Genomic DNA, 102,849 nt, shown 5'->3' with positions numbered 1-102,849 from the left:
CAGTTGTTGCCGCCGCCTCAGCAGCGACGTTTATTAGTTTAACACTGAGCCAACTTTATGTCAACTGGTATTTTTTACTTTTGTTTTCGCTTTCCATGTTGCTGTTTCCGTCCGCCTCATCGGCGGCAGAATTTCATTTTATTACTTTTGCATCTTTGTTGCAAGCAACAATTTTTGGTAAGTAACAAAGTGCCACATTTACTTCGTCACAACTCCTAGCGCGGATTTATATGGTCCAGCACCATTAGTTAGGGCCGGACCATGATTGCATTATTATCGGTGTTGTGTTGGAGTGAAACACTTTTCACTTCACAGCTCGTTTTTACTAGCTAAGAAAGCAGACACGATCCGGATAAACTCTTCTGGTTTCTCCTTTTGAGCCCAGTGTTTGCATCCTTCCATAAGATAAAGTTGTGAACCTTTAATAACTTGATGTGCTTTTTGAGCATGCACAACAGGAACACTGGTATCTTTTGTTCCATGCACTATTAGCGTAGGTACCTTAATCTCTGACAACCTTTCTGCCAAATTTGAACGCAGACCATTCCTTGTAATATCACTTCTTTGGAAAGAAGCAAATGCTTTGCCTGCATTAGGAGCTTTTAGTGCTTGATGTATTTCATCAACAAGCTCATCTGAAAGATTATCGGGATTTCCAAACAAACCATTTAAAAGAGTCCATTTTACAAACCTTCGGCTCTTGGCCGTTAGCCTATAAGATAATTCATTAAATGATGATTGCGTATACCAGTACGACAAAAGATGATAAGGAAGCCTTTTAAAAATTCCGTATGCTCCTACCAAGACAAGTTTCTCAACCTGCAATGGGTGCTTTAAGGTATAAGCAATAGAGATACCACCACCAAGGGACAGACCAATTAGACTTACTTTATTAAAATTTAGAGATTCGATTAATCTTTCCAATATCTCTACATAAAATGTCAGTGAATATTCAACATCATCTGGTTTATCACTTTTACCATATCCGGGCAGGTCTGGAGCAAATACACGATAATGTTCTGATAAAGGTTTAATAATTTCGCGCCAAGATATGTCGGCAGAATCAACACCTGCTCCATGCAAAAGAATAATTGGACTGCCAGACTCCCCTGCTGTATAGCAATTAACATTTATACCATTTAGATTTAACATCATACTTTTTATTTCTGTGTTGATAATCATGAAAACTTAATTAAGTTTAAACCAATTTCCTCTGAAAATTCTCGGTCAACTTCTCCATCTATAATATCAATTATAATTTCCCCAGTGGCACTAATCACTGCTGAATTCAGGTGACCACCGATGATGTTAAATTCTTTATTACCTAATGTGGCGTGGCAGTGAAGATACACCTCACCGTTCATTCTAGATATGTTACCTATTAAACTGGTTATTTCCATGTCACCGGTAAATTCTTGTGAGTGGTAATGTTTAATATCAGTTTCAAATAGCCCAATCACAACTTTATTTACAGCGCCTAGTCCTGTAATAGAACCTAGTTTAATATCGTTTTCGGCGCAAATAGTTTTGATAGACTGGACAACTTCCTCTCCCTTATCTAGCCGAAGCACAATCTTATTACCAAATCTGTTATATTCCATGGTTACAACCTCCGTTTAATAAAATACTGCCTTGTACCAATAAATAAATATAACACGATATTAATAACTGAAACAACCAACAATTCTAAATTTTAGATCATTAACTCCTACTACCGGGTTTCACTGCTGGTGTACCTTGCTGGCACAACGGACAATCCTCTGGGTCATATGTAACCACACTGGTGTTTAACAGTGCTTCTGTGCGTACTCCTAAATCGGCTTTACCACCACTGCGGTTGACCAGTACTGCCACCCCAACCACTTCGCCACCTAGTTTTCTAACCACCTCAATTACTTCTTTAACCGAGCCACCGGTGGTAATTACATCTTCGGCCACCAGCACCCTTTCTCCAGGTTTAATGGCAAAGTTACGGCGCAGTGTCATCACTCCGTCTTCCCGTTCCGCAAACAAACTGCGTACACCCAATTGCCGCGCCAACTCATAGGCCACCAGAATACCGCCCATGGCCGGACCAATAACTGTTTCTACCTTGGCATCACGAAAGCGTTCAGCCAGTTCTTGGCCCAATTCAGCACAATAATAAGGATACTGCAGCACTTGGGCACATTGAAAGTATTGGTCACTATGTTTGCCCGAGGTTAAGCGAAAGTGACCAGTTAACATTGCCTTTGATTCAGTAAATATATCAATAATCCGTTCCTTTGTTAACATGTTGTGCCTCCATCCACTTCAGATATTTCTGCCACAATGGCCTTCGCCGCTGTCACTGGGTCTGTTGCGGCAGTTATCGGACGCCCAATTACCAAATAAGTGGCACCCAACGCCACCGCTTCCTTAGGTGTCATAATTCTTTCTTGGTCGTTCTTTTGGGTTCCCATTGGTCTGATGCCGGGAGTAATAATGACAAAATTGTCTCCGCAGGTTTCTCTGATGGCCTTAATTTCCCAAGGCGAAGCCACCACCCCATGCAAGCCAGCCTGTTGGGCCATCTTAGCCCAGCGTACCACTTGCCCTTGCACTGTGCCTGGAATGTTTAATTGACTGTTTAACGCTATCTGATCCATACTGGTCAGCACCGTCACCGCAATTACCTGGGGCGGTTTAATACCCTGTACCGCCGCTTCATCCTGCACAGCACTGGCTGTGGCCTGTAACATTGCCAAGCCACCGGCTGCATGCACATTGATAATAGCTGCCCCATGTCTAGTTAACACCCGGGCCGCTTTAGCCACTGTGGTGGGAATATCGTGCATTTTTAAATCTAAAAAAACCTTTCCACCCCGTTCATGAATGGCGTGGAGTACCTGAGGACCGACGGCATTATACAGTTCCATGCCCACTTTAAACATGCCCACATGGGGCTGTAGCTGATCTACCAACCGCAGTGCTTTATCTAAGGAATCCACATCCAAGGCGACAATTAATTTCTCTTTACCCATAAATTCCTCCTTATGATGAAATCTAACAAGGATTGTTTAGCCACAGCCAGACACCAGCCTGAGCAGATGCTGTAGGTAAGATAACATTATTCCAACGGCTGGAGTCAGGCACTGGCACACAAGCTTTTCCTCTCAATAATTCAAAATTCATAATTCATAATTCATAATTACTTATGTGCTGCTCCCACTAAATCGCTTATATCATCTATGCCGTTCTCAACTAAATATCTTTCTATACCATCTATTATTTCCAAAGTAGCCCTAGGATTTACGAAATTTGCTGTACCAACCGCCACCGCACTGGCGCCGGCTAAAATAAACTCCAGTGCATCGTCAGCATTACTTATGCCTCCCATGCCGATTATCGGTAACTTTACTGCATTATAAACCTGCCATACCGCCCGCACAGCCACCGGTTTTACCGCTGGGCCTGATAGTCCACCCATTATATTACCTAACACCGGGCGGCGGGTTTTGATGTCAATGGACATGCCTAATAGCGTATTGATCAGCGACAAAGCATCGGCACCGGCAACAGCCACCGCTTCGGCCACTTTGGTAATATCTGTGACATTTGGTGACAGTTTGACAATTACTGGCACATTAGCAGCAGCTTTAACCACTGCCGTCACCTCAGCAGCCATTGTCGGGTCACTGCCAAAGGCCATGCCACCCTTTTTCACGTTGGGACAAGAGATGTTTACCTCTAGCCCAGCAACACCCGCAACAGACAACTTCTCTGCCACCTTGCCATAATCCTCCACGGTATCACCGGAAATATTAACAATTACCGGCACCTGTAGGCTCTTAAAATAGGGCACATAGTGTTCCAGTACATAGTCCACCCCGGGGTTTTGCAAACCAATGGAATTTAAAATACCCGCAGGGGTTTCCACTATCCTAGGGGTAACATTGCCCTGCCGGGGCCTAAGGGTGGTGCCTTTGACCACAATGGCACCTAGACGGTTGATATCAATATAAGGACTGTATTCCTGTCCAAAACCAAAGGTGCCAGAGGCGGTAGTCACCGGATTTTGCATACCGATACCGCCAATATTAACCGCTAACGAAGGCTTATTCCCTAGATTATTCACCCCAGCACACCTCCCCAGCGTTAAATACCGGTCCATCGGCGCAAACCCGTTTATATTCGTTACCAGTTCCCACCTTTATTTTACAACTACAGGCCAAACAGGCGCCAACACCACAACCCATCCGTTCTTCCAATGATACTTCGGTGGCTATATCCTTTTGCTGAGCTATCAATGCCACTGCCTGCATCATTGGTGTCGGGCCACAGGTGTAAATCATATCTGTATCCGGTAAATATTTAGGCAATAGCTCTGTCACTCGACCTTGTACACCTGCACTGCCATCTTCGGTGGCAATCTCGATTGTTACGCCCAGTGCTTTTATTGCTGATATTAACAATAAGTCATCTGCGGTGCGGGCGCCTATAAGCACGGTGGGTTTTACCCCTTTAGCCAACAATTCCTGCAACAGAAAGTATAGCGGGGCAATACCAATGCCGCCAGCCACCAAAATCACCTTACTAGAAGAACTAACAACACTAAACCCTTTGCCCAAAGGTCCAATGACGTTCAACAAATCACCAACTCGTTTGTCAGCCAACAGTCTAGTACCCTCACCAACCACTCGATATAATATCGTCACTGTACCGCTTCGGCGATTAACACTGTTAATTGATATTGGTCGTCTCAAAAGCGGCACACTGTTACCACTGCACTGCACATGGACGAATTGCCCCGGCTGAGCCAGTTGGGCCAGCTGCGGTGCGGTAATTTCCAGCAAGTAATAATTAGTTGCCACCTGCAGTTGTTTCACGATTGTTCCCGTTACTATTAGCGACATTAGACCTATCCCTTCTTATGATCTAGAAAATTCTTGCAACGCCAATATATCTGCTTTAGCTCCTTCTTTAAACTTGCGCAACACTTCAATCATTGCCCAGGTGGTATCCAGCGATGTCAGGCAAGGAATACCGTGTTCCACAGCTGCCCGGCGAATTTTAAAACCATCCCGCTGGGGCGCTTTGCCCCGGGTCATGGTGTTAATGACCAAATTTATTTGAGCAGCTTTGATTAATTGCGCTATATCCGGCGCCTGCTGACCAATTTTGTTCACCTTGGCCACTTTTATATGGTGGTTTAGTAAATAATCAGCTGTGCCTTCGGTGGCACAAATACTATAGCCCTGCTCCAACAGTTCCCTAGCAATGGTCACCGCTTCCGGTTTATCCTTATCTGCCACTGTGATAAGCACCGTACCCCGGGAGGGAAAATTGCTTCCCGAAGCCACCAACGCTTTGTACAGTGCCAGCTTGTAATCGTAATCTACACCCATCACTTCACCGGTGGATTTCATCTCTGGCCCCAGTGAAATATCTACATCCAGCAATTTGGCGAAGGAGAACACCGGTGCTTTTACCCCAATCACCTTGGTTTCAGGCGCTAAGCCACCCCGGTAACCCATATCGGTTAATTTTTGCCCCAACGCACATTTAGTGGCCAGTTTAACCATCGGAATACCGGTAATTTTACTTAAAAAGGGCACCGTACGGCTGGAACGGGGGTTAACCTCCAGTACATACAACTGATCGTTGTGCAGTACATATTGAATGTTGATCATCCCTTTAACCTTCAAGGCTTTGGCCAACTGGGTGGTATAGTCCACAATTAACCGTTGATTGCGAAAACTGATGGTTTGGGGGGGATACACCGCAATGCTATCTCCCGAATGCACTCCGGCCCGCTCCACATGTTCCATTATGCCTGGAATCAACACCGTCTCACCATCACTAATGGCATCAACCTCTAATTCTTTGCCCAGTAAATACTTATCCACCAACACTGGGTGCTCCGGGGTTACCTTCACCGCAGTGGCCATGTAATTTAACAAGTCCTGACGATTATAGACAATTTCCATGGCCCGACCGCCCAGCACATAGGAAGGACGCATCAGTACTGGGAATCCGATTTCGGCGGCTATTTTATCAGCTTCTTCCACCGAAAAGGCAGTGCGCCCCGGTGGCTTAGGAATTTCCAGTTCGGTCAGCAGTTGATCAAAGCGCTCCCGATCTTCAGCGGCATCGATGTCTGCCACCGAAGTGCCAATAATCTTATAACCGGCATCTTCCAACGGCCGGGCCAAGTTAATGGCTGTTTGACCGCCAAACTGCACAATGACACCCTCGGGTTTTTCTTTTTCTAAAATGTTCAGTACATCCCCAGGTAATAGCGGTTCAAAATACAATCGATCAGCGGTATCAAAATCGGTACTGACCGTTTCTGGGTTGTTGTTGATAATTACCGCTTCAATGCCCTCCTCTTGGAGTGCCCACACCGATTGTACAGAGCAATAGTCAAACTCTACCCCTTGACCAATGCGGATTGGTCCTGACCCCAGCACCACCACTTTATTATTGGTCGTTACCACCCCTTCGTCTTCCATTTCATAGGTGGAATAGTAATAGGGGGTGATGGCCTCAAACTCTGCTGCACAGGTATCCACCATTTTATAGGTGGGCAATATCGCCAGTTTGCGGCGCATTTCCCGCAGCTCAACTAAAGTTAAACCCAGCAACTTGGCCAACCGTTCATCAGCAATGCCCATTTGTTTAGCTTGCTTGAGCATGTCCGCCGTTAACCGCTGCTCCCTATAGGCCGCACTGATCTGTTGTTCGTATTGGATAATGTTTTTGATGCAATTTAAGAACCAGTGATCAATTTTTGTTAGCCGATGTAATTCATCCAGTGTTACTCCCCGGCCAATGGATTCGGCTAAAGCAAATAACCTTTCGTCATCGGAGGCTAATACTTTTTCTCTCAGTTGCTCAGATGTCAGTGACTTTAGCACCGGCAATTCCAAACTATCCAACCCAATTTCCAACGAACGCACTGCCTTTAACAATGCCGCCTCAAAGGTACGACCAATGGACATCACTTCACCGGTGGCCTTCATTTGAGTGCCTAATCGACGGTCAGCCATGGTAAACTTATCAAAGGGCCAACGGGGAAATTTAACCACCACATAGTCAAGGGCTGGTTCAAAACAGGCGTAGGTTTTATCAGTAACTGCATTTCTAATTTCATCCAGCCGTAAACCAATGGCGATTTTAGCAGCCACTTTAGCGATTGGGTAGCCGGTGGCCTTTGATGCCAATGCCGAAGAACGACTAACCCTGGGGTTTACCTCAATAACATAGTATTGAAAACTGTTAGGGTCCAAGGCAAACTGTACGTTACAGCCCCCTTCTATCTTCAGCGCTCTAATTATTTTTATAGACGCACTTCGCAGCATTTGGTGCTCATGGTCACTCAGTGTTTGAGAAGGAGCCACCACAATGCTGTCTCCGGTATGCACACCCACAGGATCAAAGTTTTCCATGTTACAAACAGTAATGCAGTTGTCAGCCCCATCTCGAATTACTTCATACTCAATTTCCTTCCATCCTGAAACGCTACGCTCTATTAAAACTTGGCCAATCAAGCTATATTTTAATCCCTTAATGGTGGTGGCCTTCAGTTCTTCTTCGTTATTAACCATGCCGCCACCGGTTCCCCCTAATGTGTAGGCCGGGCGCACAATTAATGGGAACCCAACTTTGCTGGCAAATTCTTTGGCCTCTTCTAAGGATTCCACAATGGCACTTTCCGGCACCGGTTCATTTAGCTCTGCCATCATGGCTTTAAACATTTCTCGATCTTCGGCCTTTTTAATGGCGGTTAACTGGGTACCCAACAGCTTAACACCAGTGCGATCCAGCACACCGGCTTCAGCTAATTGCATAGCCATATTCAATCCCACCTGACCACCCAACGTGGGCAGTAAACCATCGGGTTTTTCTTGCTCAATTATTCTAGTGATGAACTCAGCAGTTATCGGTTCAATGTATACTCGGTCCGCCATATGAACATCAGTCATAATTGTGGCTGGGTTAGAGTTTACCAGCACCACCTCTAGGCCCTCTTCTTTCAATGCCCTACAGGCTTGGGTGCCCGCATAATCAAATTCCGCAGCCTGTCCGATAACAATTGGCCCGGATCCAATTACTAACACTTTTTTAATATCGCTACGACGTGGCATCAAAGCCCTCCCTTTCTGAATTACTGATTATTATTCATTAGTTCGATAAACTGATCAAATAGGTAAGCTGAATCCTCTGGCCCTGGAGCAGCCTCGGGATGATATTGAACTGAAAACATTGGCAGCGTTTTATGTCTTAAACCCTCCACCGTGTCGTCATTTAGGTTGATATGAGAAATTTCCACATCTGCCGGCAAACTGTCAGTCTCTATGGCAAAGCTGTGGTTTTGAGAAGTAATGTAAACCCGCCCGGTTCGCAAATCCTTCACCGGATGGTTAGCGCCCCGATGGCCAAACTTAAGTTTGTAAGTTTTGCCACCCAGCGCCAATCCCAGCACCTGATGGCCAAGGCAGATGCCAAACATCGGCATCTTGCCGATTAGTTGTTTAACTGTGGCCACTGCACCGGGCACATCCATCGGGTCCCCCGGTCCATTTGATAACATCAAGCCGGCTGGCTTTATTGCCAGTATTTCTTCGGCACTGATGGTGGGGGGCAACACCACCACTTCGCAGTCTCGGTCATTTAAGCGACGCACAATATTCTGTTTCGCACCAAAATCAATTAATGCCACTTTGTGACCGGTCCCCGGCACAATGTACTGCTCTTTGGTGGCCACCGTGGGCACCAGTTGCTGGCCAGTTAGTTGCGGTACTGTCTTTGCCCGCTCCACCAACACCGCTGGGTCTGTTTCTTCGGTACTGATAATGGCCCGCATAGTTCCATAATTTCTGATAGTCCTCGTCAACGCTCGGGTGTCAATGCCAGATATGCCCACAACCCCTTCCCGGGCTAAAAATTCACCGACTTGATTGCTGGACCGCCAGTTACTGGGTTTATCACATTCCTCCCGCACCACAAAGCCACGGACGTAGGATCTTTTTGCTTCAAAATCATCTTTATTGATACCATAGTTGCCAATTAACGGGTAGGTCATCACCACTATTTGGCCGCAATAGGAAGGATCTGTTAATACTTCTTGATAACCGGTCATGCCGGTGTTAAATACCACCTCACCCCAACGCTCACCAGTGGCACCAAAGGCTTTGCCTTTAAATATCGAACCATTTTCTAATGCTAATAGCGCTTGCATATTTTAAGACCTCCGTTTGTTTATACACATTTTTTAATAATTATACATAAAAATTATGCTCTACGCTAGATAGTTAATCGTCTATCCTTCATCACAATTTTTCCGTTAACCATCGTTACTACCGGAAGTCCTTTTAGCACTCTACCAACAAAGGGACTATTTTTACTTTTGCTGGCGAACCCTGTGGGATCAACTTTTTCTTTGCGCTCTGGATCAATAATAGTAATATCCGCCCTTTCACCCACCGCTAATTTACCGCCGGGCACTGCCAACACTGCCGCTGGCATACAGCTTAGCTTAGCAATGGCTTGGGCCGCTGTCAGTACTCCCGGAGCCACCAATTCAGTGAACACCAGCCCCACAGCGGTTTCTAACCCCACCAGACCGAAGGGAGCGTATTGGTATTCCACCGCCTTTTCTTCGGCAGTATGGGGCGCATGATCAGTGGCAATGACATCTATGGTGCCGTCAGCCAAACCTTCTTTAACCGCCGCCACATCCGCTGCTGTCCGTAAGGGTGGATTTACTTTGGTGGCGGTGTTGTAGCCCACCACATCGGCATCGGTTAGGGTAAAATGATGTGGTGTCACTTCACAGGTGACCTTCACTCCTCTGCGTTTCGCCTGCCGCACCAGTTCAACCGAACCAGCAGTACTGATATGGGCCAAGTGCAACCGGCAGCCAGTGTTTTCCGCCAGCAAAATATCTCTGGCCACCATCACTTCCTCCGCTGCCGCCGGAATACCCTTGAGTCCCAGCACCGTGCTGTAGTAACCTTCATGCATTGCCCCTTCCGCTGCCAACGATTTGTCCTCACTGTGGGATATCACAGGCAATCCTAACATGTGGGCGTATTGCATACCCCGGCGCATTACCCCAGAGTCGCTAACCGGTTGCCCATCATCGGATAGTGCAATGGCTCCGGCTTCCTTCAAATCGCCCATCTCAGTGATTTCTGCCCCTTTAGAGCCTTTGGTAATGGCGGCAATGGGATAAACCTTCACTACCCCCTCCGCCCGAACAAGTTCTAAAATGGACCGCACCACCGCAGCATTATCGACAATTGGGTTGGTATTGGGCATGCAGGCCACCGCCGTAAAGCCACCCATTGCCGCCGCCCTAGTGCCGGTGGCAATAGTTTCTTTGGCTTCAAATCCCGGTTCCCGCAAATGCACATGCATATCAATTAACCCCGGACAAACCAGTTTATCCGCTGCCTCAATAACCTCCGCCCCGTTAATTGGTAATTGTTCACTGATGGCGGTAATGACACCATCATTTATTAGCACATCGGCCTTCTCTATGGTTAACTTTTCTGTATTAACTAGATTGCCGCCCTTAATTAGAAGTTGCAACGGCTTCACCCCCCGTCAGTAAATACAACAGCGCCATCCGTACCGCCACTCCATTGGTTACCTGTTCATTTATTACCGATTGACTGCAGTCTGCCACATCATCAGCAATTTCCACGCCCCGATTCATCGGCCCAGGGTGCATAACGATGGCATCCGCTTTAGCCAACTTTAACCGTTCTTGGTTAATACCATACAACTGAGCATATTCCCGCAGGCTAGGAAAAAGTCCCTGCTTTTGCCGTTCCAATTGAATACGCAATACATTAATTACATCCACATCTGCTAAGGCTTCTTCCACCCTTGTGTAAACCTTTACTCCCATCTTTTCCATCTCCGGTGGCAACAGTGTGGCCGGTCCCGCCACCCGTACCTCCGCCCCCAATTTAGTTAATCCCCAAATATTTGAGCGAACCACCCGACTGTGCAAAATATCGCCAATGATGGCCACCTTCAAGCCTGCAAAGGAACCTTTATATTCCAACATAGTGAACATATCCAACAGCCCTTGGGTAGGGTGCTCGTGCATGCCATCGCCAGCATTAATCACCGAGCAATTAACATAGTTAGTGAGCAATTCCGCTGCCCCAGATGCCGGGTGTCTCAGCACCACCACATCGGCTCCCATGGCTTCTATCGTCAATGCAGTGTCTGATAATGACTCTCCCTTTTGCACACTACTATTAGAAGCACTGACACCCACGGTATCAGCACTCAAATACTTAGCGGCCAAATCAAAGGATGTGCGAGTTCTGGTACTGTTTTCATAAAACACCGTCACCACAGTACGCCCCCTGAGGGTGGGTACTTTTTTAATTTTTCTTTTAATAATGCCTTTCATTGCTTTAGCAGTATCCAGGATTGCTAAAATGTCGTCAGCTGATGCATGCTGTAGCCCTAACATGTGTTTACTCTGTAAGCCCAAATCTAACCCACCTTTCGGAGCTGAGCCCCTCGTCAATTATTTACCAAAATTTATACTTATTCTTGATATAAAAAAACCTCGGCCCAGTTGCCTGGGTCGAGGTCAGCAAAAAAAGAACCATAAACTCAGTCCTTCCTTTGCTGACCTCACGGGGTCAATTTAAAAGGAAAACAGACTTAATCTGGCTGTTCCAAAATTATTACTCCATCTTCGTTATCAATTTCTTTTAACATTACCGATACCACCTCTTTAAGGGAGGTTGGCACATTTTTACCGACATAATCAGCCCTGATGGGCAATTCCCGATGGCCACGGTCCACCATCACCATCAACTGAATGGCTTTGGGACGTCCCAAATCGATAATGGCATCCAAGGCTGCCCTGGCAGTGCGTCCGGTATAAAGCACATCATCCACCAACACAACTACCTTTCCAGCCACAGGAAAATCCACCTTCGTTTGATGCACCAGCGGCTGTTGAGCCAACGTGGTCAAGTCATCTCGGTAAAGAGTGATATCCAGAATGCCCACCGGCACCTCTGTACCTTCAATATCCTTGATCCGCTCAGCCAGCCTTTCAGCCAGCGGTACCCCACGTCTACGAATGCCTACTAAAGCTACGTTGTCCACGCCTTTATTCCGTTCAATAATTTCGTGAGCGATACGAGTCAAAGCCCGGCGCATCCCATTATCATCTAATATCTGCGCTTTCTTTTTACCATCGATCAACCAAGTCACCCCCCCACGATACACAAAAACCTATTACCGACACCGGTAATAGGCATAGTTTGACCAAATTAGGCTTTGCTATGTTCCTTACCGGCCTCTCAGGACCGAATTAAAGGTGTTTTCCACTGTTTACAGTTTATAGTATTACTATAGTTGGAGTCAAGAACATTTTAAAAGCAATTATTGAAGAGCAATTATGAATTAGAAACTAACCATTCAAAATTCATAATTCAGAATTCAAAATTGGTTGAATTAGTTTCTGCTCACCCCCACAAAAATTAGTGTCACCCCGGCAACTATAAACAGCATTTTACTAACTGGAATTTTGCCGGCCAAACCAATTATTCCCAGTGAAGTAACAATGATCATTATTGTGGGTCCAATCAAAGCTAAGACCGCGTTTATTTTTAAAGCAGTTTCTACTCGATTAAATTTTAGCATTAGCAACGCCGCCGAAAATTCAATCATTGATGATAAAAACCTCATTGCAGCCATACTAAATATAATTTTATCAAAAACATGGAACAATACCGCATCCTCCTTTTTCAAAAATTACCTACTCAATTTAATATGCTGCCAGTCCATTTAAAATGAATACCTTATTAATACCGTGGAAAAATAGGTAGGTGAATATTGAAAGGAAGGTGCGGTATGAAAGTATCAAAATTTGCCTTGCCCGCATTGGCTGGCGTTCCATTAATCATGGTTTTGGGTAATTCTTTACTTATACCTGTGCTTCCGGCAATAGAAAATGCCTTAAATATAACCAAAGTACAGGCCAGTTTGTTAATTACGTTATTTTCCATACCAGCAGGAATAGTAATTCCGCTGGCTGGTTTTTTGTCTGACCGTTTTGGCCGCAAAAAAGTAATTATTCCAGCGTTAATACTGTATGGTCTCGGTGGCGTTATAGCAGGGTTGGCAGCCATTTTTTTAAAAGGGAATGCTTATACAGTGATTCTTGTTGGCCGTGTAATCCAAGGCATCGGTGCCGCAGGTACTGCACCGATAGCTATGGCGTTGTGTGGCGACCTTTGGCGAGGCAAAGAGCGGGCCAAATCTTTAGGCGTTATTGAAGCTTCCAACGGTATGGGTAAAGTGATCAGTCCTATACTTGGTGCACTGATTGGAACAATTTTTTGGTATGGCGCTTTTATTTTTTTTCCAGCAGTGGTTATTCCTGTAGTGCTTGGCATGTGGTTCTTGGTTAAAGAACCTAAACAGCAAAAGGAACCACCACGTTTTAAAAAATATGTCAGTTCAATTAAAACTATCTTTAAAAATAAAGCTCCCCTATTATTATCTTGTTTTTTGGCCGGTGCTACAGCATTATCCATTATTTTTGGTGTCTTATTCTTCTTATCGGACTACCTAGAAAGAGAATTAAAAATGGATGGGGTCATCAAAGGGGCCGCATTGGCTATTCCGGTACTGTTTATGAGTACCACATCCTACTTAACGGGTATGTTTATTAACAAGCGCGTAAAATTGATGAAAACTTTAGTGGTAGCCGGTTTAGTTATCATTGCCATTTCTATGGGCCTATTACCACTGTTTGAAAATATTTATCTTTTCTTTGCCCTCATCTCGTTGGCAGGCATTGGCACCGGCTTGGTATTACCCTGCTTAAATATGCTAATTACCAGTTCCACCGCCACTGATCAACGGGGCATGGTCACTTCCCTTTATGGTAGCGTCCGATTCTTTGGTGTGGCCTTTGGCCCACCAATCTTTGGCTGGCTGATGGATATCGGCAGATCTGTGATGTTTTGGAGCGCCACCGGATTGGCAGTGGTTGCTGCTCTGCTGGCTTTTTTCTTTATTAAAGTTACTGCCATTCAAGAGGCAGCAAAGGAAAAACCCAGTGGTAAACCGCAGGAAACAAAAAGGGAAAAGATTAACCCACCGCAATCAACATCAGATCAAAAGGACAATGAAGCCGCAGGCGGGTTACTAGTCTATGTTTCACCCAAAGGCAATACCACCATTGTTTCTCCAATAGTTAACCCAGCCAAGAAACCCTTGCCCAACCAACAACTGGAGGAAGAGGTAATAAATGGGCAGCCCAATAACCAGTAACCGATAACGGTTGTTGCGAATACACTACTGCTAGAGGAATTAATCACAATCACGGGTTTTAATTCAGGAGGTGCCAGAAGTCACCTGTAGTAATACAGGTGATTTTAACCCGTGAAAGGAGCTGTGAAAATGACCGAAAGTTGGGGTAACAACACATGGATGGGTTTTTTAAAATTCCCCCTCGGAGATCGTAATAGCAAACCTAGAAGAAACGGTCTGACGATGATAATTGACAAAGGACTAGGATTAGGTGAAACCAGAGACTTGCTTAACTTAGGTAGTGCTTATATCGATTTTGTTAAGCTGGGTTTTGGCACCTCAGCACTGTACGATAGTGACTTGTTGGAAGAAAAAATTAATTTAGTGCGCTCTTACAACGTAGACATCTACCCAGGCGGCACCTTTTTGGAAGTGGCAATTCTACAAAATAAATTGGATCAATATTTAACCACTGTCAAAAAACTAGGATTTTCCGGTGTAGAAATTTCAGATGGTACCGTCATACTGGAGGATGAGGTTAGGGCTAAGGCCATTAACAAAGCAGCGGAAATGGACCTATACGTGCTAACAGAAGTGGGCAAAAAAGATCCCCATACCCGTACACCACTTAGTCATTTAATTCAACAAGTAATGTCAGATATCAATTACGGTGCTCAAAATGTAATTGTCGAAGGCCGTGAATCCGGAAAAGGAGTTGGCCTTTATGATTCTACGGGCAAAATGATTGTTACTGAAATGGAAGAACTGGTGGCAGCACTTCCGGATCCATCGGTTCTAATTTGGGAGGCTCCAATTAAGGATCAACAACAAGAGTTGATTCTACGCTTTGGTCCCAATGTAAATTTGGGCAACATTAATGCCCATGAAGTATTAGCGTTAGAAGCACTACGGGTGGGCCTACGGGCAGACACGTTGATTTCCGTCTGTAGATAGCCACCAAACCGGTTGCCGGCAACCGATAACAAACCGCCATGGCCAGGCGGTTTGTTGCGTTTAATAGAGTAATGTTGTAATTTGTCTAGTTATATTTTTTAGTTATGTAACAGTGATACAATTGCATATAGTTTAGACAAACACATTTGGGAGAGGCGAAGTTACTTGAGAGGTGAAATCATGTTGGTGGCACTATTATTGATTGGCATTATCTCCCGCTCAAACCTTATTGCCACCGCAGCTTGTGTGTTACTAATTTTTAAACTCTCTAATATAAATTTTATATTCCCGCTCTTGGAGAAAAGAGGGCTGGAGTTAGGTTTGCTTTTTTTATTGCTTTCTATTTTAGTGCCCATGGCCACAGGCAAAGTTACCGAGAAAGATTTAATATATAACCTAACTTCACTGCCAGGAATTATGGCCATCATTGGCGGTGCATTAGCCACCCACTTAAACCAACACGGGCTAAAGCTGCTACAAATTGATCCGGAAATAATTTTTGGGTTAGTGTTGGGCTCAATTATTGGCATTGTATTCTTTAATGGACAACCAGTCGGTCCATTGATGGCCGCCGGTGTAGCGGCCTTATTTCTAGAAGTATTCAGTTACTTCCGTTAGCCAATTGACGTAGCACCGCTCGAAAATCATCCGGCAGTGGGGCCCGAAACTCTAAATACTCACCGGTAACTGGATGTGTAAATCCTAAAACCGCAGCATGTAAAAGCTGACCGTTCAGTTTAAACTGCTTAACATTGCCGCCATATTTAGCATCACCCACAACTGGGTGTTTAATGTAGGCCATATGCACCCTAATCTGATGGGTACGCCCAGTCTCTAAACGGCATTCCACCTGAGTGTACTGGCCATAACGGTTAGTTACGGTATAATGGGTAATCGCTGGTTTTGAATTTTTATCAATCACTGCCATCTTCTGCCTATCCTTAGGGTCCCGGCCAATGGGTGCATCAATGGTACCACTATCTATTTTGATGTTGCCCATCACCAAGGCTGAATATCGCCGGGTAACTGTGTGATCCTTTAATTGTTTAGCTAAGTTCAAATGGGCAGCATCATTTTTAGCCACCATCAATAACCCGGTGGTGTCTTTATCAATGCGGTGTACAATGCCCGGCCGCAATATGCCATTAATACCGGACAAGTCCTGACAGTGATATAAAAGTGCGTTTACCAGCGTTCCCGAATAATTTCCTTCGGCGGGATGTACCACCATTCCTCGGGGCTTATTGACCACAATTACATCAGCATCTTGGTAACAAATATCCAGGGGAATATTTTCTGGTTCTACAGTAAGTTCAACGGGGTCTGGTTGTTGTAAAATAATTTCATCCCCCGTCTGCACTTTATAACTGGCCTTTTGCTTATGGTTATTAACGGTCACCTGTCCGTCTGCCAACAATTTTTGAATATACGAGCGAGTGAAATTGTCCAATTCTTGGGACAAATATTTATCTAATCGCAGACCGGCATCTGTGGCTTCAACATCAAGCCTGTGAATAATCGACATTTATTTTAATTCCCCCTTCAACATCTGCCAAATCACCAGTGCTACTCCCATTACAATGGCAGTATCAGCCAGATTAAATATTGGCCAAACACGAAAATCCAAAAAGTCGACCACTTTTCCATACCTCAATCGATCAATTAGATTGCCCAAGGCGCCACCGGCAATCATCCCTAATGCCAACTGCACCAATAGACCTTCGCGACGGATATGTTTGTAAAATACCATCATCCCAATAATTATTGCCACCGTTATGACAATAAAAAAAGTAGTTTGATTTGCCAACATACCAAAGGCAGCACCGGGATTTAATATATATGTGAGGTGAAAAATATTTTCCACCACTGGAATTGATTGATTTAGCTCCATGCTACTTTGAACAATATGCTTTGATAGCAAGTCAATAAACAAAACAGCAACAGCAATTAACATTAACGGCACAGCATTACCCCCAAAATACTAAATATTAACAAACAATACTATAGCATATTTGCCATCAAATACAAAGGTAATGAGGCTGTTGCCAAAAGCAAATAAGGGGCAGGTTTTCACGCCTGCCCCCGAAGCAACTAAACGAAATCCAGGTGTCTTTTGCCTTTGCTTTTTAGATAAAAGGTTAATTGAAAAACTCTGCACCTGCTGCGGTAGCGAACGACATCTAGTGGCGCAGCGAACCGAAGTTAGCGAAGGAGGTTGTCGGAGGCAGGGTGGCGCATAGGACGTGCGCCACCGGCAACTGAGCCATGGACGGCGAATTTGCCGGGTACGCTGCCGGAGACAGCCGGATGAGCTTAGTTCGGTCTGCGAAACTATCCCCAAAGTGAGCGGTGCAGCAGGTGCCGGGTTTACCGTAACCTTTATCTCAACAGGTAAACAAAAATCAAACCAGGCAAAAGACACCGGCTGAGAACGAACAAGTTGCTTAGGCTACACCAGCCTGGGCAATATTTTTTATTTGTGATAATGCAAATGTTACGTTTTGGTGGGCTCAATGAATTGGGCCTAACGTAATGAATGTTTAATATTCATTGGGATCAGAACCGTAGTTGTCTACTGATTTAAAACTTTGGTAGATAATACCATCCTCTACATCATAGGGAATATTGTCCACCTCTTCCACTCCGTTTTGCACCTGATGTTGGTCACCTTCAGGATCTATGCTATCGATCTCATATTCGGGATCTGTTTCGTAACTAAGGCTATGGCGGGCAATGTCCTGCCAGGTATCCTCACCGTCATAAAAATTTTTATCGGTATTATCATTAAAACTGCGTTCAAAGGGATGCATCAATACGTCCTCTTCCACCGGTCGAGGGTGACGGTTGGGTATCTCGGTGTCTGCTTGTTTGCAGTCTAGACAAATGGTGGTGTAGGGTACTGCTTCCAATCTTTCATAGGGTATTTCTTTACCACACACTTCACACCTGCCATAGCTTCCCTGCTCCATCGCCTGTAGGGCATGGTTAATGGCTTCCACCACTATATTGGCTTTCTCCTTTAGAGCAAAGTCTTTACTGCGTTCAAACATTTCAGAGGCCACATCCGCCGGGTGGTTATCGATGGTGGACAATTCACCAAAAGATGTGTCCATCGATTCGCCTAAACCACCTTCATTTATGGCTCTAATCCGTTGCAGTTGGTTTTGTTTTTCTGTCAACATCTGTTGTTTTAAATATTCCATCTGCGCCTGTTGCACAGTTCCACCTCCGCTATCTAAATATGTGTTTAGTATGTACCAAGGCGTATCTGAACTATTTCTACTAATTGGGCGATAAAGTTTCCTATTACCGGTAAAGTCACCAATGATTTCAAGATATAAATTACCAGCGCACCTAAAACCGCAAATCCAACACCTATACCAAGGCCTCGGGAGACACCACTGGTAAAGTTAACCCATAATAATTTCCAAGGACTTTCTAGCAGGTGAACATATTCGGCCAGTTTCATTTTTTCAATATTAGTGGCCAATTCGCCCACGCGTTTTTCCAATGCTTTTATGCTTTCATTGGTTACTTCAGACATTGTTAATCACCTGCTTTTGATCAAAATATATATGTTAATTTTCCCTAGTGTATATAAAAAAATACGACAACAAGGGTGTCCTTGCTGCCGCAACTTAAAATCTCTAGTTAATTTTTCAAGCTATGTACTGGAGCCGGAATTCTGCCACCCCGTTTGACAAAAGGGGCTGCTGATTGACTTTTTACCGGCATTACCGGTGCTCTGCCCAACAAACCGCCAAACTCTACAAATTCCCCAATCTTTTTGCCGGGGGCAGGGATTATTCTCACTGCAGTGGTTTTGGTGTTAATCATCCCAATGGCCGCTTCATCGGCAATGATGGCAGCTATGGTTTCGGCTGTGGTATCGCCGGGTACCGCAATCATATCTAGACCAACTGAGCAGACACAGGTCATCGCCTCAAGCTTTTCTAAAGTCAATACGCCCTCTTGGGCTGCCCTAATCATGCCGGCATCTTCGCTTACCGGTATGAAGGCTCCAGACAAGCCACCTACATAACTGGAGGCCATTAACCCTCCTTTTTTCACCGCGTCATTCAACAAAGCCAGCGCAGCGGTGGTGCCATGGGTACCGCAACGTTCCAGTCCCATAGCCTCCAGCACCTCGGCCACACTGTCACCCACAGCGGGGGTCGGTGCTAAAGAAAGGTCCACAATGCCAAAGGGCACGTTTAATTTTTTGCCAGCCGCCCGGCCCACCAACTCACCCATACGGGTAATTTTAAATGCCGTTTTCTTTACTATATCTGCCAAGGCACCAAAATCTTGATCCTTTACTTTTTCTACAGCATTCTTCACCACTCCCGGGCCACTGACACCGACATTAATTACACATTCCGGTTCCCCTACGCCGTGAAAAGCGCCGGCCATAAAGGGATTATCCTCTGGGGCATTACAAAACACCACCAGTTTAGCGCAACCAAAGCCATGACGATCGGCGGTGCGTTGGGCTGTGTTTACAATCACCTGACCCATCTGGTAAACTGCGTCCATATTAATACCATCTTTAGTGGTGCCTACATTTACCGATGCACAAACCCGTTCGGTAACTGCCAACGCCTCGGGGATGGAAGCAATCAATTTTTGATCCCCTATGGTAAAGCCCTTATGTACCAACGCCGAGAAACCACCAATAAAGTTCACACCCACTTGTTTAGCTGCCTCATCCATGGTTTTAGCAAACATTACATAATTGTCGGCATTGCTGGATTCTGCCACCATAGACATTGGTGTCACTGCAATGCGCTTGTTTACAATGGGAATACCATATTCCCTTTCAATCTCTTCACCGGTTTCCACTAACTTTTCCGCATAGGTAGTAATCTTATCATATATTTTTTGACAGGATACCTTTGGGTCAGAGTGGGCACAATCCCGTAAACTAATACCCATGGTAATGGTACGAATATCTAAATTCTCTTCCTGCACCATCCGAATGGTTTCCAAAATTTCATTCATCGTCAACATCTTGATTTATCCCCCTATATTCTGTGCATATAAAGAAAAACATCTTCATGTTGGGCATCAATGCGCACACCCAGTTCTTCTCCTTTAGCTGCAAGCCGTTCCTTTAAAGTGATCATGTCCCAGTTAGTCTTAGCCATATCTCCCACTAAAATCATGGCAAAAAAACCTTGCATTATAGTTTGACTAATATCAAGAATGTTCACATTGGCCTCTTTCATTACATTTGATACTTCGGCTATAATACCCACCCGATCTTTGCCGATTACAGAGATTATCACCCGATTTCCCTTTTCTTCATCAATTTTGATCTGATTCATAATATATAACCCCCCATAGTAATCTGATATGTGCAAATACGCGGGGTGCTACCCCGCGTATTTGTGTATATTGTATTATTTTTTAAGCTGCTTTGACAGCCTTTTTACCTTTTCTTCTAGAATCAAGTATATCATACCATATCGAACTGGCGATAAAGATTGAGGAATAAAGGCCACTGGTTACACCTATAATTAAAGCCAACACAAAGGTACTGATGGTGGAACCGCCAAACAGGTAAAGAGCCACTAACACAAACAACACCGTTAGGGTTGTGTTTATTGACCGAGCCATAGTTTGCCATAGACTGGTATCAATTAGCTCCTCCAATTTCATACCTTTTTTCATATGCAAATTTTCTCGAATGCGGTCAAAGATAACAATGGTAGCATTAATAGAATAACCAATAATAGTTAAAATAACTGCCACCAGAGAACTATCCACTTCTAACTGGGTAATTGATAAAATACCCACCGTAACCAATACGTCGTGCAACAACGGAACTACTGCAGCAACTCCTTGTTTAAATTCAAACCGCCAAGTAATATAAATGATCATCAAGACCGCTGCGATGGCTAAAGAAACAATTGCTTTTTGGGTCAGTTCTTTACCAACCGTTGGTCCCACGCGATCATTACGCAGTAATTCGTAGCTGCCCAACTCATCATTTAACGCTCTTAAAAATTTAGTGTTTTGTTCTTCAGTGGTCACTTCGGTACGAATCAAAAATACATTGCCACTACTTTCCTGAATATAATTACTGGTTAAACCCTCATTTTCTACCACTTTTCGCACCTGTGCGGTGGAAATATTCTGATCAAACTTTATTTCAACAATGTTACCACCGGTAAAGTCAATACCCAAATTTAAGCCCTGGGTAAATAACGAAATCAAACCTGGGATAATTATCAGGGCAGAGATGAGGTACCAAATTTTTCTTCTTTTAATTATTTCAAACATTAGTTTCCCTCCTATGCCCCATAGTACTTGGTATTTTTAACCCAACCGGTCTCAGCAGTTAACTTTAATAACGAACGAGTTAGTGTAATGGCAGTAAACATACTAACCAAAATACCAATGGACAACGTCAAGGCAAAACCTTTCACCATACTGGCACCAAAATAGTAAAGTACGCCAGCAGCTAATAATGTGGTTACGTTAGCATCCACCACCGCTATATAGGCCCGTTTAAAGCCGGAGTCAATGGCAGTGCGCAAACTTTTGCCGTTTCTTAATTCTTCTTTAACGCGTTCAAAAATCAATACGTTGGCATCCACTGCTACACCTACTGACAGGATAAAACCTGCAATACCGGGCAGTGTTAACACCACATCCAAAGCGATATACAATGCTAAGACGATGATTGTATAAACTAACAAAGCTATATTAGCAATAATTCCAGGCACTCGGTAATACAAAATCATAAAGGCAACAACCATAGTAAAACCGATGATCCCTGCCACCACAGACTTGTCCAATGAGTCCTGACCCAAAGTGGGTCCCACCGTTCTTTTTTCCATCACTTCTACCTTTAATGGCAGCGCACCGGAGCGTAGCAATACTGCAATTTCATGAGCTTCTTCAAAACTGTTGTATCCAGTAATTACTGCCTTACCATCTAAAATTGGCTGGTTAACCACTGGGTTTTGCAACATATTGCCATCCAGCACAATGCCAATTTGTTGACGCACAAATTTGGTGGTGGCGTCGGCAAATTTTTCAGTACCTGCTTCGGTAAATGCCAAACTAACTTGCACTTCATTGGTTTGGGGATCCCTAACCTCTACTGCATCCTTTAGGTCAGCCCCGGTTAAGATTACTTCTCCATCGGGGCCAATAAATTCTAAGTAGGCTGTTTTAACAATGGATTCAACCGCTGCATCGGGATCATCAATGCCAGCCAATTCCACCACAATCCTGCGGTCACCCTCTTGTTGTACTATCGGCTCAGAAACGCCAAAGGCATTGACGCGTCGATCAATAGTTGCCTTTAGTTGTGCCATTTTTTCTTGGTCTACTTTAATATCTTCTGTATCTTTAGCTTCTAAAACCACATGCACTCCGCCCTGCAAATCCAAGCCAAGGTTGATGTCTTTATATAATGGCAACCATGACACTTTTTCTTCAAAAATCGGTGCAAATGCCAGCACTGCAATGACTGCCACTACTGTTAGTACGCAAACCAGCTTTGTTACACTACCCCGCCTCATTTTTATATTTCCCCCTTTTGTGACACATAAACAAAGGTTATTATATACCTTTTTCAATTGTTATGTAAAGAGAAAGGGCGTTAAGATAAATTAACAATTTGCTTTTTATAACAGCTTGGCACCATTTATTACCAATTCAAAGTTGCAGCCTAGGTGGTTGGCCGCCCGTCGACATAGCATCATCCGTTGTAAAAAAATTTCAAAATACTCCATTACTGGACAAATAGAAATGTCAATTGATAATTCCATGGTAATGGTTCGATTCTGTTCATCCACATAAACAAAGGCATGCTCGGCAGCATAATTTACCCGATCATGGATGTCAAAGGTGGCAAAATCACTATTGCGCACCCGGGAACGATGCACATCGGATTTATCTGCCAGGATTAAAGCCGCTGATATATGATTAACTGGATGGCCGTATTGTTCTTCGTGATTTGCTATGGCCGACACCACTGTGGCCGTCTCGTCTGGGTCCATACCCATTTGTAACAGGATGGGGAAAGCAATATGGGCACCTGATATACCATGGTCGTTTCTGCTAACCACATTACCAATGTCGTGCAGATAGCCAGCAATGGCAGCCAATTCTGCATCTCGTTTGGGGTAACCCAATTTATCTATGATATTTTCCGCAATGCAGGATACTAGGTTGATGTGGCGATAACTGTGTTCGGTAAAGCCCATCGCCCCTAAAAATTCATTGCCTTTTCTAATACATGAATCAATGATTGGATTTTTTTTGATGTCCTCTAACGTAATCACTTCTTCAGCCTCCGTCAAATGTACCTGTTACATCTTAACAAACTAATGTAAAGTTTTTGCAAAGGGTACTTTAATTATGAATTCCGAATTATGAATTTTAAATGGTTAGTTTTACAAGTTACATTCTTAATTCACAATTTCTAATTCGTAATTGGTCTATTGGGGTGAAAAAAAGAGTAGACTTGGCGTCTACTCTTAATCTTCCTTCGGCTCATTTGCTTTTTTGCGAACTTGACCAACAGCATTTTTTAAGAATTCAACCCTAACATTGTCTGCTAATCTTAAAACAACAGTATCTTCTTTGATTTTTACCACTGTGCCCAAAATGCCGCCAACAGTAGTAATCTCATCATTTACTTGTAATTCGCCTAGCATTTTTTGATGTTGTTTCTGACGTTTTTGCTGTGGGCGGATAAATAAGAAATATAGCAAAGCAAATAACGCCACTATGTACAGTATTGATACCACTTGTGGATCCATAATATCTTCCCCCCCCTTTCAAATTATGCAACAGATAGCAGTTTCTGCCTCTGGCATAATAATTCCTGCCAATTTGGAAATTTTATTGCATTTTATATTTGTCAAAGAACTCATTTCTAAACTCTGGCAAACGATCATTTCTAATGGCATCCCTTATCTTTTCCATTAACTTATGAATAAAATACAAGTTGTGCCAAGTTGTTAAACGAATTCCCACGACTTCATTAGCTTTCAGCAAATGTCTGATATAAGCTCTGGTATAATTCTTACACACATAACATTCACAATCTTCATCAATGGGTGTAAAATCCCTGGCATACTGGGCATTGCGCACGTTTAGTTTACCGTATTGGGTAAATACCGTTCCGGTACGGGCGGTTCTGGTGGGCAATACACAGTCAAACATGTCCACCCCGCGCATAACTCCCTCCACTAAGCAATCGGGAGATCCAACCCCCATCAAGTAACGCGGTTTATCTACCGGAATTAATGGAATGGTGTGTTCCAACATTTCATACATCAGTGGCTTCGGTTCCCCCACCGACAGTCCACCAATGCCGTAACCGGGAAAATCCATTTCCACCAGTTCTTTAACGCTTTGCTCCCTTAAATCTTTAAAAACAGAGCCCTGAATAATGCCAAATAAGGCTTGATCCTCTCGATGATGGGCCGCTTTGCATCGTTTAGCCCAACGGGTGGTTAAAGCCAGAGATTTTTTTGCGTAGCTGTGGTCACAGGGGTAAGGGGCACATTCATCAAAGGCCATGGCAATATCGGACCCCAGTGCCATTTCAATCTCCATCACCTTTTCTGGTGTAAACAGATGCTTGGAGCCATCATGATGGGAGCGAAATTCAACTCCCTCTTCGGTGATTTTTCTTAAGTCTCCCAAACTAAAAACTTGAAAGCCACCACTGTCGGTAAGAATAGGCCCATGCCAATTCATAAAGTTATGTAATCCGCCAGCCTCCTTTATCAAATCGTGCCCAGGTCTTAAATAAAGGTGATAGGTGTTGCTTAATATCAGCCGGCCTCCTACCTCTCGCACCTCTTCTGGTAACATTGTCTTCACCGAGGCCTGGGTACCCACCGGCATAAAAATCGGAGTTTCCACCTCACCATGTGGTGTGGACAATCGCCCCAGTCTGGCCCTTGTACGAGTATCTTGCTTGTCAATTGCAATAGTAACTGCTGGTTTCATAGTTCCTCCATTATATAATTAGCATGGCATCGCCAAAACTAAAAAATCTGTATTTCTGTTCCACTGCCACTTTATATGTGGCCAAAATCTTTTCTCTTCCCGCCAACGCGGAGATCAGCATCATTAATGTTGATTTAGGTAAATGAAAGTTGGTTACCATGGCATCTACACATTTAAAGACATATCCGGGATAAATAAAGATATCGGTATAACCGCTGCCGGCATGCACCATGCCCCTTTCATCAGCAGTGGTTTCCAGCGTGCGTACACTGGTTGTACCCACCGCAATTACCCGTCCGCCCCGCCGCTTGGTCTGATTGATGGTATCAGCTGCTTGTGGGCTAATTTCATAGTACTCTGAATGCATGGCATGCTCTCTGATATCATCTACATTAACCGGTCGGAAAGTACCCAATCCCACATGTAGCAGTATTTTTGCTATGTTAATGCCCTTGTCCTTTAATTGTTGTAAAAGCTCCGGTGTAAAATGCAACCCCGCTGTGGGGGCGGCAGCAGAGCCTTCAACCTGTGCATAAACCGTTTGGTAACGCTGCTTATCTTGTAATTCTTTTTTTATATAGGGAGGCAATGGCATCGCCCCAATGCGGTCCAGAATTTCCAAGAAACTCCCTTGGTACTTAAATTGTAATATTCGACCACCGACATCGGTTTTTTCTAATATGTCAGCCGCCATTAGCTGTTGTTGCTGATCATTATAAAAGAGTATTTTATCACCAACCTGAGCCCGTTTGCCGGGTTTCACCAACACTTCCCAACGATCGGCTGACAATTGTTTTAATAACAAAACTTCTATTTTAGCACCTGTATTTTGGCGTATGCCAAAAATGCGTGCTGGTAACACCTTGGTTTCGTTGAGTACCAGAGTATCATTGGGTTTTAAGTATTTAATTATATCCTTAAAGTGCCGATGTTCAATTAAATCTGTGTCTTTGTACATCACCAATAACCGAGATTGATCACGTTTATCTATTGGCTCCTGAGCGATTAATTCTTCTGGTAAATAATAGTCATAATCTGTTAGTTTATACATGCTATCCTCTTCTACATTCCGTAATTTGATTCTAACTTCACACCTGTGTAATAGTATTGCAAAATATCTTGGCAATTATAACCTTCTATGGCCATGCCCCGGGCACCATATTGGCTCATACCAATACCATGACCGTTGCCGTTGCCTTTAATTGTCAACGAAATTAAATTGTCTTCCTCATCAAAAACCTTTTCCATGGTGAACAGACTGCTCTTTAGTCCTAACAAAAAGCGTACTTGATCAGCATTACTTATTATAGTTTCTTTATATTCACCAGCCACGTCTAAACCCTTGATAAACAATTTTTTAACCCGAGAGCCAGTCTGGTCTCGCTCCACTTCCATATCCAGCACTTGGCTGTAAAAAATATTTTGGGCAGTGAGTAATGCGACCAATTGCGGGGCGCTTAAATTAACTGACCAATTATAATGTTGATTATTTATATCATAGGGATCTTTCTTTGCTTTAAGGTAGGGAACATCTTCATGCCAAATGTCACCACAATTCCCAGTATAGCCCCCGCTACTGGAATGAAAAGTCGCCAATATTAATTGTCCCCGATAGGTCAATACTTGTCCTCGGGTTTCGTCCACCGCCTTGATGGTGGTGGATGTTTCTTGGTCATAACCAAGATATACTTGGCTTTGTTGGTTAGCTGGTATGTCAAACCCCTGGGCCAAATATTGGCCATTGGAATATAGCGCATATGTACGAGCCACAACCGCTTGAGCTTTCAAAGCTTCAGTGGGCCAATCAGCATACATTTCACTGGACACCACGCTATACAAATATTCTTCCAGCGGAAGGTAATTGATCACCGTGATCCCTTTGCTATCCAATCTAAAGTCAAAATTACCCCGGTATCTCTTGCTGCCCCCTTGATTGTGCAACGTTACCAACGGTAATTTATCGTCTACCTTTAGGTTGCTAACTCCTTCGCTGGTTAAAACACTATAATTGGCAATATCCTTTGATAACATGGTGGTGGCGCCGCTGCTGTCTATGGCCGACAGTCCTAAACCACTGGCCTTTTTGGCTAATGCTCCGTTACCGCTTAGAATACTAACTTCCCGATTGACCTGCTCCAACACAATTGAGCCGGTAAAGGTTGCTATTTGTTCACCATCACAGGTTACTCCAATCAGCGGTGAACCTAAGTGGTGCTCAATTCTTTGCAAAGTATAAATTTTTCCCGGCTCAGCCATGGTAATCAGCTCACCATTATTACCCCTTAATATGGTATATGCACCCTGAACAGAAAATTTGATTTCGGTAATTTCCCGTTGCAGTCCAATGCGAATATTGGTGGGTATCACTGAAACGCTGGCCTCGGCAGCTTTAATAAAATCGCCACCATATCCCGTTGCTAAAGTAAGGACCAACAATATATATACTATATTTTTTCTCATATGTCACATTATTTCCTCCACATTACCAAAAATGGCAGATGTTTTTCAGAGGTAATATTCGACAGATAACGTCCTCCTCCCTGCTGGCTATTTAAATATAAATTTTTTGCTTTTTCCACAGCGTTGCCAACTTAAATAATCTTGCCACATATTATTGGCCACGGGCCAATGGGGATTGAAAACCATTTGAAAAGCCAATGCAACAACTCCAACCCTTATGGAGAAATGGGCGGTTTTTTTGGCTATGCAGAAACCACAGGAGGCTATGCCGGTGGGCAGGCAGAATCTTTGCGCGTACCCTTTGCCAATGTACCAAAACTGATAATTGCATAAAAGTAGTGCTAAAGCTCCACTAGCAAAATTTAGAATAAATAAGACCTTCAATTCGTTCCAAATAACGGTGCGTCAATTATGACTTAGGAATGTTGAATTTACCTTCATGAACATAGTTCACAAATTAGGATTGAAATTAACAATAAAAACCAAACGTTTAAACTGTAGGGGCTCAATTTATTGAGCCCACAAACAACGTTTGGTTCCAAGGCAAACGGTTTTACTATGCGCAAATGCTACATTTTAGCGGGCTTGATGAATCAAGCCCTACAATAAGCGCTTGCATGATAACAATTAATGGGTTTTCGTAAAAATCATCTTCTTAAAAAAATATTTATAATCAATGTCAGTACTACACTAATTAAAATCATGCTTACTACCGGAAAGAAAAAGGTAAAGTTACCCCTTTGAATAAAAATATCCCCTGGCAACTTTCCTATGCCAGGAATCTTTCCAGCCACTAACATTAAGCCGCCCACCACAATTAACAAAACACCCAGCAGCAGCACCATTTTACCCATGGACTGTATCGGATCCATTTATTTCGCTCCTTTCTGTTTCATAAAGCGCGGAAAATAACGATCCTTTTCACTATAAATGCAACCACAGTATTGTTGGGTATAGTGTCCCGTTTCTTTAGCCTTTTTATAGGCATCCTTATAACCGGGGCGAAAATCTACATAATAAAAGGGCACACCGTATTTTTCACCCACCGCTTCACCAATTTCCTTCAATATGTCATGCTTTTGAAAGGGACTGACTAGCAGTGTGGTGGTAAAGGCATCAAATTTACCTTTGCGAGCAATTTGTGCTGCCCTACTCAACCTCATGTTATAGCAATAACGACAGCGGTTAGCTTCTCGATGCACTACGTTTTGCAAAAAGCCCTCTAAATCATAATCGTCTTCAATAATAGTTTTAATGCCTTCTCTTTCGGTAAACTGTTCAAAGTTCTCTTTTCTTTTCTGCCACTCTGTAAAGGGATGAATGTTAGGATTATAAAAATGGGCCACAATGTCTAAATTCTCATTTTGTAAATGTTCCAGTGGGTAAATGGAACATGGCCCACAACAAGTATGCAGTAGTATTTTGGCCAACTTTGTCACCTGTTTCTTTTATTATATTTTAATATTACCCAAAGGGTGGTAACAATTACTCTTCAAAAATTTTCACTTGTTCTGACTGTTGCGACATTGCGATGCCCAAATGTTTATAGGCCAACGGAGTGGCCACTCGCCCCCGGGGTGTCCTTGACAGCATGCCCAATTGGAGCAAATAAGGTTCGATCACGTCCTCCACTGTGCCCGCCTCTTCACTGGTGGATGCCGCCAACGTGTCTAACCCAACAGGACCACCGGCAAAATTAGTGATAATAGTCTTTAGTATCCGTAAATCAGTCTTATCTAAACCCAAGGCATCCACTTCAAGAAATTTCAAAGCGGCATCGGCCACAGCAGCGGTGATTAATCCGTCGGCCTTTACCTGAGCATAATCCCGCACTCGCTTTAATAGTCGATTAGCTATTCTCGGGGTTCCCCGGGAACGGCGAGCAATTTCCTCTGCTCCGCTGGGATCTAATTGGATATTCAGAATACTGGCAGATCGACGCAATATCTCGGCCAACTCCTCGGTGCGATAATACTCCAGCCTACTGATTACTCCAAAACGATCTCTCAGCGGCGCCGATAGCAATCCTGCCCTAGTGGTGGCTCCCACCAAAGTAAAGGTCGGCAAATCTAAACGGATAGAACGGGCACTGGGGCCTTTTCCAATAATAATATCTAAAGCAAAGTCCTCCATGGCGGGATAAAGTACCTCTTCCACCGAACGACTCAAGCGATGAATTTCGTCAATGAACAGAACATCACCGGCATTAAGGTTAGTAAGGATGGCCGCCAAGTCACCGGGACGTTCAATTGCTGGCCCACTGGTGGTGCGAATAGCAACCCCCATTTCATTGGCAATAATCGTTGCCAATGTTGTCTTGCCCAAGCCCGGTGGACCGAATAGTAGCACATGATCTAATGTTTCGCCGCGCCCTTTGGCTGCCTTCATAAATATATCTATGGTTTCCTTTACTTTTTGCTGACCAATATATTCTGCCAACACCTTGGGTCTGATTCCGTATTCTACTTCCTGATCTTCAGTCCTCTCAGCCGCAGAAACAATTCGCTCATCTCTTTCTATCATATGCATCACCATTATTCTTTCATCAAATATTTTAAGGCCTGTTTAATTAATTCCGACGCATCTTTAATTACTGTATTTTCATTGTTCAGTGCTTTGCCGACGGCATCAGAGGCTTCAGATTGTGTATATCCTAAAGCAACTAAAGCAAATTCCGCATCTCTGATTATTCCGCCATCGTTGGCTATCGCCGCACCACCTTGTTTGGAACCGGTTATCACTTTGCCAATCTTATCCTTCAGTTCCAAAATCAACCGCTGAGCGGTTTTCTTACCTACACCCGGCACTCGGGTCAGCGCAGTGACATCTTCGTTGCCAATAAATCCTCGAATACTGTCCGGTGGATAAACAGAAAGTACTGACAGAGCACCCTTAGGACCCATGCCAGATACATTTAACAATAACAAAAATACTGCCAATTCATCCTCGCTTTGAAACCCATAAAGTTGCATATCATCTTCACGTACCACCATATGGGTGAAGACAAAAACCTCCTGACCGATACTGGGCATAGATGCCAATGTGGAGTGGGGAACCATTAATTTGTAGCCAACTCCATGCACATCCACCACAATTTGTCCCGGAGATTCTGCAGCCAATATTCCTCTTAAAAATGCAATCACAGCGATACCCTCCCAGCACTATGGATAAAATGACCGTGGCATATGGCCACCGCTATCGCATCTGCAACATCATCCGGTTTAGGCGCTGATGCTAAATTAAGCATGGTTTTAATCATAAATTGCACCTGCTGTTTATCGGCCCGGCCATATCCCACCACAGCCTGTTTTACCTGTAGCGGCGTATATTCAAACACATCTAAACCAGCGTTTGCCCCAGCCAAAAGCGCTACCCCACGGGCATGCCCAACGGCTAGGGCAGTTTTTACATTTTTATTAAAAAACAGCTCTTCCACCGCATATTGATCCGGTCGATGCCTTTGAATTAATTCAGTTAAATCGCTGTAAATTGTATATAAACGCTTATACAACGGTATACCGGCTTCGGTATAAACAGCACCACATTCAATTAATTTAAAGCTGTTACCATTATAGCTGACAACGCCATATCCAGTGATGGCCGTTCCCGGGTCTATACCCATAATTATCATTGATTACATTCCTCCGTCAACTAACTAGAACAATTGTTCCATCAAATTATAACATAAGACCTCTAATTTTGAATTATGAATTATGAATTTGTATTGCCTTGTACAGTACAGTTATTATTCTACATTGGTAATTGCTTTAGTCTAGTTCATCCAAATTCTCCAACACCGCATTTAATTGTTTCTCTGAAACGAACTCTAATTCCTGTTGTAATTCAGCCTTGGTCTTTTCATCCTGCTTATAAAAGGTACTGGCTTGTTGTAGTTTCAATTGTAGTGTTGGTGGCAAATTCTTAATTTCCTTACCTGGTACCACTTCTAATAATCGCTTGTCTATACCTAGCGGTCCTTGAAACACCGCCATGTGATCTTGATAAATGCTTAAATGTCGATAACTTTTGTGGGTTGGGCACAATTCATTTACCTGCCTAGCCAATACCAATTCCTTGGGTGATAAAAATTGTACTTGCCACCCATCGCTGGCATCAAATACTTGTTGTAACTCCATCTGGCTCATGCCCATTAACCCTTTGACATCTGATTCGACATCGGTTTCTACGTCACCACATAAATATATGCTTTGTTTTTGTACTAACGTTTCTGGTGTCACCACCATCTCTCCGGCAGTGATTTCCTCCGTTGCCCAGGAATCGTTCATTGCCATTAGTTTGTGCACTGGATTGAACATGCCAGTTGTAACCATATAGGCAACACTTATGGTAAAGCCCACAAAAAATGCGCTCACCACTGCCAAAACCACTTTATGCCTACCCACGGCTAAAGATCCTCCTTTTTTCCTATTAGTTGAATATTATTGCCAAATCACATTATTCCAATACATGGGAAAGTAACACATATCAAGATATTACATATAGTGAAATTAGTAAAATATATTGCTAACTAAGAGGTAGCCAGATGCTAAAATTTATTTTAAAATTCCCTCCATTAACAATTCTCCTTTGGCAATTCAGACGAGTAAAAGCAAAAGCCCGGAACTAAAAGTTCGGGCTTTTGCTTTTATTCGTCCATATCAAAATTTGTATAAACATCGTCAATGTCATCATGTTCTTCCAATAAGTCAATCAACTTAATCATTTTTTCCGCCTCTGCACCTTCAAGCTTAACAGTGGTCTGGGGAATCATGGCAATTTCTGCCTCTTCTAAGGTAATACCTTGGTCTTCAATAGCTTTAATTACATCGGCAAAGCTTTCGGGAGCGGTATAAACTTCAAAAGCCTCTTCCTCTTCCTTGATGTCTTCTGCTCCGGCTTCTAAAGCAATCATCATCAGTTCTTCTTCATCAATATTGTTGCTTTCCTTTTCAATGACCAATAAACCTTTGCGGTCAAACATCCAAGAAACGCAACCACTTTCGCCGAGATTGCCACCGTTTTTAGAAAAAATATGTCGCACCTCACCAGCAGTGCGGTTGCGGTTGTCAGTCATGATATTCATTAGCACCGCCACACCACCGGGACCGTAACCTTCATATACCAACTCTTCCATATTACTGCCACTAAGTTGCCCAGTACCCTTCATTATTGCCCGTTGGATGCTATCCTTTGGCAAATTAGCTTCTTTAGCCTTTTCTATGGCTGTTTTAAGTCTCATGTTGCCTGCTGGGTCACCGCCACCCAATCTAGCAGCAAGAATAATCTCTTTACTTAATCTAGTGAAAACTTTTCCTCTTTGGGCATCCACCTTAGCTTTTTTGCGCTTAATGGTTGCCCACTTTGAATGTCCAGCCATCTATTACATCCTCCCAGTTTTGTGAAAGTTGGTTCTTCCTTATTTTATAAAATATTTAATCTGGCTTTAACAAGCAAATGGGTTCAGGCAAAGAGTGCCTGTCCCCATTTAATTAGTAAAAATAATATGATTTAAAAGTCCGGAGGTGTTGGGGGCATATGTCTTTTATGCTCGCTTTTGCGATTTAATCTTTCAATAACTTTTTTCACCTCTGGTTTAGCTTCACCGGTTTCAATATAATGATCTAAATCCTTGTAGGTAATACCCATTTCGTCTTCGTCATCATGTCCATGCCATAATCCAGCCGAAGGTCGCTTATCAATAATCGGTTGTGGCACCCCTAAATATTTTGCCATTTCAAATACTTTAGCTTTAGATAAATTAGCCAATGGCAATATGTCGCAACCACCATCACCGTACTTAGTGTAGAAGCCCACAGTAATCTCTGCTTTGTTTCCAGTGCCCACAACCAGTCCTTTGTGCTTGGCAGCATAGAAATACAATGTAGTCATCCGTAAGCGTGGCTTAATATTAGCAAATGTCAGATTTGTTATATTGTCTTCATATCGTTCATCAGTCAATTTTAACAACATAGTATCAAAAACGTCATCTAAGGCCACCACTTTTGTTGGTATATTAAAGGCATCAGCTACCATTTGACCATATTTTGCATCATCCGGATTACTGTGACACGGCATAATATATCCATAAGTATCATTGGGCTTTGCCCTTGAGCACAACGCTGCCACAACTGCGGAATCAATACCGCCACTTAGTCCCACAATAAAGCTCTCAGTACCAGTTTCTTTCAGCATGTTGTCTAACCATGCTGTTAGTTTGTCCGCTAGCTCCTTTATCAACAAGACAAACCCCTCCACCATTATAGTCGATTTTACACACAATATCTTATCACAAGATAATATGCCAAGCAAATAAAATTGAATTTTGTATGTGACTTTGTAACAAGTACTAATTCATAGCAGTCTCTGCTTTATTTTACTCCAACGGAAAATTACACTAAAAAAAGGGCTTGCTTAAACACAAAACAAGCTGTACAATAATATACAAGTGAATATTTTGAAAATTCATATTAGGTGTAACGTTTTGACAACTTGAGATTGTTTTCACATAATGTGCTTTTGTTCATATTAGGTATTATTTTAACTAACGAGAATAAATTTTTAATAACTTGTGAATTTGTGCGTACATCAAACCCAACCTAGCAAAATGGAGTGGGTTGTTATAAAAACCTTATTAAAGGTGGTGATGTATTAAAATTAGTCAATCAACCGATCACAATCTTAGCGCACATTAATGTTATTAAATTTCTCTTAGAGGAAGCACGAAAGGAGGATCCAACTCAATGGGAGCAGGATGTAACTGCAATTGCCAACCAGAGGTTGACAAAAAAATTGAGTCACTAATTTCTCAACATCGCGGCAACCCTAACGATCTAATTGTTGTTATGGCAGGTATCCAAGAGGCATTGGGTTATCTACCTAAAGATTTGATGATCAAAGTTGCCGAAGAATTGTGTGTTCCATTGACCGACGTTTATGGCGTAGCAACTTTTTATGCTGCTTTCTCACTAAGACCAAGGGGACGGCACAGCATCAATTTATGCCTTGGTACCGCCTGTTACGTTAAAGGAGCACCAGAAATACAAGCTGAGTTGGAAAAACAATTAAAGATTAAACCCGGTGATACTACCGAAGATCGTCGTTTCAGTTTTGATGTGGTACGCTGTCTGGGTGCTTGTGGTATTGCACCAGTTATGACTATTGATGGCGAAGTTCATCCTCGGATGACTCCAGACAAAGTCGCCGAAGTTTTAGCGAAATATGAATAAAATACCTCAAGGGGAGGTGACGAATAAATGACATTTCAAGAATTAGAACAATTAAGAATAACAGCTAAAGAGGCCTTAGCGGCCCGTTTAGGTGGAGCTCCTGCTGACGAGTACAAATATCACGTATTGGTTTGTGGCGGTACTGGCTGTCACTCATCAGGATGCCAGGCTGTGGCAGATGCTTTAGAGAAGGCCATCGAAGATAATGGTCTGAAAAATTCCATTAAGTTAGTTCAAACAGGCTGCATAGGAGCCTGTCAATTGGGCCCAGTGGTAATGGTTTACCCTGGTGCATATCATTATTGCAACGTTAAACCAGAGGATATTAGCGACATTGTTAACGATCATCTGAAAAACGACAAATTTGTTGAGCGTCTTTGCTACAAAAACGACAAAGGCGAACTACAACCAACCGTCCCAGAGATGGATTTCTTTAAAAAGCAATTGAAAATTGCATTGAGAAACTGCGGCCTAATCGACCCGGTTTCCTTTGAAGAATATGTTGCCGTTGACGGTTTCGCCGCCTTAGCTAAAGTACTGAAGGACATGACACCGCAACAAGTTATTGACGAAGTCAAAAATGCTGGCTTGCGTGGCCGTGGCGGTGCTGGTTTCCCCACCGGCTTAAAGTGGCAATTTATGGCTAATGAAAAAGCCGATCAAAAATACGTTATTTGCAACGGCGACGAAGGCGACCCCGGTGCATTTATGGATAACGCAGTATTGACTGGCGATCCTTTCTCAGTAATTGAGGCCATGACCATCTGTGGTTACGCCACCGGCGCCTCCAAAGGTTACGCTTACATTCGCTTAGAATATCCTTTAGCCATTAAAAACTTCAAAAAAGCCTTAGAAATCGCCCGCGAAAAAGGAATGTTAGGTAATAACATTCTCGGTACTGATTTCTCCTTTGATATTGAAATTCGTGAAGGTGCTGGTGCCTTTGTATGCGGTGAAGAAACTGCGTTAATGGCTTCAACAGAAGGTCGTCGTGGCGAACCAAGACCACGTCCTCCATTCCCAGCTGCTTCCGGGCTATATAATAAACCTTCTAACATAAATAACGTTGAAACCTGGGCAAATATTTGTCCCATCATTAACAAAGGTGCAGATTGGTATGCTGGCATCGGCGTTGGTAAATCCAAAGGCACTAAAGTATTCGCTTTAGCTGGTAAAGTTGTCAATTCCGGTCTGGTGGAAGTTCCATTGGGTATTACTTTACGGGAAGTTGTAGAGGAAATCGGTGGTGGCATTGCCGGTGGCAAGAAATTTAAAGCCGCTCAAACCGGTGGACCTTCTGGCGGATGTATTCCTGCTGAACATTTCGATACTTCACTGGACTACGAAACTTTGGCTTCCCTTGGCTCCATCGTAGGTTCTGGTGGTTTAATTGTTATCGATGAAGACAACTGTATGGTTGACTTGGCTAAGTTCTACCTTGGATTTACCCAAGATGAATCCTGTGGTAAGTGTACACCTTGTCGTATTGGTACCAAACGGATGTTGGAAATTATGGAACGGATTACAAAAGGTTTAGGTCGCGAAGGCGATATCGAGTTATTAGAAGAAATGGCTGCAATGATCAAACAATCTGCTCTCTGCGGATTAGGTCAAACTGCACCAAACCCAATCCTCAGCACTCTGAAATACTACCGGGCTGAATATGAAGCTCACATCAAAGATAAAGTATGCCCAGCCGGTATATGTAAAATCAGAGGTGCAAAAAAAACCACCTCGTAGGGATAGGAGGGGAAAATAGGCATGGCAACAGTAACATTAACCATTGATAATCAGAAGGTAGAAGTTGAACAAGGTACAACTATCTTGGAGGCTGCCAAAAAGATAGGCGTTAATATCCCTACCCTCTGTTATTTAAAAGATATCAACGCCATCGGTGCCTGCCGCATCTGCGTGGTGGAAGTGCAAGGCGCCAAAGCACTCCAAGCTGCATGCGTAGCTCCGGTAGCCGAAGGCATGGTAGTAAAAACCAATTCAGATTTAGTTCGTAGATCTCGTAAAATGACATTGGAATTGATTTTATCCGATCACCCAGCTGAGTGCCTCACCTGCCTCAGAAACACCAACTGTGAATTACAAGCTTTAGCAGAGGCCTTTGGTGTTGGTGATGTTCGGTTTAAACGTGGTGCTGCTCAAAGCGCCACACTGGATGATATCGACGATTCTTCCCCATCACTTGTTCGTGATCCTCGCAAATGCGTACTTTGTCGCCGTTGCGTAGCTGTTTGCGAAAAGGTACAAGGTGTCAAAGCAATTGGCCCAGTTAATCGTGGTTTTGACACAGTAATTGCCCCACCGTTTGAGCAAAATTTAATCGACGTCAACTGCGCTATGTGCGGTCAATGTGCATTGATTTGCCCAACTGGTGCCATCACCGAAAAAGATGATACCGCTAAAGTATGGGCTGCATTGGCTGACCCCAATAAGCATGTAGTGGTACAAACCGCTCCTGCCACCCGAGTAGCCATTGCCGAAGAATTTGGCATGGAACCTGGCACCATCGGTACTGGTAAAATGGTTGCTGCTTTGAGAAGACTGGGATTTGACAAAGTATTTGACACCGACTTTTCTGCAGACTTAACCATTATGGAAGAAGGCAGCGAGTTAATTGACCGGATAACCAATGGCGGTGTGCTACCAATGATCACCTCCTGTAGCCCCGGTTGGATTAAGTATATCGAGCATTATTACCCCGATCTACTCCCCCACCTGTCTACCTGTAAATCACCTCAGCAAATGATGGGGGCTGTAATCAAGTCTTTCTATCCAAAGAAATCAGGGGTTGACCCTGCAAGCATTTACAGCGTTTCAATTATGCCTTGTACCGCTAAGAAATTTGAATGCCAACGCGACGAAATGGCAGACAGCGGTTATCAAGATGTTGATGTGGTACTCACCACTCGGGAATTGGCTCGGATGTGCCGCAATGCCGGTATTAACTGGGATAACCTACCGGAAGAAAATTACGACGATCCATTGGGCTTATCCACCGGTGCCGCTGTCATCTTTGGTGCTACTGGCGGTGTTATGGAAGCTGCATTGCGCACCGCTTACGAATTAATTACCAAAGAAGAGTTAAAGGACATTAACTTTACTGCCGTTCGCGGTATGGATGGTATTAAAGAAGCCACCGTTAAGGTTGGCGATTTAGACGTGAAAATAGCGGTTGCCCATACACTGGGCAACGCCCGTAAACTGCTGGATCTGATTCGCGAAGGTAAAGCAGATTATCACTTCATTGAAGTTATGTGCTGCCCCGGCGGCTGTATTGGCGGTGGCGGTCAGCCAATACCAACCAACCTGGATGTCAGACTGGCCCGTATTGCTGGCACCTACAAAGTTGATGAACAACTGCCTATTCGCAAATCTCACGAGAACCCAGCAATCACTGCCATTTACGAAGAATTCCTCGGGCAGCCCCTTGGCGAACTGTCTCACAAGTTGCTGCACACCCATTATATACCTCGCGGCGTATATCGGAAACCTGAGGGAATGCCTGAAGGCGGTCACTAATTAAAATCGCCATTACAAAGCCCACTCCTAAGGGAGTGGGCTTAAAAATTATTAATTATGTCAGTTATTTGTACAGCCTAATTAAAGGAATTTTTTAAATACTGTCGAAATTAAAAAGCTATGTATCAGCAAAAACAACTGTCCACCACTAGGAGGTGAATTTCTGGAAATTTTCTGATAACACTGGTTGGACACTTACTTTTAGTCATTAAATGAGGGGGGAATTTTCGTGGCACAACGCGAGCAATGGGGCAGCCGGATTGGATTTATTTTGGCTGCAGTGGGTTCTGCCGTTGGTCTGGGTAACATTTGGCGGTTTCCTTACATGGTGGCCGACAACGGTGGCGGCATATTCTTTTTAGTATATTTACTTGCATTATTAACCGCAGGTATTCCTATTATGATTTTAGAATTTAGTATTGGTCATAAATACCGTGGCGGTGCGCCTTTAAGTTTTGCCAAAATGAATAAAAAATTTGAATGGCTCGGTTGGGGACAAGTACTCATATGTTTCTTTATTGCGGTTTACTATGTAGTTGTTATCGCCTGGGCGCTGAGTTATGTTTATCATTCAATATCGGTTGGTTATAGCGATGACCCAAGCGGTTTCTTCTTCGGCAACGTGCTGGGGTTAACAGATGACCCTATGATTCTTGGTGGCATTCAAACCCAATTATTATTACCGCTGTTAATAGCATGGGCTATCAACTTTGCTGCTATCTATACCGGGGTTAAGGGCGGCATTGAAAGAACCGCCAAAATACTTATCCCCATGATGTTTTTAATGGTGGTATTTATCGCCGTTCGTGGGGTTACCCTTCCTGGGGCGGCCAGCGGCTTAAACTTTATGTTTGAACCCGACTTTAGCCGAATATTAGACTTTAAAGTGTGGTCGGCAGCCTATGGTCAAATCTTCTTTGATTTAAGCATTGCCTTTGCCATTATGATTACTTATTCCAGTTACCTGCCAAAAAAATCAGATCTCACCGCCAACGCTTTTACAACCTGCTTGACCAACTGTAGTTTTAGTTTGTTGGCCGGCTTAGCTGTATTTAGTGTTCTGGGTCACATGGCATTTACTCAGGGGGTAGATGTGAGCGAAGTTGCCGGGGCCGGTGTCGGCTTGGCCTTTGTTACCTTCCCGGCAGCCATCACCACATTAGGCGGGGCAGCACCGTTGTTTGGTGTGCTTTTCTTCCTAGCACTGTCCTTTGCCGGTATCACATCGTTAATCTCCATTAATGAGGCTGCCATTGCCGCTCTAATGGACAAATTAAACATGGAACGCAAAAAAGTTACTATTGCTTACCATGTAGTAGCTGTTGCTTGCAGTCTGTTGATTGTTACCGGTGCTGGTTTATACATTCTCGATATCGTAGACCACTTTACCAACAATATAGGTGTGGTATTTGCCGGTCTAATTGAAGTTATACTGATTGGTTGGTTCTTTAACCTTAAATCCTTACGAGAACACATCGATGCTGTTTCGGAAATTAAAGCCGGAGCATGGTGGTCTTTCTGTATTAAGTTTGTCACCCCGATAGTTGCCGGTTACACCGGTATTATGACGCTGATCGCCGATATTAAAACTCCATACGGCGGTTATACCCAAGAAGCGGTACTGTTGATGGGCTGGACAGTGGTTGCAGCCATTGTCATTGGTGGCTTCCTGCTTTCCAAAACCAAATGGAAAGATGAACAGTACTTGCTAACCGGAGTTGAAAAGGGGGTTAATAACGATGTCAGGTAGTGCCATAGCAATGATGATTATTGCGATGATTTTACTTTGGGGCGGTGCCTCCTTCTTCTTAATCCGCGCAATAAAAAATAGAGAATTTTAACTCATAACCCACCTTCTACAATGGAAAAAATAACACCCTGGTCATTTTGATATGACCAGGGTTTTTACTTACCTTTGAGACAACATATAAACAGAGAGGTGAACATCATGCGATATATAATCATTATATTAAACCTTTTCTGTTTTATATTTATCGCCCCCATGGCAATTCATGCCCATTCAAACATTCCGTACTCTAAGTTAACCGAACAATGGCAGCAGCAATTAGATAAAGCCAGTGGCACCTACGGCATTTATCTGTTAGACATTAACAGCGGCAAAACCGCTGGCGTTAATGAGTTGACACCGTTCCATGCTGCCAGCACCATCAAGATACCGATCAACCTCTATCTTTATCAGCAAATGGCAGCAAAAAAACTAGCCCCCTCTACCCTGTTAACCTATAAAGCCCAACACCAGGAAGGGGGAACTGGTTATCTGCAGAACCAACCCATCGGCAGCATGTTTACAATTGAAGAGCTTTCCCAAGCATCCATCACCCATAGCGACAATGTGGCCACCAACATATTATACGATTACTTAGGACGCCAAAACGTTAAGGGCTATATGCGCCAAATTGGCGGGGTAATTGTAGTCAATAATCAAAACATCACTTGCCCCCGGGACATGGCTATATACATGGATGAAACTAGAAAATTTACATTAAACCACCCACAACTGGGTTCCATTCTAATGAATCATTTAGAACACACCATTTTTCGCGATCGCCTTCCGGCTGGAATACCGCCGGAAATAACAGTGGCTAACAAAACTGGTGATTGGCCCCCCACCGGTACCCACAACGATGTGGCTTACGTCAAACACCCTCACAACCCCTACATCTTGGTGGTTTTAAGCAAATCTACACCCAGCAGCGATGAGGCTTATCAGGTGATTAAAAACATCTCGCGAATGACCTACAAATTCCAGTCTTCAATTAAGTGATTGCTACTGTTGGGTGGGAGCAATCCCACTCAACAGCCCGTTAGGAATACTAACCCAGGTTTCCGGAACATCACCCACTATTACACTTTCGGTTAAAGGCACAATGGTATGTACATCTATATCATTATTATATAAAGGTATGGCAATTTTTACTTTAGTTTTCAAATCCAAAGTAATTTGATGTCGTGTTTGGTTAATGCCGGTGGAATCGAATTTATCTGTCACCAGCACCGCAACACTGCCCACCGGCAAAACGTCAACTTTAATTTGCGGACCATAATTAGCTAAAAAGTGACTACCAATGGCTTGACCTAAAGAGATGTTTAACTCCTCGTTTTCAATTTCTTTTAACGCCCTATCCACCTCTAGGGTAATGTCTGTGGATATTTGATTTATCCTGACGGTATTGGCTTGCATCATCACAATACGACCATCTTTGTCTTTATGAATATTAACCAAGTCCTGGTATTGTAATTTTTCTTCCGCCACCCGGGTTTGTACCGCTTGACTTACGGCGTCATTAACCATTAAATTTGCTCTTGATTCAGCTATTGCAATAATAGTGGGACGTAAATTTTTGTCCACTAGATAGTAAACCAACGAAACTGAGATAATTAACACAATTATAAAAAAGGCCGTGCTTGAAAATCGCCGCCTCTTTTTAAACAATCAACTCACCCCCATAATATTTATATGAGTGGTTGACCCTTGACGTGATGATTTTTTGTTTTCCATGCAATAAAAAACTAAGGCGCGTTAATCTTCAACAGATCAACACACCTTAGCATCATTTAAACTAACTTAGCAAATTTTCTTTTACCCACTTTAATAATGGTGCCGGATGCAAAGTCAAATCTCATGTTGGGATCCTGCACCGTTTCACCATTAAGTTTAACGGCGTTTTGCTTCACCAATCTTCTGGCTTCACTGTTAGAGCTGACTAAATTTGCCGCCACCAACAGTTTGGGTAAAACAATTTTCCCCTCTTCCATCACTGCATCTGTTATTTTAAACTCAGGTATTTCATCGGGCAATTCCCGTTGTTGAAAGACCTTCTTAAAACCTTCCTCTGCCTGTAGCGCTGCTTCAGTTCCATGATAAATAGTAATAATTTCTCTACCGAGTCGCATTTTCACATCCCTGGGATGCAAACTACCATCCTGCAGTCCCGCCTCAATTGCCCGCACTTCTTCCAATGGCACCTGGGTCACCAACTCGAAATAACGCACCATCAACTGGTCAGGGATAGACATGGTCTTGCCATACATTTCGTTAGCGGGTTCATCAATGCCAATGTAATTGCCTAAACTCTTACTCATTTTGTTGACGCCATCCAAACCCTCTAAAATAGGCATCATGATGGCTATTTGCGGTTCTTGACCATATTCCTTTTGTAGGTGACGACCCATTAACAGGTTAAATTTCTGGTCAGTTCCGCCCAGTTCAATATCAGCTTCTAAAGACACAGAATCATAGCCCTGCATTAATGGATATAAGAATTCGTGAATGCTGATTGGCAACCCCTCTTGATACCGCTTGTGAAAATCTTCCCGCTCCAGCATACGGGCCACTGTATATTTTGCCGTTAGGTTGATCACCTCTTCAAAGGTAAGGTGAGCCAGCCATTGGCTATTAAATACCACCCTTGTTTTATCGGGATCTAAAATTTTAAATATTTGTTCTTCATAAGTGCGGGCATTGGCCAGCACTTGTTCCTCAGTCAATTGTTTCCGGGCTTCAGATTTACCCGTTGGATCACCGATACGTCCAGTGTAATCACCCAGAAGGATAATCACTTGGTGCCCTAGGTCCTGTAACTGTTTCAACTTTTGCAACACCACAGTATGACCTAAGTGAATATCCGGTGCTGTGGGGTCTAAGCCCAACTTAACCTGTAAGGGTTTATCTTCTTTGATAGATTTTTTGAGTTTTTCTATCAGTTCATTTTCAGGCACAATTTCCGCCGTGCCTCGTTTAATAATCTCCAACTGTTTTTCTAGATTTTGTTCAACTTGGGACACAATCAATAATCTCCTTTCAAACTAATACAAATCAGCTCAACTTCAATCATTATACCAAAATGCCACAAACTATGACAAGGTAGGTAAATTTTATCTACAATTTTTTCCTAGTGCTGTGTTATAATCAGAGGTAAAAAGGCCTAAGGAGGACTAGCTCGTGGCTAAGAAAAAGCGTCGCAGGAAATTGAACATCGCTCGCTTGGCTTTATTAATATTCGCTTTATTAGTAGTGGCCACCGGGGGTGCTGCCTTTGCATTAATATATGCCAGTGTAGCCGATATGCCAACTTTTAACCCAGATGCAATAAATTTTGCAGCTGCAACTGAAATATACGATGAAAACGACAACCTGGTCACTAGAATTGGTGCTGAAAACAGGATACCAGTGGATATTAGCGAAGTACCAGAGATGGTGCAAAATGCTTTTATTGCCATTGAAGATATCCGATTTAGAGATCACATTGGCGTAGATCCCTATCGGATATTAGGCGCCGCTTGGTCGGACATCAAAACCGGCAGCCTTGATCAGGGTGCCAGCACCATCACCCAACAATTGGTTAACCAGTCTTTAGATTTAAAGAAAGAAAAAAGTTTTAAAAGGAAAATCCGAGAAGCTATTTACGCTATACAAATGGAGCGGCATTTCACCAAAGATGAAATCCTAGAGGGTTACTTAAATGTCATTTATCTCGGCCAAGGGGCCCATGGCATTCAAGCTGCTTCCCATGCATACTTTAACAAGGATGTCAGCGAGTTAACTGTTGACGAAGCGGCACTAATTGCCGGTTTGCCCCAGGCGCCCAGCGCATATGACCCCTTTGTTAATCCCGAAGCAGCAAAAGAGAGGCGAAACATTGTATTGGACCAAATGGCTAAATATGGTTATATTGCCGAATCAGAGGCCAGCCAATACAAAGCCAAAGAAATTGAACTTAACGCCGGTGAAATTTCCACCGCCAAGTACCCCTATCCCTATTTTATGGATTATGTAATATCTGAGTTAACAGATGAAAATGGCGATTATAAGTTAAGTGAAGCAGATGTGTTTCGTGGTGGTATGAAAATTTACACCACCTTAAACCCAGCTATGCAGCAAGCTGCCGAAACAGCAATGGCCAATGACAATAATTTTCCCCCGGCTTACAATGCTGGCGGAGAGGTGATTGAACCAAACGGCGCCACCGTTATTTTAGATCCCAAAAACGGGCATGTCAAAGCTTTAGTTGGCGGCCGAGAACATGTCAGTCAACGGGGTTGGAACCGAGCCACTAAAGAAAAACGCCGCCCTGGTTCTACCATTAAACCGATTATTGCCTATGGGCCAGCAATAGAATACTTAGGAAAAGGACCCGCCACAGTCATTGATGACATACCATTTAAACAAGGGTCATATCAACCAAAGAATGATAGCGGTTCATTCCGCGGTTTAGTTACCATGCGCCAGGGTTTAACCAGCTCAATAAATATAGTGGCTGTTAAATTACTAGAAGATGTAGGGTTAAACAATTCCTTTGCCTTTGCCAAAAAATTGGGCATTGAAGGATTAAACCCGAAAAACGAAGGCTTATCTGCCGCCCTTGGTGGATTAAGTACCGGTGTTACACCACTACAGATGGCTGCCGCTTACGGCGCCTTTGCCAACAATGGTGTTTACAGCGAGCCAATGGTGATTCGCAAAGTGGAAAGATTGGATGGCACCATAGTGGCAGAAACCAGCCCCAAACAGCAACGGGCAATGAAGGAAACCACTGCCTTTTTAATTAATGACATGCTCAAAGATGCCGTTACCAAAGGTACCGGTACCAGAGCGTTAATTAATCGACCGATGGCAGGCAAAACCGGCACCACCGATAATAGCAATGGCGCCACCAGTGACATCTGGTTTGCCGGTTATACCCCAGATTTAGTGGCGGTGGCTTGGATCGGCAATACAAATCAAAACTATGGTTTGGCATCCGGCAGTTTAGGAGCTTACGGAGGAACCTATACCGCTTTAATTTGGAAGGAAACAATGCAAGCAGCAACCGCCGGCCTACCAAAGAATGATTTTGTTAAGCCAAGCGGCCTAGTGCGGGCCACAGTAGACAGTAAGTCCGGGTTGCTACCGGGGCCCCATACCCCTGAAGACCATATGGTCAACGACTATTTTGTCCAAGGAACGGTACCTACAGGAACTGACAATACCCATGTGTTGATGGAGGTATGTGCCACCACCGGTCAGCTGCCTAGCGATTATTGCCCAGACAGAATTATGAAAACCGTCGTCAAACTACCCTATGACGTGCCGGAACATGTGGCGGACTATGGGCTAAGGGCACCTACTAAAATTTGCGATGTGCACACCGAAGAAAATGGCGGTAGCTGGTTGCCAGATATACTGGATTCTTGGGATCAACAGCGTGATGACCATGAAGACGACAATGATGACCACGAAGGGAAAAAGAAAGAAAAAGATAGTCAAAAACAACCGTGGCTAAGAACAGATGAGAATTAAGTTACCCAAAAAAGCTGGCAATCTCAAGATTGTCAGCTTTAAATTTGCTTCAGCCATCATATCAGCCATTACCCTGCCCTTGACATAATCGATTTAAAGTATTTATAATTACGTTATTATCACGTCAACGCCAAGAGGGAGAATAGTAAGATTTAAACTGTTGATCAGAGAGAGCATTCGCTGGCTGTAAGGTGCTCCAACAGCAAATCTGAACCCACTCCTGAGCAGTTAGGGAATTAACCTAACCGGTTTTACCCCCGATACCGGGTACTTAAGTGAATGTGCTAGATGCACATTAATTAAGGTGGTACCACGAAGGCAAACTCCTTTCGTCCTTAGGACTGAAGGAGTTTTTTTATTTCTTGACTAGGAACTTCTAGAGGTGTTTCAGGAGGTAAATCAATTGGACAGCAAAAGAATCATCATTAAAATTGGCAGCAGCAGTTTAACCACCGAACATGGCATGCTGAATATGCAAAAAATGGCAGCCTTAAGCAAAAGTATTGCTGAATTATATAGCCTTGGTTGGCAACCGGTGTTGGTTTCCTCCGGTGCGGTGGCGGCGGGTCTGGGCCATTTAGGCTGGGATCGCACCAAGCTGACAATGCCCGAGAGGCAGGCGGCTGCTGCCGTGGGGCAAGGACTATTAATGGAACAATATAACAAACTGTTCTTAAACCATGGCATTAAAACAGCCCAAGTTTTACTCACCCGGGAGGATTTGGCTGACCGGAAGCGATACATTAATGCCCGCAATACCATCAACTCACTGCTGGGGCACCAAGTACTACCAGTGGTTAACGAAAATGACACCGTTGCCTTTGCCGAAATACGCTTCGGTGACAACGACACGTTAAGCGCGCTGGTGGCCGGTTTAGTCGAAGCCCAGTTGTTGGTAATCCTAACTGACACCGAGGGCCTATACAGCGGTGATCCGCGGAAAGACCCTAACGCCAAACTCATTCCGGTGGTTAAAGAAGTGGACGAAAAACTAGAACGAGTGGCCGGTGGCAGTGGCAGTGCAGTAGGTACCGGCGGCATGCGTACCAAGGTATCTGCGGCCCGCATCGCTGCCCGTAGCGGCATTCGCACCATAGTCACCAGCGCCCAAAGGCCTGAGAACATTGTATCCATCGCCAACGGCAAACAATTTGGCACCCGCTTTGAACCAGCCAAGGAATCGCTCCGCAGTCGCAAACAATGGATTGCATTCAGCAGTATTCCTAAGGGCACAATAATTGTGGATCAGGGGGCTGCCAACGCCATTATCCGCGATAAAAAAAGTTTGCTGGCAGTGGGCATTTTGGATGTTAAAGGTACCTTTCCTGCCAGCAGTGTGGTTACAATAAAAACCAGCGATAATTTAAATCTGGCCAAGGGCATATCAAACTTGTCCTCAGAAGATCTGCGCTTAGTGGCCGGTAAACACCGCCACAATTTGGAAGTTATTAATCGAGACTGGTTAGTTTGTGAAGGGAGGAGTAGTGCATGTCGTTAGTAAAGGAACTGGCCATCAAGGCTAAATCAGCAGCCAATGAATTGGCTGTTTTAGATACCGCAATCAAAAACCATGCTTTAAATATGGTGGCTGAGCAACTAAAGGTCAATAGTCAACAAATCATTGAAGCTAACAAAATAGATCTAGAGAAGGGCAAAACCGCTGGCCTCAGTGCACCACTTTTAGATCGGTTAGCACTGGACGACGGGCGTATCGACGGTATGATTGAAGGCATCCACCAAGTTGTGGCTTTGGCCGATCCCATTGGCGAAACCATTGAAAGCTGGCCGCGCCCCAACGGTCTCAACGTCAATAAAGTACGGGTGCCAATGGGTGTGGTAGGAATCATTTACGAAGGCCGCCCCAACGTAACAGTGGATGCCGCCGCCCTGTGTTTAAAAGCCGGCAGTGCTGTGGTGCTGCGCGGTAGTTCCAGCGCCATTAATAGCAACAGAGCACTGGTTAGCGCCATCAAAACTGGTCTGGCTAAAGCCAATGTTTCTGCCGAAGTGGTGCAATTGGTGGATACCACCGACAGAGCGGCGGTGGATGAAATGCTAAAACTAAATGGCCTAATGGATTTAGTAATTCCCCGGGGCGGGGCTGGTTTAATTCAAAGGGTGGTACAAAACGCCACTGTACCGGTAATTGAAACCGGCGTCGGCAACTGCCATATCTACGTTGATAAAGACGCCGACCCACAAATGGCACTGGATATTATTATTAATGCCAAATGCCAACGTTATGGCGTTTGCAATGCTGCAGAATCACTGGTGGTGCATCAAGACATAGCATCCCCTTGGCTGTCCAAAGCAGCCGCGGAATTAAAAGCCAGAGGCGTAGAAATCCGCGGTTGTGCCGAAACCTTAAAATTGGTTAAAGATGCGCAACCGGCAACGGAAAGTGATTGGGCCGAAGAGTTTATAGCCCCAACAATCGCGATCAAGATTGTTAAAGATCTCGCCGAAGCCATCGGTCATATCCAGCAACACAGCACCGGACACTCCGAAGCCATTGTCACCAACAACCAAGCAACTGCTGATATTTTTATGCGCACCATCGATGCTGCGGCAGTTTACCACAACGCCTCCACCAGGTTCACCGATGGCTTTGAATTTGGTTTTGGTGCCGAAATAGGCATCAGCACCCAAAAATTACACGCCCGGGGACCAATGGGGCTAAAGGAATTAACCAGTTATAAATATATAATCCAAGGCACCGGTCAAACCAGAGCATAAGACAGCCGTGTCAGGTCAAGAGAGGAGTAATTATTTTGTTAGCAGGTAATCAATTTTTATTTGTTGGTGCCGGCAATATAGCTGAATCAATTATGAAAGGTTTATTGTCAACAGAACAGATTCGCCCCGGTGAAATTTGGGTAACCAATAGAAGTAATACTCAACGGCTGCAGTTTCTACGTCAATACTACGGCATTGTTCCGGTAACGGATAAAAAGGCTGCCGCCAGTGAAGCCAATATCATTGTGTTGGCCATCAAGCCCCAAGATGTTTTTAGCGTTTTAGCAGAGCTAAAAGATTCCATCACTGAAAATCACTTAATCATTTCGGTATTGGCTGGCATTACCACCACTTTGATTGAGGATACGCTGGGCATTAAAGTGCCTGTGGTGCGGGCAATGCCCAACACCTCCTGTGCTGTGCTGGAGTCTGCCACCGGACTAACCTCTGGGCAGTATGTCAGCCCAGAACAGTTAGAACTGGCTAAGGAAATATTTACCATCGTCGGTGAAGTTGTGGTATTTGATGAAGAACTGCTGGATGCGGTGACTGGATTATCGGGCAGCGGCCCTGCTTATATATATTACCTGGTGGAAGCAATGGAAAAGGCTGGTGAAGCCACTGGTATCCCCCGGGAATTGGCTCGGCCTCTGGTATTAAAAACGTTAATTGGCGCTGCCCGCATGTTAATCGAAACCGGCGAAAACCCTGAAGTATTAAGAAAACAGGTGACATCACCCAACGGCACCACCATGGCGGGATTAAAGGAACTGGAACGCTATAATTTCCAACAAGCCATTGAGCACGCCGTTGTTAGTGCCACCAACCGCTCGAAGGAGCTGGGTCAACAATATGTGCAAAATGATGCTAAAAAATCAGCCAACTTCTAAAGTGGCTGATTTTTGGCATTAATTAAATTCTCAATATAAGCATGTGTAGAAAACGACCCTCTTGCATCGCTTTTTGTAGAGGCTGGATTTATCAAGCCCATCAAACAACGTTAATTATTAAGCAAAGGTTTTGCTCTATGCGCAAAAAGTTGCGTTTAAACGGGCTCAATAAATTGAGCCCCTACAAAAAACAGGCGAGTATTTGATTTTAAACAATTTTACTTCAGTTCCACCACGGTGACCCCGGCACCGCCTTCGCTTAGTTCTCCGAGGCGGAACTTTTTTACTCGCGGGTTATCTTTCAGTTCTCGATGTACTGCTGCCCTCAGGGCGCCGGTCCCTTTACCGTGAATTAGATTCACCTGTTTTAAACCGGCGATGTAAGCGTCATCCAAATATTTTTCCATTTCTAGCAAACCTTCGTCCGCCGTCATGCCACGCATATCCAAGTTGGGACTGATTTTTTGGGCCTTTTCCATCACCACTCTCCCCACTTGGCTTTGGCCAGGATTTACCTTTGGTTGTTCAACCTTTTGCAACTGGTTTTTGGGCACCGTTAACTTTAAAATACCGGCCTGCACCAAAACGCCTTTGTCACCAATATCCAACACATATCCCTTTTGATTATACTGGGGTAGATAGACCTCATCCCCCGGTTGTAATTGTTTGGGCGGTTGGAAAGTTTGGGTACGTTTAATTCTTTTCTTCATGCCCTTGTCATATAGATTATAGATTTTCTCTCGGGCTTGTTTAATTGCTTCTTCCCGTTCCCGGGTACTCTGTTCTGCCAGTTTCTCCCTTAACTCTTTAATGATATCCTCAGATTGCTGCCGGGCCTGTTTAATAATCTGCTGGGCCTCTTCTTGGGCTTTATTAATAATATCCGCTTTGCGGGCATTGAGCTGTTCTTCTAATTTCTGATAGCGCTCTTTTAATTGTTCCGTTTCCAATCGCAACTTCACGGCCTGTTGTCTTTCTTTTTCGGCCTCCTGCTGGGTGCGCTCCATTTTTTGCATTAACTCTGCCGCCTCAATTTGCTCTTCGGTTAAATATCCCCGGGCCCGCTGTACCAAGTGCTCTGACAGCCCCAGCCGCTGAGCGATTTCAAAGGCGTTACTGCGCCCAGGCTTACCAATTAGCAAACGGTAAGTTGGCCTTAGCGTCTCACTGTTAAATTCAACACTGGCGTTTTCTACCCCCTGATTGGCATAGGCAAAATTCTTTAGTTCGCTGTAGTGAGTGGTGGCAATGGTGCGCGCCCCAATTTTGTGCAGATACTCTAAAATTGATTGAGCTAGCGCCGCCCCTTCGGTGGGATCTGTGCCAGAACCCAATTCATCAACCAACACCAAACTGCGGTCATCGGCCTGATTGATAATACCGACAATGTTACTCATATGGGATGAAAAGGTACTTAACGACTGCTCAATGCTCTGTTCATCGCCAATATCAGCAAACACCTGACTGAAAATGCCCACCTCGGAACCATCCTCCGCCGGCACATGTAAGCCAGACTGGGTCATTAACACCATTAATCCCACCGTTTTTAACGTAACAGTTTTACCACCGGTATTGGGACCGGTAATCACCATGGTGGTGAAATCTTCGCCTAACCAAACGGTCACCGGCACCACCTCGCCGGTCAATAATGGATGGCGGGCTTTGACGAGGTTTAATTTCGGTTGGGGACTAATCTTTGGCTGCCAAGCATTTAGTTTGCGACCGTAATTGGCTTTGGCCAACACAAAATCCAAATGTCCCAATGAATCCATAGCTAAGCTCAGTTCATCCACCACTCCCGCTGCTAAACTGCTTAGATGAACCAAAATGCGTTGGATTTCCTGCTTTTCTGCAGCCATCAATTGGCGCACTTCGTTATTGGCTTCCACCACTGCCATTGGCTCAATATATACCGTGGCGCCACTGGCGGATTGATCGTGCACTATACCAGGTATCTGCCCTCGGTACTCTTGTTTCACCGGCACCACGTAGCGATCGCCCCGAATGGTGACAATGGCCTCCTGCAAATACTTCTGTTTTTCAGGCGATCTAATAATGGCATCTAAGCGCTCTTTAACCTTGGTTTGAGCGCTGGCCATCCGTCGCCGAATTTGATACAACTCCGGTGAGGCATGGTCATCCAGTTCGCCACCGGGTAAGATCGCTGCTAAGATAGCCTTTTCCACCGCAGGCAAACTGGCCAGGCCCATCGCTATCTCAGCCAACACCGGGTAGGTCTCACTGCGCTCCGCCAAAAATGTTTTAATGCGCCGGGAAGCGGCCAGCGTTGTCCCCACCGGATACAACTCTTCTGCCGATAATAGAGCATCTCTTTTTAACCGCAAAATTTGATTGCGAATGTCCTGCCAGCCGCCAAGTTCTGCTGTGGGCTCAAAGCGCAACAAATTGCTGGCCTGGGTGGTTTCTGCCTGCCAAGCCAGCACTGTATCATAATTGGTACTGGGCGTCAGTTGCTCTGCTAGTTCTCGCCCCAGGGCAGAACCGGCATGTTCAGCTAAGCGCTGGCGCACCTTTTGAAATTCCAATCTGGCAAAAGTTCTTTCGTCCATAAAACTCCCCTTATATTATTCCACGATAATAGTGACCCTTGGTGAATCCCATTGACTCCTTTTCTAGTTCCGCCTTAGCATTGGCTGCAATTTCATACCACTCCTGATCTGGGTAAAACCTCAATACATTCCGATAGGCTTGCACAATATGCTTAGCCCGTTCTGCATTGACAATCCGGGCATCTATGCGCAGTACCGATAAACCTGCCGCTGCCAGCGGGCCAATATCTTCAATCATACACAGCTCTTTAGAATTAAAAATATGCTGGTGGCAATACTGGTCCACTTTAATGGGAAACACAATCCCTTTACGGTCTTTCAAACCGCAGGATTGATTGCGGCAAGGACCAGAACACTTATTTTGGCTGGTTAATCCGCCCAGCAAACTGCCCATAGCACAGTACCTGGTGACCATTAACGGCAATGCCCCATGCACCATCACCTCCAATGGCATGGCGGTATTGGCGGCAAATTCCTTTATTTGTCCCATGGTCAGTTCCGGCGAAAGGGTGACCCGAACCACCCCTTGTTCCGCCAACATGGCGGCAGCAGCCCGATTAAACACACTAAAAGAGAAATCCGCAATTAGCTGCAGCTGATGGTTATCTTTAAGCTCTTTAAGTAGGCCCAGGTTGCCCACCAGCACTTTGCTAACATTAGGTATAACTTTGCCTATAAAATTTATAAACCGATTTAGTTCTTGATCTTGCAAAATTCGGGGTGACGACAGTACAAATTCAACCCCGTGCTTGTTGCAATAGGCAGTAGCACTTTTGATGTCCTCGGGTGTAATGGCCTTCTGGGAGCGATAGCTTTCGCCGCCAAAATAGACAATGTCTGCCCCGGCATCCACCACTGCCTTCAACGTTGCCAGTTCAGTGACGTTTACCGCCAATTTAGGGCGGTTTCTTTTGCCGCCGGGGTTATGCTGTTCTAAATCTGCCAGCGCTTCGGTCAGTCGTTGTTTAAAAACCCCTTTATCGACGGTTTTACTGCGGGTACCCCTGCGATGCTGTTCCAATAGTTCCAACACCGTCCGGCGCTGTTCGTTGATAACACTCATGGGAAACATTACTTGCCCTTGAATATCACTGTCCAGTTCCCCTAGGGAAAAGGGAGTGTTACCTAGACGATTCAATTGCGCAGCCAAAAAATCCTCTGTCAAAGGTCTTTTTTCTGCCGGTTGGCCCACTTCTATTGAGGAATGCTCGGCCCAATTGCCCATCGGATCCGCCACTTTAATGTACAGCGGTTCGCCCACACTGGCTTTAACTGTAAACTTAAGTGGAATCTTTTTCAGTTCTTTACTGGAGGTATAACTCAACTTAGCCTGTTGCATTAACTGGGCGTCGTTGGTTTTAAACACCCGGTCTCCCGGGCGCACTTTTCCCCGAATATCCACCCAAACGTTGGCACCGGCCGGGGCACTCTCCACTTGGCTGCCCTGCATAATAATGCGGGACACCTCGGTGCCCACCCGACCACCTTGGGTGACCCAAACCTCAATGCCATCTCCCACCCGCAGTGGTTCGTGCAGTGCCAGCTCCACCAGGTTGCTGTCTTTGCTAAATCTTTTTACTCGACCCAATAGTATTCCTCGGTTATTGGGGCGCTTGTAGCTCATTAATTCACCGCCAGGGTTACCATAAAAATAGCCGGTGGAAAAGTCACGATTAAAGATTTGTTCCAAATCCTTTGCTTCTCTAGGCTCCACATTGAATTCCCCGCCGGCCAAAGCCTTATCAATTAACTGGCGATAGACCCTGATAACGGTGGCCACATATTCTGGACGCTTCATGCGACCTTCCACCTTGAAGGAATTTATACCAGCCCTGATTAAGTCCGGCACATGGGCGCTCAGGTTGATGTCGCGAGGGCTTAGTAAATAATCCCCCACCGCCCCGGTGTCAACCAAAGACTTGCCCCGGTGGTCAACCAACTGATACTGTAAACGGCAGGGTTGGGCACATCTACCCCGGTTGCCGCTGCGGCCACCAATCATACTGGACATCAAGCATTGTCCGGAATAGCAAACACATAATGCCCCGTGGATAAAGGTTTCCAAATCGGCACCGGTTTCCCTTTTAATTTGGGCAATGTTCTCCAATTCCATCTCCCGGGACAATACAATCCGTTCAAAACCATACTGCTGTAATAATTCTACCCCAGCGGCATTGTGCACCGTCATTTGGGTGCTGGCATGGAGCGGCAATTCGGGCACCACTTGGCGGGCCAGTTTAGCTAAGCCCAGATCTTGAACTATGATGGCATCTACCCTACTGTTGTGCAGAAAATGCAGAAAAGTCAAAGCTTCCTTCAATTCAGTATCGGACAAAATGATATTTACTGTCACATAAACCTTAACTCCACGGACATGGCAATATTCCACCGCCTTGACCAATTGATCATCATCAAAATTGGTGGCCGAATACCGGGCATTAAAGGCTTTGCCACCGAAATATACAGCGTCTGCTCCATTTTGAACAGCCGCCACCAGCGCCTCCCATGAACCGGCCGGAGCTAAAAGTTCGGGCTTTTGCATTATATAACCCCCGTTTAACGTTTGTATCTGAGCAGTCCGGAAGTAGTCAACACTTCTACTCCCTGTTCTTCAAATTTATCCAGAATTAGGTTCATACCCAGCGAATCGCTTGCCATATGGCCGGCAATGATGACATTGATATGGTTCTTTTCTGCCTCTTTGCGGTGCTTTTCACCGATGTGCATGGTCACCAAAGTGCCCACGCCAGCGGTTTGCAGTTTGTTATAGGCATCCTCAGAGCCACTGGTGCCACCGGTCATATCCACCATGATTTTACCAGCCCGTCGATCCTTGGTACCAATAACGATGGTGGGTCCGGCATTATATTGGACTGCCTCGGCATATTCTGGTTCTTGTTTTAGCATTTTAACCACTTCACCCAGGGTTTCTGGCCGCTGTTGATCGAATTTAGTTTGCAGGTAATCATTCACCATGTTATCGGCCGGGGTATGCATGCTCATGAAGGCAAAGCCCAACAATTTGGCAGCGTCCACAGCGCGGTTGTGGTTATGGGGTAGCATTCCCCGGCGCACTTCATTAATCCGTGATGACATGATGCTTTCGGCCACGTTTATTGGTACGCCAAACTTATGTAATACATCCTCCTGGATGTGCATCACACCATACAAAGCCGCCATGGCTTTACCCTCAGGGTGGTGAGATAGGATCAGATCAATCTTTTGGCCCTTTTCTGATAGGCGATCAGCCAACACCACTTCGCCCACTTCCATGTCGATACCGGTAAGTATTCTTTTCACTTCTAAATCTAAGTCACCCAGCAGTACCCTGGTGTCACTATAGGGGTTAAACAGTTTATCGGTATCAAATTCTGATTTTTCTTCTTCATTAAGTTCTTGGTAGCGTTCTTTGGTTTTAGCCAGCAGTTTTTCCACCTGTTCTAATCCTCTGGGGTCGTGCTTTTTGCCCATTTCAATTGCTAAGTTGTAGATTTCTTTTAATTTCATGTTAATAACCTCCAACATTTTATGTTCCCCTTGCAATGTTCTCCGTAGGGGCTTGAAAGTAACATTAATTATAACAATAACTTTTTCATTACACACAAGGATTCCGTTTTGCGGGCTCAACTCTGTTACTTTTTTGAGATGTATTTGTTTCCCGCTATGTAAAACCGTAGCGGTAATTCTGCCCCTTCTTTGATGCCGATTCTGGTGGTGGTGACGATGTCCTTTACCCTGTGTCCGGCATAGATGGTTATCGGTCCTTGGGTTAGGTCAGAGCCGTTGTGTTCTTTGGTAATACCCATGGCTTGCACCAGTTTGGCTGGACCGGAACATAGATCCCATAGGCGTTCCCTTTGCCTGCGATGTTGCATTAACTCAATACCATCAACTGGCTCTAGGGCGCGAATCAAAACGGCGTCCCCTACTCCTTCATCGTTGGTGACTACATTAAAACAGTAATGCATGCCATAGGTAAAATAGACGTAAGCCTTGCCCGGCGGACCAAACATCACTTGGTTTCTTTTGGTCATGCCTCGACTGGCATGACAGGCGGGGTCACCAATTTGCATATATGCTTCGGTCTCTACAATTATGCCAACGGTTATGCCTGAGGGACTGCAGTGTACCAACTTGCAGCCCAACAACTCTTTAGCCACTTGGACGGTATCGCGCTGGTAAAAATTTGTGTCTAATGGTTGGCTAAAACCAAACATTATCTTAATTCCTTTAACAATTGATCTACATCCTTGGTATTGATAATATCATCCTTTGTCAACCAAGCCCGCCGGGCCACCGATACGCCATACTCCATTTCGTTTAATCGCTTCAAGTCATGGGCATCGGTATTAATAGCAATCCTGATTCCCATTTCCTTAGCTTTGCGGGCATTTTCTTCACTTAAATCCAAGCGGTCGGGGGAAGCATTGATCTCCAGTATAGTGTTATACTTGGCTGCCGCCTCCAACACCCGGTCAATATCCAATTCATAACCTTCCCTTCTGCCCAGCAAACGTCCGCTGACATGGCCAATAATGTCCACATGTTCATGTTCAATGGCCGAGACAATGCGATTGGTCATGGTTTCTTTATCCTGTTTAAAGGCCGAGTGTACCGAGGCCACCACCACATCTAAGTCCCGCAATATATCATCGTGATGATCCAAACTGCCATCAGCTAGAATATCACACTCTACACCCTTTAATATGGTGAAATCTTGCTGTTGCTCATTTAACTTGTCAATTTCTTTACCTTGCTTATGTAACCTTTCGACATTAAGGCCGTTGGCTATTTTTAATGAACCGGAGTGATCGGTAATGGCCAAGTATGAGTAACCCCTTTCCTTAGCACCGGCCACCATTTCCTCTATGGAAAGGGCAGCATCACTCCAATGGGTGTGGGTATGTAAATCCCCTTTAATATCGCTCACTGCCACTAAGTTGGGTAAAGCATGTTGCTGGGCGGCTTCAATCTCTCCGTTATCTTCCCGCAGCTCGGCCGGGACATATGTCATCCCCAGTGCCTGATAAATATCAGCTTCACTCTCCACCGGCAGTGGTTGTCCGGCCGCATCCTTAATATATTTATGACTCAACTGAAAGTTCTTTTGTTCGGCAATGCGTTGTAAGTGTTGATAATGTTTTTTACTGCCGGTGCTGCGGTGCCAAGTGGTAATGAAGCGATCCGGCGTTACCACCGTTAAATCCACCGGCACTCCCCAAAAGGTCATCACTCTGACCCGGTTTTCTTCCCTTTCCAACACCTTAGTGACTTTGGGGTGGGTGATTAAGGCATCAATCAGCTCCGGTACATCCTCCGTTGCTGCCACCATATCCAAATCCCGCACTGTTTCTTTCCAACGCCTGGTGCTACCGGCAAATTCAACATTTTTTACCCCCGGCAATGACAGCAAAAACTCCCGTAATTCTATCCCTAAATCCCGAGCAAACCCCAATATTACCTTATCAGTACCGTTTCTGAATACATTGATGTTGCGGGCAATGTCATATTCAGACTTAGCACTCATGCCGGGCAGCTTTCTTATTTCCCTTTTATTAGCTGCCACTTCCAGTTCGGCCAGCGAAGCTATGCCCAGTTTTTCAAAAATCAGTCGCGCCTTTTTAGGGCCGATGCCGGGCAAAGCGCGAATCTCCAACACTCCCCGCGGTATTTCCGCCAGCAATTCTTGGTGTGCTTTGCAAGTTCCCGTTTCCAATAATTCTTTAGTTTTATCAGTTATTGCTTTGCCAATGCCGGGCAGTTTGCTAAAAGTACCGTTGGCAACCAATTCTGCCACTGGTTTTTCCAGGCGCATAATGGTTTTGGCCCCGTTGCGATACGCCTTCACTTTAAAAAAATCTGCACCCTTTATTTCCAATAGGTCCGCCATTTCATTAAAGACCCAAGCTATTTCAATGTTTTTCATCAAACCACTGCTCCCATAACAATTGTTCTTGTTCTATCACCTATTCATTTTTCCCCGAACCTGCAGGCTCTAGCCATGCAGCGGTGAATATATTTTGAAAAGCAAAAGAAACACTCATGAAGTGATCGTCCATGAGTGTTTTTTTAGCGTTTAGATTACTTTTTCTCGGCATCGGCATCCAAGGTATCCATCATTTCCAGCAAGTTATCGTAATCTGCTTGCAGTTTACTGAGTTCATCGGCAATATTGATAGCTGCCAGAATTGCCGCATTGGTTGTGGTAAGTTTAGGGTTAATGTTGACCAATTGTTTCACCTTACGGTCCACATAATTTGCCACCATCTCTATATGTTCAGGTGATTCATCACCCTTAATGGTAAACTTATCCCCACATATTTCCACTTCAACCCGGGCCTTTTGACCGGACATCTGGGTTCCTCCTCCACCGTTTTAAGCATCTATTCGTCATTATATGGTAAATTCCTGCTAACTACGCAATTCTGCTGCAAATTTTTCGCTTAAAGCCTTGAAGATTTTAATCATTTGCTTGGTTACCTCTTCATCGGTCAAGGTGCGATCCGGTGCTTGGAATAACAGTGAAAAGGCTTGACTCTTATATCCGTCCTGTACTTGGGCGCCCTGGTAAACATCAAAAACTTTAACTTGTTTTAAAAGGGCGCCACTGGTATTGGTAATGGTATCCACCATATCTTTGGTGGCCACATCCTGTTTAACCACCAAAGCCAAATCGCGGTCCACTGCCGGGAACTTAGGTAGCGCTTGATATTGAGGCAACTCCAGTTCAATGGCCATCAAATCTGTCAGGTCAATTTTACAAGCCACTGCCCGATGGGGCAGGTTATAGTTTTCTATGACATTGGGATGCAACTCACCCAATACGCCCAACATCTTCCCATTAACTTCAATGGCCGCAGTGCGCCCCGGGTGGAAACTAGGATCGGTATGCCGCACAAATTGAACCTCTTTGAGGCCAATTTTATTAAGCAGGGTTTCTAGTACACCTTTGGCATAGTAAAAATCCATCGGTTGAGCCGGAGCATTCCAACTCTTTTCGGTGTAGCCAGAGAAGGCCAGAGCCAAAGTCAACCTTTCTTCCGGCAGCACTTGTCCCACTTGGGGATAAAAGACTCGGCCAATTTCAAAAATCGACCCGTTTTGCACTTGGCGATTATGGTTTCTTTCTAACACTTCCAGCAGATTGGGCACCGGCACTGTGCGCATCACAGATTGTTCTTCGCTCAGTGGGTTCTGGATTTTAACCACATTTCTAAATTTACTGTCAGCCGGTAAATTCATTAGATCAAAAGCTTTGGGGCTAACAAACCCATAGGTTACCACTTCATAAAGGCCACAGCCCACCAGAATATTTCTTATGTCATGCACCAATTGTTGGTTAAAATCGCGCTTCCCTTGGGTTGTCGGTCCATAAATTAAGGTGTTTGGAATATTGTTATAGCCGTAAATCCGGGCCACCTCTTCCACCAGGTCCGCCTCAAGGCTGATGTCTGGGCGGAAAGTTGGTATGGTCACCAGCAACTCAGCACCTTCAGGCTGCACCTTAAATTGCAGCGCCGACAACATGTCTATAATATGCTGTTTTTCAATCTTAATGCCCAGCAGATATTCTACTCTTTCCGGCCTTAAAGTTACTGTTTTTTCAATGGTGGAGTGCGGATAATTGTCAATTACCCCTTTAACCACTTGGCCGCCACCCAACTGTTGCATTAACAGCGCCGCTCTATCAGCAGCCCGCACACAACCGCCAATATCAATGGTTTTCTCAAACCGCGCCGACGCTTCTGAACGCATATTCAGTGCCTTAGCTGTCCGTCGCACACTGACGGGATTAAAAAATGCTGATTCAATTAAAACATTCTTAGTGCTGGCAGTGACTTCACTTTCCAAGCCACCCATTACACCGGCCACCGCCACCGGTCCATTGGGATCGGCAATTACCAGCATATCTTCAGTTAATTTGCGCTCGGTTTCATCCAATGTCACCAGCGGTTCATCGGCCTTAGCCCGGCGCACAATAATGTGATGGTCCGTCAACTTGTCATAATCAAAGGCATGCAGTGGTTGACCGAACTCCAGCATCACATAGTTGGTAACATCCACAACATTGTTAATGGGTCTGACTCCCGCTGCACGCAATCTTTGTTGCATCCACGCCGGGGATGGCCCTATTTCTACATCTTGCACCACCCGCACCACATAGCGGTTGCACAGGTCTTCGGCTTCAATATCAACCTTGGCTAAACCACTAACCTCGGTGTCGTTTTCCGCCGGATTGGTCTCAGGCAACCGCATTTCTAAACCTAGCATCACCGCCACTTCTCTGGCCACACCCAGCATTGACAAACAGTCACCACGGTTAGGAGTTAACTCTAGCTCCAATATATAGTCATCCAATCCCAGGTATTCAACAATATCCACATTTAGTGGCGCGTCTTCCGGCAGAATCATAATGCCATGCTGTTGTTCCGCAGGCAATAGCTTTGTGTCGATACCCAGTTCCTGCCCCGAACAGAGCATGCCGTTTGAAGGTTCGCCACGCAATTTGCTCTTTTTAATGGTCAGTCCGATGGGCAGTTTGGCGCCCACTTTAGCCACTGGAATTTTATGCCCTTCCCGTACGTTTTGGGCACCAGTAACAATTTGGATGCGATCTTCGCCATCGGTTGTCACCTGACAAATCACCAGTTTATCCGCATTGGGATGGGGATCAATTTTCAGGATTTGTCCGGTAACCACATTGGTGATCCCTTCACCTAAATAGTGCACGTTTTCCACCGCCACACCGGCCATCGTTAAACGGTCAGCCAGTTCCTGTGGGGGAATATTGACGTCCACAAATTCTTGTAACCATTTATAGGAAACTTTCATAATATGTACCCTCCTGATAACCTTATATAATTAAAATTGAGCCAGGAAACGCAAATCATTATCATAGAACAACCTAAGGTCATCAATACCGTATTTGAGCATGGCAATCCGCTCAATCCCCATACCAAAGGCAAATCCGGTGGCTTCTTCCGGGTTATAGCCGGACATTTCCAAAACCTTGGGGTGCACCATGCCGCAACCTAGAATTTCTAACCAACCGGTATTACTGCATACGCGACAACCTTTTCCTTTACAGATACCGCAGGAGATATCCATTTCAGCACTGGGTTCAGTAAAGGGGAAATAGCTGGGACGGAACCGAGTGCGGGTGTCTGGGCCAAACATTTGCTTAGCAAATAAACTTAACACCCCTTTTAAATCGCTAAAGGTAATGTGCTTGTCCACAGCTAACCCTTCCACTTGGGTAAACATTGGTGAGTGGGTGGCGTCGTCATCCCGTCGATAAACTCTACCCGGCACGATAATTTTAATTGGCACGGCAGGCACCATTTTTTCCATGGTGCGAGCTTGCACCGGTGATGTATGGGTGCGCAGCACCACCTCTGGATTAATGAAAAAGGTATCCTGCATATCCCGAGCGGGGTGATCCTTAGGCAGGTTTAACGCCTCGAAATTATAGTAATCGGTTTCAACTTCCGGACCTTCGGCAATGTTAAAACCTATCCCTAAAAAGATGGTCTCTATTTCTTCCTGCACCTTGGTAAGGGGATGTTTATTGCCGGATAACATCGGTTTACCCGGTAATGTCACATCAATAACTTCCTGGGCTAACCGCTGTTCCTTTTCTGCTTCTTTCAACGCATTATTTCTCTCAGCAATCAGCACTTCCAGTTCAGACCTAATTTCATTGGCCAGAGCACCAACTTTTGGACGTTCTTCCGCTGAAAGGGCTCCCATCCCCCGCAGTACAGATGTCAATTCACCCTTTTTGCCTAAATATTTAACCCGCAGGTTACTTAATTCATTTAATGTAGTTGCCTGAGCCAACTCTTGTTTAGCTTCGGCAGCAAGGCTTTTCAATTTTTCTTCCATAACCCTACCTCCATGCTTATTCAACAAAGTTATTCATACTAAACCATTTTACACCATTATTAACAGAAAAACAAAAAAATCCGCCCTGAAACAGAGACGGATTTAACCCCGTGGCACAAACCCTATTCATTGTCTTACGTAAACAGTCTCTTCAAGCATGAACCACCAATTCCATTAGTGCTGGAACAACAGGTCATACCGCAACCTATTGTTAGGTAACTTTAGTACATTAGTTATATGTTTAGTGAAACTTAATGAACAACCATCTTTTTATATAACATGTAAGCTCTGACGGATCCGGTTGCTTCAAACATTTTCCAAAAAAATTCTGCAGTTAAAATCATTGCCACACAACCTTTCCTCAGTATTTTCCTGCTTTCGATTATACCACAGAGCTCCATGTGAGAACAAGTTAATTTACAGATAATTTGTTCCATTCTTAACAATTAATTCAGTGATTTACAATACTAATCTCTGCCTAATGGCTTCATACAACATAATTGAACAGGCAACCGCAGCATTCAACGATTCGGCATTGCCCGGCATAGGAATGGTGGCTTTGATTTCCGCCCGGGATACTGTGGTCAACGTCGGCCCATTGGCTTCATTGCCCACCACTATCGCCATCGGCTTTGTGAAATCTATTTCATGCACTGCCACATCAGCGTGGGGGTCTCCCACCGCCAACTTAATGTTGTTGGCTTGCAAAAAATCCATCACCTCATCCACCTCTGCCGCCACTATAATGGGCAAATGAAATATCGAACCCATGGTGGCCCGCAAAGTTTTGGGGTTGTACAAATCCGCCGTTCCTTTAAGCAGAACCACCCCGGAAACCCCCATGGCATCAGCGGTACGGATGATAGTCCCTAAATTTCCCGGGTCTTGGACCCCATCCACCAAAACCACCAAAGGTTTGATGGTAGCGCACATCATGTCAGCCAACTGATGGCGAGGCATTGCCAATTGTGCCAGCACCCCCTGGGGATTATCGGTAGCAGTCACTTCCTTTAACGTATCGGCACCGATTTGCCAACAGTCAATATTCTGTTGTTGCGCCTTAGCCAAAAGTTCAGCCCCCCGCGGACTTTCTGTCAGCTTAACAGTATAAAAAAGTGCATCCACCGGCCAGCCGGATTGCAAAAGTTCTTCCACAAAACGGATACCCTCAATAAAAAATTTACCTTCCTTCTGCCGAAACTGCCGGCGGGATAACTTGCGCAAATATTTAATTTTGGGATTATTCCTTTGAATTTCCATTACCAATCTCCGTTCACTCAGTCAATTACTGGGCCTCTACAGATGTGAACTTTTCTAAATACTTGTTACGACCGATGGCCACCAATACATCGTTACTCTGAATTTCGGTATTGGCACCTGGGGATATAATAATATCATCATCTCGGCGAATTGCCAAAATGTTGACCCCAAATTCCCGGCGAAAGGCCAACTGTTGTAAGTTTTTTCCAATAAAACCTTCCGGTGCGGCAAATTCAACAATGCTATATTCAGGGGATAAATTAATTTGTTCCATAATGTTTTTCGATACCAATGCCCGGGCAACCCGCTCACCCATATCCCTCTCGGGAAAGACCACCTTGTCGGCACCGATCCGGCTCAGCACTTTACCATGCAGTTCAGTCTGGGCTTTAGCCACCACGTTGGGCACATTCATTTCCTTAAGGGTCACCGTTATTAAAATACTGGTTTGCATATCTTGGCCTATGGCCACCACCACAGCGTCAAAGTTTCTGATTCCCAAATCCTTCAGTGTTTGTTCGTCCTTAGCATCAGCCTGCACAGCATGGGTGACATACTCTATGATATCCTCTACTTTATCTTCATCTTGATCGATGGCCAAAACTTCATGTCCCATCCGTGAGAGAGTCATCGCCAGGCTGGAACCAAAACGCCCTAGTCCGATCACAGCAAAGGTTTTCAAGCTCTTCCCCCCTATATACTAAAGGCATGGGGATATACCCATGCCTTTACATCTAACTTATTTATTGATTTGACCTTTGGCCACTTCTACCAGTTTGGTAAAAGCGTTAGCATCGTTAACAGCCAAATCCGCAAGCATTTTACGGTTAACTTCTACACCGGCTTTTTTCAAGCCGTTCATTAAGGTGCTGTAGTTAATGCCATTGTTGCGAGCAGCTGCGTTAATCCGTGCAATCCAAAGTTTACGGAATTCACGCTTACGCGCCTTACGGTCCCGGTATGCATAAGCAAGGGACCTCATAACTTGCTGGTTAGCAACCCGGAACAGTTTGCTCTTGGCACCACGATAACCCTTTGCCAGTTTAAGTACTTTTCTATGTCTATTACGGGAAACTACACTACTTTTAGCCCGTGGCATAATACATTCCTCCTTACAATTGTGTTAATGCAACAAAAATTTATGGGATCAATTTTTCAATACGTTTCATATCTGCATCATTTACCATCGCACCATCACGCAGGTTACGCTTACGCTTTGGTGATTTTTTACCTAAAATATGGCTATGATATGCATGCCAGCGCTTAATTTTACCACTACCAGTACGCTTAAAGCGTTTTGCAGCACCACGGTGGGTCTTAATTTTAGGCATTAATAATGCACTCCTTCCTAGTCATGTTTGTCTATTTTTGGTGCTAAAATCATTATCATGTTTCGGCCTTCTACCTTAGGCATCCGTTCCACTGTGCTAATCTCAGTCAATTCATTAGCCATCCGGGTAAGAATTTCTTTTCCTTTGGGCGTATAGACAATTTCTCGTCCCCTAAACATGATGGTTACTTTAACTTTATCGCCATCTTTCAAAAAGCGTTCAGCGTTCCGAAACTTAACTTGATAATCATGCTCATCAATGTTGGGACGCAATTTGACTTCCTTCACATTGATAATCCGCTGTTTCTTTTTGGCTTCTTTTTCCTTTTTGCTTTGCTCATACCTATACTTGCCATAGTCCATCAAGCGGCACACCGGCGGTTTGGCTTGCGGTGCCACCTCAACCAAGTCCAATTGACGCTCTTCCGCTATGCGCAAAGCCTCTTGTAACGTTTTAATACCCAGCTGGTTATTATCACCATCTACCAGCCTAACTTCCTTTGTCCGAATTTGTTCGTTGATACGCAAATCCTTAGAAATACATGGTCACCTCCCTAAAATAGTAAAAACGATACCTAATATATAACAAAAAAGGGTGACTACAAGCCACCCTTTACAGCACAATATCAACAAGGCGATAGGCCTTATTGTAGCTATAACCTTACTAACAACATGATGGCGTTGTAAGGTGAGAAGCGGATGACTTCTGCTTAAAGCTTATTTACTTGACTTGAGTATATTAACATATAATAACCAGCAAGTCAATATTATTCCTTGTCGGAAATTTCTTTAATGAATTTAGCTTCAAATTCGTCCACCGCCATCACTCCCAGATCACCTTGGCTGCGATGACGAACCGCCACAGCATTTTGTTCAATTTCCTTATCACCAACCACTAACATATAAGGAATTTTTTGATTTTGCGCCTCGCGGATTTTGTAGTTTATTTTCTCATTTCGGGCATCCAATTCTACCCGGATGTCCTTGCCAGCCAACTGTTCCACCACTTTTTGAGCATATTCGGCATGGCGATCGGTGATGGGCAACACCCTCACTTGCACCGGAGCCAGCCAACTGGGAAAAGCACCGGCAAAGTGCTCGGTGAGAATACCGATAAATCTTTCAATACTGCCGAATACCACCCGGTGGATCATCACCGGACGATGTTTTTGACCATCTTCACCCACATAGTTCAGGTCAAATTTTTCTGGCATCTGGAAGTCTAATTGAATGGTGCCACACTGCCACGTCCGGCCAATGCTGTCTTCCAAGTGGAAATCAATTTTCGGACCGTAAAAGGCACCGTCTCCCTCATTGACGATATATTTAATACCCTTTTCTTCCAAAGCTTCCTTTAGGGAATTAGTGGCCAAATCCCAAATTTCATCTGATCCCATGGCCTTTTCGGGCTTAGTGGAGAGTTCCACGTGGTAAGGTAACTTAAATACCCCATAGAAATAATCGAACAAATCAATTACGCCCATGATCTCTTGTTTAACTTGGGATGGCAACATGAAAATGTGGGCATCGTCTTGGGTAAAGCAGCGCACCCGCATTAAGCCGTGCAATGTGCCAGACAATTCGTGTCGGTGTACCAGTCCCAGTTCACCCATTCGAATGGGCAATTCCCGATAACTGTGCATTTTAGTTTTATAAACTAAAATACTGCCGGGACAGTTCATTGGTTTTACCGCATAGTCAGCCTCGTCAATTTTTGTGAAATACATGTTTTCTTTGTAATGATCCCAGTGACCAGACTGCTCCCACAGGGCACGGTTGAGAATCATTGGCGTGCGGATCTCTTGATAACCACGCTTTTTATGTTCTAGGCGCCAAAAGTTCTCCAATTCATTTCTAAGAATCATCCCCTTGGGATGGAAGAATGGAAACCCTGGGCCTTCCTCTTGGATGCTAAACAAATCCAGCTCTTGACCTAATTTACGGTGATCACGCCTTTTGGCTTCTTCCAAGCGATGTAGATGCTCGTCCAACTGTGATTTTTTAGGGAAAGATGTGCCATAAATCCGTTGCAGCATTTTATTCTTTTCGTCACCACGCCAGTAAGCACCGGCCAAACTCATCAGTTTTACCGCCTTTAGTTTGCCGGTGGATGGCACATGGGGACCGGCACAAAGGTCAGTCCATTCACCTTGACTGTAACAGGAAATAACAGCGTCTTCGGGCAAATCGTTAATCAGTTCAACTTTATACTGTTCACCGGCCTCGGTGAATTTTTTAATGGCTTCGTCTCTTGACAGCTCAAATCTGACAAAGGGCAGATCCGCTTTGATGATTTTGTTCATCTCGGCCTCAATTTTTTCCAAGTCGTCCGGAGAAAATTTGTGGTCTGAGTCAAAATCATAGTAATAACCGTCTTTCACAGCGGGGCCAATGGCCAGCTTAGTGCCAGGGAACAGTTTTTGTACCGCCTGGGCCAACACGTGTGAAGTGCTGTGACGGTACACCATTTGCCCCTCTTCGCTATCAAAGGTTAAGATTTCCAACTGAACATCTTCATTAACCGGCGTGGTCAGATCAACCACCTGTCCGTTAATTTTACCGGCCAGCGCCATCCGAGCCAGACCAGCACTAATGTCCTGGGCAATTTCTTTTACTGTGACACCCGGTTGGTAGGTGCGCTCCGAGCCATCTTTCAAAGTTATTTTTATCATTAAAATAAACCTCCTTTATCTGCTAAATAACACAAAAAAACCGTCCCTAGATCAGGGACGGGTTATAGCCGCGGTTCCACCCTGTTTGGCAGATTAGTTCTACCCAACTTGGTTTTGGCAGTAACGGTTGCCTCCGGCCTAGCTTACTGGCTAAACAATGTTTAGTGTTCATCCGGCAGCTCCAAGGTGGTTTTCAATCATTCCATTGCCAAAGATGCTCACAGCCAAGGCACCTTCTCTCTGAGGAATTGAGAATGATTTACTATCCTTATCATAGCCAGTATTAATTTACTTAATAATTATATTTAAGTTTTATCCCATTGTCAACGTCACAACCTAGAGCAACTGCAAAATTAAATACTGCAACAAACCAACAATAAAGCCCAACACTGCCCCCAGCACTTCAATATGTTTTAATTCCTTGGCCGCCACACTGACAATAATCCGTTCAATATCCTCAATGGGGTAATGGTTTAATTTATCCTCCACTAAATCAGCAATTTTGATTTTTTGGATAAACTCTTCGCCCATTTTGTCAATGGAACGCTCCACCAAATGCGGCACCGAGCTATTAACCGCCTCCAGCACAATCTGTGTTAAGGTGTTTTTTAAAGATGGCGGTAGCCACAATGGTACTTTTTCTTCTATTAAGTTTTTTACCGCTTTGTGCACCGATTGTACCAGCCTGTCCACCATTTCTGGGGAACGCATTTGTTTCATAATGTCTTCCGCTGATAACAATTCCCTTTCTACCACTTGCCCAATTTTATTAGCCAGTTCTGCCCGCCTTTTGGGTACCAAACCTTGTATTTTATAGGGGGTTAGCGGTATTTTTATCGGTAAATAAGGTTTAAAAATCAGCTTGACAGCCAACATGTTAGTTACCCAGCCAATGAACATGCCAACCAGTGGCATTAATATTAATTCAATACTCATAATACCATAATAAAACAAATTTAACCAAAATAGCAACCCAGAATAGGCTAATTGCTAACCTAACTCTGGGTGGTTATTTTAATTATTTATCTGTCCATTGCAAATTTCACAACCGACGCAGGTTTCCACTCTACCGACAAAAACATCTTGAATGGTTTTTAAGGTGGTTTTAGGTAATTTTTTTTCATTATGGTGGAATACTATTTTTCGAGGTGACAGAGATATTAAAGCACTGACCAGCAAATCTTCGTAATTGATATCATCATTGACGTCTAAAATAAAATCTTCAATGGTTTGATTGTTAATGGCCCGTTCGTTGTTGTCATAAAGGGCAAAACTGCCGTTTGGTTTAACCACCACGTGGGCTAAATCTAGCTTTGAATCTTGAATATCTACGAAATACCTTAACAGTTGGATGAATTCGCCATATTCCCGTTCCATCAGGAAATCATCCACCGCGTTGTCTATGGCTTCCTTTAAATCCGAGACATATTCCTTTAACCGAAAGCGGATGAAACCTTCTACCACCAATTGGTCGTTATTTTCCAAGTATTCATTTAATCGCTGGTTTATTTGCTCCCACCGGCGACTATGTAGTTGAATACCGAAGTCTGTATTTTTATTTTGCACGTAATCTTGGGCAAAGGCCAGTATTCTATCTTTTTCGTCTTCGTTAAAATAATAGTAATTTTCTTTGATGATATTATTTATCAATATGTTTTGCCATTGATTGACAATGACATCGGAAACTGCATGGGCCACATATTTCTTAAAGATTTGATAGCCAGACTTATTGATATAGGGTATCTTGCCGTTGATATTACAGGATAAAAAAGTATACTTACCTGCGGGCAATTCTACTATTTCCAATTTCAATCCATTGTTTTCCAGGTTGCTAATCTGCCTATTGAGGTTTGACTTGATGACATCTACATATTGGGATGTGCCAATGGATATGCTCGGGATCATTTCTTCACCCCTTTCATTCAATACATTATATGAAACACATCTTCAATGTTTACTGTTTTGCCATTGTTAAAAGTATGATCTAAAAGACTTTTCGCTATGCCATGTAAAAAATAAAGCATCAACCATTATGTTGATGCTAATCCAAAATATTTTTTAAATTTATTTTAACAAACTTTTAATTTCTGCAATTACCGTTGTCTCATTGGGTATATAGAATTGTTCCATGGGTTTACTATAGGGCACCGGGATGTCTGGAGCGGCAATGCGTTTAATGGGCGCTTTTAAAACGTCAAAGGCTTCCTCCGCAACCAAAGCGGCAATTTCACCCCCAAAGCCCCCGGTCTTGGTGGCTTCGTGTAAAATTACTAGGCGTCCGGTTTTTGCCACTGACTCCAAAATTGTCTTTTTATCCAGTGGCACCAGGGTTCTTAAATCCACAATTTCCACACTGATATCCTGTTTTTCCAATTGGGCTGCCGCCTTAAAGGCCACCCCCAACATTTTAGACCAAGTCACTAAAGTCACATCGATGCCTGGCTTTTTTACATCCGCCAGCCCTATGGGTATTGTATAGTCTTCTTCGGGCACCGGTCCCGGGATAAAGTTTAAAATCATATCTTCAATAAATATCACCGGGTTGTCATCCCTAATGGCCGACTTCAATAACCCTTTGGCATCGGCCGGTGTTCCGGGCATCACCACCTTAAGGCCAGGGCAATGGGCAACCCACGCCTCTAAATTATGGGAATGTTGACAGCCGGCCCCAATTCCCGCTCCGGTTTTCACCCGTACCACCATGGGAAATTTGCTCTTGCCCCCGGACAAGTAACGCAATTTAGCAGCATGGTTAACTATTTGATCAGAAGCAATGGTAAAAAAGGGGTTAAACATAATTTCCACCACCGGCCGTAAACCCATTACCGAAGCACCTACAGCTAAACCGGCAATGGCTGCCTCTGAAACCGGGGTATCCTTAACTCTTTTGCTACCGAACTCCTCCAACAAGCCATAGGTGGGCAGCGTGGGACTGCTGTGTATGCCCACACCAATGCCTTCGCCGGCAATAAATATTGACTGATCGCGGCGCATTTCTTCTCGCAAAGCTTGATTTACCGCCTGTCCCAAGGTTAATTGTTGCATTTTCCTACCTCCCCATCGGTTAATATTCCGGTATTAAGCAAAGATATCTTCTAAAGCCTCTTGCGGTGCCGGCCATGGGCTATCTTCAGCAAACTTAACGGCCGCCGCTACAATTTGTTGAACTTCTTGGTCCATGGTGACATAGGTCTGTTCATCAAGAATCTGTTGGGCCATTAAAGACACTTTAAAGCTGGCCACCGGACAGCGCTTTTTCCACTGAGCAATTTCATGCTGTGGTTGATAAACTTGGGGATCGGTGGTGCTATGTCCGCCCCAACGGTAGGTTTTACATTCTATTAAAGTAGGACCTTGGCCAGCCAAACATCTCTCCTTGGCCTGGACGGTGGCCTGATAAACTGCCAGTACATCGTTTCCATCCACAATTACCCCCGGCATACCGTAAGCAATCGCCCGATCGGCAAAATCGGTAATTTTGGTGTGCTCCTCCACCCGCTGGGCGCCTGAGTAAATATTGTTTTCGCAAATAAATATCACCGGCAAATCCCAAAGGGCAGCCATGTTTAAGGCTTCATGAAAGCTACCTTCATCTGACGCACCATTACCAAAGAAACAAGCGGTAACCCGCTGCTCCCCCCGATACTGGGTGGCGAAGGCGGTGCCCACCGCTATGGGAATACCTCCACCAACCACTGTGGTGGTACAGAGGGCGTTTACCTCCGGGGCGGCAATGTGCAATGTGCCGCTTTTACCTTTGTTGTACCCAGTCCTTTTGCCAAAGATTTCTGCCATAATTAAATTCGGCTCTGCACCTTTGGCTAATAAATGCCCATGGCTGCGGTGATTGGTAATTATTACATCCTCCAAATTTAGGGCCGCTCCCACCCCGGCAGCCACTGCCTCTTGGCCGGTACAGACAATCATCATTCCATTTAACTTTTCTGGCTCTTTACTTAACTCTTCCAGCTTCTCTTCAAAGCGTCTAATTAACAACATGGTGCGCAGAAGATTAAGTTTGTTTTGGTTTTCCATACCTCTCCCCCCTAAATAATTTTTATATCATATTTACATTTTAAGGGATTAATGCACAATCTTAATATTAAGCAATCGGGGCAGCTTAAAAAAGCTGCCCCGACATTAAGTTTCTTTAGTTTTGCGCCTTTAACATCAATTTTGTGCCACCACGGATATAAGAAAAGCTCCAGATACCCTGTTGCCGAATTTGCCGTTTGGCATGTTTGTAGTATTTGCCCTTCAGACCCATATTGGCAATATCAATACCTACAATACTGCCCTGGTTTAGCTTTGCCGCTTCACTGGCCTTAAAATTAATGGCCCCCACCAATTTTCTAAGTTTGCGATTGTTTTTCTTCAAACTAATCCTCTCCCTCTATTATTTTTTATATAAAAAACCACCTACTCAAACTTAGATTGCGACCTTGTGAAAACAGTTACTTTAATTAGTACTTCGGGACAAAGCTAAAAATACCTTCTAATTGGCATCTAAATATATCTAAAAAATCTAACTATTTGTAAAAAAGAAAAAACACTCCGCTGAGTGTTTTCGTTAACTAAAGCAACTCGTCTTCGCCAATACAATCATCATCAAATAAGCATTCATCTGCAAAGGGGCAACAATGACATTCAAAGGGACAAAACATTTTATCCTCCATACTTTTATCTTTTTTATTATCATACTATAAAAATTTATTGACATCCAATGGTGGTGTTCATATACTATTACTAAACAATCATATAATTTCCTAAAGGGGAGTAGCTGTACAGCTAAGTCGTCATTTCGGGTTTGTAACCCCGGTTTAGTTGGCAACCAAAAGTTGTTTGCAAGACCTTTACTAACTGGTAAAGGTCTTATTTTATTACTTCGACCTATACAACGACCTTTACCGCAAACTGGTAAAGGCCGTTTTTTATTACCGGTTTAAGTTTAGGGAAATATAAAGATGTTTAAATACTTAAAGGGAGTGTAAAACAATGGAACTATTTTCCCCAGCATTTTTTTCGGCTCTGCTATCAATTATAATTATCGATCTAGTACTGGCCGGCGATAACGCCATTGTCATTGGCATGGCCGCCCGGAACTTACCCCATGAGCATCAAAAACAAGTGATTTTGTGGGGTACCGCCGGTGCGGTGGTGATTCGTTCCTTAGCCACCTTAGCGGTAGTATGGCTGTTAAGAATACCTGGATTACTGCTGATTGGTGGTTTGTTGTTGATTCACATTGCTTATAAGTTACTGACCCAGGAAAAGAAGCATGATATCAACACCAGCGACAACCGATGGCAAGCAATTAAAACCATCATCATAGCCGATGCGGTGATGGGTTTAGATAACGTATTGGCGGTGGCCGGCACAGCCCATGGCAGTTTTTTGTTGGTGGTCATTGGCTTAATGATCAGCATTCCCATTGTGGTTTGGGGCAGCACCATCATTATCAAGTGGATTGATCGCTACCCAGTAATAATTTACATCGGTGCCGGTGTTATTGCCTATACAGCCGGCAAGATGATTGTTGATGAACCCTTTTTGGAAACCTTCTTTAATAATGCTCCCTTGATTAAATACGGCTTAATGGCCGCCATTATCATTGGCGTTCTGGCGGCCGGACACAACAAACAACGGCAAAGGGCTGCCCTTTCTTGAATTAAAAATCTTCACCAGCGTTCAGAATGACCACTCATTCTGAACGCAGTGAAGATTTAAAAACATTACACTATTCTGCTACCACCAATAAACTCTTTAATAATGGAGGTTGGTGGAATATCCAGTTCATCTTCAATATCTCTAAAATACTTTAGGAACCTGAGCAACCGCTTGGCTTCGATATAACCTTCCTGGTCTTTTTTCACTGCTTGTAACAATGGCAGGGCATATTTCTTTAACACCGCCAATTCGTAAATCAAAGTGGAATTAAACATGGCATCGGCCTGTTCTTGATAAGGGAAAATATTTTTTTCTTCTCCCCGGCGCACCGATGGCCACATTTTGATTGTCGCTTGGGCATCATGGCCCCTAAACCGATAATCTCTGACAATCCTTCTGATCAATCTACTGTCGGTGGTGGAAATACGGTTGTGATAGTCCAAATTAAGCTGGGTCAGCGGACTGATATATATTTTAAACTTATAATGATCCGGCACCGAAGAAGTCAATAAATTATTGAGTCCGTGAATACCCTCTAGAATAATAGGTTGTTTCTCGTTAACCCTTAATTTATGACCGGTATACTCCCGCTTGCCCTTTTTAAAATTGTAATAGGGTAACTCCACTTCCTCTCCGCACAACAATGCTGTTAAATGCTGGTTAAAGAGTTTTAAGTCCAGGGCATATATCGATTCAAAATCATAATTGCCGTCCTTATCCATGGGGGTATCTTCCCGATCAACAAAGTAATCATCCAGCGAAATGGCCACCGGTTTTAAACCATTAACCTTTAGCTGGGTAGCCAGCCGCCTGGAAAAGGTTGTCTTTCCTGATGATGATGGGCCAGCTATTAGCACCACCCGTCCCTTGGTGGGGTGTTTGGTGATTTCGTCAGCTATTTTAATGATTTTATTCTCATGAAGTGCTTCCACCGTACGAATTAGGTCGGAATATTCCTTGTTGACAATGATTTCGTTTAAATCCCCCACCATGTTGACACCCATAATATTAGCCCAGTCTTTGGTTTCCCTAAAGGCCTTTAACAATTTAGGTTGGTACATGTGCTGAGTTAATTCCTCAGGGTTACTCTTTTTAGGACACAGCAGCACCACACCATCGTCCTCGGGAATGACATCAAAGAGTTTCAGGTAACCGGTGGATGGTACCAAATAACCATAGAAATAATCTTTGTAACCGTCTAAATTATAGATGTTGACTGTCTCTTTATCGATATGCTTAAATAAGTGAATTTTATCCGGACGGCCTATTTGTTCAAATAATTTAACAGCCTCGTCCACCGGCAATTTTTCTTTAATAAAAGGAATATCCTGCTTAACCAATTCCAGCATTCTTTTTTTAACTCTTTGTACCGTTTTTTGATTAAAACAAGCACAGCCCTTAACAATACAGTATTGCCCTTTGCTCAGGGTATGGCAAAGCTCGATGTTGGCCTCTTTATCTATATCGCTAAAGGCTTTCACAAAGAGAAAAGAAAGGCTTCTTTTGTAGCACTTTTGACCGTCGGTGGTGGTTAAATCTAAAAACCTAACTTCCGCGTCGGTGGTCAATGCATAACTCAATTCTTTCAACTCATTATTGACCACCCCCAGCACCATCGAATAGGGTTGATAAAGGGAATTGGCAATGGTTGCCAGCGTTGTTCCCACTTCGAAACTATGCTTTTCTCCATTAATGGTTATATTTACACTAGTCATTTTCTCGTCTCCTTTCTATCTATTTTTCTCTCTAATTAGTTAATTATTGTATACCGTTAGACTTTGTTTTTCAATGCACAAACTCTACCGTTGCTATAAAAATATATATAATCTTGGTCTATAATTGGTGGCGTTTTAATTACCCCTTCAATAACAGCCTCCCACATTAGGTTTCCCGATACTATATCCACCACAAACAGGTGGTGATTATTATTTTGGAAGAAGGCGGTGGTACCAACAATCATCGGGCTGAGCATTTGTTGATCCTCTTTTTGGAACTCCCACTGTTTCTGGCCCCATTTGCACTCATAGGTATAGAGCTTACCATTGGTATCGCCCGCGTAAATCAACTGGTTATAATATATCGGGTTAGTCAGCCATAATTCCTTGTGGTTGTTTCTCCATTTAAGATTGCCGTTTTGTGTATTAACGGCGTACAGATAGCTCTCCAGTTTGGTGGATTCTGTGGGCACCACCACCGATGTAAAATACATGGTACCATCGGCTACAACCGGCGTATTTTGCACTTCCCCCCGCACCGAAACTTTCCATATTATTTGGCCATTGTTGCCGTCCACCCCGTAAATATGTTTGCTGGAACTGCCAAAGTATAGTTTACCTTCACTGGCAGCGGGAGGTGCCAATATTTTGCCACTGATATCGATACTCCACAGCAAATGACCCCTTTGGGAAACAGCCTGTAGCTTGTTGTCGGCACTGCCAAAATATAGAACCCCGTTATCCATCATCAGCGACGGTTCGATATTGGCATTGGCTTGGTAGTTCCACTGCAGTTCACCATTGCCATCCACCGCATACAACTTATTGCCGGCTAAAAAATAAACGCTATTGCCCTTGATGATCGGTTTACCAATTATCATATCCGGCACGGTATATTGCCACAGCTTTTTACCCTTTTCCTTATCTATGGCGTGAAGAGTTTTGTTAATGCCGACGTAAACAACCCGATCAGACCCATTTAAAGTGGGATAAATTAGCGCTACATCGTCCTCACCAAACTCATAAACCCACTTAGTTCGGTTCTCGGTATCTTCAATTAATTGTTCTTCCATGGGCGTATTCACCGGAGAGGTGGCAAAGGTGTCTTTAATTAAAATTTTGTCGGCCAGTAAATAATAAAACAGCGTTAAAACCCCTAAGAAAGCAATAATTAGCAAAAAGTTAAGACCACTTTTTAAAACAAATTTTGACATAATATTCTCCCTAACTGGTTAAGATACTTATATTGTATAAAATTTTTCAAAGTTTTGCAGTCCCTAAAACCAAAAAGCCACCCAATTGTTGTTCAATCGGATGGCTTTTTATTGGTGAAACGTACTGGAATTGAACCAGCGACCTCTGCGATGTCAACGCAGCGCAGCACGAATAACCAGGAAAAATATTTCCTGGTTATACTTAGTTTAACTGGAGCAGTGCCATTTTAGTGTAAAAACTGTTATAGGCAATATTATAAATATTATTCAATGCGTGACGCGATTTTTACCCATGTCTCTTTGGTTAAAAAACTCTCTTCGACTTGCTCTTCTAATTCTAAAAAGCGATCATAGGGGATGCTGAATGAAAGAATATCTTTGTCGATACATTTTCTTGCCGAGGGGTCAGTTAGTCCAACAAAACAAATTTGTTCCTTTTTCTCAGCTTGGGCTAGGGCATATAGTACAGACTGATGACAGCCGGCACCAAAGTCTATTTTAACATTGTCTTGAGTTGGTTTATCATAATTGGCAAACCACATCAGAGCAGATAGTTGATCTGCATTGGCTAAGAAGATAATGATTTCCGGTGTTTCGTCTTCAGTCAATTCCGATAACGGTTTAAAAACAATACACTCTGTAGGGGCAACTTCAGGTAACTCAGATGCAAACTTCGCTGCCAACTCCGGGTTCTTTTTATAAAATTCTCCTTCTCTACCGTTGGGAACACCCGTTGACAAGAAATATTCAATAAAACCTAATTGAAAGCGATTGAAACCCAATCCTACTTTACCACCCGGGCAATTAGTGGTTTTTTCATCAAATGCTGCCACTCGCCCTTTAGATGCGGCATTTAACATTGCAATTACGCAACCCCAGTTTCCTTCCTTAAACTGCAACGCTCCTTCAGGTTTGACATTTGTACGGAATACTGCAACAGGTTGGTTTTTGAGTTTTATCGCTTCGGCAATTTTGCTTTTCATACTAACACCCCTCATTTTCATTTTAAATTATTAATCCAACATGTCTTACAACTCAACTAGCGCTCATAGTACAAACTTTCTTAAAACAGTTTTTGATATTATTTACCCCTTTTAAGATAAAGCCATCATTTTTATAGTTGTTACGACAACTATAATGGCAAAAAAAGTTAATCAATATTGTCATATATCTGATTTAACAGTTTTATCATTTCTGAAACCTTATCTTTATTTATTCCCATTGTCGCCTCCTCTAGTAATTGTATGGCTATAGGTACTAATTCATCCCTTAATGCCCAACCACGGTCAGTCAAGAAGATTTGATAAGCTCTTTTATCTACCGGATGAGGCTTGCGAACAATTAGTTCTTTTGCTTGTAACTTTTCAAGAATGCGATTAGTATTTGGTTTATCTTTAAAGATCATATCTGCCAACTCTTTGGGAGCAATACCTTCTTGCGCCCATAAACAGTTAAGTATAGACCATTGTTCTGGCGTAACGTTATAATTATTAAATCGTTGAGATAATTTATTTTTAAGTTTTGCATTTGTCTTATTTAGAACAAACCCCAACGAATCTTCTAATTTAAAATCCATTTTTATCATCACCTCAGTTGTCGTGACAACTATATTATATATATGCATTAATTTTTAGTCAATATTTATAATTCGGTGGCGCATTTTTGTATGTGTATTAACTAATAAAAAGTAAAGGGTAGATACAAATTTGTATCTACCCTAAATATTTTAATGGTGGGACGTACTGGAATCGAACCAGTGACCTCTGCGATGTCAACGCAGCACTCTAACCATCTGAGCTAACGTCCCATTTTATCAAGGCAAAATATATTATGTAGCATATAAAGGAAAAAGTCAAGTGTTTTTACCCCATTATTAATCTGTCAACCGATACCAAAACTTATGGAGCCTAGTTTGGGCCTTGATTGTTTGCTGGGCCACCAGAGGCACCTGGCCCATATCTCGCCCATCAAAACTTACCGATACATAGCCCAACTGTTGACCCTTTGTTACTGGAGCGGTTACCTTACCTGGCACATGAACCTGTAAACTAACGTTACCGTCTTCCTTGGGCACCTGTACCGACAGATCCTGTGCTGCCACTAATTTCACATGGGACATCACACCGTTACCCACCGTTATATCGCCAAATACTTGTCCCCCGGCCACCGCAGTTTGTTCGGCAAAGTCGTTAAAGCCATACTCCAACAGTTTTTCTGCATCTTTAAACCGGTTGCGGCTGTGTAATACCACAGCGATCAATTGCTGGTTATTGCGGGTGGCAGAAGCAATTACACAGTTGCCTGCCCTTGAGGTGGTGCCGGTTTTCACTCCATCCACCCCGGGATAGTCATTCTGCAAGAGTTTATTGGTATTTTTAATATTCCTGGTACGCTGGCTGTCAACCCAATGAATGGTGGTTTCCTTGGTTTTGACAATTTGAGCAAAGGTGGGGTTGTTTAAAGCGTATTTAGTGAGCAAAGCCAAGTCGTAAGCGGTGGAATAGTGGTTTGGTACCGAATAACCATTGGTGTTCACGAACCTGGTGTCCAGCAACCCCAAAGCCAAAGCCTTTTGATTCATTAATTGTACAAAGTGATCGTGGGACCCGCCCACATGTTCAGCGATGGCCACGGTGGAATCGTTAGCGGAGTACAATAGGGCCGCTTTGACCAATTCTGCCAGTTTTATTTTTTCACCGGCTTGCAAATCTATTTGCTGACCAATATATATGTTCTGGGCCCTTTCACCAACGGTCACCACTTCGTCAAGATTGCCCAACTCAATGGCCAAAATTGCTGTCATGATTTTGGTTAAACTGGCCGGTGCCCGTTGCTTGTCCGGATTTTTAGCATAAAAAATCTGTCCGGTTTTGGCATCCATTAATATCGCTGCATCGGCGGTGATTTGGGGTTCCGCCCCTTCACTGACCGTGGGGCACAGGGCTTGGGTGATCAGTGACACCATTAGCACAATTGAAATAAATATCTGTTTAATCCTCAACTTCAAAGATGCAACCTCCCATTTTTGTTTCCATTTATTGACAAGACATTGCGGTGCTAGATTGCCATTTAGCAAAATATGTATATGTTAGAAAATATTAAAAGGTGGTGAAACTTTTTTGAAAGTATGGATTCTCAATCTAAACAAATGGCGCCGACGCCTACCGCTGATAGTGGCGGTGACGGTGGTGGCTGTAATGTTTACCACAGTGATTTACAAAGCACCGGATGTAATCAGTACCACCAGCAAAGGTGCTGTCAAACCACAGGCCACAGCCTATTATCAGGTCAAAACCGATGAAAAAGTGGTGGCATTAACTTTTGACTGGAGCTACGGAACTGCCGTTGCCGAGCCAATCCTAGATATTTTAAAGGAAAGGAACATTCGTTGCACTTTCTTTATGTCCGGGCCAGCGGCATTAAAGTACCCGGAAATACCCAAACGCGTTGCTGCCGAAGGACATGAGGTGGCCAGCCACGGCCATGAACATGTTGACCTGGATAAACTATCAAAGGAGCAAATTAAAGAAAACATTTTGAATGCCCATAAAAACATTAAAAAAGCCACCGGTCAAGAGGCCCAACTAATTCGTTGCCCCAATGGCGCTTGGCGAGGCGCTGTGTTAGAAGCTGCCAATGAAGTAAACTACACCGTCATTCAATGGGATACCGATTCACTGGACTGGTTTAAAGACCGCACTGCCGATCAAATTGCCCAGCGGGTGTTAAAAGGCGTTCACCCTGGAGACATTATTTTAATGCATGCCAGCGATGTCTGTGACCGCACTCCCGAGGCATTACCGGTAATTTTAGATGGTTTAAAGGAACAAGGTTACAAATTGGTCACGGTGTCCCAGTTACTGGAATACGGGCCAGGGATAACAGATTAAACCGTTTGAGATGATAAAAATATGTTTCCCCGGTGTTTATCCTTTATACGGTACAAAGAAAAAAGCAGGGATTACTAAGCACTGTAATCCCTGCTACCTGTTCTATGATATATCTTAATTTCTGGATACTTCTTAGCCGCCAGGCGACAGATTACTTCACCGCAAACAATGCCAATTAACCCGCCCACAATCACATCCGTTGGATAGTGGACACCCACATAAATTCTAGAAAAACCAATCAGTGCCGCCAGCATGATGGGCAGTGGCGGCATCCTACCCCAGGTTCTGGCCAACACCACCGCACAGGCAAAGGAGGTGGTGGTGTGTCCCGATGGAAATGATGTGGAATTTAACGGGTGTACCAATGTCACCACCCCATCCAGCGTTAAATAAGGCCGATTGCGACCCACCAGTTCCTTAATTAATTCTTGGGAAATGATAAAGCTAACGGTTAAAGCAACCACCGTTAATATGGCCGCCCTTTTGTCCCGGGTGGAGCCAAATACAAATAACAACAGTGCCCAACCCAGCCACAACACTCCGCCGGAACCCAAATGGGTAACCCAGGGCATTACTTGGTCCAATAGTGGTTGGCGCCATTGATAGACCTGCATAAAGGCATCTGCATCAATTTGTTGCAATATCGCTAGAACATGTTGTAGCAAATTAAATCATTTCCCCCTTAAGTTACCACCGAGATCTGCGGCGCTTCACGATAAAATAGATCAGTGCCACCACAATACCTCCGGCAACCACCGCATCTAAACGATGGAACCACGGTTTGATTAGTTGCCAGTTTTCTCCCAATTTAACCCCAACATATACCAACATAACGCTCCACGGTAAACTGCCAAGGAATGTATAAAAGACAAACCTTTTAAAATTCATTCCCGCTATGCCAGCGGGCAAAGAAATAAAAGTGCGCACAATGGGCATTAACCTGGTAAAAAAAACTGTGGCTTCCCCGTAGCGGGCAAACCAACGGTCGGCCACATCCAGCTTGCTTCTGGACAAGCCCACATAGCGACCGTACTTAATCAGCAGTGGACGGCCGCCACGCAATCCCAGATAATAGGAAACCACCGAACCAGAGGTACCCCCAACAGTGCCGGCCATCACCGCACCCCAAAAGTCCAGCCGGCCTATGGAAACCAAATAACCACCAAAGGGTAAAATCAACTCACTGGGTAGCGGAATATTAGCACTTTCTATGGCCATACCAAAAAACAGGCCCCAGTAACCCAGGGCAATGATAAAGTCGGTAACCCAGGCAAAACTTTCTTCAATAAATAAATACACCGCATCTAACAGCAAACTCACCCCCTACTGAATAAAGTTATGCCATTGGGGCGATTATTAGTCTTCTGTAATTATAATGGACTGGCCATCGATTTGACACTTTACACCCAGTTGAGCGATGTCCGCTGTGGAAAGGTAGGAAACCCCGTTCTTTACTGCCACCGGATGCACTGTATCGCCCTTTAACGGTACAAATAATTGCTTACCACCCCGAACCATTGTAACACCATTACGCCCTTGATTCCACTCCACTTGATAGCCAAAGGTTTCCATCACCAGGCATAACGGCAGATAATAAACAGAGTTGTGAACATAAGGGGCGCTTTGGATATTCAGCCCTTGGCCATTTATGGTGGCATGGTGTTGGCCCACATTTAACTTAAGGGTTATTGGTTCATCAGTTGATTGAAGCAGTTGCTTGGCTCGAAACAATTGCAACTCCGGAGTTTTAACTTTAACATCGGGGGTGAGGCCCATTCCGTCAATAAACTGGCCGTTAGGCAGTTGGTATTTGGCCACCGTTAATTTTAAAGCACCGCCATTGGATAAACCAATTACCGTTTGCACCGTACCCTTGCCATAGGTTTGTTGCCCAACCAATTGAGCCTTTTGATAGTGTTGCAAAGCACCGGCCAAAATTTCCGAGGCACTGGCGGAGTTCTCGTTAATTAGCATCACAATGGGTACATCCACCAACTGGCGGTCTCCAAAAATCGGGTAGGTGGTTTCTGCCCCTGAACGCTCCACCATACTGACCAGTTCCGTTCCGGCCGGCAAAAAGTTAGCGGCCATTTGCACTGCGGTTACCACATAACCTCCGGGGTTATCCCGCAGATCGATAATTATTCCCTTAACGTTTTGACTGACTGCTTGACTTACTGCTGAATTAAATTGCTCAGCGGTGTCGTCTCCAAAACTGGTTACTTGGATATGGGCAATATTATCTTCGATGTTGGTTTTAACTGTATTTGTCTTCACCGCTTGTCGGTACAACGTAACTTCAATGTCATACGCCCGGCGAATGGTGATTTTAACCGGAGTATTTTCATCCCCCAGGATTTTATCCACAATACTGCTGAGGGGTTTTTTATAGACATCTTCCCCATCGACGGCAACAATAATATCGCCCACTTTAAGGCCTGCCCTTTGGGCCGGTGAATCGGCAAAAACATCAACTATTTTGGCATAGCCATTGGCCGCTTCAACCTGGACACCAATGCCCACATAATCCCCATTTAAAGAATGAGTAAATTCCTTCAAGGTATCTGCGGTCATATACTCTGTATAGGGATCATCTAGGGTTTCCAACATGCCTTCAATGGCACCATTTACTAAATCATCTAAGGATGGGCCGGACACATGATTGGTGAGGGTGTAATCCATCACCTCTTCCAATGTGGTCACTCCATCTAAATAGTTATCAAAAGCCATCGCCGGCTTTATAGTAACCAAAGATAAAATTAGCGTTAAAGCAAAAGTCAGTCCTCTAAGCAAAAAAAACCACCTCTAATATAATTTTTTAGATATAATTCTAGGGGGCTGATCTAAAGTCCTGCCGGCAGGTATTATGAATCACAACGGTGAAAATAATATAGAAGATAAAATGAGGAAGGTGCTTGATTGTGTCTCAAGATAAATTACTTGTGGTGGACGGAAACAGTTTGGCCTACCGGGCCTTCCATGCTCTACCGCTACTCACCACCAGCAAAGGATTAATTACCAATGCCGCTTATGGCTTTACCACCATGTTGATGAAGGTTTTGGAAGAACAACAGCCGGATTTTGCGGCGGTGGCCTTTGATAAAGGGCGGGTAACCTTTCGCAACGAACAATTTGCCGATTACAAAGCCAACCGCAAAGCAATGCCCGATGAACTAAGACCCCAGTTCCCCATCATTAAGGATATATTAAACGCCATGGGCATTCCCATTTTTGAACTGGAGGGCTATGAAGGTGACGATATCATCGGCACCATCGCCACCCAGGCAGAGGCCAAGGGTTTGCAAACCTTTATTGTTACCGGTGACCGGGATGCATTTCAGTTGGTATCCCCTCGCACCAAAGTGTTAATAAATCGCAAAGGCATCACCGAGATTGATGTCTACGATGAAGGCAAAGTTTGGGAGCGTTATGGCGTTTATCCCAATCAATTTATCGATTTTCGGGCGTTAACCGGCGATAGTTCCGACAACATTCCCGGTGTGCCGGGCATAGGTGAAAAAACAGCAGCAAAATTACTGCAAAAATACACCACTTTAGATGACATCTTAGCCAATACCGAGGAATTACCAAAAAAACAAAAGGAAAAGTTTCAGCAATATCGTGACCAAGCCCTGTTGTCCCGAAAACTTGCCACCATCGAGTTGAATGCGCCCATTGACATAGATTGGGTGGCTTGCAAATATACCGGTCCCGATTATCAAAAACTGCTGGAGTTGTTTACCGAACTGGAATTCAAACAACTGGTTAAATCAATCATTGCCGGCAACCAGCCGGGGGGCAAAGCCAACCGAGCTCAGCATGAAGGCGAAAGTCAGCCGGCCGTGACCACCTATAAAGTCAACTACCAAAAAGTAACCAAACCGGACCATTTAACGGAATTATTACAAACGGTGCGCAATGCCAGCCGGATATCTCTGGCGTTAAAGGGCACTAAAGAAACTGGCGTCGATGCCGCCGCCATTGCCACCGATGATCAAGTTTTCCATCTACCCATCGAGGGCAAACCGGAACATCTGCAAGTACTGAAAGAAATTTGTCAGCATGAGCAAATTTCCATCTACTGTCATGATGGCAAACACAACCTTTGGTTGCTGCACCGCCATGACATCGGCATCGAAAAACTGGGTTTTGATACCATGGTGGCCTCTTACCTGTTGAATCCGGCCTCGCCCAACCTGGACTTAACGGACATTGCCATGGAAAAGCTGGGTGTGGTGCTGCCCACCGAGGGCGAAGTGGCTTTGCCCGCCAGTGCCGATGCCATTCATAAACTGGTGCCTAAATTACACCAAAAACTGCAGGATCTGCAGGAGGAGCGGTTGTTTTATGAAGTGGAGTTGCCGTTGGTAAAGATATTGGCCAATATGGAGATCATTGGCGTGGCGGTGGACAAGCACATACTGACCGAAATGAGTGCCGAGTTGGGCCAAAGTATCGACACCTTAACCAGTGAGATTTATCAACTGGCCGGCGAAGAGTTTAACATCAACTCCCCCAAACAGTTGGGTAAAATTTTGTTTGAAAAGCTGAAACTACCGGTGATTAAAAAAACCAAAACCGGTTACTCCACCGATGCTTCAGTTTTGGAAGAATTGGCCGAAAAACATGACATAGTGGACAAAATTTTACAACACCGACAATTGGCCAAACTCAAGTCCACCTATGCCGATGGACTGGCCAACCTAATTAGTGCCCAAACCGGTCGCATCCACACCACATTGCATCAAACGGTGACCGCCACTGGCAGGTTGTCCAGTGCCGAGCCGAACTTGCAAAACATCCCCATTCGGTTGGAATTGGGTCGGCGCATTCGCAAAGTCTTTGTGCCCCGGCATCAGCACAATGTCATTTTGACGGCGGACTATTCCCAAATTGAACTGCGGGTGTTGGCCCATATTGCCGGGGACGCCGGCTTTTTGGAGGCCTTTAACACCGGCCAGGACATTCACACCCGCACCGCCGCGGAAGTATTTGGCGTACCGGCGAATGAGGTGACCAAAGAAATGCGCAGCCGAGCCAAGGCAGTTAACTTTGGCATTGTCTATGGCATCAGTGACTTTGGATTAGCCCGAGATATTAAAGTGAGCCGGGCCGAAGCCAAACGGTACATTGAAAACTTCTTTGCCCGCTGCCCCGGTGTCAAGGACTACATTGACCGCACGGTAGCCGAAGCAAAGGAAAAGGGTTACGTCACTACACTACTAAATCGTCGCCGTTACCTGCCGGACCTCTTCAGTCCCAACCGCATGGCCCGCAGCTTTGGGGAACGCACCGCCATGAACACACCCATCCAAGGCAGCGCCGCAGACATTATCAAACTGGCTATGGTTAGAACCCAACAGGAATTGGTCAAAAGAAAGTTAAAGGCCCAAATGATGCTGCAGGTGCACGACGAATTGATCTTTGACGTGCCGGAAAAGGAAGTACCGGAGCTCATAGAGTTGGTACGGGATTGCATGGGAAACGCCATTGCGCTGGATGTACCACTGGTGGTGGATGTTAAAGTGGGGCCCAACTGGCACGAAGTAAAACCGGTGTAAAAAGGAGACATAGCCATGCCTGAACTACCCGAAGTGGAAACGGTTAAACGTTCTTTAGAAAAACTGATTATTGGTCTTAAAATATCTGATGTTGAAGTATTGGCACCCAGTGTTGTGGTTGACCACCAGCCGGAAAGTTTTCGGGCAATTTTAAACGGATTGCAGGTAGAAAATCTACAACGGCGGGGCAAGTACCTAATAATTAATTTATCTGACCAACTGACGTTGGTAATTCACTTGCGCATGACCGGTCGGCTGGTTTATCTTACCCCTGACCAGCCACCGCCCAAATACACCCATCTACTGTTTCATTTTGACAATCAAAGCCGGTTGGCCTTTGCGGACATGCGCCGCTTTGGCCGCATCAACCTGCTGCCCACTGCAGAATTAAAAAAATTATCCGGTCTAAAGGACTTGGGCCCGGAACCGTTAACCGGGGACTTCAGCATCGATTACCTGCACCAGACACTGAAAAAAAGGCGCACTAAAATTAAACCGTTACTGCTAAACCAAACCTTTGTGGCCGGACTGGGCAACATCTACGCCGATGAAGCGCTGCATCGCGCCCAAATTCACCCCGAACGGTTGGCGGCAGAGTTGAATGCTGAAGAAATGGCCCGCCTTTATCAAGCCATTGTTGGCGTTTTAACCCAAGGAATTGAAAATCGCGGCACTTCCTTTAGCGATTACGTTGACGGCCTGGGCAATAAAGGCAGTAACCAGCATCTGCTGAAGGCATATAACCGCGAAGGGGAACCATGCCATCGCTGCGGCAACCTGATTTTGCGCAAAAAAGTGGGCGGCCGCAGTTCATACTACTGCCCCCAATGTCAACAACCGAGCTAAACTGTAAAACATGCACCAACAACCAATCCCTCCCATATAGTAAGACAAACGCAAAATGGGAGGGAAAATCCTTGGAATTGCTCACAATAATCGTCTTTGCCTTGGCACTGAACATGGATGCTTTGGGAACCGGAGTGGCCTATGGTGTGAGAAAAATTAAAATACCAATCACCTCGCTGCTGATCATCAGCATGATGTCTGTATTATCCATCAGCCTATCAATGGCTTTAGGCCATGTGCTGGCGGGATGCCTTTCCGAAGCCTTCGCCCATCGTTTAGGCGGTTTGATACTGTTAACCATCGGTGTCTGGGTACTGGTTCAATCCTGGCAGGATCACAAACTGCCCGTCATTGAAAAGGAAGAAGTTATTGAAACCACTGAGCAAAAGATCATGCAAATCCGCATCAAAGCCTTTGGCTTGGTAATCCAAATACTGCGGGAACCATCCAAAGCTGACCTGGATAAGTCCGGCACCATCAGTCCCCGGGAAGCACTGTTACTGGGGGTGGCCCTGGCGATGGACGCCTTTGGTGCCGGGTTTGCAGTGTCCATGATGGGATTTGACCCAATTTTAACGGCCATAGTTGTCGGGATAGGTCATATTGTGTTAACATATGCAGGGTTGATGTTGGGCAGTGGCTTTGCTGCCACCGGCCTCGGAAAAAAAATGGCGGTTTTGCCGGGATTTATTTTAATCGCCTTAGGATTACTGAAGCTACATTAAAGCATTATAGGTGATATGATGAACATTATCGGACTTACCGGGGGCATTGGCAGTGGTAAAACCACCGTAGCCAATCATCTAGCTCGGTTGGGAGCACAAATTATAGACGCAGATTTGATAGCCCGAGAGATAGTGACCCCAAACAGCCCGGCCCTAAAGGAAATTGTTGCTACTTTTGGGCCCGGGGTTTTACATACCGACGGCACTTTAAACAGAAAACAACTGGGTGCCATTGTTTTTGGCAATGAGTTAGCCTTAGCTAAACTAAATGCCATTACCCACCCCAAAATAACAGCAGTGGTGCGGGAAAGAATCAACCAGTTTAAAAGGCAGCAACAGTCTGGTAAAGACATGCTGGTACTGGTGGCGCCACTGCTAATAGAAGTTGGCCTTGATAAATTGGTGGACAAGGTATGGCTGGTACACGTCAGTTTAGCAGAGCAATTGCAGCGGATAATGGAGCGGGATGGATTATCAAAAGAACAGGCCCTACAACGCATTAACTCTCAGTTGAGCGAAACCGAACGGATGAAATATGCCGATGAAATTATAGACAACAGCCAATCGCTAGAATACACCTTAAACCAAGTAACAAATTTATGGATACAATACACCTGTGGTGATAGCAATTAAATTTACTGCATATATTTGCCATAAAGCACCTATTGTTGGAGTTGATTATCTTTGGTTCGGCTAAGAAAAAAAAGTAAAAAAAGAATTAGAATTAAACGCCTGTTATTACTTTTTTTAATAGTATACTTGTTTTTAAAGATAGATGACTTTGGACGGGAACTATACCCCTTCCCCTATCGACAAGCCATAACCCACCAAGCAATAGCCAACGGCGTAGACCCATTTCTGTTTGCCGCCTTAATCAAAACCGAAAGCAACTTTAATCCCGATGCCACCTCAAAGGCCGGCGCCCGAGGTTTAGTACAAATCATGCCCGAAACCGGTCAATGGATAGCTCAGCAAATGAACCTGGTGGATTTTACCTCCGATAAACTGTACCACCCGCAAACCAGCATTAAAATGGGTGCTTGGTATCTAGCTAACTTAAATAAAGAGTTTCAAGGCAGTCAGGTATTAACATTGGCCGCCTATAACGCAGGTCGGGGCAATGTACAAAAGTGGCTAGCAGAGCAACATTGGACCGGTGAAGAACAAACCATAGACCAAATCCCCTTCCCCGAAACCAGACATTATATTCGCAAGGTAAATTGGAACTATAAAGTGTACAAATACCTTTACGACGGCACTTAGTAATACTATTTCAATAAAAACTCTTGCAGAGAAAATTCTCCTATGCTATAATGAATTTTGTCAATGTGACGTGTCGGAGTGGCGGAATCGGCAGACGCGCACGTTTGAGGGGCGTGTCCGAAAGGGTGCGGGTTCAAGTCCCGCCTCCGACACCAATATAAAAAAGCCTTTCTGGAATCCAGAAAGGCTTTTTTATGTTCTGGAACCGTGATGTGTCTGTTTGCCGAAAAAAGTAGTGTGCGGTGTTACTTCTTGTAACGCACACTTACTTTACGCCCCAACTCTTTAATTACTTGGCCAAATCGTTTTTCAATTGTTTCCTTGTCAGTTCTCAAAAACACTCCGGTTATGATTGCGGTTTTTGTACGTTCAATATAAAGTTTTTCCAGTTGGCGAATAATGTCACCTTAAGCACTATTTTACAATTCAACCATCTCTCCGCATACATATGGGTTTTTCTGCTGTTCTTCATAAGAACGACGATCCACCAGCGCAACCTTCTTTACAGGTGTACCAAGCTTCTTAATTTCATCGGCAAGCCTATCCACGGCATATTGCATAGCAGTTGTTCCCCCTGTAATATTTGCCACCACATTTCCCGCCAATGCCAAATCCTTAACCAGCGCTTTATTGGAATCAACCAAATCTTTTACTTCATTAAAGCCGTTATGGGGGTCGGTTAAATTAATCAGAATTGGTTCTAGATGGGTAAATTTAGCTATTTCCATTATCTCAGGGATTTTTTCCCCTGCCCTTAGCGAAGTTATTATTACTAACTTATTAGGATTAACCAACGTCAGAGCCGTATAAAGCACCCCTTTGGACATACCGAGTGGTGTTATTAAATAGCAATCCCCATTTTGATAAGGCAGGTCTGCGGGTATATCCTTCTCAAGCAAAGCTCTGCATTTTTTAATTGAATTTTTAACCAAACCGGCTGAAACATCTACCTCCTTTTCAAGCATACCTGCATGGGCAAATTTATTGCGCTGTTTCGCAATGGATTGCCATACTGAAGCCAGTTCCTTTTCAACAGCATTGCCAATCCCATGCTTGGCCCGCTCTGAAAGTGCATTTAAAATTTGTTCATACTTTTTGCGTTTATGATATCCTAACCAATCGTTTATATGGTTAGATGCGAATTGCATTCTAGTAATCATCCATTCTCTTATAACCAGCAAAGCCGCAGGTACATTCATACGTTCAATATACCATTCTGCCAGTCTCAACTGACGTTCCAGTTCTTCCTCGGTAATCTCTATATAACCTTTAGCTATTTCCTGATCGTCATCACCTGAAATCTTCCACCGATCAAGCAATTGACTTAAACTATTCATCGCCATATGTGCTGCATAGGCGGTACCGGTAGTTGATTGGAATTCTTTTTTCAGAAGAGAAGATACATCTTTACTGTTAAGTCCGACCTCCATAGGCAACACTGACGCAAGGTAAAAGCCTAACTTATTCATCAGTTTACTTACTTTTGAAAAGTTAGCATCACCTGCTCCTTGTTTATATAACCGCCCTATATCTCCGTTGAGCAACCTTCCCAGCGCCCTAAAGTCACCTTCTTGGCGTGCATTGGATAGGCCGTGGTACCATTCAATCAGCCTAAACAAAGAAGTTATCTCTAAAATGGGTGATACTTGATCCTGTTTTAGTTCAAAGGCTCCGTAGTATATTCCCTCAAGCTTAACTTGTTTTAAACCGACCATGTAAATAAGGGCTGCTAAATAAACAAAAGGTAGGTGTCGCAGTGAAAAGGTAACGTCCAAAGTAATACGTTCACCTTCTGATACCTGAGCTGTAATAATCTCAAAAATCTTAAATATTTCTTCTTCGCTAATCCCATCCGGTATGTCCACCGGTTGAGGATTTAAGCCCAAAGCAGTTAATTCCCCTGCTAATTGGTTGTAATGTTTTTCTCGTGCTTTTTGGGTTACTAGTATACTGGCTTTTGCACCTGCAAGATTTTTTAATGCGGCTACCGCAACCGGTGCATAAGCAGTATAGTGCTGCTTATCATTTTCGAAGTAATATAACTGTTCGTAATTACCCGTGCCCAAAGAGGTTATAAAGTGTTTACCTGTACTAATAGCCAACACTCCCTTTTAATTAACTAAATTATTATTATTTATGAATACAATCTTAATATTCTGTGATTTTTTGATAATACTTTTATAGTCTAAATTAATGTCCGTACTGCAGTGGTATCGAGCAAGCCATATTATGCGTCTAAGCAGTGCTCTTATTAATATATCAAAAGTCAGTGTATTCACCAATTTGCCATCTTTAATCAAACGTCCCGGAGTAAGAAACTCTATTCTTACGCAATGTAGAGCCAATATAATTGGGTAGGTGTATTTGTTCTTTTCAGCAATAAACTCAAACTCATAGTTAGCGATCTTCATATTTTTTTAGGTATAGTATTACTTCTTCCTCCAGTTTCTTCAACCCTGTTCTAACAACCTGTACAGTGAACTTGTATGGTTTTAATTCTACTACTAATTTCATTACTTCTTTTATTCGAATTTGTGAAATTTTCTATAAATAAACTTTATACATTTAAGTTAAGAATTCCTGCTCAACAGGTACAAATTGACACTAAATAATACACTGTATGCAAAAGAAATAACCGCCCAATTTTAGGCGGTAGTTTAATTTATATGACAACTTTTTATTGTACTTCTTCTTTATTCATTAGCTACTACGCTGAACTGTATAAATCCTCTATCAATCGATCATTCATTTCTACGGTACCCCTCTTTGATGCGAAACAAGTATGTTATGGATTTATAGAGAGTTCGGATTCGATATTTTTGTATGCGGACAAAGAATATTTCTAAAGAATTCAGGAGTTATTATCCTCAGATTCCTTGGCGAGAAATGGCTGGCATAATACTTCAAATTTTGATCGATAACGAAATAACTAATTCTGATACTTAAAAGCATTACAAAACCACCTAATGCCGGTCGTACCTCAGCTAAACTGTTTATCTTTATACCAAAATTATTTAAATAACTGGCGTAACAAACTTTTAATCTGTTGTATATATATATACCAAGACCGTGGGAAAATGTCCTACGGTTTTTTTGTGTTTTGATACGTGTGCTGTTAACACGTTCACTTTTTACGTTAGTTTAATGCTTCTATCATTGTTTTTGTTCCTCAGATGCTGTAGCTACCTCAGCAAACGCAAAAAGTTCTTTTCTTTTTTCATATAATTCCGCCGTTATCCCCATTGTCCCTTAAATATTTCTGTCGATATGCCTTGGGGGTCACATTCATTTGCTGGACAAAGACACGATTAAAATAAGAGGGGTCTGTAAAACCACATTCGCTGGAAATGCGATAGGCGGGATAGTTTGTGGTTTCTAATAATTTGCAAGCATACTCTATGCGTAGTTTATTTACATAATCTGTATAGCTGACCCCGACCTCTCTTCTAAAGATACGGCTAAAATATTGGGGATTTAAAAATACATTGGCCGAAACACTTTGCAGGGTTAACTTTTGTGTAAAATTGTCGTGAATATATTTCAGGGCCTTTTTAATAAAATCCCTTTGATTACCCTCGGTTTCTAGTTCCATAATTTCTTCATCTGCAAGTTCCTGTTCTGTAGCTACAGTGGTCAATAGATCGCGGAATAGCTGTCTAAAGGCAGAGGGTCTAATAGGTTTTAGCAAATAATCCTGAACACGGAGGCGAATTGCAGTTTGTGCAAAGGAAAAATCTGAATAGGCCGACAGGATCAATACAGATGCCCGGGGCAAAAACTTCCTGATTTCTTGAAGTGCACTTAAGCCTCCCATTTCAGGAATCTGTACATCCATCAAAATGATATCTGGCCGATACTGTTTTGCTAATTGGACAGCCTGAATGCCATCTTGACAAGTGAGCACTTTATCCTCAGCAAGAAGTTCTTCAGACACAATGGATTGCAAAAACTCCAATTCGAGCAATTCATCTTCCACAATTAAAACCACGGCCATTACTATCACCTCGCATTGGTTTTGGTAGGAACTAAAATAATGACAGTGCTTCCGCTGTAATCCGATTTGGCAATTTTCAAGCCGTAATTTTCCCCGAAATATCTTTTCAGTCGGTTGTCGGTACAGCGAAAACCTATTCCCAGTTTACTTTGCGATTGTTGTAGCCCCTGTAGCACTTCCTCTGGAAAGCCATTTCCATTATCTGAGACGTAGATCTTGATATGATCCTTATATTTTTCTGCATAGATTTTTATCTTACCTCCATCCCTTTTAGGGGAAATGCCATGGATAAGGGCATTCTCAACAATGGGCTGTATAACCATATTGGGTATTCTATGGTGTTTAATGTCGTCAGCAATAGATATCTCGTACTCCAAACGACTTTTGAACCTTACTTTCTGAATATAAAGGTACTTTTCGATGTTATCAATCTCAGACCCGATGGTGTGTAATTCATCATCCTGCTTTAGGTTATATCTCAATAAGTCAGAAAGGCAATAAATAAGTTCTTCCGTTGTATGGGATTTTTCAAAATACGCGATACGCGCTATAGAATTCAAAGTATTAAATAGGAAATGAGGGTTAATTACCAAAGACTTGTTCTTTGCCTCGAGATCAATGATCTTTTTTTCCAGCATTTCCTTTTCTATAGATAATCTTGCTATGGCCTTATCTGTACTATGGACGCTTTGAGAAAACTCGTAAGAGATATTTTGGGCTATATGGTTGCACAGTTGTTCATGAACATCAACCTTATTTTTTTCGATGGTTTTGATGGCTGCAATGGCTTTAGCAATAATTTCCGGTTCTAGTTTTTTATCCTTTGCCATAGCCGCGATGTTAATTAAATATTTCTGATATTCATTTTCAGGTAAATATACCTGTGCCCCGGTGACATAGCCTAGGGTTTCGTCGTTATCTGTCACTGGCAAAATAATATTAGTTAGTCCATACCCACAGGTGAATCGATCCCTTTGGCCTGGTTTTAGTCTAGAAAGGTAATCCGAACATATCTGTGTATCATTATTCTGACAGATCTGTTTACAAAAATCCGGGGATGGGTTGAACTCAAGCAAGATCTCACCACCGGTATCGATAAGTTGCAAGGAAATATTGGATAGGGATAAAAGACCGCTATAGCGAGAATAGATATTTGGATTTATCGAGTTTTTTAGTGTTTTGTGATAATTGTTCATGTCCTCTACATCTCCAATTTTATCCACAAATATGTCAAATAAAGCGGTTTTTTGACATTTTCATAATACAATACCCCTATGGAAATGTAAATAGGCATAACCCTCCGTAGTCCTTTGGCGGTAAAAATGATTAACAGTAAATGTTAAAGGACTGCCTCATTTTTGAGACAGCCCCTAAAATATTTCCTAGCCAATGGCTACTATGCTTCTTGCTTTACGGAAGGGAGAATTAATTCTACATCGCCATGGGGACGAGGAATAACATGAACGGAGATTAGTTCGCCAATACGTTGGGCAGCGGCAGCACCAGCATCGGTGGCAGCTTTTACAGCACCAACGTCGCCTCTTACCATAACAGTTACTAAACCACCGCCAACATGTTCTTTACCGATAAGTGAAACGTTAGCAGCTTTAACCATAGCATCTGCTGCTTCAATTGCTCCTACTAAACCTTTGGTTTCGATTAATCCTAAAGCTTCTGATTTACTCATTTTTGTTTCCTCCTATAATTTTATTTTATTATTTTAACTGTTGAGTTTGGACCAAGATTAAGGGCATTGGCTTCTTCCATGTCGATATGACATTCAAGGGCGGAGCTATTATTGGCTCTGATAACTACATTTGATAATGTTCCTCCCCGGAATCCACCCACTTCAATGGTTACCTGTTCTCCATCTGTTACACCAAAGCCTTTGGCATCTTCCAGTGTCATGTGAATATGTCTTTGGGCAATGATCACACCTTTGTCTAGATAGATACTTCCTTTGGGGCCGATGAGAGTGATTCCTGGAGTTCCTTGTAAATCCCCAGACATTTTCACTGGCGCTTTAATACCAAGTTTGAAACAATCTGCCTGAAGTATTTCTACCTGGGTTTGCTTTCTTACTGGGCCGAGAATGCGGACTTTCTCAATGGCACCCTTAGGTCCGCAAACAGTCACGGTTTCCTTACAGGCAAATTGCATAGGTTGAGAAAGATCCTTGGTTTTAGTCAATTGGTATCCCGCACCAAACAGAATTTCTAAATCTGCTTGGGAAAGATGAACATGACGGTTGGATATTCCCACGGGTATGGAGTTGTCTTTCTTTTGTAAATACCCCCCTTCTCGGATAACTTCCAGCAGAAGTTCTGCTAAAGCGTCGTACTTACCCACCTTAGTTGTCACCTCTTTTTTTGCAATAGCGCAATGACTTCATTTACCACATTCATAATCTGATCTTCACCGATGGCACTATTGCTCAGTACCTGTGCCACGCTGTCTGAATCGGAAGTATTGGTATTTTCTGCACACTCCTTGATTCCGTAGGCAACACGTTTTTTATTAATTAAGTGCATAGGGGTTACATTATCGGAAGTTGCACTTCCGCCCCAGGTACCGCAACCCAGTGTGAAAGCAGGAGCCAGCCCAGTGCTGACACCCACGCCACCATGGGTGGAGGGTGTGTTTACTAGGATTCTAAACACCGGTTTGATGGCAAATTTCATAGCCATTTCGGGGTTTTCCGTGTGAATGGCAAGGCTATGACCCACACCACCATTTTTCAATAGTTTGATGCACACATCGCAAGCTTCTTCCCAATCTTTTACTGTGTAAAAGGCTAGTACAGTTGTTAATTTTTCAAAGGACAGGGGAAAATCTTTGCCTACACCCTTTTGTTCACCCAGCAAAACTTTCGTTCCTGGGGGAATGGTTATACCGGCATTTTCTGCAATAACCGCTGCCGAGCGTCCTACAAACTTAGCATTCATGGCATGGCCGCGAACAAACAATTTTTGGGAAACCCTTTCAGTTTCCTCGGGGCTCATAAAGTAGCCACCCTGACGCCGGAACTCCTCCATAACCTGATCCCGCATGCATTCCTCCACAATTACCGCTTGCTCGGAGGCACAGATGGTGCCATTGTCAAAGGTTTTACTGGTAATAATATTTCTAACTGCCTTTTGCACATTGGCAGTTCTTTCAATATAGGCCGGCACATTGCCCGGGCCTACACCCAGTGCTGGTTTGCCCGCGCTATAGGCGGCCTTAACCATTGCAGTGCCACCGGTGGCAATAATCATGTCCACCTCATCGCATTTCATTAGTTCATTAGTTGCAACCATAGATGGCTTGGTGATACAACCAATAATGTTGGCAGGCGCGCCTGCGGCCACTGCTGCATCGTGCATCAACTTAGCTGCTTGGGATGTACATTTCAGGGCCGAAGGATGGGGTGAAAAAATTATGCCGTTACGGGATTTAATGGCAATAATGGCTTTATAGATAGCTGTAGATGTGGGGTTGGTTGATGGAACAATCCCCATTAAAAGTCCCACCGGCTCAGCAATTTCCACCACTTTGTTGGCCTTATCCTCGTTTATAATCCCAATGGTTTGCATGGGTTTGATAAATTTATATAGTTCGGTGGAGGCAAGCTGGTTTTTGAAGGTCTTATCCTCTACCTTGCCAAAACCTGTTTCTTCCACTGCCATTTTAGCTAGGGAAACTGCATTTTCCTCCGCTACCCTTACCATATTGCAAATTATCTTGTCAATCTGCCCGCTATCAAATTTTGCAAGTTCAGTTTGTGCCAGTTTGGCCTGACGGGCAAGATTTCTGGCCTCTTGCACCGATTGCAAATCATAATCGAATGTTTCCAAATTACTATCCCTCTCTCCAGATACTTATTTGTATAAAAACTATTTATTTGTTTCCTTTTGGTAATGCGCCGCCAGTTTCTTTACAAGTAAGTCTTTTTTTGCTTTCGATATGGCTCTGCCTGCTATGTCCAGTTCTTTGTATTCCCTTGCCAAATTCCGTAGTTTTACCACGGGTAGCATTTTCAGGACGGTAATGGTTTTTTCAAGTCCAAATTCTTCTACAAAGGCATCAAAGGCCTCTTTATTGAAATGCTTCGGCATTTGCTCTGGATTTTCTGTTGTTTGCACAGGTTTTTGAGCCAAGCCCGGCTCATCTTGGGGTGGCTCAGGCATTGGTGGTTCCTCGGTAGTATTTTCTTTTCCCCCTAGAATTCCTTCAACATCCGGATGGGGTCTGGGAATGACGTGTTGGGATATCAAGGACAAAGGATTTATTCTTTTAACCGCCGTCGCCCCTGCTTCCACCGAGGCTTTCACAGCTCCCACGTCACCGGTTACCGTTATGGTTACCAGTCCACTGCCAACAAAGGTTCTCTCCACCAGTTCCACCTGTGCCGTTTTTAGCATCACATCTGCACATTCAATGGCAGGAATAAGACCTTTTGTTTCTATTAGTCCAAGGGCCTGCATAGCCTAACCTCCTATGGTTGCGCCATCAGATCTGACCAGTTTGCCGGGTAGGTTACGTAAAAGAGCTTCACATACCCCGAAGAACTCCAGGTTACTTTGGAACCTTTCGGTACGAAAAGTACATCCCCCTGGTAAGCTTCATAGGTTACACCATCCATTGTTATGGATAGGTTTCCTTCGAGAATGATGTTAATCTCCTCACAGCACAATTCCCAATCAAGGCTTGATTTCTCAATGGTTAAAAAGCCCGCGCTCATTTGAGAATTAGCTTTGCTGATCACTTCACGGTAAGCTACGTTGGCACTGGGATCCCCGGTATCGAAGGGCTGGTATTTCACCGACCTGCCACGCACAATTTTTAGTCCACTTTTCGGGTCACCCTCTGCTTGAAAGGGTGGTCCTGGATATTCAGTAGAGTTGCCGGCCAAGAGGCTGCTGGCTAACACTGCTTTTACGATTTGAACAATCAAATCCTTATCTATGGATTTATCCTGGCATACTTTCTTGCCTAGAGCACTATCATTATATCTGTGCATTTCTGAAGAAGATGAAGCATCTGCAAATTCTACACCCAGTTCCTTGGCTAGATCCCTGGCAGCGGGTGTGATGATGGTATTACACTCTACATAGAACACCTTTTGTCCATTTTCCGCCGCTGTTTCGACGGCGTCCGCACAGACAAGCTTTTTCAAGGAAACACCTCCTTTCGCTGGCCTTTGTCCGTGAAGCATTGACCTTTATTAGTACAGTGATTCCCACAATCTGTCGGAAGGGGAAGGAATTACCTCCACATCTACCAATAGGCCCTTTTCAGCGATCAGTGTTTTACCGGCATCGATAGATGCCTGCACGGCGGCAACATCTCCGGTGAAAGTGAAATAAGCCTTGCCGCTAAGTCCTCTGCCCAAGCGTAATTCTAGGGCTTGTATATCCGCAGCCTTAAGTGCAGCATCGGCTGCAATAATCATGGAGGACATGGAAAAAGACTCCATAATGCCCAGTGCCCCTTTTTCATCCGGTATGGTGGTGGCCGTAATGGCCGGGAAAATTGCTGGATGAACATTGGGCAAAATAAAGCTATCGATTAGATACTCGCCTGCTGTTTCTTCACCCACACTGATGGAGTTTTCTACGGCAGCAACGTCTCCATGGATGATGGCAATATATTTTCCGGGACAGACAGAGGTTGCACTGACTATTTCCACGTAGGCCGTTTTCAACATCAGATCTGTGGCATAAATCCCCTTTGCAACACTTGAAAGTTCGATCATTCCTATTGCCCTATACATAAGAACCCACCTTTATCACGATAGAATTAGCTGTACTTTCGATAACGGTTCCATCGAGGCTGGCATGCACCGCAGCCCCAAGACTATTGTCTGGAACCTTTGCAATTAGTTGACCAGCTCTTACCTGTTCACCTACAGCTACAACAGGTATAGCAGGTGCTCCGATGTGCTGTCTTAAAGGAATTTCTATGGTTTCCGGATTAAAATCCATCTCAGTCATGGGTGCTGGTTTATCAAAAGTTGTTAAACCAATTTTGGCAATCAGGCGTTTGCTTGGGATCAGGCGGTATTCCCTGGCTGCCCGGGGTTTGAATTCCACCTGGGTCGGTTGATAACGAATGCCTTGCTCTGCCAACTTTTTCTTAAAATGAACATTGACTGATTTGGGATGCAAATTGACGGGGCAAGAAAACAATTCGCAAGCATTACATTCACAACACAATTGAGCTATTTGTTGTTCTTTAATGTCCAGGTTATAGTTAATGGCTCGCATTAATTTATGCGGCTGAATATTATGTCCTAATAGATAACGGGGACACAAATCGGTACACATCCGGCACTGCTCACAGGCAGTTTTACCGATCAGCCTAGCTTGGTTGATATTGACAGATTTTCTGCCAATGAGGAAATGCTCTTTTTTAAGCAGTACATAGCCTTTGCTTTTTTTCGTTACCTGTCCATTTAGGTCAGTCAACACAGAACCCATCATCGGTCCGCCATCTATCACGGCATAATCATCCAAGTTATCTATTCCGCATTGTTTAAATAATTCCCGCAGGGCTAGGCCCACCGGTACTTTTACAGTCATGGGACGGGGGATATCCCCTGCCACCGTAACATATGTTTCGGTGACAGGTTTGCCGGCAATGGCATGAAATATATTCAATGCTGTTTCTGAGTTGATCACTACACAGCCCACTTTTAACGGAATGGCTGTCTCCGGAACAACTCTTTTTGTAAGTTCATAAACAAGAACCTGCTCGTCACCAGCCGGATACCTATCCTGGAGTTCCATCACTTCCATATAATTTGCCAGATCCAGTGCGGCGATTCTTTCTCGCAAGAGGGCAACGACTTCCTTGTGCTTACCCTTGATACCAATAAAGGCTTTGCGGGCTTCTATATACCTCCCGGTGGCTTCCAGTCCCTTGATAATTTGATCGGGATACAGCTCCATCAATTGCTGATCCACCCTAAGCAAAGGCTCACATTCAGCTCCATTAAGCAATATATACTCGGCCTTAGAGGTTAGTTTGGCGTGAGTCGGAAAACCAGCTCCCCCAGCCCCGATAACTCCTGCAGCCTTAATTAAGTTCAGCAAATCCAAGCTTTTCCACCTCCGGATTTCTTAAAACAAACAGTCCTCGTCGATGATGCCTACAATAACAGCATCAATGGGTATATTATCTCTATCCAGCATTTTGCGGGCGGAGCTACCAGTGCAGACCAGAACTCGTTCACCAATACCGGCACCGATGGTATCCGCAGCTATGAGGAGGCGACCAGCCTCAGTACCACCGATGACCTCCACCAGCATAAATTTCAGCCCTCTTAGAGAGTCTGCTTTTCTGGTTGCCCAGATGTTATCAATTACCTTTGCTGCTATCATAAAGTACCACCTGTTTTTATTTCTTTCAATTTATATTTTATCTCTGTGATGGCTGCCTCCACCGAGGCGGTATCACCGAATATGGCAATCATAATTAGATTCTGTGGGCAATGACCTTTAATGTCCTCCACCACTACCCCTGCGGCCTTTTCGGCAATATCTGCAGCAAAGACCATATCGATTAGCCGCCCCTGAATCAGACCGATGGCATCATAGTTATCTATGGGGGTGGTTGAAGCAGAACCTTTACGTCGCAACAGAATATCTAAGGTTCCCCGGGACGGGGATTTTATCATGCGGTATTCCATGCAGTGGTCACTCCCATCTAAAGGCTTTCCTGTGTGCAGTTCAGTGCAATTCCCAAGGGTGTCACAAACATAGGGTTTTGCGGTTTATAAGTAGGAAGGCCGGTTTGTTTGGCGATAATAGTTTCAATTCCTTCTAAGCAACAGGTTCCACCCACTAGATAGATTTCTTGCACTTGATATTGGCTAACATGCCGGCTGATAATAGATGATACCTTTTCGATTACCGGCTGTAACACCGGGATTAACTCCCGATGGTTTTTAAAATCTCGCTTATATTGGTCCGCCTCGTCAAAGGGCATTTTATATGCCCCAGAAATTACCAGTGAGAAATGCGTGCCACCTGTAGGCTCATCGGCAACATAAGTCACCTTGCCATCCTTTAGAATGGTTACCCCGGTGGTGCCACCACCGATATCTACAATGGCACCATCTTTTATTTTCAGTACCGCATTGGCCGCCGTAGGCTCGTCTAACAAGTTAGTAATTTCAAAACCGGCCCCTTCCACTACATGCTTAATGACACCTGAGTCAATGTCAAAGGTTCCCGGTGGCAGGGCCGCTGCTGCATAAACCAGCTCTATACCCAGTTTTTGCTCCAGCTCTTGTTTAAGTTCTTTGACTATCCGAATGGCACCGATGTAGTCCACCACCATACCATCTTTGACAACACTGGCAAAGCGATAGGCCCCAGCAACAGGCTGGTAATTTTCATCCAAAACTGCCAGTACAACGTAGGCTGTTCCCAAGTCAATACCGGTGTAATAAACGGAGGATTTATTCAATATGGGTGTCTTGATGACCTTCTCAAAATCACGAACCATTTGATCGCAGTATTGAAAAGACGGATTTACCCCTTCCATTTTTGTCCCCCCAGACATTTCCACATCATTATGCAGAGTTTATTAATGCTTAAATAAAGCTGATCGATTAGGTCTTGCCGTAGGCAAGCTTGTTTATCCTCATCCCAATAGGCTTCTAAAATGGCCGGTTCCACCTCGCGAAGTGAGGTCCGTAAATAGTTTAATATGGTAAGTTCTTTGCCATTTTCCAACCCTAGGTGATAGTCACTTATGTCAAATTCCAAATTTGTGGGTCTTGCTCTAATTTCTTGTTCTGACCAACCCCAAAACTGAATGTCTTCTGGGGTTAACTGTTCCCGCTCAGCCCTTTTGATCTCCCGAAAACATTTGCCCAGGGCTTGGATTTCGTCAGCCAGATCCACCGCCCCGGAGTATAAAAGTTCGGCGGTAATTAGCATAAACAGCGATTCAATGCTCTCCATTTTCCGTCGTAGCCTTAGGATAGACCAGCTTTCTTGTCCCCGCTTAGATTGATCGCCGTTCTTTTTACTGCTGGCAATGGGCTGGGCTTGTACTAAGGTGACCCGGTGGTCCACAAGAAATTGCCTTGCCCCCGGCGTAATCCTGGTATCTGGTTCCAGGGCATAGGTGGTAAAGGGAGCTATCTTATATAAATCTCGCAATTCCATTTCGGTGATAAATTTCATTTCATTGCCTTACCTCCCTTTCCTTAGGTCCCGCGACCAGATTATATATATGATGAAATCACTTTTTAAGGATTTCTAGTTTTCCAAGTAAATAGTGCTTTAAGCCTTTTATGCCTATATCATCTTTTATAGAAATCCGAAAAAAAGGTTTACTAATACCAATTCTTTTTAGCTGTTCAACACATAGCTCGGCATTTTCCGAAGCTAAATCAATCTTGGTAATGACCCCGGAGACCGGGCAGGTAAAGGATTTGGCAAAGCCCGGCGGATATACCTCAATGGGTCTGGATTGATCTATTAACATTAGCACGTGGCATGCTGATTGCCCCGTGGCAATTAGGTACCTGTACATCGAAGGGTTTTCTATATAGGAACCAGGTGTATCAATGGTGTTTTTGCCGTAAAAAATTTCCTGGGTACTTTTCAATGGTTTGGTGGAATCATTTAGAATATTCACTAGGCTACTTTTACCAGCTTTGCTTGGCCCCACCACCAAGATCCGTTTTTTCATGTGCGCGTGATTTGGGCCGGGGTAAAGCTTAACAGCTTTTCCAAGGTGCCATTTATAGCAATCATGGCTGATTCCACACTGGCAACATCCCCGGAAATCACCAGGGATCCAGTAAACCGGTCTAGGAAACCGATCTCTACAGCGGATGTCTTGGTGGCTATATCTGCTGCTATGATTGCTGTCTCACAGGGGGTTAGGGTTAAAATTCCAACGGCACCTTTCTCTTCAATACCCAAGCGTTCATATAAATCTTGTACAGGGGAAGCTATGATATGGGCCAAAGTAACTTGCTTACCCGGTACAGATTCTTGAATAATACGTTTTTTATCAAATTCACCGCCCACTCCCATAGAATTCCCTCCGATCCATAGCATTTAATGTCTAATTACTTCCACCTTTAGATCATAACCCTTAATAAACTCTTCAATTTTATTTAACTCTTCTGCTTTGAAACTCAAATCTTCAGTAATGGCATACTGCATGTCCAATTGCTTGTACTTGTTGATGCCCAATTTATGATAAGGAAGCAAGTCTATACCTAAAAAGTTTTTATAATATTTGAAAGTCTGTAGAAACTCCAAGGTTCTGCGGATGGTTTCTTCACTATCATTCAGCCCCCTTATAAGGGGCATCCTGACTTTCACGTGGTAACCCCGGTGGATAAGTTCCGTTAGGTTATCCAGAATACGTTCATTAGGTACCTCGGTAAGTTCATAATGTCGCTCTGAGTCAATGTGCTTAAGATCATAGAGGAACAAATCAATAAACTGAGCCATCAGAAGCAGGTTGTCTAATTTTGCATAGCCAGAGGTTTCAATGGCTGTGTGAATGCCCAGCCGTTTACATTCCGTCAACAGGTTGGTGGCAAATTCCGGCTGGGCTGTCACTTCCCCTCCTCCAAGAGTGACTCCTCCGCCTGAGCTCATGTAGAAAGGCATATCCTGCTGGATGATATCCATCACTTGGGAAATGGTTTTATCCGAGCCCACCACAGATAGTGCCTGTTTCGGACATACAGCTTCACACTTTCTGCAACCAACACAATCAACGGTTCTGTTTATTTTGTGCTTCGGGCCACCTGTTGTGTCCTGGAAATTATGGATGTGGGCGGGACAAATAGGAATACAGTTGCCACAGTTAACACACAAATCTTCTTTGAACATCACCTGATATTTCCTTTCCAGACCCTCCGGATTGGAACACCACTTGCATCTCAAGGGGCAA

General features: G+C 44.0%; 102 protein-coding genes, 3 tRNA genes, 1 pseudogene and 3 other annotated features. Of the genes and pseudogenes, 23 read left to right on the top strand and 83 right to left on the bottom strand.

Going from position 1 to position 102,849, the window contains the following annotated elements; genetic code table 11:
- The coding region (locus tag V6C27_11875) for a hypothetical protein (protein ID MEG6617113.1) at nucleotides 1–185 on the top strand (185 nt) is incomplete at its 5' end.
- A 124-nt stretch (nucleotides 186–309) separates the two neighbouring features.
- Here V6C27_11875 and V6C27_11870 read toward each other — a convergent pair.
- From V6C27_11870 to V6C27_11815, 12 genes are all read right to left on the bottom strand, one after another.
- Nucleotides 310–1,182: an alpha/beta hydrolase gene (locus V6C27_11870; protein MEG6617112.1), complete on the bottom strand. Its 873-nt coding sequence runs from the start codon at nucleotides 1,180–1,182 to the stop codon at nucleotides 310–312.
- The gene (locus tag V6C27_11865) at nucleotides 1,179–1,601 is read right to left on the bottom strand and encodes a PPC domain-containing DNA-binding protein (GenBank protein ID MEG6617111.1); all 423 of its coding nucleotides are present in this window, start codon (nucleotides 1,599–1,601) and stop codon (nucleotides 1,179–1,181) included. The genes V6C27_11870 and V6C27_11865 overlap by 4 nt, the downstream gene beginning before the upstream one ends.
- A gap of 100 nt (nucleotides 1,602–1,701) precedes the next feature.
- Entirely contained in the window at nucleotides 1,702–2,274 is a 573-nt protein-coding gene (pyrE, locus tag V6C27_11860; protein ID MEG6617110.1) for an orotate phosphoribosyltransferase, read from the bottom strand.
- Nucleotides 2,268–3,002: an orotidine-5'-phosphate decarboxylase gene (pyrF, locus tag V6C27_11855; GenBank protein MEG6617109.1), complete on the bottom strand. Its 735-nt coding sequence runs from the start codon at nucleotides 3,000–3,002 to the stop codon at nucleotides 2,268–2,270. The genes pyrE and pyrF overlap by 7 nt, the downstream gene beginning before the upstream one ends.
- A gap of 167 nt (nucleotides 3,003–3,169) precedes the next feature.
- Nucleotides 3,170–4,096 (bottom strand): dihydroorotate dehydrogenase, encoded by a 927-nt coding sequence (locus tag V6C27_11850; protein ID MEG6617108.1) that lies wholly within the window; start codon nucleotides 4,094–4,096, stop codon nucleotides 3,170–3,172.
- Nucleotides 4,089–4,874, bottom strand: coding sequence for a dihydroorotate dehydrogenase electron transfer subunit (locus V6C27_11845; GenBank protein ID MEG6617107.1), 786 nt, complete (start codon nucleotides 4,872–4,874; stop codon nucleotides 4,089–4,091). The genes V6C27_11850 and V6C27_11845 overlap by 8 nt, the downstream gene beginning before the upstream one ends.
- A 15-nt stretch (nucleotides 4,875–4,889) precedes the next feature.
- Nucleotides 4,890–8,108, bottom strand: a complete 3,219-nt coding sequence (gene carB, locus V6C27_11840) for a carbamoyl-phosphate synthase large subunit (GenBank protein ID MEG6617106.1) — start codon at nucleotides 8,106–8,108, stop codon at nucleotides 4,890–4,892.
- Between the two features lie 20 nt (nucleotides 8,109–8,128).
- Nucleotides 8,129–9,202 (bottom strand): glutamine-hydrolyzing carbamoyl-phosphate synthase small subunit, encoded by a 1,074-nt coding sequence (gene carA, locus V6C27_11835; protein MEG6617105.1) that lies wholly within the window; start codon nucleotides 9,200–9,202, stop codon nucleotides 8,129–8,131.
- Between the two features lie 65 nt (nucleotides 9,203–9,267).
- Entirely contained in the window at nucleotides 9,268–10,557 is a 1,290-nt protein-coding gene (locus V6C27_11830) for a dihydroorotase (protein MEG6617104.1), read from the bottom strand.
- On the bottom strand, nucleotides 10,541–11,479 hold the full coding sequence (locus V6C27_11825) for an aspartate carbamoyltransferase catalytic subunit (protein MEG6617103.1): 939 nt from the start codon (nucleotides 11,477–11,479) through the stop codon (nucleotides 10,541–10,543). The genes V6C27_11830 and V6C27_11825 overlap by 17 nt, the downstream gene beginning before the upstream one ends.
- A gap of 176 nt (nucleotides 11,480–11,655) precedes the next feature.
- Entirely contained in the window at nucleotides 11,656–12,204 is a 549-nt protein-coding gene (gene pyrR / locus V6C27_11820) for a bifunctional pyr operon transcriptional regulator/uracil phosphoribosyltransferase PyrR (GenBank protein ID MEG6617102.1), read from the bottom strand.
- A gap of 255 nt (nucleotides 12,205–12,459) precedes the next feature.
- Nucleotides 12,460–12,735 carry a YqhV family protein gene (locus V6C27_11815; GenBank protein ID MEG6617101.1) on the bottom strand — a complete coding sequence of 92 codons (276 nt, stop codon included), beginning with the start codon at nucleotides 12,733–12,735 and terminating at the stop codon, nucleotides 12,460–12,462.
- Nucleotides 12,736–12,858: 123 nt separating this feature from the next.
- Here V6C27_11815 and V6C27_11810 point away from each other — a divergent pair, with 123 nt between their 5' ends.
- The 3 genes from V6C27_11810 (at nucleotide 12,859) to V6C27_11800 (ending at nucleotide 15,837) form a co-directional block, all read left to right on the top strand.
- On the top strand, nucleotides 12,859–14,286 hold the full coding sequence (locus V6C27_11810) for an MFS transporter (GenBank protein MEG6617100.1): 1,428 nt from the start codon (nucleotides 12,859–12,861) through the stop codon (nucleotides 14,284–14,286).
- Nucleotides 14,287–14,415: 129 nt separating this feature from the next.
- On the top strand, nucleotides 14,416–15,219 hold the full coding sequence (locus V6C27_11805) for a phosphosulfolactate synthase (GenBank protein ID MEG6617099.1): 804 nt from the start codon (nucleotides 14,416–14,418) through the stop codon (nucleotides 15,217–15,219).
- A 180-nt stretch (nucleotides 15,220–15,399) separates the two neighbouring features.
- Entirely contained in the window at nucleotides 15,400–15,837 is a 438-nt protein-coding gene (locus V6C27_11800) for a DUF441 domain-containing protein (GenBank protein ID MEG6617098.1), read from the top strand.
- On the opposite strand, the gene V6C27_11795 is transcribed toward V6C27_11800, so the two are convergent.
- The 13 genes from V6C27_11795 to V6C27_11735 all read right to left on the bottom strand — a co-directional run bounded on the left by V6C27_11795 (nucleotide 15,821) and on the right by V6C27_11735 (nucleotide 27,660).
- Complete coding sequence (locus tag V6C27_11795; protein ID MEG6617097.1) at nucleotides 15,821–16,744, bottom strand: RluA family pseudouridine synthase; 924 nt, start codon at nucleotides 16,742–16,744, stop codon at nucleotides 15,821–15,823. The genes V6C27_11800 and V6C27_11795 overlap by 17 nt on opposite strands.
- Nucleotides 16,745–17,173 carry a signal peptidase II gene (gene lspA / locus V6C27_11790; GenBank protein MEG6617096.1) on the bottom strand — a complete coding sequence of 143 codons (429 nt, stop codon included), beginning with the start codon at nucleotides 17,171–17,173 and terminating at the stop codon, nucleotides 16,745–16,747.
- Nucleotides 17,174–17,759: 586 nt separating this feature from the next.
- A complete protein-coding gene (locus V6C27_11785; GenBank protein ID MEG6617095.1) occupies nucleotides 17,760–18,437 on the bottom strand; it encodes a TraR/DksA C4-type zinc finger protein in 678 nt (225 codons plus the stop codon).
- A 29-nt stretch (nucleotides 18,438–18,466) separates the two neighbouring features.
- Entirely contained in the window at nucleotides 18,467–18,763 is a 297-nt protein-coding gene (locus V6C27_11780) for a DUF5665 domain-containing protein (GenBank protein MEG6617094.1), read from the bottom strand.
- A gap of 107 nt (nucleotides 18,764–18,870) precedes the next feature.
- Entirely contained in the window at nucleotides 18,871–20,229 is a 1,359-nt protein-coding gene (locus V6C27_11775; GenBank protein MEG6617093.1) for a PFL family protein, read from the bottom strand.
- A gap of 14 nt (nucleotides 20,230–20,243) precedes the next feature.
- Nucleotides 20,244–20,546, bottom strand: a complete 303-nt coding sequence (locus tag V6C27_11770) for an ACT domain-containing protein (GenBank protein MEG6617092.1) — start codon at nucleotides 20,544–20,546, stop codon at nucleotides 20,244–20,246.
- An 82-nt stretch (nucleotides 20,547–20,628) separates the two neighbouring features.
- Nucleotides 20,629–21,504, bottom strand: coding sequence for a protein translocase subunit SecF (secF, locus tag V6C27_11765; GenBank protein ID MEG6617091.1), 876 nt, complete (start codon nucleotides 21,502–21,504; stop codon nucleotides 20,629–20,631).
- 11 nt (nucleotides 21,505–21,515) lie between these two features.
- Nucleotides 21,516–22,754, bottom strand: coding sequence for a protein translocase subunit SecD (gene secD, locus V6C27_11760; protein MEG6617090.1), 1,239 nt, complete (start codon nucleotides 22,752–22,754; stop codon nucleotides 21,516–21,518).
- Between the two features lie 105 nt (nucleotides 22,755–22,859).
- Complete coding sequence (locus V6C27_11755) at nucleotides 22,860–23,519, bottom strand: HD domain-containing protein (GenBank protein ID MEG6617089.1); 660 nt, start codon at nucleotides 23,517–23,519, stop codon at nucleotides 22,860–22,862.
- A gap of 195 nt (nucleotides 23,520–23,714) precedes the next feature.
- On the bottom strand, nucleotides 23,715–23,999 hold the full coding sequence (yajC, locus tag V6C27_11750; GenBank protein ID MEG6617088.1) for a preprotein translocase subunit YajC: 285 nt from the start codon (nucleotides 23,997–23,999) through the stop codon (nucleotides 23,715–23,717).
- Nucleotides 24,000–24,081: 82 nt separating this feature from the next.
- The gene (gene tgt, locus V6C27_11745) at nucleotides 24,082–25,200 is read right to left on the bottom strand and encodes a tRNA guanosine(34) transglycosylase Tgt (protein ID MEG6617087.1); all 1,119 of its coding nucleotides are present in this window, start codon (nucleotides 25,198–25,200) and stop codon (nucleotides 24,082–24,084) included.
- 10 nt (nucleotides 25,201–25,210) lie between these two features.
- Nucleotides 25,211–26,251 (bottom strand): tRNA preQ1(34) S-adenosylmethionine ribosyltransferase-isomerase QueA, encoded by a 1,041-nt coding sequence (gene queA, locus V6C27_11740; GenBank protein MEG6617086.1) that lies wholly within the window; start codon nucleotides 26,249–26,251, stop codon nucleotides 25,211–25,213.
- 11 nt (nucleotides 26,252–26,262) lie between these two features.
- Nucleotides 26,263–27,660 (bottom strand): SpoIID/LytB domain-containing protein, encoded by a 1,398-nt coding sequence (locus V6C27_11735; GenBank protein MEG6617085.1) that lies wholly within the window; start codon nucleotides 27,658–27,660, stop codon nucleotides 26,263–26,265.
- Nucleotides 27,661–27,837: 177 nt separating this feature from the next.
- Here V6C27_11735 and V6C27_11730 point away from each other — a divergent pair.
- A pseudogene (locus V6C27_11730) lies at nucleotides 27,838–27,972 on the top strand (glutathione-dependent formaldehyde dehydrogenase).
- 335 nt (nucleotides 27,973–28,307) lie between these two features.
- Here the strand turns inward: V6C27_11730 and V6C27_11725 are convergent.
- The 8 genes from V6C27_11725 to nadE form a co-directional block, all read right to left on the bottom strand.
- Complete coding sequence (locus V6C27_11725) at nucleotides 28,308–28,532, bottom strand: DUF2905 domain-containing protein (GenBank protein ID MEG6617084.1); 225 nt, start codon at nucleotides 28,530–28,532, stop codon at nucleotides 28,308–28,310.
- Entirely contained in the window at nucleotides 28,533–29,090 is a 558-nt protein-coding gene (locus V6C27_11720; GenBank protein ID MEG6617083.1) for an epoxyqueuosine reductase QueH, read from the bottom strand.
- A gap of 55 nt (nucleotides 29,091–29,145) precedes the next feature.
- Nucleotides 29,146–30,183 (bottom strand): Holliday junction branch migration DNA helicase RuvB, encoded by a 1,038-nt coding sequence (gene ruvB / locus V6C27_11715; protein ID MEG6617082.1) that lies wholly within the window; start codon nucleotides 30,181–30,183, stop codon nucleotides 29,146–29,148.
- 11 nt (nucleotides 30,184–30,194) lie between these two features.
- The gene (ruvA, locus tag V6C27_11710) at nucleotides 30,195–30,803 is read right to left on the bottom strand and encodes a Holliday junction branch migration protein RuvA (protein ID MEG6617081.1); all 609 of its coding nucleotides are present in this window, start codon (nucleotides 30,801–30,803) and stop codon (nucleotides 30,195–30,197) included.
- Nucleotides 30,800–31,291, bottom strand: coding sequence for a crossover junction endodeoxyribonuclease RuvC (ruvC, locus tag V6C27_11705; GenBank protein ID MEG6617080.1), 492 nt, complete (start codon nucleotides 31,289–31,291; stop codon nucleotides 30,800–30,802). Before ruvC ends, ruvA begins: the two co-directional genes overlap by 4 nt.
- Before the next feature lie 136 nt (nucleotides 31,292–31,427).
- Nucleotides 31,428–32,063 carry a hypothetical protein gene (locus V6C27_11700; protein MEG6617079.1) on the bottom strand — a complete coding sequence of 212 codons (636 nt, stop codon included), beginning with the start codon at nucleotides 32,061–32,063 and terminating at the stop codon, nucleotides 31,428–31,430.
- 242 nt (nucleotides 32,064–32,305) lie between these two features.
- Entirely contained in the window at nucleotides 32,306–33,037 is a 732-nt protein-coding gene (locus V6C27_11695) for a YebC/PmpR family DNA-binding transcriptional regulator (GenBank protein MEG6617078.1), read from the bottom strand.
- A 131-nt stretch (nucleotides 33,038–33,168) separates the two neighbouring features.
- On the bottom strand, nucleotides 33,169–33,900 hold the full coding sequence (nadE, locus tag V6C27_11690; protein MEG6617077.1) for an NAD(+) synthase: 732 nt from the start codon (nucleotides 33,898–33,900) through the stop codon (nucleotides 33,169–33,171).
- A gap of 500 nt (nucleotides 33,901–34,400) precedes the next feature.
- Between nadE and nuoE the strand changes: the two genes are divergently transcribed.
- The 6 genes from nuoE to V6C27_11660 all read left to right on the top strand — a co-directional run bounded on the left by nuoE (nucleotide 34,401) and on the right by V6C27_11660 (nucleotide 41,202).
- Nucleotides 34,401–34,886 (top strand): NADH-quinone oxidoreductase subunit NuoE, encoded by a 486-nt coding sequence (gene nuoE / locus V6C27_11685; protein MEG6617076.1) that lies wholly within the window; start codon nucleotides 34,401–34,403, stop codon nucleotides 34,884–34,886.
- A gap of 27 nt (nucleotides 34,887–34,913) precedes the next feature.
- Nucleotides 34,914–36,626, top strand: coding sequence for an NADH-ubiquinone oxidoreductase-F iron-sulfur binding region domain-containing protein (locus V6C27_11680; protein MEG6617075.1), 1,713 nt, complete (start codon nucleotides 34,914–34,916; stop codon nucleotides 36,624–36,626).
- A gap of 21 nt (nucleotides 36,627–36,647) precedes the next feature.
- Nucleotides 36,648–38,417, top strand: a complete 1,770-nt coding sequence (locus V6C27_11675; GenBank protein ID MEG6617074.1) for an NADH-dependent [FeFe] hydrogenase, group A6 — start codon at nucleotides 36,648–36,650, stop codon at nucleotides 38,415–38,417.
- 229 nt (nucleotides 38,418–38,646) lie between these two features.
- Complete coding sequence (locus tag V6C27_11670) at nucleotides 38,647–40,167, top strand: sodium-dependent transporter (GenBank protein MEG6617073.1); 1,521 nt, start codon at nucleotides 38,647–38,649, stop codon at nucleotides 40,165–40,167.
- A complete protein-coding gene (locus tag V6C27_11665) occupies nucleotides 40,157–40,258 on the top strand; it encodes a MetS family NSS transporter small subunit (protein ID MEG6617072.1) in 102 nt (33 codons plus the stop codon). The genes V6C27_11670 and V6C27_11665 overlap by 11 nt, the downstream gene beginning before the upstream one ends.
- A gap of 107 nt (nucleotides 40,259–40,365) precedes the next feature.
- Complete coding sequence (locus tag V6C27_11660; GenBank protein MEG6617071.1) at nucleotides 40,366–41,202, top strand: serine hydrolase; 837 nt, start codon at nucleotides 40,366–40,368, stop codon at nucleotides 41,200–41,202.
- Nucleotides 41,203–41,205: 3 nt separating this feature from the next.
- On the opposite strand, the gene yunB is transcribed toward V6C27_11660, so the two are convergent.
- Both yunB and tyrS read right to left on the bottom strand, forming a co-directional pair.
- On the bottom strand, nucleotides 41,206–41,871 hold the full coding sequence (gene yunB / locus V6C27_11655) for a sporulation protein YunB (GenBank protein ID MEG6617070.1): 666 nt from the start codon (nucleotides 41,869–41,871) through the stop codon (nucleotides 41,206–41,208).
- A gap of 122 nt (nucleotides 41,872–41,993) precedes the next feature.
- Nucleotides 41,994–43,223, bottom strand: a complete 1,230-nt coding sequence (tyrS, locus tag V6C27_11650) for a tyrosine--tRNA ligase (protein MEG6617069.1) — start codon at nucleotides 43,221–43,223, stop codon at nucleotides 41,994–41,996.
- Between the two features lie 157 nt (nucleotides 43,224–43,380).
- Between tyrS and V6C27_11645 the strand changes: the two genes are divergently transcribed.
- The 4 genes from V6C27_11645 (at nucleotide 43,381) to proC (ending at nucleotide 49,343) form a co-directional block, all read left to right on the top strand.
- The gene (locus V6C27_11645; GenBank protein MEG6617068.1) at nucleotides 43,381–45,717 is read left to right on the top strand and encodes a PBP1A family penicillin-binding protein; all 2,337 of its coding nucleotides are present in this window, start codon (nucleotides 43,381–43,383) and stop codon (nucleotides 45,715–45,717) included.
- Between the two features lie 123 nt (nucleotides 45,718–45,840).
- Nucleotides 45,841–46,057: a binding site (T-box leader), on the top strand.
- Nucleotides 46,058–46,120: 63 nt separating this feature from the next.
- Nucleotides 46,121–47,215 (top strand): glutamate 5-kinase, encoded by a 1,095-nt coding sequence (gene proB / locus V6C27_11640; protein MEG6617067.1) that lies wholly within the window; start codon nucleotides 46,121–46,123, stop codon nucleotides 47,213–47,215.
- Nucleotides 47,206–48,453: a glutamate-5-semialdehyde dehydrogenase gene (locus tag V6C27_11635; GenBank protein ID MEG6617066.1), complete on the top strand. Its 1,248-nt coding sequence runs from the start codon at nucleotides 47,206–47,208 to the stop codon at nucleotides 48,451–48,453. Before proB ends, V6C27_11635 begins: the two co-directional genes overlap by 10 nt.
- A 35-nt stretch (nucleotides 48,454–48,488) precedes the next feature.
- Nucleotides 48,489–49,343: a pyrroline-5-carboxylate reductase gene (gene proC / locus V6C27_11630; protein MEG6617065.1), complete on the top strand. Its 855-nt coding sequence runs from the start codon at nucleotides 48,489–48,491 to the stop codon at nucleotides 49,341–49,343.
- Nucleotides 49,344–49,561: 218 nt separating this feature from the next.
- On the opposite strand, the gene V6C27_11625 is transcribed toward proC, so the two are convergent.
- From V6C27_11625 to V6C27_11525, 21 genes are all read right to left on the bottom strand, one after another.
- Complete coding sequence (locus V6C27_11625; protein ID MEG6617064.1) at nucleotides 49,562–51,913, bottom strand: endonuclease MutS2; 2,352 nt, start codon at nucleotides 51,911–51,913, stop codon at nucleotides 49,562–49,564.
- A gap of 10 nt (nucleotides 51,914–51,923) precedes the next feature.
- On the bottom strand, nucleotides 51,924–54,455 hold the full coding sequence (locus V6C27_11620; GenBank protein MEG6617063.1) for a DUF3656 domain-containing protein: 2,532 nt from the start codon (nucleotides 54,453–54,455) through the stop codon (nucleotides 51,924–51,926).
- 14 nt (nucleotides 54,456–54,469) lie between these two features.
- The gene (locus V6C27_11615; protein ID MEG6617062.1) at nucleotides 54,470–55,420 is read right to left on the bottom strand and encodes a Nif3-like dinuclear metal center hexameric protein; all 951 of its coding nucleotides are present in this window, start codon (nucleotides 55,418–55,420) and stop codon (nucleotides 54,470–54,472) included.
- A 125-nt stretch (nucleotides 55,421–55,545) separates the two neighbouring features.
- On the bottom strand, nucleotides 55,546–56,130 hold the full coding sequence (locus V6C27_11610) for a DNA-3-methyladenine glycosylase (GenBank protein MEG6617061.1): 585 nt from the start codon (nucleotides 56,128–56,130) through the stop codon (nucleotides 55,546–55,548).
- On the bottom strand, nucleotides 56,130–57,839 hold the full coding sequence (polX, locus tag V6C27_11605) for a DNA polymerase/3'-5' exonuclease PolX (protein MEG6617060.1): 1,710 nt from the start codon (nucleotides 57,837–57,839) through the stop codon (nucleotides 56,130–56,132). The genes V6C27_11610 and polX overlap by 1 nt, the downstream gene beginning before the upstream one ends.
- A gap of 40 nt (nucleotides 57,840–57,879) precedes the next feature.
- A complete protein-coding gene (locus V6C27_11600) occupies nucleotides 57,880–58,011 on the bottom strand; it encodes a hypothetical protein (protein ID MEG6617059.1) in 132 nt (43 codons plus the stop codon).
- Nucleotides 57,995–58,267, bottom strand: a complete 273-nt coding sequence (gene zapA / locus V6C27_11595) for a cell division protein ZapA (protein MEG6617058.1) — start codon at nucleotides 58,265–58,267, stop codon at nucleotides 57,995–57,997. The genes V6C27_11600 and zapA overlap by 17 nt, the downstream gene beginning before the upstream one ends.
- A gap of 57 nt (nucleotides 58,268–58,324) precedes the next feature.
- Nucleotides 58,325–60,745 carry a phenylalanine--tRNA ligase subunit beta gene (pheT, locus tag V6C27_11590; protein ID MEG6617057.1) on the bottom strand — a complete coding sequence of 807 codons (2,421 nt, stop codon included), beginning with the start codon at nucleotides 60,743–60,745 and terminating at the stop codon, nucleotides 58,325–58,327.
- A gap of 30 nt (nucleotides 60,746–60,775) precedes the next feature.
- Nucleotides 60,776–61,798, bottom strand: a complete 1,023-nt coding sequence (gene pheS / locus V6C27_11585) for a phenylalanine--tRNA ligase subunit alpha (protein MEG6617056.1) — start codon at nucleotides 61,796–61,798, stop codon at nucleotides 60,776–60,778.
- A gap of 251 nt (nucleotides 61,799–62,049) precedes the next feature.
- Complete coding sequence (locus V6C27_11580) at nucleotides 62,050–62,142, bottom strand: YqzL family protein (GenBank protein ID MEG6617055.1); 93 nt, start codon at nucleotides 62,140–62,142, stop codon at nucleotides 62,050–62,052.
- A gap of 115 nt (nucleotides 62,143–62,257) precedes the next feature.
- Nucleotides 62,258–63,058: an RNA methyltransferase gene (locus V6C27_11575; GenBank protein MEG6617054.1), complete on the bottom strand. Its 801-nt coding sequence runs from the start codon at nucleotides 63,056–63,058 to the stop codon at nucleotides 62,258–62,260.
- A 25-nt stretch (nucleotides 63,059–63,083) separates the two neighbouring features.
- Nucleotides 63,084–63,740, bottom strand: a complete 657-nt coding sequence (locus V6C27_11570) for a TrkA family potassium uptake protein (protein ID MEG6617053.1) — start codon at nucleotides 63,738–63,740, stop codon at nucleotides 63,084–63,086.
- A gap of 57 nt (nucleotides 63,741–63,797) precedes the next feature.
- On the bottom strand, nucleotides 63,798–64,157 hold the full coding sequence (gene rplT / locus V6C27_11565) for a 50S ribosomal protein L20 (protein MEG6617052.1): 360 nt from the start codon (nucleotides 64,155–64,157) through the stop codon (nucleotides 63,798–63,800).
- Between the two features lie 40 nt (nucleotides 64,158–64,197).
- A complete protein-coding gene (gene rpmI, locus V6C27_11560) occupies nucleotides 64,198–64,389 on the bottom strand; it encodes a 50S ribosomal protein L35 (GenBank protein MEG6617051.1) in 192 nt (63 codons plus the stop codon).
- A gap of 17 nt (nucleotides 64,390–64,406) precedes the next feature.
- Nucleotides 64,407–64,916 (bottom strand): translation initiation factor IF-3, encoded by a 510-nt coding sequence (gene infC / locus V6C27_11555; protein ID MEG6617050.1) that lies wholly within the window; start codon nucleotides 64,914–64,916, stop codon nucleotides 64,407–64,409.
- 49 nt (nucleotides 64,917–64,965) lie between these two features.
- Nucleotides 64,966–65,106, bottom strand: a sequence feature (ribosomal protein L20 leader region).
- Between the two features lie 49 nt (nucleotides 65,107–65,155).
- Nucleotides 65,156–67,060 carry a threonine--tRNA ligase gene (thrS, locus tag V6C27_11550; GenBank protein MEG6617049.1) on the bottom strand — a complete coding sequence of 635 codons (1,905 nt, stop codon included), beginning with the start codon at nucleotides 67,058–67,060 and terminating at the stop codon, nucleotides 65,156–65,158.
- Nucleotides 67,061–67,110: 50 nt separating this feature from the next.
- Nucleotides 67,111–67,344: a binding site (T-box leader), on the bottom strand.
- A gap of 52 nt (nucleotides 67,345–67,396) precedes the next feature.
- Nucleotides 67,397–67,996, bottom strand: coding sequence for a DUF445 family protein (locus V6C27_11545; protein MEG6617048.1), 600 nt, complete (start codon nucleotides 67,994–67,996; stop codon nucleotides 67,397–67,399).
- Nucleotides 67,997–68,074: 78 nt separating this feature from the next.
- A complete protein-coding gene (gene ytxC, locus V6C27_11540) occupies nucleotides 68,075–68,965 on the bottom strand; it encodes a putative sporulation protein YtxC (GenBank protein ID MEG6617047.1) in 891 nt (296 codons plus the stop codon).
- Nucleotides 68,966–69,124: 159 nt separating this feature from the next.
- A complete protein-coding gene (locus V6C27_11535; protein ID MEG6617046.1) occupies nucleotides 69,125–70,105 on the bottom strand; it encodes an alpha-ketoacid dehydrogenase subunit beta in 981 nt (326 codons plus the stop codon).
- Between the two features lie 33 nt (nucleotides 70,106–70,138).
- The gene (locus tag V6C27_11530) at nucleotides 70,139–71,095 is read right to left on the bottom strand and encodes a thiamine pyrophosphate-dependent dehydrogenase E1 component subunit alpha (protein MEG6617045.1); all 957 of its coding nucleotides are present in this window, start codon (nucleotides 71,093–71,095) and stop codon (nucleotides 70,139–70,141) included.
- A gap of 115 nt (nucleotides 71,096–71,210) precedes the next feature.
- Nucleotides 71,211–71,438: a hypothetical protein gene (locus V6C27_11525; protein MEG6617044.1), complete on the bottom strand. Its 228-nt coding sequence runs from the start codon at nucleotides 71,436–71,438 to the stop codon at nucleotides 71,211–71,213.
- A gap of 617 nt (nucleotides 71,439–72,055) precedes the next feature.
- Here V6C27_11525 and V6C27_11520 point away from each other — a divergent pair.
- Entirely contained in the window at nucleotides 72,056–72,727 is a 672-nt protein-coding gene (locus V6C27_11520; protein MEG6617043.1) for a TerC family protein, read from the top strand.
- Between the two features lie 65 nt (nucleotides 72,728–72,792).
- On the opposite strand, the gene V6C27_11515 is transcribed toward V6C27_11520, so the two are convergent.
- The 7 genes from V6C27_11515 to V6C27_11485 form a co-directional block, all read right to left on the bottom strand.
- Nucleotides 72,793–74,442 carry a nucleoside kinase gene (locus V6C27_11515; GenBank protein ID MEG6617042.1) on the bottom strand — a complete coding sequence of 550 codons (1,650 nt, stop codon included), beginning with the start codon at nucleotides 74,440–74,442 and terminating at the stop codon, nucleotides 72,793–72,795.
- A 56-nt stretch (nucleotides 74,443–74,498) separates the two neighbouring features.
- Complete coding sequence (locus tag V6C27_11510) at nucleotides 74,499–75,656, bottom strand: PQQ-binding-like beta-propeller repeat protein (GenBank protein MEG6617041.1); 1,158 nt, start codon at nucleotides 75,654–75,656, stop codon at nucleotides 74,499–74,501.
- Nucleotides 75,657–75,768: 112 nt separating this feature from the next.
- A tRNA-Leu gene (locus V6C27_11505) sits at nucleotides 75,769–75,848 on the bottom strand.
- 71 nt (nucleotides 75,849–75,919) lie between these two features.
- The gene (locus V6C27_11500) at nucleotides 75,920–76,639 is read right to left on the bottom strand and encodes a DUF169 domain-containing protein (protein MEG6617040.1); all 720 of its coding nucleotides are present in this window, start codon (nucleotides 76,637–76,639) and stop codon (nucleotides 75,920–75,922) included.
- 167 nt (nucleotides 76,640–76,806) lie between these two features.
- The gene (locus V6C27_11495) at nucleotides 76,807–77,232 is read right to left on the bottom strand and encodes a MarR family transcriptional regulator (protein MEG6617039.1); all 426 of its coding nucleotides are present in this window, start codon (nucleotides 77,230–77,232) and stop codon (nucleotides 76,807–76,809) included.
- A gap of 154 nt (nucleotides 77,233–77,386) precedes the next feature.
- A tRNA-Val gene (locus V6C27_11490) sits at nucleotides 77,387–77,463 on the bottom strand.
- Nucleotides 77,464–77,529: 66 nt separating this feature from the next.
- Nucleotides 77,530–78,663, bottom strand: a complete 1,134-nt coding sequence (locus V6C27_11485) for a D-alanyl-D-alanine carboxypeptidase family protein (GenBank protein ID MEG6617038.1) — start codon at nucleotides 78,661–78,663, stop codon at nucleotides 77,530–77,532.
- Nucleotides 78,664–78,775: 112 nt separating this feature from the next.
- Between V6C27_11485 and V6C27_11480 the strand changes: the two genes are divergently transcribed.
- The gene (locus V6C27_11480) at nucleotides 78,776–79,546 is read left to right on the top strand and encodes a polysaccharide deacetylase family protein (protein MEG6617037.1); all 771 of its coding nucleotides are present in this window, start codon (nucleotides 78,776–78,778) and stop codon (nucleotides 79,544–79,546) included.
- Nucleotides 79,547–79,620: 74 nt separating this feature from the next.
- On the opposite strand, the gene V6C27_11475 is transcribed toward V6C27_11480, so the two are convergent.
- From V6C27_11475 to V6C27_11465, 3 genes are read right to left on the bottom strand one after another with little or no spacing between them, the layout of a single operon-like run.
- Nucleotides 79,621–80,211, bottom strand: coding sequence for a phosphatase PAP2 family protein (locus tag V6C27_11475; GenBank protein MEG6617036.1), 591 nt, complete (start codon nucleotides 80,209–80,211; stop codon nucleotides 79,621–79,623).
- Between the two features lie 22 nt (nucleotides 80,212–80,233).
- Nucleotides 80,234–80,845, bottom strand: coding sequence for a DedA family protein (locus tag V6C27_11470; GenBank protein ID MEG6617035.1), 612 nt, complete (start codon nucleotides 80,843–80,845; stop codon nucleotides 80,234–80,236).
- A gap of 57 nt (nucleotides 80,846–80,902) precedes the next feature.
- Nucleotides 80,903–82,339, bottom strand: coding sequence for a S41 family peptidase (locus V6C27_11465; protein ID MEG6617034.1), 1,437 nt, complete (start codon nucleotides 82,337–82,339; stop codon nucleotides 80,903–80,905).
- A 128-nt stretch (nucleotides 82,340–82,467) separates the two neighbouring features.
- Between V6C27_11465 and polA the strand changes: the two genes are divergently transcribed.
- The 6 genes from polA (at nucleotide 82,468) to V6C27_11435 (ending at nucleotide 88,096) form a co-directional block, all read left to right on the top strand.
- On the top strand, nucleotides 82,468–85,107 hold the full coding sequence (gene polA, locus V6C27_11460; GenBank protein MEG6617033.1) for a DNA polymerase I: 2,640 nt from the start codon (nucleotides 82,468–82,470) through the stop codon (nucleotides 85,105–85,107).
- Between the two features lie 15 nt (nucleotides 85,108–85,122).
- Complete coding sequence (gene mutM, locus V6C27_11455; GenBank protein ID MEG6617032.1) at nucleotides 85,123–85,953, top strand: bifunctional DNA-formamidopyrimidine glycosylase/DNA-(apurinic or apyrimidinic site) lyase; 831 nt, start codon at nucleotides 85,123–85,125, stop codon at nucleotides 85,951–85,953.
- On the top strand, nucleotides 85,866–86,678 hold the full coding sequence (ytaF, locus tag V6C27_11450) for a sporulation membrane protein YtaF (GenBank protein ID MEG6617031.1): 813 nt from the start codon (nucleotides 85,866–85,868) through the stop codon (nucleotides 86,676–86,678). The genes mutM and ytaF overlap by 88 nt, the downstream gene beginning before the upstream one ends.
- 15 nt (nucleotides 86,679–86,693) lie before the next feature.
- Nucleotides 86,694–87,311 carry a dephospho-CoA kinase gene (coaE, locus tag V6C27_11445; protein MEG6617030.1) on the top strand — a complete coding sequence of 206 codons (618 nt, stop codon included), beginning with the start codon at nucleotides 86,694–86,696 and terminating at the stop codon, nucleotides 87,309–87,311.
- A 51-nt stretch (nucleotides 87,312–87,362) separates the two neighbouring features.
- A complete protein-coding gene (locus tag V6C27_11440; GenBank protein ID MEG6617029.1) occupies nucleotides 87,363–87,941 on the top strand; it encodes a lytic transglycosylase domain-containing protein in 579 nt (192 codons plus the stop codon).
- A gap of 72 nt (nucleotides 87,942–88,013) precedes the next feature.
- Nucleotides 88,014–88,096 (top strand) — tRNA-Leu (locus V6C27_11435).
- 264 nt (nucleotides 88,097–88,360) lie between these two features.
- Here V6C27_11435 and csx2 read toward each other — a convergent pair.
- The 17 genes from csx2 to cutD form a co-directional block, all read right to left on the bottom strand.
- Nucleotides 88,361–90,043 (bottom strand): TIGR02221 family CRISPR-associated protein, encoded by a 1,683-nt coding sequence (gene csx2 / locus V6C27_11430; protein ID MEG6617028.1) that lies wholly within the window; start codon nucleotides 90,041–90,043, stop codon nucleotides 88,361–88,363.
- 1,115 nt (nucleotides 90,044–91,158) lie between these two features.
- The gene (locus tag V6C27_11425) at nucleotides 91,159–91,935 is read right to left on the bottom strand and encodes a response regulator (protein MEG6617027.1); all 777 of its coding nucleotides are present in this window, start codon (nucleotides 91,933–91,935) and stop codon (nucleotides 91,159–91,161) included.
- Nucleotides 91,936–91,940: 5 nt separating this feature from the next.
- Nucleotides 91,941–93,131 carry a histidine kinase gene (locus V6C27_11420; GenBank protein MEG6617026.1) on the bottom strand — a complete coding sequence of 397 codons (1,191 nt, stop codon included), beginning with the start codon at nucleotides 93,129–93,131 and terminating at the stop codon, nucleotides 91,941–91,943.
- Nucleotides 93,132–93,331: 200 nt separating this feature from the next.
- Nucleotides 93,332–93,622 carry an ethanolamine utilization microcompartment protein EutM gene (gene eutM, locus V6C27_11415; GenBank protein MEG6617025.1) on the bottom strand — a complete coding sequence of 97 codons (291 nt, stop codon included), beginning with the start codon at nucleotides 93,620–93,622 and terminating at the stop codon, nucleotides 93,332–93,334.
- Nucleotides 93,623–93,642: 20 nt separating this feature from the next.
- Entirely contained in the window at nucleotides 93,643–94,284 is a 642-nt protein-coding gene (locus V6C27_11410; protein MEG6617024.1) for a phosphate propanoyltransferase, read from the bottom strand.
- An 8-nt stretch (nucleotides 94,285–94,292) separates the two neighbouring features.
- Nucleotides 94,293–95,771 (bottom strand): acetaldehyde dehydrogenase (acetylating), encoded by a 1,479-nt coding sequence (locus tag V6C27_11405; GenBank protein ID MEG6617023.1) that lies wholly within the window; start codon nucleotides 95,769–95,771, stop codon nucleotides 94,293–94,295.
- A gap of 39 nt (nucleotides 95,772–95,810) precedes the next feature.
- Nucleotides 95,811–96,401, bottom strand: coding sequence for a BMC domain-containing protein (locus tag V6C27_11400; protein MEG6617022.1), 591 nt, complete (start codon nucleotides 96,399–96,401; stop codon nucleotides 95,811–95,813).
- 11 nt (nucleotides 96,402–96,412) lie between these two features.
- Nucleotides 96,413–97,093, bottom strand: a complete 681-nt coding sequence (locus V6C27_11395) for a cupin domain-containing protein (GenBank protein MEG6617021.1) — start codon at nucleotides 97,091–97,093, stop codon at nucleotides 96,413–96,415.
- A 48-nt stretch (nucleotides 97,094–97,141) separates the two neighbouring features.
- A complete protein-coding gene (locus V6C27_11390) occupies nucleotides 97,142–97,690 on the bottom strand; it encodes a BMC domain-containing protein (GenBank protein MEG6617020.1) in 549 nt (182 codons plus the stop codon).
- The gene (locus V6C27_11385) at nucleotides 97,683–99,017 is read right to left on the bottom strand and encodes a 4Fe-4S dicluster domain-containing protein (protein MEG6617019.1); all 1,335 of its coding nucleotides are present in this window, start codon (nucleotides 99,015–99,017) and stop codon (nucleotides 97,683–97,685) included. The genes V6C27_11390 and V6C27_11385 overlap by 8 nt, the downstream gene beginning before the upstream one ends.
- Nucleotides 99,018–99,038: 21 nt before the next feature.
- Nucleotides 99,039–99,299, bottom strand: a complete 261-nt coding sequence (locus V6C27_11380; GenBank protein ID MEG6617018.1) for a EutN/CcmL family microcompartment protein — start codon at nucleotides 99,297–99,299, stop codon at nucleotides 99,039–99,041.
- Nucleotides 99,296–99,607, bottom strand: a complete 312-nt coding sequence (locus V6C27_11375) for a BMC domain-containing protein (GenBank protein MEG6617017.1) — start codon at nucleotides 99,605–99,607, stop codon at nucleotides 99,296–99,298. The genes V6C27_11380 and V6C27_11375 overlap by 4 nt, the downstream gene beginning before the upstream one ends.
- A 17-nt stretch (nucleotides 99,608–99,624) precedes the next feature.
- Nucleotides 99,625–100,467 (bottom strand): ethanolamine utilization protein EutJ, encoded by an 843-nt coding sequence (gene eutJ / locus V6C27_11370; GenBank protein MEG6617016.1) that lies wholly within the window; start codon nucleotides 100,465–100,467, stop codon nucleotides 99,625–99,627.
- The gene (locus V6C27_11365) at nucleotides 100,455–101,114 is read right to left on the bottom strand and encodes a cobalamin adenosyltransferase (GenBank protein MEG6617015.1); all 660 of its coding nucleotides are present in this window, start codon (nucleotides 101,112–101,114) and stop codon (nucleotides 100,455–100,457) included. Before V6C27_11365 ends, eutJ begins: the two co-directional genes overlap by 13 nt.
- A gap of 58 nt (nucleotides 101,115–101,172) precedes the next feature.
- On the bottom strand, nucleotides 101,173–101,625 hold the full coding sequence (locus V6C27_11360) for a EutP/PduV family microcompartment system protein (protein MEG6617014.1): 453 nt from the start codon (nucleotides 101,623–101,625) through the stop codon (nucleotides 101,173–101,175).
- Nucleotides 101,622–101,975: a BMC domain-containing protein gene (locus V6C27_11355; GenBank protein MEG6617013.1), complete on the bottom strand. Its 354-nt coding sequence runs from the start codon at nucleotides 101,973–101,975 to the stop codon at nucleotides 101,622–101,624. The genes V6C27_11360 and V6C27_11355 overlap by 4 nt, the downstream gene beginning before the upstream one ends.
- A gap of 24 nt (nucleotides 101,976–101,999) precedes the next feature.
- On the bottom strand, nucleotides 102,000–102,849 hold an 850-nt coding region (cutD, locus tag V6C27_11350; GenBank protein MEG6617012.1), incomplete at its 5' end, for a choline TMA-lyase-activating enzyme.

It is taken from the genome of Peptococcaceae bacterium 1198_IL3148 (genome assembly GCA_036763105.1).
Taxonomy (GTDB): Bacteria; Bacillota; Desulfotomaculia; order Desulfotomaculales; family Desulfohalotomaculaceae; genus JBAIYS01.
The sequence above is the reverse complement of the archived record's forward strand: the minus strand, read 5'-3'. Positions and strand labels throughout refer to the sequence as shown.

Excerpts from the sequence above, each read along its gene's own strand:
- V6C27_11870 (MEG6617112.1), bottom strand. The coding sequence starts at position 1,182 with ATGATTATCAACACAGAAATAAAAAGTATGATGTTAAATCTAAATGGT.
- V6C27_11865 (MEG6617111.1), bottom strand. The coding sequence starts at position 1,601 with ATGGAATATAACAGATTTGGTAATAAGATTGTGCTTCGGCTAGATAAG.
- pyrE (MEG6617110.1), bottom strand. The coding sequence starts at position 2,274 with ATGTTAACAAAGGAACGGATTATTGATATATTTACTGAATCAAAGGCA.
- pyrF (MEG6617109.1), bottom strand. The coding sequence starts at position 3,002 with ATGGGTAAAGAGAAATTAATTGTCGCCTTGGATGTGGATTCCTTAGAT.
- V6C27_11845 (MEG6617107.1), bottom strand. The coding sequence starts at position 4,874 with ATGTCGCTAATAGTAACGGGAACAATCGTGAAACAACTGCAGGTGGCA.
- carB (MEG6617106.1), bottom strand. The coding sequence starts at position 8,108 with ATGCCACGTCGTAGCGATATTAAAAAAGTGTTAGTAATTGGATCCGGG.
- carA (MEG6617105.1), bottom strand. The coding sequence starts at position 9,202 with ATGCAAGCGCTATTAGCATTAGAAAATGGTTCGATATTTAAAGGCAAA.
- V6C27_11810 (MEG6617100.1), top strand. The coding sequence starts at position 12,859 with ATGAAAGTATCAAAATTTGCCTTGCCCGCATTGGCTGGCGTTCCATTA.
- V6C27_11805 (MEG6617099.1), top strand. The coding sequence starts at position 14,416 with ATGACCGAAAGTTGGGGTAACAACACATGGATGGGTTTTTTAAAATTC.
- V6C27_11800 (MEG6617098.1), top strand. The coding sequence starts at position 15,400 with ATGTTGGTGGCACTATTATTGATTGGCATTATCTCCCGCTCAAACCTT.
- V6C27_11795 (MEG6617097.1), bottom strand. The coding sequence starts at position 16,744 with ATGTCGATTATTCACAGGCTTGATGTTGAAGCCACAGATGCCGGTCTG.
- lspA (MEG6617096.1), bottom strand. The coding sequence starts at position 17,173 with ATGTTAATTGCTGTTGCTGTTTTGTTTATTGACTTGCTATCAAAGCAT.
- V6C27_11780 (MEG6617094.1), bottom strand. The coding sequence starts at position 18,763 with ATGTCTGAAGTAACCAATGAAAGCATAAAAGCATTGGAAAAACGCGTG.
- V6C27_11775 (MEG6617093.1), bottom strand. The coding sequence starts at position 20,229 with ATGTTGACGATGAATGAAATTTTGGAAACCATTCGGATGGTGCAGGAA.
- V6C27_11770 (MEG6617092.1), bottom strand. The coding sequence starts at position 20,546 with ATGAATCAGATCAAAATTGATGAAGAAAAGGGAAATCGGGTGATAATC.
- secF (MEG6617091.1), bottom strand. The coding sequence starts at position 21,504 with ATGTTTGAAATAATTAAAAGAAGAAAAATTTGGTACCTCATCTCTGCC.
- secD (MEG6617090.1), bottom strand. The coding sequence starts at position 22,754 with ATGAGGCGGGGTAGTGTAACAAAGCTGGTTTGCGTACTAACAGTAGTG.
- yajC (MEG6617088.1), bottom strand. The coding sequence starts at position 23,999 with ATGGATCCACAAGTGGTATCAATACTGTACATAGTGGCGTTATTTGCT.
- tgt (MEG6617087.1), bottom strand. The coding sequence starts at position 25,200 with ATGAAACCAGCAGTTACTATTGCAATTGACAAGCAAGATACTCGTACA.
- queA (MEG6617086.1), bottom strand. The coding sequence starts at position 26,251 with ATGTATAAACTAACAGATTATGACTATTATTTACCAGAAGAATTAATC.
- V6C27_11735 (MEG6617085.1), bottom strand. The coding sequence starts at position 27,660 with ATGAGAAAAAATATAGTATATATATTGTTGGTCCTTACTTTAGCAACG.
- V6C27_11725 (MEG6617084.1), bottom strand. The coding sequence starts at position 28,532 with ATGGATCCGATACAGTCCATGGGTAAAATGGTGCTGCTGCTGGGTGTT.
- ruvB (MEG6617082.1), bottom strand. The coding sequence starts at position 30,183 with ATGATAGAAAGAGATGAGCGAATTGTTTCTGCGGCTGAGAGGACTGAA.
- ruvC (MEG6617080.1), bottom strand. The coding sequence starts at position 31,291 with ATGATAATTATGGGTATAGACCCGGGAACGGCCATCACTGGATATGGC.
- V6C27_11695 (MEG6617078.1), bottom strand. The coding sequence starts at position 33,037 with ATGGCTGGACATTCAAAGTGGGCAACCATTAAGCGCAAAAAAGCTAAG.
- nuoE (MEG6617076.1), top strand. The coding sequence starts at position 34,401 with ATGGGAGCAGGATGTAACTGCAATTGCCAACCAGAGGTTGACAAAAAA.
- V6C27_11680 (MEG6617075.1), top strand. The coding sequence starts at position 34,914 with ATGACATTTCAAGAATTAGAACAATTAAGAATAACAGCTAAAGAGGCC.
- V6C27_11675 (MEG6617074.1), top strand. The coding sequence starts at position 36,648 with ATGGCAACAGTAACATTAACCATTGATAATCAGAAGGTAGAAGTTGAA.
- V6C27_11665 (MEG6617072.1), top strand. The coding sequence starts at position 40,157 with ATGTCAGGTAGTGCCATAGCAATGATGATTATTGCGATGATTTTACTT.
- V6C27_11660 (MEG6617071.1), top strand. The coding sequence starts at position 40,366 with ATGCGATATATAATCATTATATTAAACCTTTTCTGTTTTATATTTATC.
- V6C27_11635 (MEG6617066.1), top strand. The coding sequence starts at position 47,206 with ATGTCGTTAGTAAAGGAACTGGCCATCAAGGCTAAATCAGCAGCCAAT.
- V6C27_11625 (MEG6617064.1), bottom strand. The coding sequence starts at position 51,913 with ATGGACGAAAGAACTTTTGCCAGATTGGAATTTCAAAAGGTGCGCCAG.
- V6C27_11620 (MEG6617063.1), bottom strand. The coding sequence starts at position 54,455 with ATGCAAAAGCCCGAACTTTTAGCTCCGGCCGGTTCATGGGAGGCGCTG.
- V6C27_11615 (MEG6617062.1), bottom strand. The coding sequence starts at position 55,420 with ATGAAATTAAAAGAAATCTACAACTTAGCAATTGAAATGGGCAAAAAG.
- V6C27_11610 (MEG6617061.1), bottom strand. The coding sequence starts at position 56,130 with ATGTTTGGTTTTAGCCAACCATTAGACACAAATTTTTACCAGCGCGAT.
- polX (MEG6617060.1), bottom strand. The coding sequence starts at position 57,839 with ATGAAAAACATTGAAATAGCTTGGGTCTTTAATGAAATGGCGGACCTA.
- V6C27_11600 (MEG6617059.1), bottom strand. The coding sequence starts at position 58,011 with ATGCCGAGAAAAAGTAATCTAAACGCTAAAAAAACACTCATGGACGAT.
- zapA (MEG6617058.1), bottom strand. The coding sequence starts at position 58,267 with ATGTCCGGTCAAAAGGCCCGGGTTGAAGTGGAAATATGTGGGGATAAG.
- pheT (MEG6617057.1), bottom strand. The coding sequence starts at position 60,745 with ATGAAAGTTTCCTATAAATGGTTACAAGAATTTGTGGACGTCAATATT.
- pheS (MEG6617056.1), bottom strand. The coding sequence starts at position 61,798 with ATGGAAGAAAAATTGAAAAGCCTTGCTGCCGAAGCTAAACAAGAGTTG.
- V6C27_11580 (MEG6617055.1), bottom strand. The coding sequence starts at position 62,142 with ATGATTTTAACTGCAGAATTTTTTTGGAAAATGTTTGAAGCAACCGGA.
- V6C27_11575 (MEG6617054.1), bottom strand. The coding sequence starts at position 63,058 with ATGGAAATTCAAAGGAATAATCCCAAAATTAAATATTTGCGCAAGTTA.
- rplT (MEG6617052.1), bottom strand. The coding sequence starts at position 64,157 with ATGCCACGGGCTAAAAGTAGTGTAGTTTCCCGTAATAGACATAGAAAA.
- rpmI (MEG6617051.1), bottom strand. The coding sequence starts at position 64,389 with ATGCCTAAAATTAAGACCCACCGTGGTGCTGCAAAACGCTTTAAGCGT.
- thrS (MEG6617049.1), bottom strand. The coding sequence starts at position 67,060 with ATGATAAAAATAACTTTGAAAGATGGCTCGGAGCGCACCTACCAACCG.
- V6C27_11545 (MEG6617048.1), bottom strand. The coding sequence starts at position 67,996 with ATGAGTATTGAATTAATATTAATGCCACTGGTTGGCATGTTCATTGGC.
- ytxC (MEG6617047.1), bottom strand. The coding sequence starts at position 68,965 with ATGATCCCGAGCATATCCATTGGCACATCCCAATATGTAGATGTCATC.
- V6C27_11535 (MEG6617046.1), bottom strand. The coding sequence starts at position 70,105 with ATGCAACAATTAACCTTGGGACAGGCGGTAAATCAAGCTTTGCGAGAA.
- V6C27_11530 (MEG6617045.1), bottom strand. The coding sequence starts at position 71,095 with ATGGAAAACCAAAACAAACTTAATCTTCTGCGCACCATGTTGTTAATT.
- V6C27_11520 (MEG6617043.1), top strand. The coding sequence starts at position 72,056 with ATGGAACTATTTTCCCCAGCATTTTTTTCGGCTCTGCTATCAATTATA.
- V6C27_11515 (MEG6617042.1), bottom strand. The coding sequence starts at position 74,442 with ATGACTAGTGTAAATATAACCATTAATGGAGAAAAGCATAGTTTCGAA.
- V6C27_11510 (MEG6617041.1), bottom strand. The coding sequence starts at position 75,656 with ATGTCAAAATTTGTTTTAAAAAGTGGTCTTAACTTTTTGCTAATTATT.
- V6C27_11500 (MEG6617040.1), bottom strand. The coding sequence starts at position 76,639 with ATGAAAAGCAAAATTGCCGAAGCGATAAAACTCAAAAACCAACCTGTT.
- V6C27_11495 (MEG6617039.1), bottom strand. The coding sequence starts at position 77,232 with ATGGATTTTAAATTAGAAGATTCGTTGGGGTTTGTTCTAAATAAGACA.
- mutM (MEG6617032.1), top strand. The coding sequence starts at position 85,123 with ATGCCTGAACTACCCGAAGTGGAAACGGTTAAACGTTCTTTAGAAAAA.
- ytaF (MEG6617031.1), top strand. The coding sequence starts at position 85,866 with ATGCCATCGCTGCGGCAACCTGATTTTGCGCAAAAAAGTGGGCGGCCG.
- coaE (MEG6617030.1), top strand. The coding sequence starts at position 86,694 with ATGATGAACATTATCGGACTTACCGGGGGCATTGGCAGTGGTAAAACC.
- V6C27_11425 (MEG6617027.1), bottom strand. The coding sequence starts at position 91,935 with ATGGCCGTGGTTTTAATTGTGGAAGATGAATTGCTCGAATTGGAGTTT.
- V6C27_11420 (MEG6617026.1), bottom strand. The coding sequence starts at position 93,131 with ATGAACAATTATCACAAAACACTAAAAAACTCGATAAATCCAAATATC.
- eutM (MEG6617025.1), bottom strand. The coding sequence starts at position 93,622 with ATGAGTAAATCAGAAGCTTTAGGATTAATCGAAACCAAAGGTTTAGTA.
- V6C27_11400 (MEG6617022.1), bottom strand. The coding sequence starts at position 96,401 with ATGCAGGCCCTTGGACTAATAGAAACAAAAGGTCTTATTCCTGCCATT.
- V6C27_11390 (MEG6617020.1), bottom strand. The coding sequence starts at position 97,690 with ATGTATAGGGCAATAGGAATGATCGAACTTTCAAGTGTTGCAAAGGGG.
- V6C27_11380 (MEG6617018.1), bottom strand. The coding sequence starts at position 99,299 with ATGATAGCAGCAAAGGTAATTGATAACATCTGGGCAACCAGAAAAGCA.
- V6C27_11375 (MEG6617017.1), bottom strand. The coding sequence starts at position 99,607 with ATGGAATACCGCATGATAAAATCCCCGTCCCGGGGAACCTTAGATATT.
- eutJ (MEG6617016.1), bottom strand. The coding sequence starts at position 100,467 with ATGGAAGGGGTAAATCCGTCTTTTCAATACTGCGATCAAATGGTTCGT.
- V6C27_11365 (MEG6617015.1), bottom strand. The coding sequence starts at position 101,114 with ATGAAATTTATCACCGAAATGGAATTGCGAGATTTATATAAGATAGCT.
- V6C27_11360 (MEG6617014.1), bottom strand. The coding sequence starts at position 101,625 with ATGAAAAAACGGATCTTGGTGGTGGGGCCAAGCAAAGCTGGTAAAAGT.
- V6C27_11355 (MEG6617013.1), bottom strand. The coding sequence starts at position 101,975 with ATGGGAGTGGGCGGTGAATTTGATAAAAAACGTATTATTCAAGAATCT.